This is a genomic window from Pelagibacterium mangrovi (assembly GCF_036662815.1).
Lineage (GTDB): Bacteria > Pseudomonadota > Alphaproteobacteria > Rhizobiales > Devosiaceae > Pelagibacterium > Pelagibacterium mangrovi.
In genome coordinates this window covers 280248-391413 of record NZ_JBAFXA010000002.1, presented here as the reverse complement: position 1 = coordinate 391413, position 111166 = coordinate 280248, and the positions used below count along the sequence as shown (strand labels likewise).

At 63.7% G+C, this 111166-nt stretch carries 111 protein-coding genes, 2 tRNA genes and 1 pseudogene (2 of these 114 only partly in view); 36 read left to right on the top strand and 78 right to left on the bottom strand.

Annotated elements, in window-relative coordinates:
* The 15 genes from lpdA to sdhC all read right to left on the bottom strand — a co-directional run.
* Positions 1 to 1298 carry the 5' portion of a dihydrolipoyl dehydrogenase gene (gene lpdA, locus V4T21_RS04705; RefSeq protein WP_332713738.1) on the bottom strand. Its footprint begins 109 nt before the window's first position, so 1298 of the gene's 1407 nt are visible here — the first part of the coding sequence; the start codon lies at positions 1296 to 1298; the stop codon falls past the left edge of the window.
* Positions 1299 to 1366: 68 nt separating this feature from the next.
* Positions 1367 to 1756 carry an MAPEG family protein gene (locus V4T21_RS04700; RefSeq protein ID WP_332713737.1) on the bottom strand — a complete coding sequence of 130 codons (390 nt, stop codon included), beginning with the start codon at positions 1754 to 1756 and terminating at the stop codon, positions 1367 to 1369.
* A gap of 58 nt (positions 1757 to 1814) precedes the next feature.
* Complete coding sequence (gene odhB, locus V4T21_RS04695) at positions 1815 to 3047, bottom strand: 2-oxoglutarate dehydrogenase complex dihydrolipoyllysine-residue succinyltransferase (RefSeq protein ID WP_332713735.1); 1233 nt, start codon at positions 3045 to 3047, stop codon at positions 1815 to 1817.
* Positions 3048 to 3110: 63 nt separating this feature from the next.
* Positions 3111 to 6098 (bottom strand): 2-oxoglutarate dehydrogenase E1 component, encoded by a 2988-nt coding sequence (locus V4T21_RS04690; protein ID WP_332713733.1) that lies wholly within the window; start codon positions 6096 to 6098, stop codon positions 3111 to 3113.
* A 155-nt stretch (positions 6099 to 6253) separates the two neighbouring features.
* The gene (gene sucD / locus V4T21_RS04685; RefSeq protein WP_332713732.1) at positions 6254 to 7156 is read right to left on the bottom strand and encodes a succinate--CoA ligase subunit alpha; all 903 of its coding nucleotides are present in this window, start codon (positions 7154 to 7156) and stop codon (positions 6254 to 6256) included.
* The gene (locus V4T21_RS04680; RefSeq protein WP_332713730.1) at positions 7157 to 7366 is read right to left on the bottom strand and encodes a hypothetical protein; all 210 of its coding nucleotides are present in this window, start codon (positions 7364 to 7366) and stop codon (positions 7157 to 7159) included.
* Positions 7366 to 8556, bottom strand: a complete 1191-nt coding sequence (sucC, locus tag V4T21_RS04675) for an ADP-forming succinate--CoA ligase subunit beta (RefSeq protein ID WP_332713728.1) — start codon at positions 8554 to 8556, stop codon at positions 7366 to 7368. Before sucC ends, V4T21_RS04680 begins: the two co-directional genes overlap by 1 nt.
* An 89-nt stretch (positions 8557 to 8645) precedes the next feature.
* Positions 8646 to 9608, bottom strand: a complete 963-nt coding sequence (gene mdh / locus V4T21_RS04670; RefSeq protein ID WP_332713727.1) for a malate dehydrogenase — start codon at positions 9606 to 9608, stop codon at positions 8646 to 8648.
* A gap of 169 nt (positions 9609 to 9777) precedes the next feature.
* Positions 9778 to 10920: a cell division protein ZapE gene (gene zapE / locus V4T21_RS04665; RefSeq protein WP_332713725.1), complete on the bottom strand. Its 1143-nt coding sequence runs from the start codon at positions 10918 to 10920 to the stop codon at positions 9778 to 9780.
* Positions 10921 to 10922: 2 nt separating this feature from the next.
* A complete protein-coding gene (locus V4T21_RS04660; RefSeq protein WP_332713723.1) occupies positions 10923 to 11555 on the bottom strand; it encodes an AprI/Inh family metalloprotease inhibitor in 633 nt (210 codons plus the stop codon).
* Between the two features lie 178 nt (positions 11556 to 11733).
* Positions 11734 to 11964: a hypothetical protein gene (locus V4T21_RS04655; RefSeq protein WP_332713721.1), complete on the bottom strand. Its 231-nt coding sequence runs from the start codon at positions 11962 to 11964 to the stop codon at positions 11734 to 11736.
* Between the two features lie 76 nt (positions 11965 to 12040).
* The gene (locus V4T21_RS04650; protein WP_332713719.1) at positions 12041 to 12826 is read right to left on the bottom strand and encodes a succinate dehydrogenase iron-sulfur subunit; all 786 of its coding nucleotides are present in this window, start codon (positions 12824 to 12826) and stop codon (positions 12041 to 12043) included.
* A 16-nt stretch (positions 12827 to 12842) separates the two neighbouring features.
* Positions 12843 to 14642, bottom strand: coding sequence for a succinate dehydrogenase flavoprotein subunit (sdhA, locus tag V4T21_RS04645; protein ID WP_332713717.1), 1800 nt, complete (start codon positions 14640 to 14642; stop codon positions 12843 to 12845).
* 8 nt (positions 14643 to 14650) lie between these two features.
* The gene (gene sdhD / locus V4T21_RS04640) at positions 14651 to 15001 is read right to left on the bottom strand and encodes a succinate dehydrogenase, hydrophobic membrane anchor protein (RefSeq protein WP_332713714.1); all 351 of its coding nucleotides are present in this window, start codon (positions 14999 to 15001) and stop codon (positions 14651 to 14653) included.
* 14 nt (positions 15002 to 15015) lie between these two features.
* On the bottom strand, positions 15016 to 15399 hold the full coding sequence (gene sdhC / locus V4T21_RS04635; protein WP_332713711.1) for a succinate dehydrogenase, cytochrome b556 subunit: 384 nt from the start codon (positions 15397 to 15399) through the stop codon (positions 15016 to 15018).
* 434 nt (positions 15400 to 15833) lie between these two features.
* Here sdhC and V4T21_RS04630 point away from each other — a divergent pair, with 434 nt between their 5' ends.
* Positions 15834 to 16250 (top strand): VOC family protein, encoded by a 417-nt coding sequence (locus V4T21_RS04630; RefSeq protein WP_332713708.1) that lies wholly within the window; start codon positions 15834 to 15836, stop codon positions 16248 to 16250.
* A 33-nt stretch (positions 16251 to 16283) separates the two neighbouring features.
* On the opposite strand, the gene V4T21_RS04625 is transcribed toward V4T21_RS04630, so the two are convergent.
* Positions 16284 to 16493 (bottom strand): DUF1737 domain-containing protein, encoded by a 210-nt coding sequence (locus V4T21_RS04625; RefSeq protein WP_332713705.1) that lies wholly within the window; start codon positions 16491 to 16493, stop codon positions 16284 to 16286.
* A gap of 126 nt (positions 16494 to 16619) precedes the next feature.
* Here V4T21_RS04625 and V4T21_RS04620 point away from each other — a divergent pair, with 126 nt between their 5' ends.
* Complete coding sequence (locus V4T21_RS04620; RefSeq protein WP_332713702.1) at positions 16620 to 17264, top strand: carbonic anhydrase; 645 nt, start codon at positions 16620 to 16622, stop codon at positions 17262 to 17264.
* Here the strand turns inward: V4T21_RS04620 and V4T21_RS04615 are convergent, their stop codons facing one another.
* The 4 genes from V4T21_RS04615 to V4T21_RS04600 all read right to left on the bottom strand — a co-directional run bounded on the left by V4T21_RS04615 (position 17265) and on the right by V4T21_RS04600 (position 20640).
* Positions 17265 to 18149, bottom strand: a complete 885-nt coding sequence (locus V4T21_RS04615; protein ID WP_332713700.1) for an EamA family transporter — start codon at positions 18147 to 18149, stop codon at positions 17265 to 17267.
* Between the two features lie 92 nt (positions 18150 to 18241).
* Entirely contained in the window at positions 18242 to 18547 is a 306-nt protein-coding gene (locus V4T21_RS04610) for a YciI family protein (protein ID WP_332713698.1), read from the bottom strand.
* Positions 18547 to 19587 carry an aspartate-semialdehyde dehydrogenase gene (locus V4T21_RS04605; protein ID WP_332713696.1) on the bottom strand — a complete coding sequence of 347 codons (1041 nt, stop codon included), beginning with the start codon at positions 19585 to 19587 and terminating at the stop codon, positions 18547 to 18549. The genes V4T21_RS04610 and V4T21_RS04605 overlap by 1 nt, the downstream gene beginning before the upstream one ends.
* Positions 19588 to 20073: 486 nt before the next feature.
* A complete protein-coding gene (locus V4T21_RS04600) occupies positions 20074 to 20640 on the bottom strand; it encodes an acyloxyacyl hydrolase (RefSeq protein ID WP_332713694.1) in 567 nt (188 codons plus the stop codon).
* A 157-nt stretch (positions 20641 to 20797) separates the two neighbouring features.
* Between V4T21_RS04600 and V4T21_RS04595 the strand changes: the two genes are divergently transcribed.
* On the top strand, positions 20798 to 21802 hold the full coding sequence (locus V4T21_RS04595) for an LLM class flavin-dependent oxidoreductase (RefSeq protein ID WP_332713692.1): 1005 nt from the start codon (positions 20798 to 20800) through the stop codon (positions 21800 to 21802).
* Here V4T21_RS04595 and V4T21_RS04590 read toward each other — a convergent pair.
* The 3 genes from V4T21_RS04590 to leuD form a co-directional block, all read right to left on the bottom strand.
* Positions 21760 to 22176 (bottom strand): hypothetical protein, encoded by a 417-nt coding sequence (locus tag V4T21_RS04590; protein ID WP_332713690.1) that lies wholly within the window; start codon positions 22174 to 22176, stop codon positions 21760 to 21762. The genes V4T21_RS04595 and V4T21_RS04590 overlap by 43 nt on opposite strands.
* 64 nt (positions 22177 to 22240) lie before the next feature.
* Positions 22241 to 23338, bottom strand: a complete 1098-nt coding sequence (gene leuB / locus V4T21_RS04585) for a 3-isopropylmalate dehydrogenase (protein WP_332713688.1) — start codon at positions 23336 to 23338, stop codon at positions 22241 to 22243.
* Between the two features lie 33 nt (positions 23339 to 23371).
* Positions 23372 to 23977 carry a 3-isopropylmalate dehydratase small subunit gene (gene leuD / locus V4T21_RS04580; RefSeq protein ID WP_332713685.1) on the bottom strand — a complete coding sequence of 202 codons (606 nt, stop codon included), beginning with the start codon at positions 23975 to 23977 and terminating at the stop codon, positions 23372 to 23374.
* 142 nt (positions 23978 to 24119) lie between these two features.
* Here leuD and deoD point away from each other — a divergent pair, with 142 nt between their 5' ends.
* Positions 24120 to 24830 carry a purine-nucleoside phosphorylase gene (deoD, locus tag V4T21_RS04575; protein ID WP_332713682.1) on the top strand — a complete coding sequence of 237 codons (711 nt, stop codon included), beginning with the start codon at positions 24120 to 24122 and terminating at the stop codon, positions 24828 to 24830.
* Positions 24831 to 25044: 214 nt separating this feature from the next.
* On the opposite strand, the gene purH is transcribed toward deoD, so the two are convergent.
* The 4 genes from purH to htpX all read right to left on the bottom strand — a co-directional run bounded on the left by purH (position 25045) and on the right by htpX (position 30758).
* Entirely contained in the window at positions 25045 to 26652 is a 1608-nt protein-coding gene (gene purH / locus V4T21_RS04570) for a bifunctional phosphoribosylaminoimidazolecarboxamide formyltransferase/IMP cyclohydrolase (RefSeq protein WP_332713679.1), read from the bottom strand.
* A gap of 100 nt (positions 26653 to 26752) precedes the next feature.
* Entirely contained in the window at positions 26753 to 28393 is a 1641-nt protein-coding gene (locus V4T21_RS04565; protein ID WP_332713676.1) for a heparinase II/III family protein, read from the bottom strand.
* Between the two features lie 78 nt (positions 28394 to 28471).
* Entirely contained in the window at positions 28472 to 29779 is a 1308-nt protein-coding gene (locus V4T21_RS04560; protein WP_332713674.1) for an RsmB/NOP family class I SAM-dependent RNA methyltransferase, read from the bottom strand.
* 4 nt (positions 29780 to 29783) lie between these two features.
* Positions 29784 to 30758, bottom strand: a complete 975-nt coding sequence (gene htpX, locus V4T21_RS04555; RefSeq protein ID WP_332714033.1) for a zinc metalloprotease HtpX — start codon at positions 30756 to 30758, stop codon at positions 29784 to 29786.
* A 109-nt stretch (positions 30759 to 30867) separates the two neighbouring features.
* Between htpX and V4T21_RS04550 the strand changes: the two genes are divergently transcribed.
* Entirely contained in the window at positions 30868 to 31059 is a 192-nt protein-coding gene (locus V4T21_RS04550) for a DUF1674 domain-containing protein (RefSeq protein ID WP_332713671.1), read from the top strand.
* On the opposite strand, the gene V4T21_RS04545 is transcribed toward V4T21_RS04550, so the two are convergent.
* From V4T21_RS04545 to tsaD, 9 genes are all read right to left on the bottom strand, one after another.
* Positions 31017 to 32237 carry an OpgC family protein gene (locus V4T21_RS04545; RefSeq protein ID WP_332713668.1) on the bottom strand — a complete coding sequence of 407 codons (1221 nt, stop codon included), beginning with the start codon at positions 32235 to 32237 and terminating at the stop codon, positions 31017 to 31019. The genes V4T21_RS04550 and V4T21_RS04545 overlap by 43 nt on opposite strands.
* Positions 32230 to 34023: a glucans biosynthesis glucosyltransferase MdoH gene (gene mdoH / locus V4T21_RS04540; RefSeq protein ID WP_332713666.1), complete on the bottom strand. Its 1794-nt coding sequence runs from the start codon at positions 34021 to 34023 to the stop codon at positions 32230 to 32232. The genes V4T21_RS04545 and mdoH overlap by 8 nt, the downstream gene beginning before the upstream one ends.
* Positions 34024 to 34026: 3 nt before the next feature.
* On the bottom strand, positions 34027 to 34173 hold the full coding sequence (locus tag V4T21_RS04535; protein WP_332713663.1) for a hypothetical protein: 147 nt from the start codon (positions 34171 to 34173) through the stop codon (positions 34027 to 34029).
* Positions 34170 to 35789 carry an OpgD/OpgG family glucan biosynthesis protein gene (locus V4T21_RS04530; RefSeq protein ID WP_332713660.1) on the bottom strand — a complete coding sequence of 540 codons (1620 nt, stop codon included), beginning with the start codon at positions 35787 to 35789 and terminating at the stop codon, positions 34170 to 34172. Before V4T21_RS04530 ends, V4T21_RS04535 begins: the two co-directional genes overlap by 4 nt.
* A gap of 266 nt (positions 35790 to 36055) precedes the next feature.
* Positions 36056 to 36469, bottom strand: a complete 414-nt coding sequence (locus tag V4T21_RS04525) for a DUF1761 domain-containing protein (RefSeq protein WP_332713657.1) — start codon at positions 36467 to 36469, stop codon at positions 36056 to 36058.
* A gap of 126 nt (positions 36470 to 36595) precedes the next feature.
* Positions 36596 to 37012, bottom strand: coding sequence for an EVE domain-containing protein (locus tag V4T21_RS04520; RefSeq protein ID WP_332713653.1), 417 nt, complete (start codon positions 37010 to 37012; stop codon positions 36596 to 36598).
* Positions 37013 to 37015: 3 nt separating this feature from the next.
* The gene (locus V4T21_RS04515) at positions 37016 to 37312 is read right to left on the bottom strand and encodes a YciI family protein (RefSeq protein ID WP_440589625.1); all 297 of its coding nucleotides are present in this window, start codon (positions 37310 to 37312) and stop codon (positions 37016 to 37018) included.
* A 3-nt stretch (positions 37313 to 37315) separates the two neighbouring features.
* Positions 37316 to 38308: an NAD(P)H-dependent glycerol-3-phosphate dehydrogenase gene (locus V4T21_RS04510; protein ID WP_332713650.1), complete on the bottom strand. Its 993-nt coding sequence runs from the start codon at positions 38306 to 38308 to the stop codon at positions 37316 to 37318.
* On the bottom strand, positions 38305 to 39363 hold the full coding sequence (tsaD, locus tag V4T21_RS04505; RefSeq protein ID WP_332713647.1) for a tRNA (adenosine(37)-N6)-threonylcarbamoyltransferase complex transferase subunit TsaD: 1059 nt from the start codon (positions 39361 to 39363) through the stop codon (positions 38305 to 38307). The genes V4T21_RS04510 and tsaD overlap by 4 nt, the downstream gene beginning before the upstream one ends.
* Positions 39364 to 39488: 125 nt before the next feature.
* On the opposite strand from tsaD, the gene hemC reads away from it, so the two are divergent.
* From hemC to V4T21_RS04475, 6 genes are all read left to right on the top strand, one after another.
* Positions 39489 to 40436 carry a hydroxymethylbilane synthase gene (gene hemC, locus V4T21_RS04500; protein ID WP_332713644.1) on the top strand — a complete coding sequence of 316 codons (948 nt, stop codon included), beginning with the start codon at positions 39489 to 39491 and terminating at the stop codon, positions 40434 to 40436.
* Positions 40437 to 40439: 3 nt separating this feature from the next.
* The gene (locus V4T21_RS04495; protein ID WP_332713641.1) at positions 40440 to 41180 is read left to right on the top strand and encodes a uroporphyrinogen-III synthase; all 741 of its coding nucleotides are present in this window, start codon (positions 40440 to 40442) and stop codon (positions 41178 to 41180) included.
* Between the two features lie 63 nt (positions 41181 to 41243).
* Positions 41244 to 42575, top strand: a complete 1332-nt coding sequence (locus V4T21_RS04490) for a COG4223 family protein (RefSeq protein ID WP_332713639.1) — start codon at positions 41244 to 41246, stop codon at positions 42573 to 42575.
* On the top strand, positions 42572 to 43939 hold the full coding sequence (locus tag V4T21_RS04485; RefSeq protein WP_332713637.1) for a heme biosynthesis protein HemY: 1368 nt from the start codon (positions 42572 to 42574) through the stop codon (positions 43937 to 43939). Before V4T21_RS04490 ends, V4T21_RS04485 begins: the two co-directional genes overlap by 4 nt.
* An 87-nt stretch (positions 43940 to 44026) precedes the next feature.
* Positions 44027 to 44102, top strand: a tRNA-Thr gene (locus V4T21_RS04480).
* A gap of 111 nt (positions 44103 to 44213) precedes the next feature.
* Positions 44214 to 44495 carry a 4a-hydroxytetrahydrobiopterin dehydratase gene (locus tag V4T21_RS04475; RefSeq protein WP_440589624.1) on the top strand — a complete coding sequence of 94 codons (282 nt, stop codon included), beginning with the start codon at positions 44214 to 44216 and terminating at the stop codon, positions 44493 to 44495.
* Positions 44496 to 44501: 6 nt separating this feature from the next.
* Here V4T21_RS04475 and V4T21_RS04470 read toward each other — a convergent pair whose 3' ends face one another.
* Complete coding sequence (locus tag V4T21_RS04470; protein ID WP_332713631.1) at positions 44502 to 45197, bottom strand: hypothetical protein; 696 nt, start codon at positions 45195 to 45197, stop codon at positions 44502 to 44504.
* A gap of 228 nt (positions 45198 to 45425) precedes the next feature.
* Between V4T21_RS04470 and V4T21_RS04465 the strand changes: the two genes are divergently transcribed.
* From V4T21_RS04465 to V4T21_RS04445, 5 genes are all read left to right on the top strand, one after another.
* Positions 45426 to 45902, top strand: coding sequence for a tellurite resistance TerB family protein (locus tag V4T21_RS04465; RefSeq protein WP_332713629.1), 477 nt, complete (start codon positions 45426 to 45428; stop codon positions 45900 to 45902).
* A 327-nt stretch (positions 45903 to 46229) separates the two neighbouring features.
* Complete coding sequence (locus V4T21_RS04460) at positions 46230 to 46535, top strand: YggT family protein (RefSeq protein WP_332713626.1); 306 nt, start codon at positions 46230 to 46232, stop codon at positions 46533 to 46535.
* A gap of 16 nt (positions 46536 to 46551) precedes the next feature.
* Complete coding sequence (locus V4T21_RS04455; protein ID WP_332713623.1) at positions 46552 to 46872, top strand: DUF167 domain-containing protein; 321 nt, start codon at positions 46552 to 46554, stop codon at positions 46870 to 46872.
* A gap of 291 nt (positions 46873 to 47163) precedes the next feature.
* Complete coding sequence (locus V4T21_RS04450; RefSeq protein WP_332713620.1) at positions 47164 to 49296, top strand: sodium-translocating pyrophosphatase; 2133 nt, start codon at positions 47164 to 47166, stop codon at positions 49294 to 49296.
* Between the two features lie 187 nt (positions 49297 to 49483).
* Positions 49484 to 54241: an NAD-glutamate dehydrogenase gene (locus tag V4T21_RS04445; RefSeq protein WP_332713617.1), complete on the top strand. Its 4758-nt coding sequence runs from the start codon at positions 49484 to 49486 to the stop codon at positions 54239 to 54241.
* 9 nt (positions 54242 to 54250) lie between these two features.
* On the opposite strand, the gene V4T21_RS04440 is transcribed toward V4T21_RS04445, so the two are convergent.
* Entirely contained in the window at positions 54251 to 54814 is a 564-nt protein-coding gene (locus V4T21_RS04440; protein ID WP_332713614.1) for a hypothetical protein, read from the bottom strand.
* 125 nt (positions 54815 to 54939) lie between these two features.
* Between V4T21_RS04440 and ppa the strand changes: the two genes are divergently transcribed.
* The 3 genes from ppa (at position 54940) to V4T21_RS04425 (ending at position 57495) form a co-directional block, all read left to right on the top strand.
* Positions 54940 to 55470: an inorganic diphosphatase gene (ppa, locus tag V4T21_RS04435; RefSeq protein ID WP_332713612.1), complete on the top strand. Its 531-nt coding sequence runs from the start codon at positions 54940 to 54942 to the stop codon at positions 55468 to 55470.
* Positions 55471 to 55654: 184 nt separating this feature from the next.
* Positions 55655 to 57064, top strand: coding sequence for a 3-isopropylmalate dehydratase large subunit (gene leuC / locus V4T21_RS04430; protein WP_332713609.1), 1410 nt, complete (start codon positions 55655 to 55657; stop codon positions 57062 to 57064).
* A complete protein-coding gene (locus V4T21_RS04425; protein ID WP_332713605.1) occupies positions 57064 to 57495 on the top strand; it encodes a metallopeptidase family protein in 432 nt (143 codons plus the stop codon). The genes leuC and V4T21_RS04425 overlap by 1 nt, the downstream gene beginning before the upstream one ends.
* Positions 57496 to 57561: 66 nt before the next feature.
* On the opposite strand, the gene V4T21_RS04420 is transcribed toward V4T21_RS04425, so the two are convergent.
* The gene (locus tag V4T21_RS04420) at positions 57562 to 57888 is read right to left on the bottom strand and encodes a hypothetical protein (RefSeq protein ID WP_332713602.1); all 327 of its coding nucleotides are present in this window, start codon (positions 57886 to 57888) and stop codon (positions 57562 to 57564) included.
* 172 nt (positions 57889 to 58060) lie between these two features.
* On the opposite strand from V4T21_RS04420, the gene V4T21_RS04415 reads away from it, so the two are divergent.
* Positions 58061 to 59230 (top strand): GGDEF domain-containing protein, encoded by a 1170-nt coding sequence (locus tag V4T21_RS04415; RefSeq protein WP_332713599.1) that lies wholly within the window; start codon positions 58061 to 58063, stop codon positions 59228 to 59230.
* Here the strand turns inward: V4T21_RS04415 and V4T21_RS04410 are convergent.
* Both V4T21_RS04410 and V4T21_RS04405 read right to left on the bottom strand, forming a co-directional pair.
* Positions 59217 to 60026, bottom strand: a complete 810-nt coding sequence (locus V4T21_RS04410) for a COG3904 family protein (protein WP_332713597.1) — start codon at positions 60024 to 60026, stop codon at positions 59217 to 59219. The genes V4T21_RS04415 and V4T21_RS04410 overlap by 14 nt on opposite strands.
* Positions 60023 to 61393, bottom strand: coding sequence for a hypothetical protein (locus V4T21_RS04405; protein WP_332713594.1), 1371 nt, complete (start codon positions 61391 to 61393; stop codon positions 60023 to 60025). Before V4T21_RS04405 ends, V4T21_RS04410 begins: the two co-directional genes overlap by 4 nt.
* A gap of 173 nt (positions 61394 to 61566) precedes the next feature.
* Here V4T21_RS04405 and V4T21_RS04400 point away from each other — a divergent pair, with 173 nt between their 5' ends.
* A complete protein-coding gene (locus tag V4T21_RS04400) occupies positions 61567 to 62340 on the top strand; it encodes an MBL fold metallo-hydrolase (RefSeq protein WP_332713592.1) in 774 nt (257 codons plus the stop codon).
* Between the two features lie 156 nt (positions 62341 to 62496).
* On the opposite strand, the gene V4T21_RS04395 is transcribed toward V4T21_RS04400, so the two are convergent.
* The 6 genes from V4T21_RS04395 to V4T21_RS04370 form a co-directional block, all read right to left on the bottom strand.
* On the bottom strand, positions 62497 to 62802 hold the full coding sequence (locus V4T21_RS04395) for an ATP-dependent Clp protease adaptor ClpS (protein ID WP_332713589.1): 306 nt from the start codon (positions 62800 to 62802) through the stop codon (positions 62497 to 62499).
* A gap of 69 nt (positions 62803 to 62871) precedes the next feature.
* Positions 62872 to 64698, bottom strand: a complete 1827-nt coding sequence (gene typA, locus V4T21_RS04390; protein ID WP_332713586.1) for a translational GTPase TypA — start codon at positions 64696 to 64698, stop codon at positions 62872 to 62874.
* 332 nt (positions 64699 to 65030) lie between these two features.
* Positions 65031 to 65414 carry a VOC family protein gene (locus V4T21_RS04385; protein ID WP_332713583.1) on the bottom strand — a complete coding sequence of 128 codons (384 nt, stop codon included), beginning with the start codon at positions 65412 to 65414 and terminating at the stop codon, positions 65031 to 65033.
* A gap of 83 nt (positions 65415 to 65497) precedes the next feature.
* The gene (locus tag V4T21_RS04380) at positions 65498 to 65839 is read right to left on the bottom strand and encodes a hypothetical protein (RefSeq protein WP_332713580.1); all 342 of its coding nucleotides are present in this window, start codon (positions 65837 to 65839) and stop codon (positions 65498 to 65500) included.
* An 84-nt stretch (positions 65840 to 65923) separates the two neighbouring features.
* Complete coding sequence (locus V4T21_RS04375; protein ID WP_332713578.1) at positions 65924 to 66511, bottom strand: sigma-70 RNA polymerase sigma factor region 4 domain-containing protein; 588 nt, start codon at positions 66509 to 66511, stop codon at positions 65924 to 65926.
* Positions 66512 to 66822: 311 nt separating this feature from the next.
* Positions 66823 to 68049, bottom strand: a complete 1227-nt coding sequence (locus V4T21_RS04370) for an argininosuccinate synthase (protein ID WP_332713575.1) — start codon at positions 68047 to 68049, stop codon at positions 66823 to 66825.
* A gap of 223 nt (positions 68050 to 68272) precedes the next feature.
* On the opposite strand from V4T21_RS04370, the gene V4T21_RS04365 reads away from it, so the two are divergent.
* The 3 genes from V4T21_RS04365 (at position 68273) to V4T21_RS04355 (ending at position 70115) form a co-directional block, all read left to right on the top strand.
* Entirely contained in the window at positions 68273 to 68920 is a 648-nt protein-coding gene (locus V4T21_RS04365; RefSeq protein ID WP_332713573.1) for a LysE family translocator, read from the top strand.
* Positions 68921 to 68990: 70 nt separating this feature from the next.
* Positions 68991 to 69842 carry a 23S rRNA (adenine(2030)-N(6))-methyltransferase RlmJ gene (locus tag V4T21_RS04360; RefSeq protein ID WP_332713570.1) on the top strand — a complete coding sequence of 284 codons (852 nt, stop codon included), beginning with the start codon at positions 68991 to 68993 and terminating at the stop codon, positions 69840 to 69842.
* Between the two features lie 75 nt (positions 69843 to 69917).
* Positions 69918 to 70115 (top strand): YqaE/Pmp3 family membrane protein, encoded by a 198-nt coding sequence (locus V4T21_RS04355; RefSeq protein WP_332713567.1) that lies wholly within the window; start codon positions 69918 to 69920, stop codon positions 70113 to 70115.
* Positions 70116 to 70128: 13 nt separating this feature from the next.
* Here V4T21_RS04355 and V4T21_RS04350 read toward each other — a convergent pair whose 3' ends face one another.
* The 5 genes from V4T21_RS04350 to thpR form a co-directional block, all read right to left on the bottom strand.
* The gene (locus tag V4T21_RS04350; RefSeq protein ID WP_332713564.1) at positions 70129 to 70575 is read right to left on the bottom strand and encodes a GNAT family N-acetyltransferase; all 447 of its coding nucleotides are present in this window, start codon (positions 70573 to 70575) and stop codon (positions 70129 to 70131) included.
* On the bottom strand, positions 70572 to 71771 hold the full coding sequence (gene rlmN, locus V4T21_RS04345) for a dual-specificity RNA methyltransferase RlmN (RefSeq protein WP_332713561.1): 1200 nt from the start codon (positions 71769 to 71771) through the stop codon (positions 70572 to 70574). The genes V4T21_RS04350 and rlmN overlap by 4 nt, the downstream gene beginning before the upstream one ends.
* Positions 71772 to 71902: 131 nt before the next feature.
* Complete coding sequence (locus V4T21_RS04340) at positions 71903 to 72415, bottom strand: invasion associated locus B family protein (protein ID WP_332713558.1); 513 nt, start codon at positions 72413 to 72415, stop codon at positions 71903 to 71905.
* Between the two features lie 88 nt (positions 72416 to 72503).
* Positions 72504 to 73031, bottom strand: a complete 528-nt coding sequence (locus tag V4T21_RS04335) for an invasion associated locus B family protein (RefSeq protein WP_332713555.1) — start codon at positions 73029 to 73031, stop codon at positions 72504 to 72506.
* A gap of 206 nt (positions 73032 to 73237) precedes the next feature.
* Positions 73238 to 73777: an RNA 2',3'-cyclic phosphodiesterase gene (gene thpR, locus V4T21_RS04330; protein ID WP_332713553.1), complete on the bottom strand. Its 540-nt coding sequence runs from the start codon at positions 73775 to 73777 to the stop codon at positions 73238 to 73240.
* Between the two features lie 248 nt (positions 73778 to 74025).
* Between thpR and V4T21_RS04325 the strand changes: the two genes are divergently transcribed.
* On the top strand, positions 74026 to 74796 hold the full coding sequence (locus tag V4T21_RS04325) for a Bax inhibitor-1/YccA family protein (RefSeq protein ID WP_332713550.1): 771 nt from the start codon (positions 74026 to 74028) through the stop codon (positions 74794 to 74796).
* An 82-nt stretch (positions 74797 to 74878) separates the two neighbouring features.
* Here V4T21_RS04325 and V4T21_RS04320 read toward each other — a convergent pair whose 3' ends face one another.
* From V4T21_RS04320 to ffh, 12 genes are all read right to left on the bottom strand, one after another.
* Entirely contained in the window at positions 74879 to 75718 is an 840-nt protein-coding gene (locus V4T21_RS04320) for a fumarylacetoacetate hydrolase family protein (protein WP_332713547.1), read from the bottom strand.
* A 113-nt stretch (positions 75719 to 75831) separates the two neighbouring features.
* The gene (locus tag V4T21_RS04315) at positions 75832 to 76203 is read right to left on the bottom strand and encodes a DUF2794 domain-containing protein (RefSeq protein ID WP_440589623.1); all 372 of its coding nucleotides are present in this window, start codon (positions 76201 to 76203) and stop codon (positions 75832 to 75834) included.
* A 343-nt stretch (positions 76204 to 76546) separates the two neighbouring features.
* Entirely contained in the window at positions 76547 to 77284 is a 738-nt protein-coding gene (locus V4T21_RS04310; protein WP_332713545.1) for a DUF1223 domain-containing protein, read from the bottom strand.
* Positions 77285 to 77322: 38 nt separating this feature from the next.
* Positions 77323 to 78753 carry a protein adenylyltransferase SelO gene (locus V4T21_RS04305; RefSeq protein ID WP_332713542.1) on the bottom strand — a complete coding sequence of 477 codons (1431 nt, stop codon included), beginning with the start codon at positions 78751 to 78753 and terminating at the stop codon, positions 77323 to 77325.
* A 47-nt stretch (positions 78754 to 78800) separates the two neighbouring features.
* The gene (locus tag V4T21_RS04300) at positions 78801 to 79571 is read right to left on the bottom strand and encodes an anti-sigma factor family protein (RefSeq protein ID WP_332713540.1); all 771 of its coding nucleotides are present in this window, start codon (positions 79569 to 79571) and stop codon (positions 78801 to 78803) included.
* A gap of 12 nt (positions 79572 to 79583) precedes the next feature.
* Positions 79584 to 80075 carry an RNA polymerase sigma factor gene (locus V4T21_RS04295; protein WP_332713539.1) on the bottom strand — a complete coding sequence of 164 codons (492 nt, stop codon included), beginning with the start codon at positions 80073 to 80075 and terminating at the stop codon, positions 79584 to 79586.
* A gap of 52 nt (positions 80076 to 80127) precedes the next feature.
* Positions 80128 to 80517: a COG4315 family predicted lipoprotein gene (locus tag V4T21_RS04290; protein ID WP_332713537.1), complete on the bottom strand. Its 390-nt coding sequence runs from the start codon at positions 80515 to 80517 to the stop codon at positions 80128 to 80130.
* A 154-nt stretch (positions 80518 to 80671) separates the two neighbouring features.
* Positions 80672 to 81244: a 50S ribosomal protein L19 gene (rplS, locus tag V4T21_RS04285; RefSeq protein WP_332713535.1), complete on the bottom strand. Its 573-nt coding sequence runs from the start codon at positions 81242 to 81244 to the stop codon at positions 80672 to 80674.
* A gap of 263 nt (positions 81245 to 81507) precedes the next feature.
* Positions 81508 to 82206, bottom strand: coding sequence for a tRNA (guanosine(37)-N1)-methyltransferase TrmD (trmD, locus tag V4T21_RS04280; RefSeq protein ID WP_332713533.1), 699 nt, complete (start codon positions 82204 to 82206; stop codon positions 81508 to 81510).
* Positions 82203 to 82772 carry a ribosome maturation factor RimM gene (rimM, locus tag V4T21_RS04275; protein WP_332713531.1) on the bottom strand — a complete coding sequence of 190 codons (570 nt, stop codon included), beginning with the start codon at positions 82770 to 82772 and terminating at the stop codon, positions 82203 to 82205. Before rimM ends, trmD begins: the two co-directional genes overlap by 4 nt.
* A gap of 6 nt (positions 82773 to 82778) precedes the next feature.
* A complete protein-coding gene (gene rpsP / locus V4T21_RS04270) occupies positions 82779 to 83192 on the bottom strand; it encodes a 30S ribosomal protein S16 (protein WP_332713529.1) in 414 nt (137 codons plus the stop codon).
* Positions 83193 to 83228: 36 nt separating this feature from the next.
* A complete protein-coding gene (gene ffh / locus V4T21_RS04265) occupies positions 83229 to 84782 on the bottom strand; it encodes a signal recognition particle protein (protein ID WP_332713528.1) in 1554 nt (517 codons plus the stop codon).
* Between the two features lie 286 nt (positions 84783 to 85068).
* On the opposite strand from ffh, the gene dapF reads away from it, so the two are divergent.
* From dapF to V4T21_RS04245, 4 genes are all read left to right on the top strand, one after another.
* Complete coding sequence (gene dapF / locus V4T21_RS04260; RefSeq protein WP_332713526.1) at positions 85069 to 85932, top strand: diaminopimelate epimerase; 864 nt, start codon at positions 85069 to 85071, stop codon at positions 85930 to 85932.
* Positions 85932 to 87194: a tRNA (N(6)-L-threonylcarbamoyladenosine(37)-C(2))-methylthiotransferase MtaB gene (gene mtaB, locus V4T21_RS04255; protein WP_332713524.1), complete on the top strand. Its 1263-nt coding sequence runs from the start codon at positions 85932 to 85934 to the stop codon at positions 87192 to 87194. Before dapF ends, mtaB begins: the two co-directional genes overlap by 1 nt.
* A 98-nt stretch (positions 87195 to 87292) precedes the next feature.
* On the top strand, positions 87293 to 88501 hold the full coding sequence (ftsY, locus tag V4T21_RS04250) for a signal recognition particle-docking protein FtsY (protein ID WP_332713521.1): 1209 nt from the start codon (positions 87293 to 87295) through the stop codon (positions 88499 to 88501).
* 4 nt (positions 88502 to 88505) lie between these two features.
* Complete coding sequence (locus V4T21_RS04245) at positions 88506 to 89195, top strand: septation protein A (RefSeq protein WP_332713519.1); 690 nt, start codon at positions 88506 to 88508, stop codon at positions 89193 to 89195.
* A gap of 143 nt (positions 89196 to 89338) precedes the next feature.
* On the opposite strand, the gene V4T21_RS04240 is transcribed toward V4T21_RS04245, so the two are convergent.
* From V4T21_RS04240 to ccmA, 5 genes are read right to left on the bottom strand one after another with little or no spacing between them, the layout of a single operon-like run.
* Positions 89339 to 89890 (bottom strand): DsbE family thiol:disulfide interchange protein, encoded by a 552-nt coding sequence (locus V4T21_RS04240; protein WP_332713516.1) that lies wholly within the window; start codon positions 89888 to 89890, stop codon positions 89339 to 89341.
* Positions 89887 to 90048 carry a heme exporter protein CcmD gene (ccmD, locus tag V4T21_RS04235; protein WP_332713514.1) on the bottom strand — a complete coding sequence of 54 codons (162 nt, stop codon included), beginning with the start codon at positions 90046 to 90048 and terminating at the stop codon, positions 89887 to 89889. The genes V4T21_RS04240 and ccmD overlap by 4 nt, the downstream gene beginning before the upstream one ends.
* Positions 90045 to 90818: a heme ABC transporter permease gene (locus V4T21_RS04230; protein ID WP_332713511.1), complete on the bottom strand. Its 774-nt coding sequence runs from the start codon at positions 90816 to 90818 to the stop codon at positions 90045 to 90047. The genes ccmD and V4T21_RS04230 overlap by 4 nt, the downstream gene beginning before the upstream one ends.
* Positions 90819 to 91481, bottom strand: a complete 663-nt coding sequence (gene ccmB / locus V4T21_RS04225) for a heme exporter protein CcmB (RefSeq protein WP_332713508.1) — start codon at positions 91479 to 91481, stop codon at positions 90819 to 90821.
* Positions 91478 to 92122: a heme ABC exporter ATP-binding protein CcmA gene (gene ccmA / locus V4T21_RS04220; protein WP_440589622.1), complete on the bottom strand. Its 645-nt coding sequence runs from the start codon at positions 92120 to 92122 to the stop codon at positions 91478 to 91480. Before ccmA ends, ccmB begins: the two co-directional genes overlap by 4 nt.
* A 265-nt stretch (positions 92123 to 92387) precedes the next feature.
* On the opposite strand from ccmA, the gene acnA reads away from it, so the two are divergent.
* A complete protein-coding gene (gene acnA / locus V4T21_RS04215; protein ID WP_332713505.1) occupies positions 92388 to 95144 on the top strand; it encodes an aconitate hydratase AcnA in 2757 nt (918 codons plus the stop codon).
* A gap of 63 nt (positions 95145 to 95207) precedes the next feature.
* On the opposite strand, the gene V4T21_RS04210 is transcribed toward acnA, so the two are convergent.
* The 8 genes and pseudogenes from V4T21_RS04210 to V4T21_RS04170 all read right to left on the bottom strand — a co-directional run bounded on the left by V4T21_RS04210 (position 95208) and on the right by V4T21_RS04170 (position 103049).
* Positions 95208 to 95948: a sulfite exporter TauE/SafE family protein gene (locus V4T21_RS04210; RefSeq protein ID WP_332713502.1), complete on the bottom strand. Its 741-nt coding sequence runs from the start codon at positions 95946 to 95948 to the stop codon at positions 95208 to 95210.
* A 161-nt stretch (positions 95949 to 96109) separates the two neighbouring features.
* Complete coding sequence (locus V4T21_RS04205; RefSeq protein WP_440589631.1) at positions 96110 to 97822, bottom strand: amidohydrolase family protein; 1713 nt, start codon at positions 97820 to 97822, stop codon at positions 96110 to 96112.
* Positions 97823 to 98222: 400 nt separating this feature from the next.
* Entirely contained in the window at positions 98223 to 98795 is a 573-nt protein-coding gene (locus V4T21_RS04195; protein WP_332713500.1) for a DUF308 domain-containing protein, read from the bottom strand.
* Positions 98796 to 98839: 44 nt separating this feature from the next.
* Positions 98840 to 99505, bottom strand: a complete 666-nt coding sequence (locus tag V4T21_RS04190; protein ID WP_332713497.1) for a YiaD family glycine zipper/OmpA-like lipoprotein — start codon at positions 99503 to 99505, stop codon at positions 98840 to 98842.
* 26 nt (positions 99506 to 99531) lie between these two features.
* Positions 99532 to 99732: a hypothetical protein gene (locus tag V4T21_RS04185; protein WP_332713494.1), complete on the bottom strand. Its 201-nt coding sequence runs from the start codon at positions 99730 to 99732 to the stop codon at positions 99532 to 99534.
* A gap of 40 nt (positions 99733 to 99772) precedes the next feature.
* The gene (locus tag V4T21_RS04180) at positions 99773 to 101392 is read right to left on the bottom strand and encodes an MFS transporter (RefSeq protein ID WP_332713491.1); all 1620 of its coding nucleotides are present in this window, start codon (positions 101390 to 101392) and stop codon (positions 99773 to 99775) included.
* Between the two features lie 18 nt (positions 101393 to 101410).
* Positions 101411 to 102420 (bottom strand): annotated as a pseudogene (glsA, locus tag V4T21_RS04175) (glutaminase A).
* A 554-nt stretch (positions 102421 to 102974) separates the two neighbouring features.
* Positions 102975 to 103049, bottom strand: a tRNA-Gly gene (locus V4T21_RS04170).
* Positions 103050 to 103269: 220 nt separating this feature from the next.
* Between V4T21_RS04170 and V4T21_RS04165 the strand changes: the two genes are divergently transcribed.
* The 3 genes from V4T21_RS04165 to V4T21_RS04155 are packed head-to-tail and all read left to right on the top strand — an operon-like array spanning position 103270 to position 105152.
* A complete protein-coding gene (locus V4T21_RS04165; protein WP_332713489.1) occupies positions 103270 to 104205 on the top strand; it encodes a tetratricopeptide repeat protein in 936 nt (311 codons plus the stop codon).
* Between the two features lie 33 nt (positions 104206 to 104238).
* Complete coding sequence (locus V4T21_RS04160; RefSeq protein WP_332713486.1) at positions 104239 to 104898, top strand: LON peptidase substrate-binding domain-containing protein; 660 nt, start codon at positions 104239 to 104241, stop codon at positions 104896 to 104898.
* Positions 104895 to 105152, top strand: a complete 258-nt coding sequence (locus V4T21_RS04155; protein ID WP_332713483.1) for a Trm112 family protein — start codon at positions 104895 to 104897, stop codon at positions 105150 to 105152. Before V4T21_RS04160 ends, V4T21_RS04155 begins: the two co-directional genes overlap by 4 nt.
* Positions 105153 to 105334: 182 nt before the next feature.
* Here the strand turns inward: V4T21_RS04155 and V4T21_RS04150 are convergent, their stop codons facing one another.
* A complete protein-coding gene (locus V4T21_RS04150; protein WP_332713481.1) occupies positions 105335 to 106564 on the bottom strand; it encodes an FAD-dependent monooxygenase in 1230 nt (409 codons plus the stop codon).
* Positions 106565 to 106856: 292 nt separating this feature from the next.
* Between V4T21_RS04150 and V4T21_RS04145 the strand changes: the two genes are divergently transcribed.
* From V4T21_RS04145 to V4T21_RS04135, 3 genes are all read left to right on the top strand, one after another.
* Positions 106857 to 107195: a P-II family nitrogen regulator gene (locus V4T21_RS04145; protein ID WP_332713478.1), complete on the top strand. Its 339-nt coding sequence runs from the start codon at positions 106857 to 106859 to the stop codon at positions 107193 to 107195.
* Positions 107196 to 107226: 31 nt separating this feature from the next.
* Positions 107227 to 108597 (top strand): ammonium transporter family protein, encoded by a 1371-nt coding sequence (locus tag V4T21_RS04140; protein WP_332713475.1) that lies wholly within the window; start codon positions 107227 to 107229, stop codon positions 108595 to 108597.
* Positions 108598 to 108939: 342 nt separating this feature from the next.
* On the top strand, positions 108940 to 111166 hold the 5' portion of the coding sequence (locus V4T21_RS04135) for an FtsK/SpoIIIE family DNA translocase (RefSeq protein WP_332713472.1). Its footprint extends 353 nt past the window's final position; the window shows 2227 of its 2580 coding nt (coding positions 1-2227); it begins with the start codon at positions 108940 to 108942; the stop codon falls past the right edge of the window.

Genomic DNA, 111166 nt, shown 5'->3' with positions numbered 1-111166 from the left:
AATTCCATCAACACCGCCGCTTCATGGATCATCTCGCCGGCGCCCTTGCCCACGATATGGCATCCCAGCACGCGGTCAGTCTCCTTGTCGGCGAGGATCTTGACGAACCCTTGCGTGGCCAGCATGGCCTTGGCGCGGCCGTTGGCGGTGAAGGGGAATTTGGCGGCCTTGTAGGCAATGCCTTCGGCCTTCAATTCTTCTTCCGTCCTGCCCACCGATGCCACTTCCGGATTGGTATAGACCACGCCCGGTATCACCCCATAATTGACGTGACCGGCCTGCCCAGCGAGGATTTCCGCGATGGCGATGCCCTCGTCCTCGGCCTTGTGCGCCAGCATCGGCCCGGCGATCACGTCGCCGATGGCGTAGATGCCATCGATATTGGTCTTGTAATGCCCGTCGGTCACCACACGCCCGCGCTGGTCGCGCTCGACGCCGATGTCCTCGAGCCCCAGCCCGTCGGTGAACGGCACGCGCCCGATGGCGACCAGCGCCACGTCGGTTGCAAGCGTCGTCGCCTCCCCGCCCGCCGCCGGCTCGATCGTTGCGACCAATCCCGCATCGGTCTTTTCGATCGCCGTCACCTTGGTTCCGAGCTTGAAGTCGAACCCCTGCTTGCCCAGCATGCGCTGGAACTGCTTGGCCACATCCCCATCCATGCCCGGCAGGATGCGGTCGAGGAATTCGACCACCGTCACCTTGGCGCCGAGCCGCGCCCAGACCGAGCCCAGCTCCAGTCCGATGACGCCGGCCCCGATCACCAGCAGGCTCTCGGGCACCTTGTCGAGCTTGAGCGCCCCGGTCGAGGTGACGATGGTTTCCTCGTCGATCTCGATCCCCGGCAAATTGGCCGAAACCGAACCCGTGGCGATCACGATATTTTTGGTTTCGATATCGGTCACGCTGCCGTCCTCGGCGGTGACCGCAACCTTGCCCGCGCCCGCGATCTTTCCGGTGCCCTTAAAGGCGGTGATCTTGTTCTTCTTGAACAGATATTCGATGCCGCCGGTGTTGGACGCCACGGTATCGTCCTTGTGCGCCATCATCGCCGAAAGGTTGAGCGTGGGCGCACCCACCTCGATCCCCAATTGCGGGAAGCTGTGGCTGGCTTCCTCGAAAAGCTCGGAAGCGTGCAGCAGCGCCTTGGAGGGAATGCACCCGATATTGAGGCAAGTGCCCCCGAAGCTCGGCCATTTCTCGACGACGGCGACCTTCATGCCCAGTTGCGCCGCGCGCACCGCGCACACATAGCCCCCCGGCCCGGTACCGATGATGGTGAGATCGAAAGTTTCGGCCATTGTCAGGTCTGTCCTTCTCGGCTGCCGCGCCTGGGCGCGAAGTCATCAATTGGTCCCGACGGGTTCCGTCAGAAGACGATCCCGATAAACATCAGCAACAGCCCCAGGCAGGCGCCCGTAAAGGCCAACGACCGCGCATAGGGAATGCCCATCAGATAGAGCGGGATATAGGCGAGGCGGAACGCCACGTAGAGCCCCGCCCCCCATTGGGTGAGCCCGCTCGAAATGCCCGCGACGCTCGCCGCCAGCACCAGGACGATGAAGGCGGGCCATGTTTCGAGGAAATTGCGCAGCGCCCGTTCGGCGCGCCCGCCCACCGGGCTGAGTTCGCGCTGTTCGTCGCGCGGACCGGCATTGTATTCGCGACCCAGATCGCGCGTCAGCAAGCTCGCCTGCACGCCGATATGCACGAACAGGATCAGCACCGACCACACCAGCAGCGTCAGCTCGAAACTCACGGATCATCTCCCCGGCTTGCGGCGAAAAGGCGGGAGCGGTGCCCCGCCTTCCGATTGTCTAAAGATCGAGCACCAGGCGCTGCGGGTCCTCGAGGCTTTCCTTGACGCGCACCAGGAACGTCACCGCTTCCTTGCCGTCGACGATCCGGTGATCATAGGACAGCGCCAGATACATCATCGGGCGCACCACGATCTGCCCGCCGACGACCACGGGCCGCTCCTGGATCTTGTGCATGCCCAGAATGCCCGATTGCGGCGCGTTGAGGATCGGGGTGCTCATCAGCGAGCCATAGACGCCACCATTGGAGATGGTGAACGTGCCGCCCTGCATGTCGGCCATCGACAGCCCGCCATCGCGCGCTGCCTTGCCCAACCGCGCGATCTCCTTTTCGACCTCGGCGATGGTCATCTGGTCGGCGTCGCGCACCACGGGAACCACAAGCCCCTTGTCGGTCCCCACGGCCACCCCGATATGGGCGAAGTTTTTGTAGATGATGTCGGTGCCGTCGATCTCGGCATTGACCGCCGGGACGTCCTTGAGGGCATGCACCACGGCCTTGGTGAAAAAGCCCATGAAGCCGAGTTTGACACCGTGCTTTTTCTCGAACAGTTCCTTGTAGGAATTGCGCAGATCCATGATCGGCTTCATGTCCACCTCGTTGAAGGTGGTCAGCATGGCCGCCGCGTTCTGGGCGTCCTTCAAACGCTTGGCGATGGTCTGGCGCAGACGGGTCATCTTGACCCGTTCCTCGCGCCCCGCATCCCCGCTCGCCGACGGCGCGCGCGCCTGGGCGGGAGCCGGAGCGGCAGCGGCGGGCTTTTCCCCGGTCCGTTCCACCGCCTTGAGCACGTCTTCCTTGAGCACCTGCCCACGCTTGCCCGATCCTTCCACCGAAGCGGGGTCGATGTCGCGTTCGGCCATCAGCTTGGCGGCCGAAGGGGCGGCGGGCATCTCGGTCCTGGCGGCGGGTGCCGGCGCTTCGGCGGCCTTCGGCGTCTCGGCCTTTGGCGCCTCGGCGGGCTTGGGGGCTTCGGCCTGCTTGGCGGGCGCGGCGCCCGCGGCGATCGCCGCGATCAGCGCGCCGACCTCGACGGTATCGCCCTCATTGACCGAAATGGCCTCGATCGTGCCGGACACCGGCGCGGGAACCTCGATCGTCACCTTGTCGGTTTCGAGCTCCACGATGGGTTCGTCGGCCGAAACCGCGTCCCCCACCTTCTTGAACCATTGCCCGATCGTCGCTTCGGTAACGCTTTCCCCCAGGGTCGGAACGCGGACTTCAGTGGACATCTCTCGTATCCTTTCTAGCGGCTCTTGAACCCGGCGTCTCCCGCCGGGCGGCGGCAAATGCTGTTACTCGAAGGCTTCGTCCAGGAACGCCTGGAGCTGGGCGACGTGGGTGCGCATCAGCCCCGTGGCGGTCGAGGCCGAGGCCGGACGTCCCACATAGCGCGGGCGGGCGCCGGGCTGGCCCATCTGTTCGAGCACCCATTCGATATAGGGCTGAACGAAACTCCAGGCGCCCATGTTCTTGGGTTCTTCCTGGCACCAGACGATCTCGGCATTGCGGAACCGGCTCAACTCGTCGATCAGCGCCTTGGCCGGGAACGGGTAGAGCTGTTCGAGACGCATCAGATAAACGTCGTTGATGCCGCGCTTTTCGCGATCTTCGAGCAGATCGTAATAGACCTTGCCCGTGCACACCACCACGCGCCTGATCTTGTCGTCGCCGACCAGATTGACCTCGGTCTTGGGCACGCCCGGCGTCTCCGCATCGTCCCAGAGCAGGCGATGGAAGAAGGTGTCGGGGCCCAATTCGCGCAGCCCCGATACCGCCCGCTTGTGACGCAGCAGCGATTTTGGCGTCATGATGATCAGCGGCTTGCGGAAATCGCGCTTCAATTGCCTGCGCAGCGCGTGGAAATAATTGGCCGGGGTGGTGCAGTTGAGCACCTGCATGTTGTCCTCGGCGCAAAGCTGGAGGAACCGCTCCGGACGCGCCGAGGAGTGCTCGGGGCCCTGGCCTTCATAGCCATGCGGCAACAGCATCACCAGCCCGCTCATGCGCAGCCATTTGCGCTCGCCTGCCGCGATGAACTGGTCGATCACCACCTGCGCGCCGTTGACGAAATCGCCGAACTGGGCCTCCCAGATGGTCAGCGCATTGGGCTCGGCCAGCGAATAGCCGTATTCGAACCCCAGCACCGCCTCTTCGCTGAGCATAGAGTTGATGACCTCATAGCGCGCCTGGCCGCCGGCCAGATTGTTGAGCGGGGTATGGGTCGCCTCGTTCTCCTGGTCGTAGAGCACCGAATGGCGCTGGCTGAAGGTGCCGCGCTCGACGTCCTGGCCGGACAGCCGCACCGGATGACCCTCGTCCAGCAGCGTGGCGAAAGCCAGCGCCTCTGCCGTCGCCCAGTCGACCCCCTCGCCCTCGGTGATGATCTTTTTCCGGTTGTCGAGGAAGCGCTGAACCGTGCGATGCACATGGAAGCCCTGCGGCACCGAACAGAGGCTGTTGCCCAGATCGCGCAGCTTTTCGATGGCGACGCCCGTCACCCCGCGCCTTGGCCCATCGACCTCGGCCAGCTTGATGTTCTTCCAGGCGCCGTCCAGCCAATCGGCCTTGTTGGGCCGGTAATCCTGCCCGGCCTCGAACTCGTTTTCGAGCCGCGCCCGCCAATCGGCCTTGAGCTGCTCGAACTCCTCGGTCGAAACCACGCCCTCGTCGATGAGCTTTTGCCCATAGATTTCCAGCGTCGATTTGTGCCCGCGGATCGCCTTGTACATCAAGGGTTGGGTGAAGCTGGGCTCGTCGCCTTCATTGTGCCCGAACCGGCGGTAGCAGAACATGTCGATGACCACCGGCCGCCCGAATTTCTGGCGGAACTCGGTGGCGATCTTGGCCGCATAGACCACCGCTTCCGGATCGTCGCCATTGCAGTGGAACACCGGCGCCTCGATCATCTTGGCGACATCGGTGGGATAGGGCGAGGACCGCGAGAAATGCGGGCTGGTGGTAAACCCGATCTGGTTGTTGATGACGAAATGGATCGACCCGCCGGTCCGGTGCCCCTTGAGCCCGGACAGCCCGAAGCATTCCGCCACCACCCCCTGCCCGGCGAACGCCGCGTCGCCATGCAGAAGCAGCGGCAGCACCGACATGCGGTTGGTGTCGCGCGTGTCCTTGACGAAGCGCCCGTCGACCGCCGAAAGCTGGTCCTGCTTGGCGCGCGCCTTGCCCAGCACCACCGGATCGACGATCTCGAGATGGCTGGGGTTTGCGGTCAGCGAAAGGTGCACGGTGTTGCCGTCGAACTCGCGGTCCGAAGAGGCGCCCAGATGGTATTTGACGTCGCCCGAACCCTCGACGTCGTCGGGGTAGAACGCACCGCCCTTGAATTCGTGGAACAGCGCCCGGTGCGGCTTGGCCATCAACTGGGTCAAAACGTTGAGCCGCCCGCGATGGGCCATGCCCAGAACGATATCCTGCAGCCCCAGCGCGCCGCCGCGCTTGACGATCTGTTCGAGCGCCGGGATCAGCGCTTCGCCGCCGTCGAGCCCGAAGCGCTTGGTGCCGGTGTATTTGACGTCGAGGAATTTTTCGAACCCCTCGGCTTCGGCGAGCTTGTTGAGGATGGCCCGCTTGCCTTCGGTGGTGAAGCTGATCTCTTTGTCCGGCCCCTCGATGCGCTCCTGGATCCAGGCTTTGGCCTCCGGGTCCGAGATGTGCATGAATTCGATGCCGAGCGTGCCGCAATAGGTGCGCTTCAAGATCTCGAGCATCTGCGGCACGGTGGCCGATTCGAGCCCGAGATAATTGTCGATGAAGATTTCGCGCCCGTAATCGGCCTCGGTGAACCCATAGGTGGCCGGATCGAGCTCGTGGGCATCGTCGAGCTTTTCGAGACCCAGCGGATCGAGATTGGCGTGCAGATGCCCGCGCATGCGATAGGCGCGGATCATCATGATGGCGTGGATCGAATCCCGCGTCGCCTGCAGGATAGCCTCGGGCGAAGCCTGCTCTCCAGCCTTGCTGGCCTTTTCGGTCACCGCCTTCTGGGCCTTGACCGCAAGCTCGCCCCAATCGCCGTCGAGCGCCGAAACCAGTTCGCCATTGCCGGCCCGTGGCCAGTCGCGCCGCCGCCAGCTCGGGCCTTCCGCGTTCTGCCTCACCTGATCGGCGCTGTCGGAAAGGTTGGAGAAAAACTCCGCCCAGCTCGGGTCGACGCTTTTGGGATCGGTTTTGTACCGGGCGTAAAGCGCCTCGATATAATCGGCATTTCCGCCATAAAGGAAGGAGGTGAGGAGGAACGTTTCGTTCTGGTCCTGTCGTGCCATTTCGCTCTCTATGGGGGTCCCGATCCCCCGCTGAAAAAATCCAACCTGCCGATTTCAGTTTTCGGCCGCCAATTGGGTTGGAACTATGACCGGCCCGGACTTCGTTTCGGTTAATCCGCCCCTGACATGGGGTTCCGACCGGCCCAGGTGAACAACTAGCCCTTCAATACATCCACAAGCGTCTTGCCCAGCCGCGCCGGCGAGGGCGAAACGGTAATGCCCGCTGCTTCCATCGCGGCGATCTTGGATTCGGCGTCCCCCTTGCCGCCCGAAACCACGGCGCCCGCATGGCCCATGGTGCGGCCCTTGGGCGCCGTCCGGCCCGCGATGAACCCGGCCATCGGCTTGCTGCGGCCCTTTTTCGCCTCGTCGATCAGGAACTGGGCGGCGTCTTCCTCGGCCGAACCGCCGATCTCGCCGATCATGATGATCGATTCGGTGGCGTCGTCGGCCAGGAACATCTCGAGCACGTCGATGAACTCGGTGCCCTTGACCGGATCGCCGCCGATGCCGACAGCCGTGGTCTGGCCCAGGCCTTCATTGGTGGTCTGGAACACCGCCTCATAGGTGAGCGTACCCGAGCGCGAAACGATCCCCACCGAGCCCTTCCGGAAGATCGAACCGGGCATGATGCCGATCTTGCACTCTTCGGGGGTCAGGATGCCAGGGCAGTTGGGACCCAAAAGCCGCGAGTTCGAGCGTTCGAGCCGCGCCTTGACCCGCACCATGTCCGACACCGGAATGCCTTCGGTGATGCAGGTGATGAAGCCTATTTCCGCGTCGATCGCCTCGATGATGGCATCGGCCGCACCGGCGGGCGGAACATAGATCACCGAGGCGTCCGCCCCGGTCCTGTCCTTGCCCTCGGCCACGCTCGCAAAGATCGGCAGCTCGTGGCCGCCGGCCCCGGTCCAGGTTTCCCCGCCCTTCTTGGGGTGGATGCCGCCCACCATCTGCGTGCCGTAATAGGCCAGCGCCTGCTCGGTGTGGAACGTGCCGGTCTTGCCGGTCAGGCCCTGCACGAGAATCTTGGTGTTCTTGTCGACGAGAATGGACATTTACGTGCGGTCCTTCAGAATCGTTTTGATTTCACGAAGCTCGGCGACCATTTCCTGGTTGATCGCGATAAGCTCGTCATTGATGGCTTTGACCTCGGCCACATGCTGGCCATAGCTCTTCATCTGCCGCTTGCTGATCGCCACTCCGGCGCCCAGAAAGACGAGCAGGATGAGAACTGGAGGCAGCCATGCGGCGATGAAGTCGATCATCAGGCTACGGCCGCCACGATCTTCTGGGCGGCGTCGTCGAGATCGTCGGCGGCGGTGATCGCCAGCCCGGATTCGTTGAGTATCTTCTTGCCCAGCTCCACATTGGTGCCTTCGAGGCGGACCACCAGCGGAACCTTGAGCCCCACTTCCTTGACGGCAGCGACGACGCCCTCGGCGATCACGTCGCACTTCATGATGCCGCCGAAGATATTGACCAGAATGCCCTCGACCTTGGGGTCGGCGGTGATGATCTTGAACGCGGCAGCGACCTTTTCCTTGCTCGCACCCCCGCCAACGTCACAGAAATTGGACGGCTCCTTGCCGTAGAGCTTGATGATGTCCATCGTCGCCATGGCCAGCCCGGCGCCGTTGACCATGCAGCCGATATTGCCGTCGAGCGCCACATAGGCGAGGTCCCATTTACTGGCCTCGATCTCCTTGGCGTCCTCTTCGCTCTCGTCACGCAATTCCATGATGTCGGGGTGGCGGAACAGCGCGTTGCCGTCGAAGCTCACCTTGGCGTCCAGCACCCGCAGATGGCCGTCGGTCATCACGATCAGCGGGTTGATTTCGAGAAGGCTCATGTCCTTTTCGACGAACGCCTTATAGAGCGCGGGAAACAGCGATTTTGCGTCCTCGGCGGCCGCGCCTTCGAGCTTGAGCGCCGAAGCGATCCTGCCGATATCGGCATCGGTGACGCCGGCCTCGGGGTCGATGGCGATGGTCTCGATCTTTTCGGGCGTGTCATGGGCGACCTGCTCGATATCCATGCCGCCTTCGGTCGAAACCACGAACGCCACGCGCCCCACCGAGCGGTCGACCAGCAGCGAGCAGTAAAGCTCGCGATCGATATCGGCGCCGTCCTCGATATAGAGACGGTTGACCTGCTTGCCCGCTTCGCCGGTCTGGGCGGTCACCAGCGTGTTGCCCAGCATCTCGCGGGCATTGGCCACCACCTCGTCGATCGACCGCGCCAGCCGCACGCCGCCCTTGGCGTCGGGCCCCAGTTCAGTGAACTTGCCCTTGCCGCGCCCGCCGGCGTGGATCTGGCTCTTGACCACATAGAGCGGCCCCGGCAGCGATCTGGCCGCCGCTTCCGCCTCGTCGGCGCTCAGGATGGGCACGCCCCGCGCCACCGGCGCGCCGAACCCCTTCAAAAGTTCCTTGGCCTGATATTCGTGGATGTTCATTTGATCTGGGACCCTTCGCTTGGGGTGTCGTCAGCAGCGCCGCGCGCCAATGGGAAAAGCCCGGCGTTCAAGCCGCCGGGCGTTCTGGGTCAGCCCAGCTTGGGCGCGATCTTCTTGCAGGCCTCGACCAGCCCTTCGACAGCCTCGACCGAGGCGTCGAACATCTTCTTTTCGGCGGCATTGAGCTCGATCTCGACGATCCGCTCGACGCCCTCGGAGCCGATCACCACCGGCACGCCAACATAGCGGTCGTCCACCCCGAACTGACCGGTGAGGAACGCGGCGCAGGGCAGGATGCGCTTTTTGTCCTTGAGATAGCATTCGGCCATTTCGATCGCCGAGGCGGCGGGCGCATAAAAGGCCGACCCGGTCTTTAGCAGCCCGACAATCTCGGCGCCGCCATCGCGGGTGCGTTGGATGATCTGGTCGAGCTTGTCCTTGCTCATCCAGCCCATCTTGACCATGTCGGGCAGCGGAATGCCCGCGACCGTCGAATAGCGCGCCAGGGGCACCATGGTATCGCCATGCCCGCCCATCACGAAGGCTGTGACGTCCTGCACCGAAACGTTGAGCTCGTCGGCGATGAAGTGGCGGAACCGCGCCGAATCGAGCACGCCCGCCATGCCGACCACCTTGTTGGCGGGAAGACCGGAGAATTTCTGCAGCGCCCAGACCATGGCGTCAAGCGGATTGGTGATGCAGATCACGAACGCGTCGGGGGCGTATTTGGCGATGCCCGCGCCGACCTGCTCCATGACCTTGAGATTGATTTCCAGAAGATCGTCGCGGCTCATGCCCGGCTTGCGCGGCACCCCGGCGGTGACGATCACGACGTCGGCGCCTTCGATGTCCTTGTATTCGGACGTGCCCTTGAGCGACGCATTGTACCCCTCGACCGGGCCGGACTGGGCGAGATCGAGCGCCTTGCCCTGCGGCACGCCATCGACGATGTCGAACAGCATCACGTCGCCCAGCTCCTTGAGCGCCACCAGATGAGCCAGAGTCCCACCGATCTGACCCGCGCCGATCAGAGCGATTTTCTTACGCGCCATGAGCAAGTTTCCCTATAGGTAAAGTAACGTTTTCCTCGCGCCCTCCATAGCCCTTGTGACAATGCGACGCAAGTGAACCCTTCGTCTAACGCCGGAAATTTGGCCCCTTCGGCCAGCTCCGCCGCAACTATGTCTGCAATGCTGACGCTTTCCCTGTCGCGAAAGGCACTCAGATCGCCGTTTTCTGCCGCAGCGGTTGCGCTATATAGTCGGCCGAGCGCATCTCTTCGAGCCGCGACAGACACCTTGCGAATTCGAACCGCGTCTTGTCGTCCTGCGCCAGCTCGTCGAGCGGGGCCGCAAAGCTCGCCGCCAGTTTCACCCCCCGGTCGTAGAGCGTATCGACCAGCAGGATGAAACGCTTGGCGGCGTCCGATTTCAGCCGCGAGAACACCGGAACGTGCTCGATCACCAGGGTATGATAGGTGTTGGCGATCCTGAGATAATCCCGGGCTCCAAGGGGCCGCTCGCAAAGATCGGCGAAATCGAACCGCGCCACCCCCATGGCCTGCGCCGGCACGACGATGACCCGTCCCAGGCTTTCGATGGCGTCCCGCTTGGCCTCGGCCCCGCCGGTCAGATGTTCGAACAGCCCGTCCATCGCCGCGTCCACCTCCGGCCCGGTCCCGAACCGATAGACCTCCTGCGCATCGAGCTTTTCGCGTCGGTAGTCGGTTTCCGCATTGAGATTGAACACCTCGGCATGGCGTTCGAGCAGGTCGATGAAGGGCAGGAAAAGCTGGCGATTGAGCCCGTTCCAATAAAGCTTTTCGGGTGGGATGTTGGAGGTCGCGACCACCACCACCCCATCGGCGAACAAGATCTCGAACAGGCGCTTCAAAAGCATCGCATCGGTGATGTCGGAGACGAAGAACTCGTCGAAACACAACAGCCGCACCGACCGCGTGATCGGCCGCGCGACGGCGGGAATGGGGTCGCGCGCGCCCTTGGTCCCGCCATTGCCCGCCCGAAATTGGGCAATCGCCTCGTGCACTTCGTTCATGAATTCATGGAAATGCACACGCCGCTTGGCCTTGACCGGCACGGTCTTAAAGAACAGATCCATGAGCATGGTCTTGCCCCGGCCCACATCGCCCCAGATGTAGAGCCCCTTGGGCACTTCGCGCTTGCGCCGGAACAGCGCCGCAATCACCGACCCCGATTGGGCTTCGAGCCTTCCGAGCCCCTCGGCCACGTCCTGAAGCTTTTCGACGGCCTCTTTCTGCGCCGCATCGGGCCGCACGCGGCCCGAGACGATCATCTCCGCATAAGCGTCGACAATGGTGCCCCGCGTTCCTTCGCCCCCCGCCAAGATCAGCCGACCATCGAGATGGCCTGGCCTCCAGCGAGGGTCCCCACGAACCGGTTGCCGCTCTTGAGCAGCGTCCCCACCAGTTCGTCGGCTTCATTGTAGAGCTGCACCTGATTGCCCAGCAATTGCCAGGAGGTGACCGTCGCCAGCGTCGGCTCGGCGCAGGCCGGCGTCGAGGCGCGATAACGCCCGGTCGAGCCCTTGGCGGTGTAGGTGAGGTTGAGCCGGCATTGATCGGCCCCCACCAGGATCGTCCAGCCCCCAAGGAGCTGCTCCATTGTGGTGGTGCCCGAAAGATTGCGTCCCCCGGTCGTGTTGCCCGGTGCGCCAACGTCGTCGAGGACGAATCCCGGCCCCGAATTTGTCGTGTTGCCGGTATCGAGCGCCGCGGTATTGCCCGGCACCGATGGGGTGGCGGCCGGCGTCGTCTCGATGGTGCTGGTCCCCGCGATCGGGGGCAGGTCGGTGGTCTGGACCGAACCGGTCTGCACGGGCTGGATCGGCGCCGGCTGGGCGGGCGGAGGCGTCTGGACGCTGGGTGCGGTGCGTCCGAAACTGGTGGGCGAACACGCCGCAAGGGCGGTCAGCGCGCCGGTGATCACGACCAGCCCCAGTGATTTTTGCAAAGTGATCATATCGGCTCCACCATCTCTCATCCCGCTCGGGAACGCCCGGCAATCCGCCTCGTTCCTGCGCTCAGCCGCCGCCGATACGCTTTATGGCGGGATCGCCGGGACGAAACAAGTCCCGCCGCGCAATATGGCGGATAGGCCATCCTTACCAAACGCCCCAATGTGGCGCCAATGGGACGTCCTATTTCGACACCATGTCCTTGAGCAGGGCTTCGGCCAGCGGCTGGGCCTCGCGCGCCTCGCTTTGCGGCACCGCGATGGCCAATCCCTGGCCAGTCAACCCGGTCCCGATCCCCGGCAATCCGCCATCGGCGATCTCGCGCGGCGAGAACCCATGCGCCCGCAGCGCCGTCACCATCAGCCGCGCCACCGATTCCCGTTCGACATAGAGGATGGTCTCGTAATCGGTCATGGCTCGGCTCCATCAAAACAAAGGGTCCGCGGGTTTTTCCCGCAGACCCTTTAAACGTTTAACCCATGACACCGGTTCAGGCCACCTTGCGCTCGACCATCATCTTCTTGATCTCGGCGATGGCCTTGGCCGGGTTCAGCCCCTTGGGGCAGACCTTGGCGCAGTTCATGATCGTGTGGCAGCGATAGAGCTTGAAGGGGTCCTCGAGATTGTCGAGCCGTTCGCTGGTCGCCTCGTCGCGGCTGTCGATCAGCCAGCGATAGGCCTGCAGCAGCACGGCTGGCCCGAGATATTTTTCCCCGTTCCACCAATAGCTCGGGCACGAGGTCGAGCAGCACGCGCACAAAATGCACTCGTAAAGCCCGTCGAGCTTGGCCCGGTCCTCGCGGCTCTGCAGCCATTCGGTGTCCGGGGTCGGCGATTTGGTCTGCAGCCACGGCTCGACCGATTTGTGCTGCTCGTAGAACGTCGAAAGGTCGGGCACCAGATCTTTCACCACCGGCATGTGCGGCAGCGGATAGACCTTGATCGGCCCGCCCGACACATCGTCCATGCCCTTGGTGCAGGCCAGCGTGTTGGCGCCGTCGATATTCATCGCGCACGACCCGCAAATCCCCTCGCGGCACGAACGGCGCAGGGTGAGCGTTGGATCGATGGTGTTCTTGATCCACAACAGACCGTCCAGGATCATCGGCCCGCAATCGTCAAGGTCGACGAAATAGGTATCGATGCGCGGATTTTCCTGGGTGTCGGGATCGTAGCGATAGACGCGGTATTCACGCAGCCGCGTCGCGCCTTCCGGCTTGGGCCAGGTCTTGCCCTTTTTGGGCTGGGATTTCTTGTTGAGAAGAAGTTCGGCCATTGTCCTCTCCAGCCCCCTAGTAAACGCGCGCCTTGGGCGCGATCTTGGCCAGGTCGATGCCGTCGCTCAAAGGATCGACATGCACCGGCCGATAGTCGAGCGTCACCTTGCCCGCATCGTCCACCCAGCTCAGCGTGTGCTTGCGCCAGTTTTCGTCGTCGCGCGCCGAGAAATCCTCGCGCGCGTGTGCGCCCCGGCTTTCCTTGCGGTTTTCCGCCGAATAGACGGTGGTGATGGCATTGGCCATCAGGTTTTCCAGCTCGAGGGTTTCGACAAGATCGGAATTCCAGATCAGCGAACGGTCATGGACCTTGATATCGGGCAATTCGCTCCAGATTTCGCTGATCCGCCGGCAACCGGCCTCCAGCGTCTCCTGGGTGCGGAACACGGCGGCGTCTTCCTGCATGGCGCGCTGCATCTTGTCGCGAAGCTTTGCCGTGGGGATCGCGCCATTGGCGTTCCGCAGCCGGTCGAACCGCGCCATGATCTTGTCCTCGGCGGCCTTGTTGACCTCGGGCACCGGCGAATTGCGGTCGATGATTTCCCCCGCCTTGATCGCGGCGGCGCGCCCGAAGACCACAAGGTCGATCAGCGAGTTCGAGCCCAGCCGGTTGGCGCCGTGCACCGAGGCGCAGCCCGCCTCGCCCACCGCCATCAGCCCGGGGATCGTCGCGTCGGCCCCGCCATTGCGCGGATCGATAGCCTCGCCCCAATAGGTCGTGGGGATACCGCCCATATTGTAGTGGACGGTGGGGATCACCGGGATCGGATCGCGGGTGAGATCGACGCCGGCAAAGATTTTCGCCGATTCCGAAATCCCCGGCAGCCGCTCGTGCAGCACCGCCGGATCGAGGTGGTCGAGATGGAGGAAGATGTGGTCGCCCTTGGGGCCCACGCCCCGTCCCTCGCGGATTTCGAGCGTCATGCAGCGCGATACCACGTCGCGGCTGGCAAGGTCCTTGGCGTTGGGCGCGTAGCGCTCCATGAACCGCTCGCCTTCCGAATTGACCAGATACCCGCCCTCGCCGCGTGCACCCTCGGTGATCAGGCACCCCGAGCCATAAATGCCCGTGGGGTGGAACTGGACGAACTCCATGTCCTGGAGCGGCAACCCGGCCCGGGCCACCATGCCATTGCCGTCGCCGGTGCAGGTATGGGCCGAGGTCGCCGAGAAATAGGCGCGGCCATAACCGCCGGTCGCCAGCACCACCATCTTGGCGCGGAACCGATGGATGGTGCCATCGTCGAGCTTCCAGGCGATGATGCCCTGGCATTGCCCGTCATCGCTCATCAAGAGGTCGATGGCGAAATATTCGACGAAGAATTCGGCGTTGTTGCGCAGCGATTGTCCATAGAGCGTATGGAGGATCGCGTGCCCGGTCCGGTCCGCCGCCGCGCAGGTGCGCTGCACCGGAGGCCCGTCGCCGTAATTCTGCATATGCCCGCCGAACGGGCGCTGGTAGATCTTGCCCTCTTCGGTGCGCGAGAACGGCACGCCGTAATGTTCGAGTTCATAGACCGCCTGTGGCGCCTCGCGAGCGAGATATTCCATGGCGTCGTTGTCGCCCAGCCAGTCCGACCCCTTGACGGTATCGTACATGTGCCACTGCCAGCTATCGGGGCCCATGTTGGAGAGCGAGGCGGCGATCCCGCCCTGTGCCGCGACGGTGTGCGAGCGGGTGGGAAACACCTTGGTCACGCACGCCGTCGAAAAGCCCTGCTCGGCCATGCCCAGCGTGGCGCGCAGCCCCGCGCCGCCGGCGCCGACCACCACGACGTCATAGGCGTGGTCAATGATTTGATAAGCCGAAGCCATGAGCGGGATTAACCTCCGAAGGCGAGGACGAGCACCGAGATCGCGGCGATGATGCCGATGATCGCGACGAAAACCGTGTTGAGCATCTTGGCGAGCGCGTGCAGCTTGGGATCGTGGACATAGTCCTCGATGATCTCATACATGCCGATGCGCATATGGATGAGCGGGGAGGCGATCAGCGCCAGCGCCAGGATCGCAACGAAGGGGTTCGAGAACACCGCCGCCATCTCGGCCCGTTCGGCTCCCGCGAACGAAACGACCAGCCAGATCAGAAAGCCCACGAAAACGATATTGATCGCGCCCGTGACGCGCTGGCGGATGAAAGTGCCGGTTCCTTTTTCGCCCGGATGGGTCTTCATCGTTCCCTACTCCCTCAAAACCAGACGAACAGCGCCCAGACCACAACCGTCGCCACCGCCGAAAAGACCAGCGTGGCCACCGTCATGATCTCGCGCCCTGCCGGATCGAGCCCCGCGCCGGTATCCCAGACGAAATGCTTGATGCCGCCCGCCATGTGCTGGAACAGCGTCCAGGTGTAGAGGAACAGCCCGATCTGGATGATGGGATAGCCGAAGAACCCCTGCACCGCCTCGAGCTGTTCCTGCCCCAGCGCTGCCGCGCCCAGCCACAACACGAACAGGATCGTGCCCAGATACAGCCCCACACCCAGGATACGGTGCAGGATCGAAAGCGTCATGGTGAGGGTGAAACGCCAAACCGAAAGGTGGGGAGAGGTCGGTCGAAACTGGGTCGTCATGCTGCCTCGATCTCCTCCGGCGCCGTGGCCGGGCATGAACGGCCGGTCACTCCGGCCCCAAACTTGGCGCCAACTTCTAATCGCGCTTTCCCCATTCGTCAAAGGGCCGCGCTTACGTCTTTGGTCTGAAAAGCCGCTTCCCAGGCCCCGCTAAAATATTGACTTTAAACGTCATATTTTCTCCGCACCCTGGATATCTGGAGCTAAGTCGAGGCAGAGATAGACAAATGTCAGCCAGATTTACCTTGCAGGTAAAGTTCCATGCGCTCTCCCGCCCTGATCCATATCGAGAGCAAAAAAATCCTCCGCAGCGCTTCCGGCAAAAGTGAAATTGGAACATTGGAGCAATTGAGCGATTCGAAGAAAAGCGAAAATGCTCTAAAGTCGGTCCCCGATGCAGGGAGGCGGCATATGTCGCCCCGAAGGAGGACAAAATGCAATTCCACGTCGGACGCTTGATCGATCACGTCCATCTGCGCGTCGCCGATCTCGAAAGATCGCGCAGCTTCTATCGCTCGGCGCTGGCCGCGCTGGGCCGTGAAATCACCCATGACGGCGATGGGTTCTTCGCCTCCGACGAACTCTTCGTCGACAAGGCCGACGACTACACCACCCGCGTCCACCTCGCCTTCCAGGCCGATAGCCCCGACATGGTCGCCCGCTTCTACGAAGCGGCGCTCGCCGCCGGCGGCACCGACAATGGCGCGCCGGGCGAACGCCCCTACCACCCCGGCTATTACGCCTGCTTCATCCTCGACCCCGACGGCAACAACATCGAAGCTGTCTGGCACGGCCCCTCAACGCGGTCGGCGGAGTCGGTGGTCGTCATCCCCACCGGCGGACAGGTCTAGCTCCGGCAGCGCCCTCGCCCCATCCCCAGCGCCTCAAACATAGTCCGTGAGCTTTTTCTCCGGATCGTAATCCTGGTCGGCGACCTCCCGTGTCACCGCCTGCCCGCAGCGCATCTTGCCCGCCGCCGCGTCGAAAACGTAATGGGGCTCGCCATAGAGCAGCCAGCCTTCGCTCAGCGCCTTGGTGACCTTGTGGCAGAACGCTGAATCATCCTCCCCCGACAGGAATCGATAGATCACCATGGTTCTGTTCTCCTTGATTTCATGACGCTTACGAGCGGAATTTTACCGCCCCTGCGCCGAGCATAGCGATTGATCTTGGCCACGCCAGGGTCTATCGCAGACCGTCGGACGCGAAAGGACGAACTGATGGCGCAGGACTTCCCCTCCTCCCTGCTCGAGGGCTACCGCAATTTCATGGCGGGGCGCTACAGCACCGAAAGCGACCGCTACCGGACCCTGGCCGAGGAAGGCCAGAAGCCCACCACCATGGTCATCGCCTGCTGCGATTCGCGCTCGGCCCCCGAAACCATCTTCGATGCCGGCCCCGGCCAGCTCTTCGTCATGCGCAACGTCGCCAACCTGGTGCCCCCCTTCGGCCCCGACGCTGCCTATCACGGCACCTCCTCGGCCATCGAATTCGCCGTCATCCATCTCAAGGTCCAGCACATCGTCGTCATGGGCCATGGTCGCTGCGGCGGCATCTCGGGCGCCCTGGCGACCGCCGCCGGTCACGCCCCCGAGGGTGATTTCATCGGCAAATGGCTGACCATGATCAAGGAGGTCGCGGGCAAGGTCGAAGCCAATTCGCTCATGACCCCGGCCGAACAGCAGACAGCGCTCGAGCGCATCGTCATCCGCCAGTCGCTGGGCAACCTCATGACCTTCCCCTTCGTCAAATCGCGCGTCGAGGAAAACCAGCTTTCCGTTCACGGCGCCTGGTTCGACATCTCGACGGGCGAGCTCTGGACCATGAACGGGGAGAGCGGCGACTTCATCCGCCCCAAGCCCTGATCACGCCACCGGCTGGATCGGCGCCTGTTTGGGCTTTAGTTTGAACACGGTAAGCAGCAGCCCGACAAACACCAGCAGCCCGCCGGCGATATCGACGGGGTAGATCGGCTCGCCCAGGATCAAGACGCCCGAGGAAATCCCCGCGATTGGCACCAAAAGCGTAAAGGGGGCGACCGTCGCCGCCGAATGGCGCGAGAGCAGCGCGCTCCACATGGCAAAGCCGAACAGCGTCGCCGGATAGGCCAGAAAGGCAATCAATCCCACCATGTTCCAGCTCGGCGGATCGATATAGGTAAAGATCTCCGGCCCGCCCTCGAACATGAACGAGAGCACGAACAAGGGGATGGAGGCAAAGAAATTGCCCCAGACGGTGAACGGCACCATCGGAATCGCCCCGGCCTTCTTGGAAATATTGTTGGCGATCCCCCAGCACAGCGCCCCCACCATCAATATGCCCAGCGGCAACAGCTCGGTCCCCGTCCCATGCCCCCAGGCGATCACCCCTATCCCGGCAAACGCCACCACAGCCCCGGCAATCTGCAGCCGGCGCGGCACTTCGCCGAAAACGAAAAACGCCAGCCCGATCGTAAACATCGCCTGCACCTGCAGCGCGAGCGAAGCCAGCGACGCCGACAATCCCATGAACAGGGCCAGATTGAGCAGCGCATAGAGCGCGGTTCCCATGAACAGCCCATACCCGATCACCAGACGCCAGGGCGCTTTGGGCCGGGCGACGAAGAAGATCACCGGCACGGCGGCAAAGAAAAACCGCAGCGCCGCGACCAGCAGCGGCGGCAACTCGGCCACGCTCAATTTGATGATTGTGAAATTGACGCCCCAGATCGTAACCACGACCAGGGCGATGAGCACGTCGCGCAACGGCATGACGGAGGGCTCGCATAAAAAGACAGGGACCCTGCCTTACCGCACGGCCCCTGCCCTGTCATCCCGTAAGGACTCAGTGTGTCACGAGGCCGCTAACGGCCCCCGATCCCCACATCCTCGAAGCCGGGCGCCATGCCCCATGCAAAGACCTCACTCGTCGCCCGCAACCCGTGGATCTGGAACGGGTCCTCGGCGATGATCGCCTCGACGTCGGCCCTGCTCCCGGCCTCGAACACCCAGAGTCCGCCATTGGGCTCCCCGTCCGGCTCGGGGCGCAACGCCCCGGCGAGAACGATCGTGCCTTTGTATTTGCGCAGATAGGCCTGGTGCGCTGCCGAACGGGCAGCGCGGATATCGGCGCCGTCCGTCCGGTCGGTGAAAAACGCTGCCCAGCGCATCAGGCGGCCTTGCGGCTCATCAGCCCGCGTTCGATCAGCGTCTCGGCGATCTGGATGGTGTTGAGCGCCGCGCCCTTGCGCAGATTGTCCGAAACCACCCACATGGCCAGCCCGTTCTCGACCGTCACGTCCTCGCGGATGCGGCTGACATAGGTGGCATCCTCGCCCTTGGCCTCGACCGGGGTGATATAGCCACCGTTCTCGCGCTTATCGAGCACCACGATCCCCGGCGCATCGCGCAGCGCGTCGCGCGCCTCGTCGGGCGTTATGGGGTTGGCGAACTCCATGTTGACGGCTTCGGAATGGCCCACGAACACCGGCACGCGCACCGCCGTGCAGGTCACCTTGATCTTGGGGTCGAGCATCTTCTTGGTCTCGGCCAGAACCTTCCACTCTTCCTTGGTGTAGCCATCCTCCATGAACACGTCGATATGGGGGATGACGTTGAAGGCGATCTGCTTGGTGAACTTTTTGGGCTCGGGCTGGTCGTTGACGAAAATGCCCTTGGTCTGGTCCCAGAGCTCGTCCATCGCGTCCTTGCCGCCGCCCGACACCGACTGATAGGTCGAAACCACCAGCCGCGTGATCGTCGCCAGATCGTGCAGCGGCTTCAAAGCCACGACGAGCTGGGCGGTAGAGCAATTGGGGTTGGCGATGATGTTCTTGCGGTTGGTCTTGGCCATATAGGCGTCGAGCACCTGGCCGTTCACTTCCGGAACGATCAGCGGCACGTCCTCGTGATAGCGCCAGGCCGACGAATTATCGATGACGATGGCGCCGGTCGCGCCGATCCTGGGCGCCCACTGCTTGGAGATGTCGCCCCCCGCGCTCATCAGCACGAAATCGGTGCCGGTGAAATCATAATCGTCGAGATTGCGGCACTTCAAAATCTTGTCGCCGAAGCTCACTTCACGGCCGACCGAGCGCGAGGAAGCCAGCGGCACCAGTTCGTCGACCGGAAAATTGCGCTCGGCAAGAATATCGAGCATTTCGCGGCCCACATTGCCCGTGGCGCCTACGATTGCGACCTTGTAACCCATTTGGTTTTTTGTCCTTTCACCCCACCTCCCGCGCCGGGGCGTTCGCCCGCTCGGCCATAAGTGCTTTGCCGCCCTCCCCGCCGGGAGGATTGGCCCGGGGAGTGCGTCAAGCGGTTTTGGTGGTGGTTTTACCCGCGAACGGCATCGCGCCGGCGCTAACGCCGGTGGATTTGAGCAGCGTTGTCGTGGTCCAGAGGGCCATCAAATTCGCTCCGCCATTCGGAGCCCGTTACATACGCGGTCGCGCGCCTCTTGCCAAGAGCACGTCCCTTAGAGCGTTCTAAGCTGACTCGACATTCAGAGGAACTGGGCTGATGCAGCACTGGATTCCGGGAATTAATCCCGGAATGACGGTCTCAGTTTTAGGCAACCGCCATGCCTTCACCCAACACCTGTCACCCCGGGATTTATTCCCGGGGTCCAGCAGCCGCCTACCCACAGCCACCGAGGCGATTTGCGTCATTTTCGACTGAATGTTGATCCAACCTAGAACTTGACGCCGACCATCAGCCCCAAATTGGACAGCCCGTCATTGGGCGAGCAGAGTTCGAGATTGGAGATGTGCTCGTAGCGCAGCGTCACCGTCACGTTCTCGCTCACATTGGCCCCGATGCCGGCGGCGTCGTAGAAATTGAGCGAGCAGCCGAAATTGCGCTCGGGCCGCGTGGCGCCGTCGAGCGCCCCATCGGTGAGGGCCGCGCCGAACCCCAGTTCGAGATAGAGCGGGGTGTCGAACACCGGGATCTGCCAGTTGAGATTGGCGTGGACGAGGTTTTCGCGCCCCTCGAGATTGATCGTCGCGCCAATTTCAGGGCGTGGCGAGCCGATCCATTCGAACGCGGCGATATCGGGAGACGCAAACAGCGCCGAGAATTTGACGCTCTCGAGCCGGGAAAGGTCCCAATTGTCGCCGGTGGGCAGGAACCCGCCATAGGCCGAGTGGAAAAACGCGCCGGCCCGCACTTCATCGAGGTCCAGCCCCTGGGCCAGCGCCGATCCCGCCCCCGAGCCGGCCAGAAGGGCGATAGCCAAAGCGGCGAGCTTGCGGATCATGGGATGGCCTCGTTACGCGAAAAAACGTCGATCAATGCACCTCATCGACACGCCGATGTCAATTGCAGCAGGGCAACAGAACCGATTATCGTCTTTTACCGATCAATTGCGTCGCCGCCTCCTTGACGCCGTCCCCAACCGATCCCAGATGAGCCCGATGACCCTGCCTCCGCTTTCCATTCAAGACCTCGCGCCGATCTCAAAAGGCTATTCCACCACCGATGCGCTCGCCCGCACCCTCGATCTTGCCCGGCTCGGCGACGAGATGGGCTTTGTCCGCCTCTGGTACGCCGAACACCACGGCATGGCCTCGATCGCCTCTTCGGCTCCCGAAATCCTCATCGCCAACGCCGCCGCCAGCACCAAAACCATCCGGGTGGGCGCCGGCGGCGTGATGCTCCCCAATCACGTGCCGCTGCGGGTTGTCGAAACCTACCGCACGCTCAACGGGCTCTACCCCGATCGTATCGATCTGGGGATCGGGCGCGCCGGCGGCTCGGATGGGCTGACCCTGCGCGCGCTCCGCTCGACCGACGGTCAGGATTTCCCCCATGAATTCGCCGAGCTCCTGGCCTTCGAGCGCGGCGGCTTTCCCGACGATCATCCCTTCTCGCGTCTCAAGGTGGTGCCCGACGAAGTGCCGCTTGCCCCCATCTGGCTTCTGGGGTCCTCTGGCGCCTCGGCGCAGATGGCCGGGCAATACGGCATCGGCTACGCCTTTGCCTCCCACTTCTCCCCCACCCCTGCGGGCCCGGCCTTCGACGCCTATCGCCGCGCCTTCCGCCCCTCCGATCAGTTCGAAACGCCCCACGCCATCCTCTGCGTCGCCGTCATCTGCGCGCCGACCGACGAAGAGGCAAAACACCTTTCCAAATCCATGGAATTGATGTGGCTGCGCCTGCGCTCGAACGACCCGCAAAAGATCGCTCCGCCCGAAGACGCCGACGCCCATCCCTGGACCGCCTCCGAGCGCGCTTTCGTCGAAAGCCAGTCCAATCTCTGGATCGTGGGCAGTCCCGAAACCGTCAAGGCAAAGATCGCCGAAAAGGTCGAGGAAACCGCCGCCGACGAGGTCATGGTCTCGACCACCATCCACGACTACGAAAAGCGGCTGGAAAGCTACCGGCTGCTGGGCGAGGCTTGGGGATTGAAGGGGGCATAGCGCAGGGCGACGTCCTCATGGCGGGTTTCCCGCCGAAAGACCCGTCCCTCCGGATCGTGGCCGATGGTGAGCAGTGAAGCGCCGTCCTCCCAGGCGAGCGACACATCGTCCCCATAGGCGGTAAACACATTGCCCGCGCCGTCGGGCTCGGCGCCCGGCGGCAGCAGCGATACGTTGACCGACAGCCGGGTCGTGGCGCCGCAATCGCGGGTATAGGCAAGAGCAGTCCACCGTCCATCCGGGGAGAGGACGCTGTCGAGCATGCGATTGCTGCAAAATTCGATACTATCGACCCACCATGCCGCGCCACCGGCCGCGAGAGCGATGAGCACCAGCGGAACGGCCATCCAGGCCCCGAGCGTCCTTTTCCCCATGACCATGCTCCATTGAACAAGCCCTTTGAGAAATGAGACGCCCGGCGCGCGCCTGGGCTTGGTCCTATCCCAGCTTGGCGATAATCGCGTCGCCCATCTCAGCCGTCGTCACCTTCCGGCACCCCGTCTGCATGATGTCCCCGGTCCGCAAACCATCCTCGAGCACGTCCGAAATCGCCGTTTCCAGTCTGCCCGCCAATTCGATCATCCCGAACGAATAGCGCAGCGCCATGGCAAAGCTCGCGATCATGGCGATGGGGTTGGCGATCCCCTGCCCGGCGATATCGGGCGCCGAACCGTGGACCGGCTCATACATCGCCTTGCGCCGCCCGGTTTGCGCATCGGGCGCGCCCAGCGAGGCCGACGGCAGCATGCCCAGCGAACCGGTGAGCATGGCGGCGGCGTCCGAAAGGATGTCGCCGAACAGATTGTCGGTGACCATCACGTCGAACTGCTTGGGATTGCGCACCAATTGCATCGCCGCGTTGTCGGCGAGGATCTGTGTCACCTCGATCTCCGGATAATCCTTGGCGGCCGCCTTGACCACCTCGTCCCAGAGCACGCCCGATTTCATGACGTTCCGCTTGTCGGCCGAATGGACCTTCCTGCCGCGCGTCATCGCCAGATCGAACGCCACCCGCGCGATCCGGTCGATCTCATAGGTTTCGTAAACCTGCGTATCGACGGCCCGCTTCTGGCCATTGCCCAGATCGGTGATCTCCTTGGGCTCACCGAAATACACCCCGCCGGTCAATTCGCGTACGATGAGGATATCGAGCCCCTCGACAAGCTCGCGCTTGAGCGAGGACGCATCGGCCAGCGCCGAATAGCAGATGGCGGGCCTAAGGTTCGCGAACAGCCCCAGATCCTTGCGCAACCGCAGCAACCCGGCCTCGGGGCGCACCTCATAGGGCACGTCGTCCCATTTCGGTCCCCCCACCGCCCCGAAGATCACAGCATCGGAAGCGAGCGCCTTTTCCATGTCTGCTTCGGAAATCGCCACCCCATGCGCGTCATAGGCGCTGCCCCCGACCAGTCCCGTCTCATAGGTGAAATCGGTCAGCCCCACCCCATTGAGATAGGCGATGAGCTTTTCGACCTCGGCCATGATCTCGGTGCCGATGCCGTCTCCGGGCAGAAGGAAAAGGGTGTTGGATGCCATCAATTGAACCTCGGGATTTTGGATTTTCGTTCGTCAGATCCAGGGACGGCTTTCGGCCATCTTGTTTTCGAACCCGCCGATCGTCTCGTCCTTCTTGAGCGTCATGGCGATGTCGTCGAGCCCTTCGAGCAGCACCTGCTTGCGCGCCGGGTCGATGTCGAACGCGATAGTGCCCCCGTCCGGCCCCGAAATCGTCTGCGCTTCCAGATCGACCGTGAGCGTCGCATTCGATCCGCGTTCCGCGTCGTCGAGCAGCAATTCGAGCTCGGCGGGCGTCACCACGATCGGCAGGATGCCGTTCTTGAAGCAATTGTTGTAGAAGATGTCGGCAAAGCTCGTGGAAATCACGCAGCGGATGCCGAAATCGAGCAGCGCCCAGGGCGCGTGCTCGCGCGAGGAGCCGCAGCCGAAATTGTCGCCGGCGATGACGATCTTGGCGTCGCGATAGGCGGGCTTGTTGAGAACGAAATCGGGCTTTTCGCTCCCATCCTCATTGTAGCGCATCTCGGAGAACAGCGCCGTGCCGAGCCCGGTGCGCTTGATGGTCTTGAGATACTGCTTGGGGATGATCATGTCGGTATCGATATTGATGATCGGCATGGGCGCGGCGACGCCCGTCAATGTCGTGAACTTGTCCATGACAATTTCTCCCATAAGACGCCGGACCGGACCAACCGTACCCGGCGGTACGTTCATGCAGTCTCTACTGCAAACCCGTCCTCTTGCCAAGCAGGATGGCCACAGTAAGCTGTCCACCAGCTTTTCGAGCCGAGGACCAAAGATGACGCCGCACAATCACGCCAAGCCCGGCGACTACGCCGAGGCCGTCCTGCTGCCGGGCGATCCCCTGCGCGCCAAATGGATCGCCGAAACCTTCCTCTCCGATGCCCGCCTCGTCAATTCCGTGCGCAATTGCCTGGGCTATACCGGCACGTGGAACGGCAAACCGGTTTCGGTGCAGGCGACCGGCATGGGCCAGCCCTCGACCGCCATCTATGTGCACGAGCTTTTGAACGTCTATGGCGTCAAGACCATGATCCGGGTGGGCACCTGCGGCGGTCTCAACACCAGCGTCAAGGTCCGCGACGTGGTGATCGGCGCCGCGGCGACCACCGATTCCACCATCGTCAAGGGCACCTTCGGCAATTACAATTACGCTCCGGCCGCCGATTTTTCCCTGCTCCGCGCCGCCGACGACGCGGCCCGCGCCCATGGCAAGACCGTCCATGTGGGCGGCATCGTCTCCTCGGACGTCTTCTACCACCCCGCCGGCCTTGCCGCCTATGACCGCCTCATCGAGCACGGCGTCCTGGGCGTCGAAATGGAAGCGGCCACCCTCTACACCCTCGCCGCCCGGTTCGACGCAAGAGCCCTCGCCATCTGCACCATGACCGATTGCCTGATCACCGGCGCCGAAATCGACGCCGAGGCCCGCCAGAGCTCGCTCAAGGACATGGTCGAAATCGCGCTGGATGTGGCGACGGGCGACTGATCGAGCCGATTTGCGATGCCGGAGGACGAGGCACAGGCTGCACCCCCCTCATCCGACCGCTTCGCGGCCCCCTTCTCCCACCAGGGGAGAAGGGGAGCTGAGGTTGTGGGAGCGTCAGTGCTCACCAAAAGAGCCCCCTTCTCCCCTGGTGGGAGAAGGGCCGGGGATGAGGGGGCGCTGAGCTTGCCACAGGCGACATTGCCCCTAAGGCAAATCAATGCCTGAAATGCCGCGTCCCGGTAAACACCATCGCCAGCCCCGCCGCGTCCGCCGCCGCGATCACTTCCTCATCGCGCACCGAACCGCCCGGCTGGATCACCGCCGTCGCCCCGGCCTCGACCAGCGCCTCGAGCCCGTCCGCGAACGGGAAGAACGCATCCGAAGCCACCACCGACCCCTGCGTCAGCGCTCCCTCGATCTCCGCGGCCCGAGCCGCATCGATCGATTTGCGATGCGCCGTGCGCGCCGAATCCACCCGGCTCATCTGCCCGGCGCCAATCCCCACAGTCGCCCCGTCCTTCACATAGACGATGGCGTTGGATTTGACGTGCTTGGCGACCTTGGCCGCCACCAGCAGATCGGCCATCTCCTCTTCGGTGGGCGCCCGCTTGGTCACCACCTTGAGCTCGTAATCGTCGGCATTGGCGTTGTCGCGCGTCTGGACCAAAAGGCCCCCGGCCACCGAGCGCACCGTCAGCCCCTCGGCCTTGGGGTCGGGCAACGCGTCGGTCAAAAGCAGCCGCAAATTCTTCTTGGCCTCGACGATCTCGATCGCCCCCTCGCTGGCGCCCGGCGCGATGATCACCTCGGTGAACAGCTTGACGATCTCGGTGGCCGCCGCCTCGTCGAGCGGCCGGTTGAGCGCGACGATCCCGCCAAAGGCCGAAACCGGATCGCAACGCAGCGCCGCCTCATAGGCCTCGACAAGCGTTGTCCCCTGCCCCACCCCGCACGGATTGGCGTGCTTGATGATCGCGACAGCCGCCGTCTTGGCCGGATCGAACTCGGCGACCAGCTCGAACGCGGCGTCGGTATCGTTGATGTTGTTGAACGAAAGCTGCTTGCCCTGCACCTGCTCGGCGGTCGCAACGCCGGGACGGTTCGACCCGTCGGTATAGAACGCCGCCCATTGATGCGGGTTTTCGCCATAGCGCATGGTTTCGCGCAATGTGCCCGCAAAGCTGCGCCATCCCAGATCCGGCGTATCGAGCGTTTTGGCGAACCAATTGGAGACCGCCGCGTCATAGGCCGCCGTGCGCGCATAGGCCTTGGCGGCGTATGTCTGCCGCCTCGGATAGGGCACTTCGCCCTGGTCCTTGAGCGCGGCCAACACGTCGTCATAGTCCGCCGGATCGACGATCACCGTCACGTCGCCATGGTTTTTCGCCGCCGCCCGGATCATGGCCGGCCCACCGATATCGATGTTTTCGATCACCTCGTCGTAATCGGCGCCCTTGGCTACGGTTTCGGCAAAGGGGTAAAGGTTCACCACCACCAGATCGATGGGCGAGATGTCGTGGATGCGCATGGCGCTCTTGTGCGCCTCGTTGGAGCGGATGCCCAACAGCCCGCCATGCACCTTGGGGTGCAGCGTCTTGACCCGCCCGTCCATGATCTCGGGAAACCCGGTGACCTCGGAAATGTCGATGACGGGAAGCCCGGCGTCGGCCAGCGCCTTGCGCGTGCCGCCGGTCGAAACGATTTCGACCCCAAGCCCCACCAGCGCCGTGGCGAATTCGACGATGCCGGTCTTGTCGGAAACCGAGAGCAGCGCCCTTTTGACCTTGGTTGAACCGGCCTGAGCCATGAAAAATCCCGCCATGCTTTGATTGGAAAAGATGTGGGGCGGCCTATCACGGTTTGCAGCGGGTGGAAACTGCGCGATTGGGCGCAATCGCGCCCATCGTCTCGGGATTGCCGCGTCAGGATTGCCGCGTGAACACCCAGGCGATTTCCGCCTCGTTGCGGGCCGGTCCGTGCAGCACGATCTGCCGGGTCTTGACCAGCCCGAAATGGGCCGAATGGCGCACGCTGTCCTCGATGTCCGCCGACGCGCCCTCCCAGAGGAAGGCCCAGCCCTCGCCATTGCGATAGACCAGCCGGATGAGGTCCTCCCCGTCCCAGCGCTCGGTCACCACGCCCGGCGCCAGATGGAAGCGGATCGAGAAGGTGCCGTGCTGGCGCGCCGGCCTGTCGGTGGCCAGAAACCTGTCCTGCCCCACCAGCGTCTGCCCGCCACCCATCAGGGTCAGCCGCCGGACGATGTCGAGGCCATAGTGGTCGCGATAGGCACCCAGCCGCATCTCGATGGAATTTTCCCCCGCATCGAGCCCGATCTCCGGCGCCGCCCCCCGCGCCAAAAGCGTTCCGTTCCGCGCGATCCGCGCGCTCGAAATGTCCTCGATGGTCGGCGCGCTATGGGCCGAAGTGTGCCGGAAAAGGTCGCGGCTTTCCTCCAATTGCGCCGGCGCCGGCCCGCAATTGCCAACGACCAGCGTCGACCCGCACGCATATTCGAAGCTCAGCGCGCCGGCATGGGCATCATGGGCGAATTGGGGCGGCGGCAATTGCCCCGTATCTGCGACCAGCTTTCCCGGCCCGTCGACAAGGATGCCATAGCCGCCGCACAGCCCCGATCCCGTGCTGCGGACGCCCGATTGGGCGGCGATCGCCAGCGTCAGCTCCACCGGAACCTGCCCGCAGCCATTGGCATAAATGGGCTCGCGCGTTCCCAGCACCAGCTTTTCGAGCGCCCGATGCATGGCTTCGATACGCCGGGCGATTCCCCCCGACAACGCCCCGTGACGCTGCCCGAGCAATTGGTTGACCGGAATGATCTCGCTCAGGATCTGGATCTGGACGAAGGGGTTGCGGCTGCGCGTCAGCCCGTCATCGTCGAGATTGGCTTCCAGCAGACCCGCGAGCCTTTGGGCATGCTGATCGAGCTCCCGGCTTTCCTCGGCCTCGCTCAACGCCGCCCCGAGCAGCGCGATCTCAACCATCAGCCGCGTCAGGGGATCGCTGGCCAGCGAGGCCCGCACCTTGAGCGAAGCGATCTGCACCGACAGCGAGCGGGTGAAGGCGCGCATCTGGTCGGGCGTCGCCCCCTCGGCGATCAGCGAAAACGATTTGAGCCAGTTGAGCACCCGGCGGGCCGTGATGAACAGGCTCCAGGCATCGCGGTCGAACTGGGAGAACCGGGCGATCCAGTCGAGCACCAGCGTGCGCGCGAAGGCGCGTTGGCCCATATCGGTCAGTGCCGAAAAATGGCGCAGCCAGCCAAAGCCGTGAAGATCGGCGAACCAGTCGTCGGCCTCGGTGTCGATGGCGAAGGGGGAAGCGCCGCCGGTTTCCACGAGACGCCCGGCGAGCAGATATTTGCCCTCCATCATCTCGATCACCGTCTGGGCGTCCGCCGGCCTGAACTCGGCCAGCCGGGGCACGAATTTGCCCGCATCGGCCCCCGTCCAAGTCCAGGAAAACAGCGCGTGGGTCACCGTGCGGTCGGCCAGACCCAGGCCCGCCCGTCGCAGACCGATACGCAAAACTTCAAATACGCCCATACCCGAACCCTACTCGCAGGACCGAGTGTACCATCACCTTCACGTTAACCACAGGCCAATGGCAGCAATTTTAGCCAATTAGCCGGGTTTTTTGACCAGTCGCGCCATGAAAAAGCCGTCTAGGGCCCCGCCCGTTCCGCCTGCCGGATCGAGCGCCGGCGTGAGTCGCACAACGCCCTGCGGGGTAATCGGAGCGCTCCAGCCGTCCAGTTCGGCCGCCGCGATGGGATCGAGAACGAAATCGGCAAGTTGGTCTTGCGCCCATTCGATCTGGCTCTCGCCCTCCTCGCGTTCGAGCGAGCACACGCAATAGACCAGCCGCCCGCCCGGTTTGACCAGGCTCGCCGCATGGGCCAGCATCCGGCGCTGCAGCGCCACCCGCTCGCCAATGCCCTTTTCGTCCCGGTGCCAGAGCACTTCGGGATGCCGCCGGAAGGTGCCGGTCGCCGAACACGGCGCATCGAGCAGCACGGCGTCGAACAGTGGCCCTGATGCATACTCGAGCGCATCGCCCACCACGAGCTCGGCGGCGAGCCCCAGCCGGTCGAGATTGGCCGAAACGCGCTCCATGCGTTCGGCGGAAATATCGAGCGCGGTGACCTTGGCTCCCGCCGCCGCCAGTTGCGCGGTCTTGCCGCCCGGCGCCGCGCAGAGATCGAGCACGGTTTCGCCCGGCCCGACAGCAAGCAGCCGCGCCGGAATGGCGGCGGAAACATCCTGCACCCACCATTTGCCTTGGGCAAATCCGGGAAGGTCGGCAACGCCCGCGTCGCGCGACGTCAACCGCACGCTCGTGCCGACCAATGGCTCGGCACCAAGCTCAGCCGTCAGTGCGGCATCGGACGCCTTGAGGGTCAGATCGAGCGGTGGCGTCTCGACAAGCCGTTGGGCAAAAATCTCGACCGCCGGCCCGCCATAGGCCTCCCTCCAGCGCGATTTCAGCCAGTCGGGGATCAAAAGAGCGTCCGGCAAATTCCCATATTTCGCCTGATCGCGCTGGATCGAGCGCAGGGCACCATTGACCAGCCTGTCGAACCGCCCGGCCCTTTTATCGGCCCGCGCCGATTCGACGGCCAGATGGATCGCCGAATGGGCCGGGATCTCGTCCATGTAAAGCAATTGCGCGATGGCGATCCGCAACACGGCCTCGAGGATACCCGCCCGCTGCGGCACGCCCTTGGCCAGAATCTCCTTCAGCACAGCGTCGATCTGCCCATGCCGGCGCAGCGCTATGGTGACCATGCGGTTGGCCAGCGCCCTGTCGCGCCCCTCGGCCAGCCTGTCGCCGCCGATAGGGGCGAAGGGCTTGCCCTCCAGCACGTGCCTGAGATGAAAAGCGGCCTCAAGCCGAAGCTTGAGGCCGGGCAGATCGCGTTTGTCAGTCAAATATCTAACCCCAGGGTCCCGCGCCGTCATCGTCCTGGCGCGGCCGCGTGCCGGGCGTGCGCCAGCTCTGGCCGGGCCGGACATTGGCCTCGACGGGGTTTACCCGTTGGCGCGGCGTTTGACCACCGCCCCCGCCCGAAACCCGCGCCATATCCATCAGCGCCTGGATACGGTTCTCGACGGCGGGGTGGGTCGAAAACAGATTGTCCATCCGCGCGCCCGAAAGGGGGTTGGAAATATACATATGCGCCATGGCCGGCGCCCGTTCGGCGGCCATGTTGACAGTGCGCTTGCCCGCCGCCGAAATCTTTTCGAGCGCAGTGGCCAGCGCCATCGGGTCGCCGCAGATTTGAGCGCCGTCCTTGTCGGCCTCATATTCGCGCGTCCGGCTCACCGCCATCTGCACCAGCATCGCGGCGATGGGCGCCAGGATCACCATGGCGATGGTGCCGATCATCCCCATGGGGTTGTTGTTGTCGCGGTTGCCGCCGAAAAACAGGCCGAACTGGGCCAGCATCGAAATCGCGCCGGCCAGCGTCGCGGTCACCGTCATGGTCAGCGTATCGCGGTTCTTGATATGGGCCAATTCGTGCGCGATCACCGCCGCCACCTCGCGGCTGTCGAGATATTTGACCAGCCCGGAGGACACCGCCACCACGCCCTTGTCGGGGCTGCGCCCCGTCGCGAACGCATTGGGCTGGTCGGTTTCGATCAGATAGAGCTTCGGCATGGGCAGCCCGGCATTGTCGGCCAGCCGCTGGGTCATCTGATAGAGCTCGGGCGCCGAGCGCGGATCGATTTCCCGCGCCCCCTGCATCGAGAGCACCATCTTGTCCGAGTTCCAATAGGCGAAGGCGTTGGTGCCCAGCGCGAAAAGAAAGGCGATGGCCATCCCGCCCGTCCCGCCGATCAGATAGCCCACGCCCATAAAGAGCGCGGTCATGCCGGCGAGCAGGATCGTGGTTCGCAATGCGTTCATCATCGTCCGACTTTCAGAAACAATAATTGCCTATTATGATGGGAACCCATGAGGCGACTCACAAGTCCCCGTGTGCCTAAACTTGAGCGTTCAACACCGGCAACCTTGCATGAAAACAGCCCTCAACACCAAGCGTCCTGACCCCGAAATCGCCCGAAAAGCGCTCGCCGAAGCCCGCGCCCGCCGCGCCGAGATCGACGCAAAAGCCTCCGATGCCCCCCGCGAACTCGACGGTCGCGGCGGCCTCGACCCGGCCCGCTACGGCGACTGGGAGGTCAAGGGCATTTCCTCCGATTTCTGAGGCGCAGCCTTGGCCGCCATCGCCTTCTTGCTGGCCTGGGTGCGCTTTGTAACCCGCAATCCATAGGCCAAAGCGAACTGCACCCCGAGCCCGGCCCCGATCAGCACCAGATCGCTCAGCAAGCTCCGCTCGATCCCCGCATTGATGGCCTGCAGCAGCACCGAGAGCACCGACCCGGTAGCGAAAACCGCCAGCCCGTTCTGGCCCAGCAGCCGCAACGGCTCGACCCATCGGCTTTCCGAAGCCGCATAGACCCAAGCGAAGCACGAAAGCACATAGGCCAACGCCAGGAAATGGCTCAGCCGCAGCACCGCAACGAAGGTCTTGTCGAACGAAACCACGTAGAACGGCACGCCCGCACGGCCGAGCTCCGCCATGAACCGGTTGGCCGCAGGCCCCACCCCCGGCACGTGCTTCCAGACGATCGTGGCGATGAGCCAGGCGCCGCACAGCCACAGCAGCCAGCCGATGCGCGGCACGAAGCGCTCGCCGCGTTTGAGAAATATCCCCGTCAAAAGCCCGAGCACGAAGATGATCTGCCAGGAGAGGGGATTGAAGAACCAGCCGCCCGGATTGGGATAATTGGGCAGATTGATGCGAAATTGTCCGGCCAGCAGCCAGACGAGGACCGACGCGGCCAGCAGCAGATAGGGCCGCCGCATCCCCACCCAGATCAGGAGCGGGGTCACCAGCAGCAAGGTGAGATAGAGCGGCAGGATGTTGAAATAGCCGAGCTGGTGCCCCAGCGTCGGAATCCCGATCAAAACGCCCAGCGGATTGGAAAGGGCCGGCCGCAGATTGATGGTGGTCAAAAGCTCGTAGAGCCCGAACCACAGCGCCGCCGCCGCGAAAATGCCGATCGCCATGGCGGTGGTCGAAAGATGCACGAAATAAAGCGTGCGGGCCCTGGCCCACACCCGCGCCACCCCCGGCCAATAAGGGGCAGCCAGAAAGCCCGAGCAATAGGCGAGCCCCGCCGCCGTCCCCGAAAGAAACACGAACCCTTCGGCGGCGTCCGAGAACCCCCAATTGCGATTGGTGAAATGCTCGAGCGCATTGCCGGGCACGTGGTTGATGAAGATCATCACCAGCGCCAGCCCGCGCAGCACGTCGATGCGGGGATCGCGCACCGACCGCATCGGTGCTTCCGGCATCGGCCGGCCCTGCGATTTATGCATGCGTGGGCGCGCCTTCCCTCAACGCGTGGCTCCTGGTGTCGGGCTCGGCCCGAACGCCACTCCATGAGGCGAGGATAGCATCGCGTTCCGCCACGATGGGAGACCTCTCGCCCTCTTCGGGGGCAAGAAAGATCGGCCCGGCCATGGGTTTTGAGGAAAACCAGATGAGCACGGGCGCGATGACCATCGGCCCGGCCACCGGCACCAGCCAGAACAGGATCATGGGCGTGAAATAGGCGGCGCCCGCCAGCATCACGGTCCCGATCAAAACCATCGTCCGGCTCGCCATCCACGCATCGGCGAACGGTAATTGCTGGCTACCGCGCCGCGTCGCCGGCCAGCCGCCATCCGCCCCCGTGAGCACCTGGAACACCGAACGGGTCTGGAACAGCAGCATCACCGGCGCGATGATGCTCGACAGCACGATCTCGACAAGAACCGACGCCGTGGCCGCCCCCGCCCCGCCATGCCGTTTCACCCGCCCCGAAACGATAGCCTGGATCAGGATCAGCAGCTTGGGCAAGATCAAAAGGCCGAAAATCCCCACCAGCAGCGTGATCGCCTTGGAGGTCTGGTCGTCGGGAAACACCGGGAAAAGCTGGTAAGGCTCAGGGAAATAATCGGGCGGCGGCGCGAAATAGGGCGCAATCAGGCTCAGGATCAGGAACGCCGCCCAGATGGGCGATGAGATATAGGCAAGGATGCCCTGGACGAAAACGAACCGGCTCCACCCCGAAAGCCCCGGCGCCCCCAAAAGCTTGGTGTGCTGGAGGTTTCCCTGGCACCAGCGCCTGTCGCGCTTGGCGAATTCGACAAGATTGTCGGGGCCTTCCTCGAACGATCCCTCAAGATCGGTATCGAGCCGCACGATCCAGCCATTGCGCGCCAGAAGCGCCGCCTCCACGTAATCGTGGCTGAGCACATGCCCGCCGAATGGCGGCTTGCCGCTCAAGACCGGCAGCCCGCACGAGCTGGCGAAAGCCTGGGTACGGATCATAGCGTTGTGCCCCCAGAACGGGCCTTCATGGCCGGCCAGAAGCGCAATGCCGCGCGCAAAAACCGGCGAAAAGAAGCTCGCCGAAAACTGCACGGCCCGCCCGAACATCGAATGCGCGTTGATGATCCGGGGCAGGGTCTGCAAGAGGCCGAGCCAGGGTTCGGCCTCCATGCGCCGCGCCATCTCGACGATGGTCGCGCCGTCCATGAGACTGTCGGCATCCAGAATCAGCGAAAATTCATACGCCCCGCCCGAGCGGGTGATGAAATCCTCGATATTGCCCGCCTTTTTGCCGGTATTTTCGGCGCGGCGGCGGTAGAACATACGCCCCTTGCCCCCGCTTTCCTCGATCAGCCGGGCAAACCAGCTCTCCTCGGCCCGCGCCGTCTGCGCGTCGCGGGTGTCCGAAAGGATGGCGAAGTCGAAAAGTCCGGTCATCCCCTGCCGGGCGATGGAGCGATCCATGGCCAGAACGCGCGAAAACGTCTCGACCGGGTCCTCGTTATAGATGGGAACCAGGATTGCCGTGCGCCCGCGCACCCGTTCGGCAACCTCGCGGTTGTCATGGACGCGGGGGCGATAGAGCAGGCCGACGACGCTCTGGCTTGCGCCCCAGCCCAGCCAAAGCGTCGATATGGCAATCAGCGCCAGCCGCACCAGATCGAGCGCATCGAGCCCGTTGGTTGCGGCGAACTGGATGAAGAGCGAAGAGGCGGTCGCGCTCAGGCCGAGCGAGAGCACGATGGCGATCGTGCGATAGAACCGCGCCCGCGCGCGGACCGCGTCCATCCCCTAGTGCCCCCGGCGCAGGCCGGCTTGGTCGCGCACGAACAGCGAGAAAAAGCGCATCAGCGCGACCCGGACCCTGCCCGGACGCTCAAGTTGTTGCTTGGGCATCGGCATGGGGGCATGCGGAAGAGGATCGAACGCGTTCATCATTCACCCATCCATTGATAGAGCCAGGTTTCGGTAAGTTTCTGTCCGAACCCGCGCACATGGCCCACAAGTTCGATCGCCTGGCCTCCCGTGACGCTCACGTCGATCACAAGACGCCAGATATCGGTATCGTCGACTTTCTTGAGGACGAGAGACGCGATCTCGCCGCCAGACACCGTAACGACCGGTTCGACGTCTTCGTTCCCCGCCTCGACCCGGCCGAGCATCCCACCCTGGAAATCGACGACGAATTTTCTCAAATCCGGCGCGTTCTCGATGCCCGAAACCCCGCCATGTCCGGTGCGGGTTTCAAGCACATGGGCGATATCGAGCGTCTCATCGACATCGAGAGCGCCCCAGCGCATGAGGTAGCGATATTCGCGTTCCTCGCCGGCCAGCGCGGGCTGTTCGGGTATCCAGAACGCCACGATATTGTCGTTGACCTCCTGGTCGGAGGGGATTTCCACCAGCCGCACATGGCCCGCGCCCCAATCCCCGATCGGCTCGATCAAAAGCGAGGGGCGGCGCTCGTAATGGGCTTCGGCGTCCTGATATTGCGCAAAGTCGCGATCGCGCTGGAACAGCCCGAAGCCACGCGGATTGGTCTCGGCGAAATACGAGCTTCCCAGCCGCGGCGGATTGTTGAGCGCCCGCCAGAACCTGTCCCCATCCGCGCGCCGGATCGCCAGCCCGTTGCTGTCATGGACCTGCGGGCGGTAATCGTCGAAATCGGAACGGTTGGTTTCCGCGTAAAGGAACATCGAGGTCATCGGCGCGATGCCCAATTGCTCGATATCGGCCCTCAGGAACAGCCGGGCCGTCACCTCGATCTGGGTTTCCTCGCCCGGACGGATGTCGAAGCGGAAGGCGCCCGTTACGCTCTGGCTGTCGAGCGCGGCGTAGAGCACCACATTGCGCTGCCCCGGCTGGGGCCGCTCGAGATAGAATTGCGAAAAGCGCGGGAATTCCTCGCTCGAGGACAGTCCTGTGTTGATTGCCAGTCCACGGGCGCTCAATCCATAAAAATTGTCGCGCCCCAGCGCCCGGAAATAGCTCGCGCCCACAAACGAGATCAATTCGTCAAGGAACCCCGGCCGGTTCAGCGGATAGTTGAGCCTGAAGCCCACGACGCCGGGAAATTCCGCGCCCTCGTCCTCGATCCCCTCGACGGGGCCCTGATAGCGAAAATCGTCGAACCCGAAATCGAAGGGACGCGCGACCCCGTCAATCACTTCGAAAAGATCGACGCGCTCCTTGTAGAGCCAGCCCGGATGGAAGGCATGGACGCGGAACTGGTCGCCCTCTTCCGCCCACCGCGCCTTTTCGGTGTTGAACTGGATATGGCGATAGCCGTCGTAATCGAGTTCGCCAAAGGGTCCGGGCAGATCGGTCGAGGGCGGCTCGAAAGGCTCGGCGGCCATGGCGCGCATCCGCTCGGTCAAAAGATCGAAGGAAAATTCCTGGCCCTCGGGCTCGGCCGGCTGCGCCTCCTGGCTTGAAGCGGCCTCCTGCGCGAAAAGCCCCCCCAGAGCGGTGGTGCTCAGAAGGAAGCTTGCGGGAAGAGCGCCCAGAATGAAACGGCGCGACGGCGAAAATTTTTTAGCTGCAATAACGTGCATGAACTCTTGTACTCGGGGCAACGGCGCCCGATGGCCGCGCGCCGAAATGTCTCGTGATTACAACGCCGGAAAAGGACTAAGCCAGCGCCAAACGATGAAGGACCCTGAAGGTTCCTGCATGCCTCTCCTTCCGAAAACGCATGGCTCGGTCCTTCACGGGCACGTGATGACTTCGCCATCGAATCGGGCGATTCGATGACTGCGAGGCCCAACCCGGGCAATCTGCCGCGGTGCCGTAATGAAATATTAAGGTTTTCGCCGGCCGCTCAGCCCAAAAGGCCCAGCACCACGCCCTGAACGATCATCACGCCCAGCAGATACACCCCGTCGATCAGCGCCAGCGACCAGCGCATGCCCTGATAGCGATGGTTGAGGATCATGGCGGGCATGAGAAATCCCACCCACAGATGCACGCCCACGATCACGGCGTTGGCAACGCTCATCTCGCCCATGATCATGGGGGTGAGAAGCGCCAGGAAATAGGCCATGACCAATTGCATGGCCCCGCCCCAGATAAAGGGCGTCGCCTGCCCGCCCGATCCGGCCATGATCTGCTCGACGGTCTTTCCCGTCGCCGCCAGCCATTGGCGCGACAATGCGATATACCACCCCGCCCCGAGCGCCATCGAGGCGATCATTGCGATCAGAACGGCCAGCCAGTTGACGTCGAGATAGTCCATGATGCCCTCCGCCCCGGCGGGTCGGGCGCCCCACGCCCGAATCAGCCCGCCAGGCACGCCTCAATTCTGCGCCCATCGCACCCGTCCATCAATGAAGATAGTATGGGCGAGGTCGGGGCGACGAAGCTACGCTTCCACCCCGCCCATCGCGCAAATGATCTTCCATTCCTCATCGGTCACCGGCTGCACCGACAGCCGCGAATGGGTGACCAACACCATTTTTTCCAGCTCCGGCACCGTCTTGATCTCGTCGAGCGTAACGGGCCGCGCGAAAGGCTTGACCGCTTCGATATCCACGCATTCCCAGCGCGGATCGTCGGTCGTGGAATCGTGATGGATTTCATTGGCCACCCGCACGACGCCCACCACCGCCTTTTCCTTGACCGAGTGATAGAAGAACCCCAGCTCGCCCTTCTTCATGGCCCGCATGTTGTTGCGCGCCGCGTAATTGCGCACCCCGCCCCATTCCTCGGGCCCGCCCTTTTTCACCTGATCATCCCAGCCCCAGGTCTCTGGCTCGGATTTGAACAGCCAATACGCCATCGCCTAGAGCCCTTCCGGCCGTTTGATGACCCAATTCCAGGGACGCACGACAACGCTCTCGAACACCCCGGCCAGTGCATAGGGATCGCGCGCGACGAGCGCTTCAGCCTCGGCCTTGTCGGCGGCGGTGACCACCATCAGCGAGCCGATGGCCTTGCCGTCATCATCGAGAAACGGACCGGCCAGCACCATGGCGCCGGCATTGTCTTCCCAGAACTGGAGATGGGCGGGCCGCGTCTCCATACGCTTGTCGAAATGATCGGCCTTGTCGAGCGCGGTTACCGCGAACATCTTGGTCATCGTTTACCCTTCCCTCTTGAGTGGTCTTCGCATGAGCATGGGCACGATCGTCTCGATCCGCGCCCTGCCCGAAATCAGCATATCCACCGCCCCGATTAGCGGCGCATCGATCCGTTCGCGTTCCGCCACGGCCCTGGCGACGGGCGCTGTGAACAACCCCTCGGCCAGCCCCATGCCTGAAGCGCCGATCTCGGCGACCGTCCGCCCCTGCCCCAGCGCCACCCCGAACCGATAATTGCGCGAGGCGTCGGATGTGCAGCTCAGCGCCAGATCGCCGATTCCCGCCAGCCCGGCAAGCGTGGTTTCATTGCCGTCGAGCGCGACGATCATCCGTCCCAGTTCCGCAAAAGCGCGCGCCAGGAACGCCGAGCGCGCCGAAAGCCCCAGCCCCGCGCCTTCGATCGCCCCCGCGCCCAGCGCATAGACGTTCTTGAGCGCCCCGCACATTTCCACCCCGGTGATGTCCCCGCTCGCATAGGGCCGGAAGCGGTCCGAGGCGAGCAGCATCGCCGTCTCTTCGGCCTGTTCGGCATCCGGACCGGCCAGCGTCACCGCCGTGGGCTTGCCCGCCGCCACGTCATGGGCAAAGCTCGGCCCCGACAAAACGAAGGGCACCGCTTCGGGCGCCATCTCAGCCAATATCTGGCTCTGGCGGTCGTTCGACCCCGTTTCGAGCCCCTTGGCGCACAGGATCACCGGTTTTCCGGCCAGCGCATCGGCTCCGATCGCCCCAAGCGTCGCCCGGGTCGCCTGGGCCGGCACCACCATGAGCAGTGCATCGGCCCCTTCGAGCCCCTCGACCCCCGTCCGGGCAACGAGCCCGGGATCGAGCGCGATATCGCCCAGATAGCGGCTCAGCCTGTGTAACGTATTGATTTCCTCGGCAGCCTTGGGATCGCGCCCCACCAGCGTCACGCTATTGCCGGCGATCGCCGCCGCCTGGGCCAGCGCCGTTCCCCAGGCGCCCGCGCCGATGACGAAGATATTCGCGCTCAAGCCGCGCCCCCCAATTCGTCCAGCGGCCAGCGCGGCCGGGCCGCCGCCTCGAACCCGTCGACAAACCCCAGCGCCAGCCTTTCGGCCCCCGCCCAGGCGATCATCGCTCCATTGTCGGTGCAGAGCGCCGGCGGCGGGATGACGAGCGTCGCTCCTCCTTCCTCGGCAACAGCACGCAACGCGGCGCCAATCGCCTTGTTTGCAGCGACACCCCCCGCCACCACGAAAATGGGAACTCTCTCGGGATAAAGCTCCGCGAACCGCTCCAGCGCCTGCCGCGACCGCACGGCGACGATCTCGGTCACCGCCGCCTGGAAGCTCGCGCAGAGATCGGCGATATCGGTTTCCGACACCGGCGCCACCGCCTCGGCGGCCAGCCGCAACGCGGTCTTGAGGCCCGAAAACGAAAAATCGAGCCGCTTTTCCCTCAGCAGCGGCCGGGGAAGGTCGAACCGTTTCGCGTCCCCGCCCATCGCCGCCTTTTCCACTTCCGGTCCGCCCGGATAGCCCAGCCCCAAAAGCTTGGCCGCCTTGTCGAAGGCCTCCCCCAGCGCGTCGTCAATGGTCGAGCCCCAGCGCTCGTAATCGCCTACACCCTTGACCAGCACGAATTGGGAATGCCCCCCCGAAACCAGCAGCATCAGATAAGGAAATTGAACCCCATCGGTCAGCCGCGCCGTCAGCGCATGGCCTTCGAGGTGATTGACCGCAACCAGCGGTTTGTCCGAAGCCGCCGCCAGCGCCTTGCCGGTGGTCAGCCCCACCAGCACGCCCCCGATCAGCCCCGGCCCCGCCGTCGCCGCGATCCCATCGACCTCCGAAAGCGAAATCCGCGCCTCGGCGAGCGCGCGTTTGACGATCCCGTCCAGATGGACCACATGCGCCCGTGCCGCCAGTTCCGGTACCACCCCGCCAAACGCCCTGTGCTCCTCGATCTGGGACCGCACGATGTTGGAAACGATCTCTCCGGTCCCGTCGGCGCGGCGCCGAACGACCGCTGCGGCGGTTTCGTCGCAGCTTGTCTCAATCCCCAAAACGAGCGTATCGCGATCCATTGCGGCGATCTGGTCTCTGGCCTATGGCTGTGGTCTGATGGCACAAGGCGGATCGCAATCCGCTCCCCGTGCGTTTAAAACGTTCATGAAAAAGCGCGCACATCTGTGACACCTGCGAGGCCATATTGCAATCTTCCGCCACCACCCCCGTCCTCACCATCGGCACGCGCGGCTCCCCCCTTGCGCTCAGACAGGCCGAAGAAGTGCGCGATCGCCTGATCGCGCTGCACGGGCTCGACCGGGACGCCATCGCCATCAAGGTGATCAAGACCAGCGGCGACATCATCCTCGACCGCCCGCTCGCCGAAGTGGGCGGCAAGGGCCTGTTCACCAAGGAACTCGAAATCGCCCTGGCAAGCGGGGAGATCGATCTCGCCGTCCACTCGGCCAAGGACGTGGCGACCACGCTCCCCCAGGGCATGGTGCTCCCCGCCTATCTGCCGCGCGAAGACGTCCGGGACGCCTTTCTCTCGCTGGTCGCCAAAAGCCCCGACCATCTGCCCGAAGGCGCGCTGATCGGCAGTTCCTCGCTGCGCCGCCGCGCCCAGATGAAACGCTTCCGCCCCGATTTCCGCACCGTCGAATTCCGCGGCAACGTCCAGACGCGTCTTCAAAAGCTGGCCGACGGCGTGGCCGACGCAACGCTGCTCGCCATGGCCGGCCTCAACCGGCTGGGCGAAGCCCATCGGGTGACCCACACTCTCGATCTCGCCCATTTCCCGCCCGCCCCGGCCCAGGGTGCCATCGTCATCGAAACCCGCACCGATGACGGCGCCGCGCGGCGTTTGGTGGAAGTCCTCGACGATCCCGATACGCGCCTCAAGGTCGAAGCCGAGCGCGCCTTCCTCAAGGTCCTCGACGGCTCGTGCCGCACCCCGATCGCCGCGCTGACGACGCTGGACGATGGCAAGCTGGCTCTGTTCGGCCAGATCCTCTCCCCCGACGGTTCGGAAGTCCATGAGGCCGAACTGACCGGCGATGCCGATGCCGGCATCGATCTGGGCACGCGGCTGGGCGAAAAGCTTCTCGCCCAGGCCGGTCCCGATTTCATCGCACGGTTGAAGCAAGGCTAGGAGATGGCTAAGCGCGGCATCCTCGTCACCCGCCCCCACCCCGACGCCGAGCGCACCGCCGCCGGGCTGGCCGCGCTCGGCCTCGCGCCTGTCGTCGCGCCCATGCTCGAAGCGCGCTTCACCGGCGCCGCCCTCCCCGATGCCTCCCCTTTCGCGGCGGTTGCCTTTACCTCGGGCAATGGCGTGCGGGCCCTCGCCGCCCATCCCGAGGGCGAGCGCTTTTCCGCACTCCCCGTCTATGCGGTCGGCGAGCACACAGCCAATGAAGCCCGCGCCGTCGGTTTCACGCGCGTTCTGGCCGCCAGCGGCACCCTGGACGATCTTTGCGCAACCATTCTCGCCAACAAGCCCGCCGGCCCGCTCTTTTATCCTGCTCCCCTGCACCAAAGCGGCGACCTCGCCGGACGTCTGGCCGCCGAGGGCATAAAGGTGGAACACCGCATCCTTTACGAAATGCACGCCGCCACCGCCCTCCCCCCGGGCCTTGCCGAACGCCTCGGCGACGGAGCGATCATCGGCGCGAGCTTTTATTCCCGCCGCACCGCGCAAATTTTCGCCGGCCTCCTTTCGGGCCCCGAACACGCCGAAATCCGGGGCACTCTCCATTGCCTGTGCCTGTCCGAGAACGTCGCCCAACCCCTGATCGAAGCCCATTTTCCCCGCATCGGTCTTGCCGACGGCCCCTCGCACGAAGCGATGATGACGCTGACCCTGGCTTTTGCCCAGGATCAAATCAGTCCATGATAAGGACACAACCCAAGAACACTTAAGAACCCGCCAAAAACCAATCAGATGAGGCAGGCAGCGATGGTCGAAAAGAAATCCGGTCCGGTCAAACCCCCGATCATCGACGCCAAGCCGCGCACCTCCGCCACGTCCGCGTCGGCAAGAAAAGCGCCCGAGACGACCACCGCTTCTCCCCAAACCCCCGACCCGGCGGATGCTCCAAAGCCCGCCGTGGAAAAGGCCCCCGCCGACAAACCGGCGGCTCCCAAGGCGAGCAAAGAAGCTCCCGCTCCCAAATCCGACAAGACCGGCCCGGAAACGCCCAAACCCGCCGCATCGCCCACGACCCCGGCGCCGCAATCGCTCCCCCTGGGCCCGCTTCTCGCCGCCACCGCCGGCGGCGCTCTGATCGGGCTGGCCCTGGCCTATGGCCTCGCCAGCTTCGGGCTCTGGCCGCAATCGGGCGACGACCCGGCGCTCGCGGCTCTGGAGTCCCGGACCGCCCAGCTCGAAGCCGGCCTTTCCGAACGCGATGGCGAAACCGCCGAATTCGAAACCCGTCTCGAAGAGATCCAGGCCCAGCTTGCAGCGTTCGACGCGCCCGAACTGGTCTCCACCGAAGGGCTCGCCGCCCAGGCCGATCTGGAAACCTTGACCAGCCGGATTTCCGATCTCTCGTCGCGGGTCGAGGCCATCGCCGCCGGCGCCTCGGGCGAAGACGCGACCGAAATGGCCCAGAGCCTTTCGGGGCTGACCAGCCAGATCGACACCCTGACCCAGCGTCTCGACGCCGTCGAACCCCAGGTCGCCGAAACCGCCCCCGCCCTGCAATCGGCAATGACCCGGCTCGATGATCTCGATGCCCGGATCGCCGACCAGTCCGATTTCGAGGCCGTATCCTCCGATCGCGACCGCGTCGCCCAACTCCCCGCAGCACTGGGCGCGCTCGAAACCACCATTGCCTCGGGCCAGCCCTTTTCCACCCAGATCGCGCAGGTCGAAACTCTTTTGCCGGCCCTCGAAATTTCCGACGACGCGCGCGCCGCCGCCGCGAGCGGGGTAACCCCTGCACCCGACCTCCTGGCCCGCTTCCGCGCGACCATCCCCGCCATGCTCGGCGCCCTCCCCCCCGACCCGCAGGCCAATTGGGCCCAAACCCTGCTCAATCAGGCCGCCTCGACCCTCGCCCTGCGCCCCACCGACGGCGATTCGCCCCAGGGGCTTGTGGGCCGCACCGAAGCGGCGCTCGCCGCCGGCGATCTTGCCTCCGCGCAGACCGCCTTTGCCGCCCTCCCCCAGCCCATGCAGGCCGCCGCCCCCGGCTTCGATCGCGAGCTGGCCCGCGCCCAAAGCGCCCAGGCTCTGCTTGAAACCGTCCGCGGCGCCGATCCCGTGGCGGAGGCCGCTCAATGATCCGTCTCGTCGTCTATCTCGCGCTCAGCCTTCTGGTCGCGCTCGGTGCCGCCTGGCTCATCGCGCTTCCCGGCACCGTTGAGATCGCCTTCGGCACGTGGCGCATGAGCCCGGGCCTGGGCACGGCGCTCTTTGTCGTCATCGCGGTAATCGTCCTCGCCATTCTCGCCTGGGCCGTCATCCGGCGCCTGATCGGCGCCCCCGCCGCCCTCGCCCGCGCTAATGCCCGTCGCCGCGAGAAGGCCGGCGTCGAAGCACTTTCCGACGCCATGATCGCACTCCAGGCTGGCGAATTTTCCCGCGTCCGCATGCTGGCCCGCGACGCGCAATCCAAACTTCCCGACAACCCCGCCGCCCGGCTGCTCGAAGCCCGCGCCGAGCTTGCCCTGGGCGATCTCTCCTCGGCCCGCGAGCACTATCGGGCATTGATCTCGAGCGACCGCACGGCGCTCGCCGCGCTGTCGGGCCTTTACGAACAGGCCCGCACCCAGAACCGCACCGGCGCCGCCATCACCTTCGCGCGCAAGGCCCTGGCCATTTCTCCCAGCCTCGACTGGGCGTCCGAAGCTGTGTTCGACGACCTCGCCACCCGTGGCGCCTGGGCCGACGCCCTGGAGATGAGCGCATCCCTCCCCGCCCGCACCCGCGCGCAAAAAGCCGCCAAGAAGCGCCGCCAGGGTGTGCTCGAAACCGCGCTGGCCATGGCGATCGAGGAAACCGAACCCGATACCGCCTATGAGCACGCCAACAAGGCGCTCAAGGCGATCCCCGATTTCGTGCCCGCCGCGCTGGTCGCCGCCCGCATCCTCATCAATCGCGGCGACACCCGCCGCGCCTCATCGCTGCTGCGCCGCGTCTGGCGCGCCAGCCACCACCCCGACGCCGCGACCCTCTATGCCCACGTAAAACCCGGCGCCTCGGCGCTCGAACGCCTCAAGCGCCTCAACACCCTGATCGAAACGCCCGAGGGCCATCCGGCCGCCGCCATCGTCCTCGCCCGCGCCGCCATCGACGCCTATGACTGGAGCACCGCCCGCAACGCGCTGGCCCCGTTCCTGGGCAAGACGCCGACTCGCCAGATGTGCCTGTTGATGGCCGAAATCGAGGAAGGCCAATCGGGCGACCAGGGCAAGGCGCGCGAATGGCTGGCCCGCGCCCTTACCGCGCCCGCCGACCCCGCCTGGACCGCCGATGGCGTCACCTCCGACGATTGGGTCCCCGCGTCCCCCGTCACCGGCCGGCTCGACGCCTTCGAATGGAAGGTTCCGCTCGAAACGCGCACCCCAACCCGCGCCCTTCCCGACGCCACACCCGATCCCCTCCCCATCCCGGCCGAACCGGCGGAAACCCAACCTCAACCGTGATCGGCAAAAAGGCGGGTCCGGCCCGCCTTTGCCCTTGCGAATTGCCCCGGCCCCCAGTAAAAGGACGCCCATTCGCCTCCGGGCCATGCCGCTTTAGCTCAGTTGGTAGAGCACATCATTCGTAATGATGGGGTCGCGTGTTCGAGTCACGCAAGCGGCACCAGTTTCCCTCGTTCGAAATCATCCGTTCCTTCACCCCGCCTTTGCGGGGCTTGCGGTCCCCTTGCCATGCGCGGACAATAGTGGACTTCCGGCACGCAAAAGGATGAGCGAAATGTCCAATAATACACCCGCCATCAACGTCGAAAAGGCGCTGTCGCGGCTTGAGGGCTGGGAGCTGACACCCGAAGGGGCCATCGCCAGAAGCTTCAAATTCGCCGATTTCACCCAAGCTTTCGCCTTCATGACCCGGGTCGCGTTCCTGGCTGAAAAGGCCAATCATCACCCCGATTGGTCCAACAGCTATAACCGCGTCGAAATCGCGCTCAAGACCCATGACAAGGACGCGATCACCCAAAAGGACATCGATCTGGCGACCGCCATTTCGGCCCTCTGAAACCGGTCAGGACGCCGGATCGGGCCTTGGGGTCCGCAGCGCCACGCGCCGCACACCGAGCCAGCCCAGATAGAGCGCCAGGGCGATCGAGAGTGTCTCGTGATAGACCGCGAGATCGGGCACGAAAATCCGCGCCGTATGGCCGACCGCGAGCGCGCCGGGCACCAGCGCCGCGGTGGCCGGCGCTCCGGGCGCCTTGCTGAAGTGAATGGCGAAGGCCAAAAGCCCCGCCACGACGAACGCCAAAGCCAGGAGATAGAAGGGCGTAAAGACGATATCTGCGTGCCCGACCGTTCCTTCCGCCATTGCCCCCACGACCCCCGAGGTCAGGACGATGATCATCACCATGGCAAAGGAAAACGCCCCGAACGCCGACAGCACGATCCCCACGCGACCCGGCTTGACCATGCCCGGCAGGTCCTTGAGCGTCCAGATGCCGCAACCGGCCAACACCATCCCCACGGTCGCCACGCTCCCCCCCAGCACCGTGATCTGGGCTCCGGTGAGCATGATGGCTTCCCCGAGCGCCCAAAGAGCACAGCCGGCAAGCAGGATCGCGGCAAGAATCATGGCGTGGCGGTTTCCGGTTTTTTCCAACGCTCGCGCCCGGGAGGCGCCGAGCGGCATGAACTCATCTCGATAAGCGGTCGGGCCGGTGCTGGGAACGTGACAAATCTGCTCACCGGCTAGGGCAGGACGCAAGGGATCGCTCCTCGAGCGGTTTCAGGTCTTAGACCGGCGTTTGGGGAAAAACAACATTGTCCGGACCTTCCGTCACGACCCGCATAGCGCGATATGCCCCCCTGTGGCAGGTAAACGACAGATGGCAAAATCCTTGATCACGCCCCCGCGCGACCGCTTGAGCCCGCCGCTCGCGCTCCTTACCCTTGGCCGCATAATCTTTCTGTCGCCCTCAAAATGAGCCGGTTCATGTTCGAATCCATCGCCCGCCTGTTCGGCCAGTCCGAAAAGAACGCCGCCCAGCCCATGGAACCGCGCCTCGCGGTCGCCGCGCTGCTCGTGCATCTGGCGTCCGTCGATGGCGCGTCGAGTTCCATCGAGGCCAAGGCGATCGCCAATGCGCTGAAGGACCATTACGGGCTCGACGAGGCCGAAGTGAAAAAACTCCTCGCCGAAGCGCGCCGTCGCGACCGCGACGCTGTCGATTTCTACCAGTTCACCACCCGTCTGGCCCGGCTCGAGGACGCCGAAAAGATGGAGATCATTTCAATGATGTGGCAGGTGGTGTTCGCCGACGATTCCAACCATGAGCTGGAAGACAACATGGTCTGGCGCGTGGCCGAGCTGATCGGCGTCTCCTCGCGCCAGCGCACCGTGCTGCGCAACCGGGCCAAGCGCTCCACCACCCCGCCCGACGCCGCCCCCCAGGACGAAGAAGAGGCCTGACCGGCCGCCCCCATCCCTCGCATTTTGCAACACCCGCAATTGCAAAATGCGAAAACCTGACCGCCTCCTTCGCTCCACTTCGACTCAAATTGCAGCAATCCCGCCCGATTGCGCTCCATTCCTGCGAACTGGCACGCCACATGCATTGCCCTTCCCATCCGGAACTTTGTGTGTTGCGTACCGGGTAAACTCTTGCAAAGGCCCTTGCCTCGCGTATCTGAGGCGGGCCTTTTTTCTTGAGCTCAAGAAATGCCGGCTCGGGCGGCGACCATTTCTTTTCCCGTTCCGCCGCTCTATATAAAGCCGATCGCGAAAAAGGGACCGCCAATGCTGTTTGGACTTTTGCAGTTTGTCGACGTGGTGCTCAGCCTCGTCATCTTCGTAATGATCGCCCAGGTGATCGTGAGCTGGCTGTTGGCCTTCAATATCCTCAACATGTCCAACCAGTTCGTGGCCACCATCGCCAACGCGCTCTGGCAGCTCACCAATCCGCTCCTTTCGCCCATAAGGCGCATGCTGCCCAATTTCGGGGGCCTCGACATCTCCCCCATCGTGCTGTTCCTGGCGATCTATTTCATCCGCCTCGTGGTGCTCTATCCGCTGATGCGCCAGGTCGCCATGCAGGGCCTCTGAGGACACCCCTCCGGCCGTGAACGCCCCGGCCTTCTATGTGCTCTCTCCTGACGGCGCGCGGCTTTCGCTGCGCGTCACGCCCAACGCCCGCACCGAGACCGTCGACGGCCCCGAGCTGCGCGCCGACGGTTCGTGCGCGTTGAAAATCCGCGTCACCGCCCCGCCCGACAAGGGCGCCGCCAACGCCGCGGTCTTAAAACTCCTCGCCAAAACCACCGGTCTTCCCAGATCCGCCTTCACGCTGGTGAGCGGAGAAACCAGCCGCACCAAGCTCATCGCCATCGCTGGCGATCCCGATGTGCTCTCTCCCATCCTTGCATCCCTCGCCTCCCGATAGGTCAATACTGATGCTTGGCCGTCTCTATTTCGATTCAATGCGATAAGACCAAATAAGCCAGTAATCCTGACCAAAATAGCGCAAAGAATATCGATTGCCTCGATCGATCAGTTCCGCCTATCCTTCGCGCTGAGCTGTGCTCGCGCGCAGGTCTCCGCCCATCCCGGGGAGAGGGAACATTTCGGGATGGACGGATAAGGAAAATAAACCGGACCGGGCGGAAGTTTTGGGGCCTTTGTCGCCGCACCCTTCCTGTGCCCTTTCCGGGCACAAAGTGAGGGGAATAAGACTATGACTTTGGCCTTGTGGCTGATTATTGCTTGTGGCGTCCTCTCGGTCGTCTATGGCATCGTGACAACGCGTACGCTTCTTGCCGCCGATGCCGGCAGCGCGCGCATGCAGGAAATCTCGGCGGCGGTGCGCGAAGGGGCCACCGCCTATCTCAAACGCCAATACACCACCATCGCCATCGTCGGCGTGGTGATCCTTATCATCGCCTTCCTGCTGCTCGGCATCTACGCGGCCATCGGCTTCCTGATCGGCGCGGTGCTTTCGGGCGCCGCCGGCTTCATCGGCATGCACGTGTCGGTGCGCGCAAATGTCCGCGTCGCCCAGGCCGCCACCACTTCGCTGGCCGGCGGGCTCGATCTGGCCTTCAAGTCCGGCGCCGTCACCGGCCTGCTGGTCGCCGGGCTCGGCCTTCTGGGCGTCACCGTCTATTTCCTCATTCTCCTCGCGCTGGGCTTTGCAGCCACCGACAGGACCGTCATCGACGCGCTGGTCGCTCTGGGCTTCGGCGCTTCGCTGATTTCCATCTTTGCGCGTCTAGGCGGCGGCATCTTCACCAAGGGCGCCGATGTGGGCGGCGACATGGTCGGCAAGGTCGAAGCCGGTATCCCGGAGGACGACCCGCGCAACCCAGCCACCATCGCCGATAATGTGGGCGACAATGTCGGCGACTGCGCCGGCATGGCCGCCGATCTGTTTGAAACCTATGTGGTGACCGTGGTCGCCACCATGGTTCTGGCCGCCATCATCCTGCCCGCCGAACTGCAACTGATCGGCATGGTCCTGCCCCTCGCCATCGGCGGCGTCTGCGTCCTGACCTCGATCGTGGGCACCTATTTCGTCAAGCTCGGTGCCTCGGGCAACATCATGGGCGCGCTCTATAAGGGCATCATCGCCACCGGCGTCCTCTCGCTGGTCGCCCTCGTCCCCGTCATGTGGCTGCTGTTCGGCGACATGGGCATGACCATCACCGTGGGCGAGACGGTCTTCACGCCCTGGGCGCTTTATTTCTGCGGCATCGCCGGGCTGGTCATCACTGGCCTGATCATCTGGATCACCGAATATTACACCGGCACCGGCCGCCGCCCGGTCAATTCCATCGCCGAGGCCTCGATCACCGGCCACGGCACCAATGTCATCCAGGGCCTTGCGGTTTCGCTCGAATCCACGGCACTTCCGGCCCTCGTCATCATCGCCGGCATCATCGTCACCTATTCGCTGGCCGGCCTGTTCGGCATCGGGGTGGCCGTCGTCACCATGCTGGCCCTGGCGGGCATGGTCGTGGCGCTCGATGCCTTCGGTCCAGTCACCGACAATGCCGGCGGCATCGCTGAAATGGCCGGTCTTCCCGACGAGGTGCGCAAGAACACCGACGCGCTCGACGCTGTCGGCAACACCACAAAGGCCGTGACCAAGGGCTACGCCATCGGCTCGGCGGGCTTGGGCGCGCTGGTCCTGTTCGCCGCCTACACCCAGGACCTTTCCTACTTTATCTCCACGGCCACCGAGGGCAATTTCTTCTTCGGGGTGGGCGAGGTGAGCTTCTCGCTCGCCGACCCCTATGTCGTCGTCGGCCTGCTGTTCGGCGGCCTCTTGCCGTTTCTTTTCAGCGGCATGTCGATGACCGCCGTGGGCCGCGCCGCGCAATCGGTGGTGGTGGAAGTCCGCCGCCAGTTCCGAGAAAACCCCGGCATCATGGAGGGCACCACCAAGCCCGATTACGGCCGTGCCGTGGATATGCTGACCAAGGCCGCCATCCGCGAGATGATCGTCCCCTCGCTGCTTCCGGTTCTTTCGCCCATCTTCGTGTTCGGGGTGATCCTCCTGATCGCAGGCAAGGCCGCCGCCTTCGCCGCGCTCGGGGCCATGCTGCTCGGCGTCATCGTCACGGGCCTCTTCGTCGCCATCTCGATGACGGCGGGCGGCGGCGCCTGGGACAACGCCAAAAAGAGCTTCGAGGACGGGTTCACCGATTCCACCGGCCAGACCCACTACAAGGGGTCCGAAGCCCATAAGGCCTCAGTCACCGGCGACACGGTGGGCGATCCCTACAAGGACACCGCCGGCCCCGCGGTCAATCCGATGATTAAGATCACCAACATCATCGCCCTGCTGCTCCTGGCCGTGCTTCACTAGGGAAAAGTCACAATCACGCGAGCCGGGCAATTTCGCCCGGCTCTTTTTCGTTCCCACCGATTGGGACAGCCATCCTGACAAATACCAAGGTCGTATGTCCTTGAATTTCAAAGAACATATTGGACTTATCCGGCAGGCCGGAATAGCCTCTCCACCATAGCGGATAAATGTTGGGGATACGGGGACGATGATCGAAACCACCGAGACCATGATGCGCCAGTGGCGCGACCGGCTCACCCATATCAAGACCGAAAGCGCCGCGCTTTTCGGCTTCATCGCCAACGCCCTGCGCTCGGCCGACGAGCAGGATTTGGCCCTCTACGATCCCGAAACCCTCGAAACCCTGCTCCGCCGCACCTTTTCCGAGATCGGCCGCCGCACACCGGGTGAGGCGGGCATCGAGATATGGACACCCGAAACCCTCGACGGCACGACGATCATCGACATCCATTCGGCCGATACCCCCTTCATCGTCGATTCCGCACTTGCCGCCATCCGCGCCGCCGGCGGCGCGATCCGCTTCATGACCCACCCCGTCGTCGCGCTCGACACCGCCACGACCCCCTGGCAGGTCCTCGAAACCCCCACCGAAACCTCACGCAACGAAAGCGTGCTCCAGGTCCATATCGACACCCCGGCCGATCCCAGAACCATCGAGACGATCCGCCTAGAGCTCACCCAGACCATGGCCCAGGTCCGCGCCGCCGTCCTCGACTGGCGCGACATGCTCGAACGCCTGCGCACCGTCGTCGTCTCCTACCGCTCGCACCCGCCCCAGATGCGCGAGCCCGCCCTCACCGAGGCGGTCCATTTCCTCGCCTGGCTCGCCGATCACAATTTCACCTTCCTGGGCATGCGCGAATATCGCCTCTCCGGCGAAGATGAACGAAAGACCCTCGTCCCTCTCGAAGGCTCGGGCCTGGGCATATTGCGCGACCCCGATTACCTCTATCTGCGCGAGGGCAGCACCTATTCGCATATGAACGCCCAGCATCTGGCCTTCCTTGCCACCGACGAACCGCTGATGGTCACCAAGGCCAATCGCCGCGCACTGGTCCACCGCCGCGTCCATATGGATTACGTCGGGGTCAAGACCTTCGATGCCGAGGGCGCCATCACCGGCGAATTGCGCATATTGGGGCTCTTCACCTCAGCCGCCCAGGCTGTTCCGGCCACCGAAATCCCGCTCCTCCGCCACAAGATCGTCGAGGTCGTCCGCCGCTCGGGCTTTGATCCGCGCTCCCATGCCGGCAAGGCGCTGATGGCCACGCTCGACAGCTATCCGCGCGACGAGCTGTTCCAGATCGCCATCGACGAGTTGGCTGAATTCGCAACGATCATCTCCACGCTTGCCGACCGCCCCCGCGTGCGCGTCCTGCCGCGCATCGACAGGTTCGACAATTTCGTCTCAATCCTCGTCTATCTGCCCCGCGACCGGTTCGATTCCACGGTCCGCGCCCGCATCGGAGAACATCTGGCCACCCGCTACGAGGGACGCCTTTCCGCTTTCACCCCCGATTTTCCGGAGGGCGATCTGGCCCGCGTCCATTTCATCATCGGCCGCAATGGCGGAGAGACACCCCGCCCGGCCCGCGAGGATCTGGAAGCCGAAATCACCGAGCTGACCCGCACCTTCGCCGACCGCCTGCTCTCGTCCGCCCCCCATCCCACGGCGATCGCCGACTACGCCAACGCCTTTTCCGCCGATTATCAGATCGCCCATTCCCACACCGACGCGCTCGACGATATCGCCATATTCAAGGCGCTGGGCCGCGACAATCCCCTCGCCCTGCGCCTCACCCCCGGCGATGACGGGCCTCAAAGCTTCATCCTCAACGTCTATCACCGTGCCGATCCGATCCCGCTGTCGGCCCGCGTGCCCATGCTCGAAAATTTCGGCTTCCAGGTGGTCGACGAGCGCACCTTCACCATCCACCCTCAGGGCCGCGAGCCGCGTTTCCTCCACGCCATGGCGCTCGAAATTACCTCCGGCACGCCCCTCGACCTCTCCAGTTCCGCCAGCCGCATCGAGGAGGCGATCCTGGCGGTATCGCGCGGCATCGCCGAAAACGACGGCTACAACCGCCTCACCCTTCTCGCGGGCCTCGCCCATCCCGACGTCGCCCTCCTGCGGGCGCTCGGGCACTATCTCAAGCAGGTCGGCATCGCCTTTTCCCAATCCTATATCTGGACAGCGCTCGCCGCCCACCCGGCCATCGCCGGCGCGCTCGTCGAGCTCTTCCACACGCTGCACGACCCCCATCTGCAAGCCGACCGCACGAAATCGGCAACCGAGCTTCACGAGCGCATCGCCACCGGGCTCGACGCCATCACCTCGATCGATGAGGACAGGATCGTCCGGCGCCTGCTCAACCTCATCGAAGCGAGCGTCAGGACCAATCTCTACCAGCGCGTCGACGGCAAGCCCCGCCCCGCCCTCGCCATCAAATTCGACACCACCCGGATCGACAAGCTGCCCGAGCCGCGTCCCTGGCGCGAAATCTTCGTCTATTCGCCCCGTCTCGAAGGCATCCACATGCGCGGCGGTCCCATCGCGCGCGGCGGCCTGCGCTGGTCCGATCGCCCCGAGGATTTCCGCACCGAAATCTTGGGGCTGGTCAAGGCCCAGATGGTCAAGAACGCGGTGATCGTCCCGGTCGGCGCCAAGGGGGGCTTTGTGCCCCGCCGCTTGCCGCCAAACCCCGACCGCGAAACCTTCATGGCCGAAGGCACCGCCTGCTACGAAATCTTTATTTCCAGCCTCCTCGACGTCACCGACAATCTCGTGGGCGACACGGTCCTGCCGCCCGAAACGGTCTTCCGACGCGATTCCGACGATCCCTATCTGGTGGTCGCCGCCGACAAGGGTACGGCGAGCTTTTCCGACACCGCCAACGCCATCGCCACCTCTCGCGACTATTGGCTGGGCGACGCCTTCGCCTCTGGCGGCTCGGCCGGCTATGACCACAAGAAGATGGGCATCACCGCGCGCGGTGGCTGGGAAGCGGTCAAACGCCATTTCCGCGAAATCGATATCGATATCCAGACACAGGGTTTCACAGTGGCTGGCGTCGGCGACATGAGCGGCGACGTCTTCGGCAATGGCATGTTGCTCTCGGAGAAGATCCGCCTCGTCGCCGCCTTCGACCACCGCGACATCTTCCTCGACCCCGATCCCGACATCGAAAAGAGCTTTGCCGAACGCCGCCGGTTGTTCGACCTGCCCCGCTCGAGCTGGCAGGATTACGATACGACCCTGATTTCAGAGGGCGGCGGCGTCTTTTCCCGACAGTCCAAATCCATCCCCCTTTCCCCCGCCATCCAGTCCCTGCTCGGTCTTTCGGCGGCAAGCGCCAGCCCGACCGAAATCATGTCGGCGATCCTTAAAACCGATATCGATCTCCTCTGGTTCGGCGGCATCGGCACCTATATCCGCGCCTCGGACGAAACCGACGCCCAGGTGGGCGACAGGGCCAATGACGCGATCCGTATCCCCGCCGATGCCGTGCGCGCCAGGGTGGTGGGCGAGGGTGCCAATCTCGGCGTCACCCAGCGCGGCCGCGTGCAATACGCGCTTGCTGGCGGGCGTATCAACACCGACGCCATCGACAATTCGGCCGGCGTCAATTCCTCCGACCTCGAAGTCAACATCAAGATCGCGCTTTCCGACCTCGTGCGCTCGGGCGAACTCGAGCTCGAGGCTCGCAACGCCTTCCTCACCGAGATGACCGATGAGGTGGCCGAGCTGTGCCTGAGGAACAACTATCTCCAGACCCTCGCCCTTTCCCTCGCCCAGCGCCGGGGCATGGCCGATTTCCCCGACCTCGTCGATTTCATCGAGGATCTGGAAAAGGCCGGCGAACTCAACCGCACCGTCGAATACCTCCCCGAGGATCAGACCCTTGCCGAGCGCGCCGCCTCGGGCGCTGGCTTCGCCCGCCCCGAGCTGGCCGTGCTGCTCGCCTATGCCAAGCTCGATCTCTACGGCAAGCTCCTCGCCTCCCCGGTTCCCGACGATCCCTATCTGGCGCGCGAGCTGTTCCGCTATTTCCCCCCAACCCTCAAGGCCCGCTTCCCCGACGCCATCGAAATCCACCGCCTGCGCCGCGAGGTGATCGCCACCGTCCTTTCCAACGCCATGATCAATCGCGGCGGCCCGGCCTTCGTCTCGCGTCTTTCCGCGATCACCGCCGCCGAATCGGGCGCCATCGCCCTGGCCTATGCGGCGGCCCGCGACAGCTTCGAGCTTCAGGATCTGAACGCGGCCATCGACGCGCTCGACACCCGCATCTCGGGCGAAACCCAGCTCGCGCTCTACGCCGAAGTGCAAAGCCTGCAGGTCGCCATGGCCTTGTGGTTCCTGCGCAATGAGGAGTTTTCCGAGGGTCTTTCCGGCCTGGTCGAGCGCTACCGCTCCGGCGTCGCCGCCATCGGCACCGCGCTTGCTGGCCTTGTCTCCCCCGATCTCGACCAAACCACCGCCCGCCAGCAGGAGGCGTTCCAAGCCGGCGGCACCCCGCCCGATCTCGCCCGCCGCATCGCCGCGCTGTCGGTCCTCTCGCTGGCTCCCGACGCCATCCTCGTCGCCCGCCGCTGCGAGGCCGAAGTCCTCGACGCGGCCAAGGCGATGTTCGCGGTGATCGAAACCTTCGGGCTGGGCCGCCTCACCGAACATGGCGCCGCCATCGATGCCGCCGACCGCTTCGACCGCATGGCCATCGACCGGGCATTGGCCAACCTCACCCGCGCCCTGCGCGACCTGGCCGCCGATATCCTCTCGGCCGGCGACGGCCCGGTCGAAACCCGCATAAAGGCCTGGAAATCCCCGCGCCAGACCGCCATCACCCGCATGGCCGCAACCATCGCCGATCTGATCGAGGGTGAATTGACAATCTCCCGCCTCTCGGTCGCCGCCGGCCTGCTGAGCGATCTGGCGCGAAGCTGACAGCGGGCTTCAAACGCCTTCGACCGCCCACGCCCCGACCCGGACCGGGTCCTGGCTGGCGCAATCGAAATCGGGCACCAGCTCAGCCGCCGCTTCCCGCGCCAGGGCGTTGGCCTCGGGATTGGCGCGCGCGTCGATATGGGCAACCTGGCAGGTATTGCCCTCCTCGATCCGCGTGACGACCAGCACCTCGTCGGCCGGATCGCCCTCCTCATAGCCGTCGAGATAGAAGCGCTGGATGGCCGCCACCGGGATCGGACCCATCTCTTCATCCTCGGCCACCAGCCATTCGAGGGTCACCCCCACCGAATTGAAACGCATGAAGCGCTGCTCGAAGGCTTTTTCGTCAAAGGCCGAAAACCCGAAAGAGACAACGAACCGCAGGTCGCGCTCGGCGACGAGCAGCGGAAAGCCGCGTAGTCCGGGACAGGCCCAACCTGCTCCCGCCTCATAAACGAAAACCGTCGTGCAGTCCTCCAAATCGATTTCGGTATATTGGCTGCGCATCTCCTGCGCCCAACCGCTGGCCGAGACCCCGGCAACCAATACCGCAACAAGAGTTCCCTTCGCCATCGTTCCCATCATCGCCCCTGTCTCGCCCTTCCTGCCTTGGTGCAGTCAATATGGCTTGCATTGATGGGTCCCGATAGGCAAAAAGCTGCCCGACCCTCCTCCCTCCCAACCAGGAAACCAACGGCATGAATATCGACGCCATCCCAGTGGGCAAGAACCCGCCCGACGACCTCAATGTCATCATCGAAGTCCCCCTTGGCGGCGAGCCGATCAAATACGAGATCGACAAGGATTCCGGCGCGTTGTTCGTTGACCGCTTCCTCTACACCCCCATGCGCTACCCCGGAAACTACGGCTTCGTCCCCCATACGCTGTGCGGCGACGGCGACCCGCTCGACGTAATCGTATTGAATTCCCGCCCGCTGGTCCCCGGCGCCGTGGTCCGCTCGCGCCCGGTCGGCGTATTGTTCATGGAAGACGATGGCGGCCAGGACGAAAAGATCCTTGCGGTGCCCGTCTCCAAGCTCACCAAGATGTATGACGGCATCGCCGACGTCACCGACCTGCCCGAAATCCAGGTCGAGCGCGTCAAGCACTTCTTCATGCACTACAAGGACCTCGAACCGGGCAAATGGGCCAAGATCGACAGGATCGGCGGCGTCGACGATGCCCGCCGAGTGATCCTCGACTCCATCGAAATGGCCAACAAAGGCTGATCCTTCTGGGGGTGGGGCACCTGCCGCACCCCCATTATCATTCCGGAAATCCAGCGCAACCCGGGCCGGACTCTCACGCGCCAGTTATCTTCGGACCCTTGACCGCACGCCCTCCTCGCGCTTAAATACCCGCAACCGTACCCGAGAGTACGCCTGAACCTCACTGACTGGAATTTGCGAGCCGATGACCCCGAGGACTCTCTACGACAAGATCTGGGACGACCATGTAGTGGCCAATAACGAGGACGGCACCGCCATCCTCTATATCGACCGCCACCTCGTTCACGAAGTCACGAGCCCCCAGGCCTTCGAAGGGCTCCGCCTGTCGAACCGCAAGGTCCGCGCGCCCGAGCGCACGCTCGCCGTGGTCGACCACAACGTGCCCACGACCGATCGCAGCCTGCCCAATCCCGATCCCGAAAGCGTCACCCAGATCGCCGCGCTCGCCGAAAACACCCGCGATTTCGGCATCGAATATTACGACGCCTACGACATGCGCCAGGGCATCGTCCATATCGTGGGCCCGGAACAGGGCTTCACCCTGCCTGGCATGACCATCGTGTGCGGTGACAGCCATACCTCCACCCACGGTGCCTTCGGCGCCCTGGCCCATGGCATCGGCACGTCCGAAGTCGAGCACGTCTTGGCCACCCAGACGCTGATCCAGTCCAAGGCGAAGAACATGCGCGTCACCGTCAACGGCTCGCTGCCGGACGGCGTCACCGCCAAGGACATCATCCTCGCCATCATCGGCGAGATCGGCACCGCCGGCGGCAATGGCCACGTCATCGAATTTGCCGGCCAGGCCATTCGCGAGCTGTCGATGGAAGGCCGCATGACGGTCTGCAACATGACCATCGAAGGCGGCGCCCGCGCCGGCCTGATCGCCCCCGACGAAAAGACCTTCGCCTACGTCAAGGACCGCCCCCGCGCGCCCAAGGGCGCCGCTTACGACATGGCCCTCGACTATTGGAAGACGCTGTTTACCGACGAAGGCGCGGTGTTCGACAAGGAAGTGGTGCTCGACGCCGCCAACCTTCCTCCGATCGTCTCCTGGGGCTCATCCCCCGAGGACGTGATCTCGGTCCTGGGCACCGTGCCCAACCCCGACGACATCGCCGACGCCAACCGCCGCGCTTCCAAAAAGCGCGCGCTCGAATACATGGGCCTCGTCCCCGGCACCAAGATCACCGACATCGAACTCGACCGTGTGTTCCTGGGTTCGTGCACCAATGGCCGCATCGAGGATCTGCGCGCCGCCGCCGCCGTCATCAAGGGCCACAAGGTCCACGACCGGGTCAACGCCATGGTCGTCCCCGGATCGGGGCTGGTCAAAGCCCAGGCCGAGGCCGAAGGGCTCGACAAGATTTTCATCGAAGCCGGGTTCGAATGGCGCGAGCCGGGCTGCTCGATGTGCCTGGCCATGAACCCCGACAAACTCGCCCCCGGCGAGCGCTGCGCCTCGACCTCGAACCGCAATTTCGAGGGCCGCCAGGGCTTCAAGGGCCGTACGCACCTCGTCAGCCCCATCATGGCCGCCGCCGCCGCCATCCGCGGCCATTTCGTCGACATCCGCGAGTGGCCTAAGCAGTAATGAGTGAGCCCTCCGAAGGCGATGCCAAATTCTGGGGGCCGCTCCCGGCCCCCTCCCTCGATGATTTCGAGGCGCTCGCCATCGAGGCTCTGGAGGCTCTCCCCGAGCCCTTCCGCTCCATGTCGCGCGACGTCGAATGCCGCGTCGCCGAATTTCCCACCGAAGAAATCTGCAAGGATATGGAGCTCGACAGCCCCTTCGATCTGATGGGCTTGTTCGAGGGCATCGGTTTGACCGATGACGGCGTCATCCCGCAGACAGGCCAGATGCCCAACCGCGTCTGGCTCTACCGCCGCCCCATTCTCGACTATTGGGCCGAGCACACCGACACGCTGGGCGAAATCGTCACCCATGTCCTCGTCCACGAAATCGGCCACCATTTCGGCCTCTCGGACGACGACATGTACGCCATCGACGACGGCCTGCGCTGAACCCAATTCCTCGTCATCCTCGCGCGCGACCCGAGGAACCATGCCGCAAACTCCGGGCAGTATCCCCTACGCCCCGCCCTTCTCCGCTTCCTTCCGGCTCATGAACCGGTAATCGGCATAGGTATCGCCCTCCAGATCGTCATCGACCACCAGCGCCAGATCCTGAGCCTTGAACGCTTCGTACCAATCCTCCCAGCTCACAAGCTCGAACCCGGTGGTGGGCCGGTCAGGCCCTTCATTGTTGTCGGCATTGAGCATGTGCTGGTCGAAAGTGAGGTTCAGGAGATACTGGTCCTTGCCCCCGGGCGCTGGCATGTCGGCCATGATCGGATTGCCGCCGCGCCCCTCGGTCCATGTCCTGATATCGGCCAGCTCGGTCAAAACCTTCGCCATTTTTTGTCTCCTCATGTGTTCGCCGCATGGAACAACGGCCAACCGCCCCGATCCGTTGCGGCGGGCTTGGCAGAGGCGTCCTGATCTGCTTAACCCAATACTCGTCGGCGGACCCTGGTTCGTGCCATATTCAGTCGCCCCACAAGGGGCGAGCAGTTCCGCGGGTTGAACCATGAGCGGCGCAAATCTTGTTTTCTGGGTGATCGTTGCCCTGTGCGCCATCCAATCGGCGGCGTTCCTGGCGCTCGCCCGCTTCGATCCGGTCAACCGGCCCGCCCTCTGGTTCGCGGCGGCCTTCGCCGCCGCCGGGTTGAGCTATCTGGGCGAGATCGTCCTTGCGGCGGGCTTTGCCCCTGGCCCCACCCGCATGGTGATCGCCCTCGCCATGGCGCTGATGTTCGTCCTTGTCGCCTATGGGCTGGCCCGGCGCTACCGCGTCGAAATGCCTGCCGGCAGCGGTTTTGCCATCATCGCCGCGTCAACGATGCTCTATTATCTGATCCTGGATCTGCCGCGCGCCGATTTCACCCGCCAGATGCTCTATCAGATCCCCTATGCGCTGCTGAGCCTTCTCGCGCTCAGCGTCATCGCCCGCGCCCGGGGCAAGGTCTGGACCGACTGGCTGTTCATCGTCCTTTTTGGCCTCCTCAGCCTCCATTTCCTCGCCAAACCTTTCCTCGCGCAATGGACCGGGGGCGTGGGCGCCGAACCCACCGGCTATGCGGGCACCATCTATGCGGGCATTTCCAGTGCCTCGGGTGCCATCCTGCTGCTCATCCTCGCCACCTCCGGCCTGGCCCTGATGGTGGAAGACACCGCCAAGCGCCTCGTCCGCCGCGCCGAGCGCGATCCGGAAACCGGGCTTCTCAACCGCGCCGGCTTTACCGCCCACACCAGCCGCCGCGTGCTGGCGCTGGCCCAGACCGAGCGCCCCGACGGCGACCGGCTCGACATGGCCCTGACGCTGATCGCCATCGATCGCCCGGCCCGCTCCCGCGAACGCCCGGTCGCCGCCCTGGCCGCCCTCATCGCCGAAACCGCCCCCAAGGGCGCGCTGGTGGGCCGCATGGCCGATTTCGAATTCGCAATCCTCGCCCCCGGCAGCAATTTATTTGCCGCCCGTCACACCGCCGAAATCCTGCGCAAGAAGGCCCGCGATCGGCTGGGCGAAACCGTCCCCGGCCTGACGCTCGGCATCACCGAGCGCGAACCGGGCGATGCCTATCCCGACCTCCTCGCCCGCGGCCTCTGGGCCCTCGACGAGGCCGAACGCGCCGGCGGCAACTGCGTCCGCCTCGCCGCCCATTCCGGGCTCGGAGCAACCGCCATCAGACAGGGTTAGGGGCTGCGGCCAGCGCGGTTTCCTCCATCTCTTCCATGGTGAGGAAATAAAGCATGTCGGGCGGCGTCTCCATCGCATGGACCCACAGCAGCGGGTCGATCCCCATCTCATCGAGATAGCGTGCGATCCGCGCCGTCATCGCCTGCGCGTCGCTCATGGCCTGCGCCGAGCCGATTTCCGGCCCGTCGGTCCCCGCGTAGATCTGATGCACCCCCACGGCGGCGCTTTCCGAGATCAGCCGCTCGACCCCGCCCGCCAGCACCAGCGGGCAGGACGATCCGCAAAGCGCGCCGTCCCCAACGGCGGTCGCAAACCCGTTCTCCCGGATCATCCTTCCGATCGAGAGCGCATCCTCCACCGACCCGCCCGGCGAATTGAGCGCCACCGTCTCGACATAGTCGCCACGCGTGTCGATTTCTTCGGCAAACTGGTTCGCCGCCCCCGGAACGATGGTCCCCGACAGCATCAGGACGCCCCCGCCGACAAGTTCGATCGACAGGGGCTCGGAAAGCTGTTCGGCGGGCGTCGTGATATGGTCGAGCGGGCGATAGGCGGGATTGTCGGGGTCGATCTCGGGCCGCTCGACCGCCGGCAGCAGCGGATCGCCCGGCACCACCGCCAGATCGGCCGGTTCCATCCGGTTGAGATCGGAATAATCCGAAAACAGCACCCAGGCCGTCCCCGCCAGCATGGCGTAAAAGGCAGTACGCAGGATCGCCCCGTCCTCGATTGCGGCGAGGGCATCGACGACCCGTGCGCCAAACCCCTTCCGCGGCGTCTCCCCCAGACTGGTCATGGCCGTTGCGGCGCCTCGGTGCGCTTGCGCTGGTTGAGGCCCGGCAAGGGCGTAACCGTGTCGTCCCCATCGGCGCGGATCGGTTCGGCGGCGACCGGGGGCGCCTCCTCTCCGTCATGTGCCGCCTCGGGTTGCGGCTCACTTTCGATATCGGGCAGGGGCTCGGCGGGCGGCAGGCGGCTCGCCATCATCTGGTTGTGGAGCGCCACGGCCCGCATCATGTCGGCCGCCGTCAGCGTTTCGGCGTCATCGAGCGATTCGGCGTCCCGCCGCATCGCCGAATGGGCGACCGAGAGCAGCAGCACCAGCACCACCGGCAGGAGGTCGATCGAGATCGCCCCGGCCCAGGAGGGGACGAAATCGGAGGCATAGCGCAGCACCGCCTCGGCCGAGGATAGCGGCACGAAACGGCGCGGTTCGACCGCCGGCTCGGCCATGATGGCCTGGGCGGCCTCGACCAGCGCCGCCGATTGCGCGTCCACGGCGCCCCGGATATTGGCCATCGCCGCGTCCTGGCGCACCACAAGCCCGGCATTCTGCCCATCGGCCACCGGCGCGATGAAGCCCAGCGAAATATCGTCGGCGGCCCGCGCCACGGAAGGGGCGACCGAGGTTTCCTGCAGCGCCGCGATCACCCCGGTCAGTGCCACGATCTCGGCGGCGAAGGCATCGGCCCGGGGCTGCACCTCGCCGGGCGCCGAAACCAGTTCGCGCATCGCCGCCAGATGCTCGCTTCCGGTGGCAAACAGCGCCGCCGCCCGCTCCTGGGACTGGGCGATGGTTCCAGCCAGCGCCGTCATCTGCGTGCTCATCTGGCTCAAAAGCTGCACCACCGAACCCGACCCCGAAGTGCCGGTCAGCGCCCCGCCCTCACGCTCTTCCTGAGCCAGCGTCGCGAACCGATCCGCCGCCCGCTGCACGTCGGGCAACAGCGATTGGGCGGCCAGCGCATTGCCGTGCGCGGCGTCCAGATCGCCGGTGTAGTTTTCCAGCGTCACCGCCATATGCTGTTCGAGCGCCGCCGATCCGGCCAGCGCCGCCGCGTTGAGCCAGGAGCTCATGGCGACGATCATCAGCGAACCCAGCGCCATGATCGCGGCCATCAGCAGCCTCTGGCTCATGGTGCGCATCAACGGCAGGAACCGCATCATGTAGCTCCAGAACACATAGATGCCCACCGACACGGCGACCGAATAGATGATGGCGGCGAAAAAGACGAAATTGGCGTCCCCGTCCAACAGCCCGCGTACGCCCAGATAGGTATAGACCCCGCTCGCCAGCGCCAGAACGGCAAGCGCGAAGCGCGAGGTGACCTCGAGCCCCTTGATCGTCTGCCCGATCCGGGCGGCGTTGTTCTGGCTTGCCATTGCGTGAGGTCCCCTCGGCCCAATCGATTAAGCCAATCTTAACAGGGAAATCCCGGCGAAATCGAGATGGCGTCGACGCCGAAAGAGGCACCCAATCACAACCACCCCTGTGGCGATTGCCGGCCTGGACGCGTATCATGGCCACAAGACCGTTCAAAAAGGAGGAAGCAGAAATGAGTTTTACCCGCCGCCAGACGCTTGGCCTCGGCCTCACCGGCCTTGCGGCCCTGGGCGTTACCACCATCGTGCCCCGTACGGCCTTCGCCCAGGCCGATGGCGATCTCTACCCTTCCGAGGCCGGCGATTTCTTCGTCCACCCCATCGCCCACGCCTCGCTGGTCCTCGAAACGCCCTCGGGGGTGATCTATGTCGATCCGGTCGGCGGCACCGAGCCCTATTCCTACCTCCCGCCCCCCGATCTGATCCTGGTCACCCACGAGCATGGCGACCATTTCGAGCTCGAAACCCTCGAAGCGCTGATGGGCGAGGCGACCGAGATCATCACCAATCCCGCCGTCTTCGCCATGCTTCCCGAAGCCCTTGCCGCCCGGGCGCGGGAAATGGCCAATGGTGATACCGACAGCTTCGGCGACATCGCGATCGAGGCGGTCCCGGCCTACAACACCACCGAGGACCGCCTGCAATACCACCCGCAAGGGCGCGACAACGGCTATATCCTCACCATCGGCGAGCGCCGCGTCTATATCGCCGGCGACACCGAGGACATCCCCGAGATGCGCGCGCTCGAAGACATCTTCGTCGCCTTCGTGCCCATGAACCTGCCCTTCACCATGGACGTTGCCCAGGCCGCCTCCGGCGTCGCCGCGTTCCTGCCCACCTATGTCTATCCCTACCACTATAACGACAGCGACCTCGACCAGTTCGAGCAATTGCTGCTCGACGAAATCGGCGGCGGCACGGAAGTGGTGCGCGGGGAGTGGTACTGACTGAAAACGGCAAAGAGAGGCGCGGGCTATCCCGGGCCTCTCCCCTCGTCCTCTCCGCGAATGCCGAAGATGCGGTCGCCTTTATCCCCCGCCGTGTCATTCCGGGATTTATTCCCGGAATCCAGCAGAGACGCCCCCACATGCACGAAGGTGCCCTTATTCCTCCGGCTCGGTCGTCACCATCAGCGGAAACCCGAACTGCTGGCTCAATTCGATCGCCTCGTCCGCCTTGGTCTCGGCGATTTCCTTGGTATAGACGGCGACCACCGCAGCGCCCTTCTGGTGGGCGGTCATCATTATCGATTCCGCCTGCGGTTCCCCCATCCGGAAAACCGATTGGAGCACCTTCACCACGAATTCGCGCGGCGTGTAATCGTCATTGACGAGGATCACCTTGTGCAGCTTGGGCCGCTCGGTCCTGATCCTGGTTTGCGTGCGTTGCTTGGTCGATGTATCGCTCATCGCGGCACCTCGTGAAAAAACGATGGGCAGAGCGCCGCCAATATAGGCCCGCCCTGCCCGCTCATCAAATCAACTCGCCGCCGACTCCGCCGCTGCCGCCCGCGCGGCGCGCTTGCGGTCATGCGGGTCGAGGTGGATTTTGCGCAACCGCACCGATTGCGGCGTCACCTCGACATATTCATCGTCGGCGATATAGCTCAGCGCCTGTTCGAGGCTGAGCTTCTTGGGCGGCGTCAACCGGATCGCCTCGTCCTTCGAGGTGGTCCGGATATTGGTCAACTGCTTGCCCTTCAAAACGTTCACTTCCAGATCGTTCTCGCGATTGTGCTCGCCAATGATCATGCCCTCGTAAACGTCGACGCCCGGATCGATCAGCATCGGCCCGCGATCCTCGAGGTTGAACAGCGCATAGGCCACCGCCACGCCCGTCGCATTGGAGATCAGCACCCCGGTGCGCCGAATGGGCAACGGCCCCTTGAAGGGCGCGTATTCGTGGAACACCCGGTTGAAGATCGCCGTGCCGCGCGTGTCGGACAAAAGTTCGCCCTGATAGCCGATCAGCCCGCGGGTCGGCACATAGAGCCGCACGCGCGTACGCCCCTGCCCCGAAGGCCGCATCTCGACGAGATCGCCACGCCGTTCGGTGAGCTTCTGGACGACGACAGAGGAAAACTCGTCATCGACGTCAATGATCACTTCTTCGACCGGCTCGAGCTTTTGCCCGTTTTCTTCCTTGAACAGCACCTTGGGGCGGCCAAGGCAGAGTTCAAACCCCTCGCGGCGCATGGTTTCGATCAGAACGCCGAGCTGAAGCTCGCCACGGCCCGCGACGTCGAAACTGTCATTGTCGTCGCCCGGGGTCACCCGGATTGCCACATTGCCCTCGGCCTCGCGCATCAGGCGGTCGCGGATCACCCGGCTCTGCACCTTGTCGCCTTCGCGGCCGGCCAGCGGGCCGTCATTGATCCTGAACGTCACCGAAAGGGTGGGGGGATCGATCGGCTTGGCCTCGAGCGCCTCGGTCACCTGCGGAATGGCGATGGTATTGGCCACGGTCGCGGTTTCGAGCCCGGCCAGGGCCACGATATCGCCCGCCTTGCCTTCCTCGATCGGCTCGCGCTCCAGCCCTCGAAAGCCCAGAACCTTGCTGATCCGGCCTTTTTCGACCACCTTGCCGTCGCGGGACAGCGCATGAACGGCATCGCCGGGTTTTACCGAACCCGAATGGATACGTCCGGTCAGGATGCGGCCCAGGAACGCATTGCGCTCGATGCTGGTCACCAGCATCCGGAACGGGCCTTCCTCGACCTGGGGTTCGGTGAAATGAGCGAGGACCTTGTCGAGCAGCGGCCCCATGGAATCCTTGGGCCCTGCCGGCTCCTCTGCCATCCAGCCCTGTTTGGCCGAACCGTAGAGTACGGGAAAATCGAGCTGCTCGGGGGTGGCGTCGAGCGAAACGAACAGGTCGAAGATTTCGTCGAGCACTTCGTCATGACGCTCGTCGGGCTTGTCGATCTTGTTGATCACCACGATCGGCCGCAGCCCGATCTGGAGTGCCTTGGACAGCACGAATTTGGTCTGGGGCATCGGCCCCTCGGCCGCATCCACCAGGATCACCGCGCCATCGACCATCGAGAGGAACCGCTCCACCTCGCCGCCGAAATCGGCGTGGCCGGGCGTATCGAGAATATTGATCCGGTGATCCTTCCAGTTGAGCGAAGTCACCTTGGCCAGAATGGTGATACCACGCTCTTTTTCCAGATCGTTGGAATCCATGACGCGCTCATCGACGCGCTGGTTGTCGCGGAAGGTGCCCGACTGTTTGAGGAGGACGTCGATCAGGGTCGTCTTGCCATGGTCGACGTGGGCAATGATCGCAATATTGCGCAAGCTCATAAGGTGGGGCAGCCATTTTTTGGGGGTTTAGAGTGGCAGCCCTTAACCCAGCAGCGGCTTATAAACAAGAAAAAACGCCGCAAGGCAGGCATGCACACTCGCTCGCCCGAGAATTTGGCAAGCTCGGCGCACCCCTCATCCGACCCGGCTCCGCCGGCCCACCTTCTCCCTCAAGGGGAGAAGGGTACCCCTTGCAACGTTTCGGCAAGACCTCAAGCGCCGCCCAAAAGAGCCCGCCCTCTCCCCTTGAGTGAGAGGGGTTGGGGTGAGGGGGCGCTGAGCTCCAACGCACCCTCACGTCAGCATGGCCCAGCAAAGCCGCAGGAAAAGCCCTACTTCAAGCTCCTCGGCTTGTCCCCGCTCTGCCACAGTCCCAGGCCAAAGCCATCGGGGTCCAGAAAGTCGGCGCTCCATCCCCCCGGCGCTTCCTCGATCGGGGTGACGATCGTCACCCCCTTCTCCGCCAGCGCGGCGACGATATCGTCGATCCCCCCATCGACCAGGTCGAAGACCAGCGCCGGAGTATTGCCGCGCTTGCCCTCCATCTGGAAAAACACCATCTCCAGCCCGCCATCGAGCTCCCCCGACAGCCAGAAGGGCTCCGCCCCCTCCTGCCGGGTGAGCCCGATCCCGAGCACGTCATTGTAAAAGCTTTCGGTGCGCGCGATGTCGGCGACGTAAAAGACGATCGAGGCGCGATGCGGTTTGGGCAGCATTGTCGGTTCTCCTGGACGTTGAGAGGATCAAACACCCCCTGTTGCCGCCACCTCCCGTTTCGTGAGGCCGACCGGCGGATTTTTCAGACGAGCGAACGGAACTCGCTTGTCATTCCCTCGTCGTTGGACAGGCTGAAGGTCCCTGGCTCGTCCCCCGCCGTCTCGGTAAAGCAGAATTCCTGCGGACCGGCGTCCGAGCGCAGGCACAGCTTGCCGTCCGCCCTCCGCCAGCTGCCCGTATCGACGGGCTGGGGAATGTTGTCGGCCATATCGGCATAGGTGCCGTCATCGTTGAACACCATGCGGGTCACCGTTCCGTCCGGCTGGGTCGCCGCGTAGATGCCCGGCTCCATCGGCCCTTCTTCCGCGCTCGAACATCCGGCGAGCACAAGCGCCAAAATCATGATCGAAAATGTTTTGTTCATACCAATAGTCCCCTTCGGATATGGTGTCCGGCACCATCCGCCATGGGCCGGAACGGGCGTTTTCGTCGGTTTCCGAAAAGCGCCCTAGGAACGACGCCGCACGACAAGGATATGGCCGTCCGGGTCATGGGTCGCAAACGCCCCACCATGCCGGCGCAGCGCCGGCGCGAGCGCCTGCCGGATCACACCGTAAGCCAGATCGAGATTGAGCCCAATCATTTCGGCCGGCATGACCACGCCTTTTTTCCCGAGCGCCACTTTGAGCGCCCGTATCCTCTGGCGCAGCGTCGTATCGTCCAGGCCGAGAAGATAGGCGATCTCGATCCGCGAATGTCCCGAAACGGCCAGCGCCGCGACCACCCGCAGGCTTTTGGGCAATCCGGTCAGGATGCCGGCCAGCGGCTCGCCTTCCTGCCGGTCCTGCTGGCGTTCAGCCTGCTGCCAGCGCGCTTCCCGCTCCCGCCGGCGCACGGCGCTGCGGGCATCGAAAGCGGCGCGCCTGCGGATCGCTCCGGCCATCCAGCGCCGGTTGGCCTGCTGGGAAAAATCGTCCCGCCCGGCCTCGACCGCCGCGATCAGCACCTCCTGGACGATATCCTCCGCCTCCGCGCTGCGCCGCGCATGACGACGGGCCCACGCGACGAGTTCGGCATAAGGCAGCGAATGGCGCATCGAAAACCCCGGTTCAGCCCGCCCGACGATAGCGGCGAGCAGCCGATCCCGGCAACTCAAAACCTGCCTGTGCCCAAACCCCTCCCGTACCACGGGGCAGCGTTGCGGATTGCCGGGTCAAGCCCGACAATGACGACGGAGAGGTCAGGGGCAACGAAGGGAGTTTCTTACCGTAACGTTGCCACCATCACCCCTTCTCCCCTTGAGGAAGAAGGTGCCCCGAAGGGGCGGATGAGGGGTGCGCTGAGCCAGCTATGCACACCGTCGCCAGAAGTGTACCCACTCCCTCCCGCAATACCGGGCAGCAATGCCTACCCCCGCGCCAACCGCAGCTTGCGCGCCCCGAACGTCTTGAGCCGCAACCCGTTGAGCTTGATGAACCCCTCGGCGTCGTGATGATCGTACGTCCCGGAACCCTCTTCAAAGGTCACCAGATCTTCCGAATAGAGCGAATAGGGCGAGGTGCGCGCCACGACATTGGCCGAGCCCTTATAGAGCTTCACACTGACTTCGCCGGCCACATATTCCTGACTCTTGTCGATCAGCGCCTGGAGCATTTCGCGCTCGGGCGAGAACCAGAAACCATTGTAGATCAGTTCCGCATAGCGCGGCATGATCTCGTCTTTCAGATGCGCCGCCCCGCGATCGAGGGTGATCGATTCGATCCCCCGATGCGCCCCCAGCAAGATCGTGCCGCCCGGCGTCTCATAGATGCCCCGGCTCTTCATGCCCACGAAGCGGTTCTCGACAAGATCGAGCCGTCCCACCCCATGCTTGCCGCCCAGTTCGTTGAGCTTCGTCAGGAGCGCGGCTGGCGACAGTTTTTCGCCATTGACCGAAACCGCGTCACCCTTCTCGAACCCGATGGTGATCGTTTCGGGCTCATTGGGGGCATCCATCGGATCGACAGTACGCTGATAGACGTATTCGGGCGCTTCCACGCCGGGGTCTTCGAGCACCTTGCCCTCCGAGGAGGTGTGCAGCAGGTTCGCATCCACCGAGAACGGCGCTTCGCCGCGCTTGTCCTTGGGCACAGGAATCTGGTTCTGCTCGGCGAATTCGATCAGCTTGGTGCGGCTCTGCAGATCCCATTCGCGCCAGGGCGCGATCACCTTGATGCCCGGATTGAGCGCATAGGCCGAAAGCTCGAACCGCACTTGGTCGTTGCCCTTGCCCGTCGCGCCATGGGCGATAGCGTCCGCGCCGGTTTCCTCGGCGATCTCGACCAGGCGCTTGGAGATCAGCGGCCGCGCGATCGAGGTGCCCAGAAGATAGACGCCCTCGTAAAGCGCGTTGGCCCGGAACATGGGAAAGACGAAATCGGCAACGAATTCCTCGCGCAGATCCTCGATGCGGATGTCCTTGACGCCCATCATCTCGGCCTTCTTGCGCGCCGGTTCGAGCTCTTCGCCCTGCCCCAGATCGGCGGTGAAGGTCACCACTTCGCAATCATAGGCCGTCTTGAGCCATTTCAGGATGATCGAAGTGTCGAGGCCCCCTGAATAGGCGAGAACCACTTTCTTGATGTCTTTGCTCATGGCCGAACTGTAAACTGGGTTGATGAGACGGGAAAAGTCGGAAACCGACCGACTGAATTTGCCGGACACTAATCAGATCGGGTCGGGACTGTCCAGAACACCGAGCGTTTCCAGAAAAGAACCCCGCAAAAATCGGGTTGCGCTTGGCGTTTGGCACGAGCATGTTCGCAAACGCCATATAGGCGCGTCGATCACGCGCATACTCCCCCATCTGGACCCGTATATGCTGGTACATGTCCCCGACCTCGCCATCATCCTGAGCTTCGCGCTCGCCGCCATCGTCCTGGCCATCACGCCGGGTCCCGACATGGCGCTGTTCATCTCGCGCACCGTCAATTTCGGGCTAAAGCACGGATTTGCAACGGTTTTCGGCGCCCTGACCGGCATCGCGGTGCACACAATGCTCGCCGCCTTCGGCATCTCGATCCTGATCGTCACCGCCCCCGCCGCCTTCTGGGCCCTCAAGATCGTCGGCGCTATCTACTTGTTATGGCTTGCTTTTTCCGCAATTCGCTCGGGTTCCGGCCTCACCGTCGCCAAGGCGGGCGACAAAATCCCCAGCCTCAAGAACTCCTATTTCACCGGGCTGGGCATCAACCTCACAAACCCTAAGGTCGCCTTGTTCTTCGTGACCTTCCTGCCCCAGTTCGTCTCGGCTTCCGACCCTTACGCAGCCCAGAAGCTGATCTTCCTGGGCGCTGAATTCGTGGTCCTCTCGCTGCCGATCGTTATCGGAATCGTCTTTGGCGCCCAATGGCTTACCGGCACGCTGATGCGCTCGCCGCGTATCCAGAAGGCACTCAACTGGTCGTTCGCCGCCGTCTTTGCGGCCTTTGCGGTGACGATCCTTACGGCGGAAACGCGTAAATGAGTGCTTCCAGAAAAAGTGGCCTCCACTTTTTCGCTTCGGAAGCGCGAAAAACCAAGGAAACGCGGAGCGTATGAACTATCGCCACGCCTTCCATGCCGGCAATTTCGCCGACGTGGTCAAGCATGTTATCCTCGTGCGTATCCTCTCGTATATGATGCGCAAGGATGCTCCGTTTCGCGTCATCGATACCCACGCCGGGGTCGGCCTTTACGATCTCTGGGGCGATGCGTCCGAACGTACTGCCGAATGGCGCGACGGCATCGCCCGGCTTTTGAGCCGCGATCTGCCCGAGCCGGCCGCCACGCTGATCGCCCCCTATCTCCTTGCAATCAAAGCCCAAAATCGCGACGGCGGCTTGCGCTACTACCCCGGCTCCCCCTTCATCACCCGTCACATGCTGCGGCCACAGGATCGCCTGATGGCCCTCGAACTGCACCCGCAAGACGCTGATCTGCTTAGGGAAAATTTCGCCGGCGACATCCAGACCCGCGTCACCGCTCTCGACGGCTGGGCCGCCATGGGCACCCATCTCCCGCCCAAGGAAAAGCGCGGCCTCGTCCTCGTCGATCCCCCTTTCGAGCAGAAAGGCGAATTCGCCCGCATGGTCGATAGCCTGGAAAAAGCCCACAAACGCTGGCCCGGCGGCACCTACGCCTATTGGTATCCCATCAAGGACCCAGCCGAAGTCACAGCATATACCAAGGCGCTGAAAGCCACGGGAATCCCCAAGATCCTGCGTCTGGAACTCACCATCCGCCAGCCCTCGACCCCGCCGCGCCTGCACGGCACCGGCATGGTCGTTGTCAATCCGCCCTATCTTCTGGAAACCGAAATGCAGGCCATCCTGCCGGTCCTCGCCGATATCCTGGCCGACGAGGGGCGCGGGCGGTTCAGGATCGAATGGATCGCCGGGGAAGACTAGTGGGTAAGGAACATCCTTGTCCCTGGAAAACTTATCCCCATATTGCAGACACCGCTTATCATGGGACCACAGACGATGACCTTTGGAGATTTCATTCGGATCCTGTTTTCGATCCTTATTCCCCCGCTCGGCGTCTTTCTGCGCGTCGGCTTCGGCCTGCACTTCTGGCTCAACATCCTGTTGACCATACTGGGCTATGTGCCGGGCCTGATCCACGCGATCTGGATCATCGCCAGCCACCGCACCCGCGACCGGCTCACCTACGGAAGCTAAACTATTGCTCTAGCTATTCTTTCGTCGGGGCTTGAAGGTCGAATTCATAATAAACCATTCCCTGCCCCGGCGATCCCATATGGGTATACAGCCCATTGGCCGCGTCATTGTCGGTCTCGGTCGCGACCCACGCCGATCCGGCGCCCCGCGCCCGGCCGGCATCGAGCAGCAGGGCCATCAGCCGCGAGGCAATTCCGCGCCGCTGGTGGCTTTCCGCCACCCCCACCTCGTTGATGAACAATTCCAGCGGCTTGTCGGGGTGGAAATAGAACATCCCCGTTGCCATCCCCACCACCTTGTCTCCGTCGGTCGCCAGCGCGATACGGTAGTCGGGATGGGCCAGATAGGCCTTGGCGAGGGCGGGATCGATGGGCTCATCGAAAACGCTGGTATCGGCCGAAATCAGCAGGTCGAGATCGGCTTCTCCGATGAGCCTTGAAACGATACCGTTCTCATTCATAGCATGAAGGCCTCCCGATCCTTCTTTTTCAGCCGCTCCGTTTCGGACTTCAATTGCCCGCAGGCCGCAAAGATATCGCGCCCTCGGGGCGTGCGGACTGGAGAGGCATAACCGGCCCGGTTGACGATATCGGCAAAGGCTTCGATCCGGTCCCAGTCCGAACACACATAGTTCGAACCCGGCCAGGGGTTGAACGGGATGAGATTGATCTTGGCCGGGATGTTGGCCAGAAGCCGCACCAGTTCGCGCGCATCGGCATCCGAATCGTTGATATCCTTGAGCATGACGTATTCGAACGTTATGCGCTTGGCGTTCGACACACCCGGATAGGTCCGACACGCCTCCAGCAATTCCTCGAGCGGCCATTTCTTGTTGATCGGCACCAGCACGTCGCGCAGATCGTCGCGCACCGCATGGAGCGAAATCGCCAGCATCACCCCGATTTCCGACCCCGTCGGCTCGATCTGCGGCACGACGCCGGAGGTCGAAAGCGTGATGCGGCGTTTCGAGATCGACAGCCCCTCGCCATCCGAAGCGATCAGCAGCGCCTTTTTGACATTGTCGTAATTGTAGAGCGGCTCGCCCATGCCCATCATGACGATATTGGTGATCGCCCGGTTTTCGCCGGATGGCACCAGCCCGTCTGTGGGGCGCACGCCGCCGGGGAAATCCCCCAGCCGCTCGCGCGCCATCATCACCTGGCCCAGCACTTCCCCCGCCGTCAAATTGCGCACCAGTTTCTGGGTTCCGGTGTGGCAGAACGAACAGGTGAGCGTGCACCCCACCTGCGAGGAGACGCACAGCGTCCCGCGGTCGCTTTCCGGAATATAGACGGTTTCCACCTCGACCGGCGGCATGTTGGGATGGACGGGATCGCGGAAGCGGAACAGCCATTTGCGCGTGCCGTCGATCGAAACCTGCTCGGAAACGATCTCGGGCCGCCCGATGGTGAACGCCTGCTCGAGATCGGCGCGCAAACCCTTGGCGATATTGGTCATCGCCGAAAAATCGGTGACCCCGTTGACGTATATCCAGTTCCAGAGCTGGCTGGCGCGCATGCGCGCGTCGCGCTCGGAAAGTCCGGTCTCGCCCAAGCTCGCGGCGATTTCCTTCTTGGAGAGGCCCAAAAGATCGCGCGGGCCGGTAACGGCCGGACGCGGCGCCGTTCCATGATCGAGATTGAGCGCCAAAGTCATGGGCTTGGATTCCAAAGGAGTGTGAGGTTTTCGGGGTATATGGACGTGGGGCGGCCCGTTTCAAGGCCAGCGCGGCAAACGTCGTCTGCCCCGCCCTCTAGCACAATCGCGCCCGGCGCGCAAAGCCAGGCTCAGCAGGCCCCGTCCATGGCCCCGGTCGCCGCCGTCGCACCGGAAAGCGAAAACGTCTGGCGCACCGTCTGCCCTGCAAGGCTGGTCCCCTCGATCGTCATGGACGACCCGCCACGGATCGCCTGCACGGCGGCCCCGCTCTGGCTGGGATCGGCCAGCCAGGCCGCATCGTCCTGGGTAAAGAGCGCGAAATTCTGTCCGCCCACCGACAACGTTGCCCTGGCGTCGGGCGCGAACTGATAGCCGGCCACCAGATTGATCTCGGAGCGGATGTTCTGGGCAGGCCGATGGGTGATGTAGAAATAGGCGTCTCCGGAAACCGCCGCCCCCGGTTCGGTCGCTGTGGGTCGCGAAAGCACGAAGCAGATCTGGCCTTCGCTCTCGGTGGTGGCATAGGCCGACCATGCGTTGTGCTCGCCCAGCACGCGCACCGATTGGGCAGTGGCCGGCAGGGACCAGAGGCCCAATGCAATTGCCGCAAGAGCAGGCAGACACGCGATATGATGGACCATGGGCTTCATCCTCAGTCTCATTGGGAAACGCGAAAAGGCCGGGCGGACCCGACCTTGACCAATCGAGGCGCTTTGGGAAAACGCGCCTTTACTGCGGGCATTCCTCATTGGCCGCATTGAGCGCGGCGGTGATCCCGCGCAGCGAATAAGTGTCCACGGTATTGGTGCCGCGCTGGGAGGTGGCCCGAACGACCATGGAAGCGCCGGCGCGCATGGCGCCCACGAAACCCGGCTCGTCCTCGATGGAGGCCAGCCACGCCGATTCGCCCTGGGTCACCATGGGATAGGACCGTCCGTCCACCGATGTCGAGGCATTCGCGTTGCTCTCGTGGATCGGATACCCCACGATTGTCGCCACCTCGTTGCGGTTGGTGGGCCGGATCGTGACGATGAAATGGATAGCGCCGCGATTGACATTGGTCGGTTCGCTCGTCTGGGGCGTCGAGGAAACATAGCAGATCTTGCCGCTTCCATCGGTATCGGTCCACGCCGTCCAGAAGTCGAACGTCCCCAGATTGTCGGCGGCGAAGGCCGCCGGGCTGGCACAAAGCACGACCGCACCGCCGGCCAGGGCGGCAAGCATGCGGCGGATGTGGCTGCGAAACGCAAACGTCATCGCCAAACCCTTCTCTCTTATTCTTCAAACATGCACATGACTGCCGCCGACTTTGCACCCCTATGGTTACCAGAGAGCAAATACGCACGGCTTTTTTCCCACGAGGCGGCAAACTAGGGAGGAATTTGGCCGGAATTTGGCCACCCAGGGCACACGCTCTACACGATGATTTGTGCAGCCAGCCCGCTGAACGCCGGCTGAACGGATCAGGCGGCCAGGGGATAGTCCTGTTCCACGATATAGGGGCCTCCGCCCACCGAATCGCGGCTCGAAAACACCACGAATTCTCCCACGGCAAAACTCATGGCCATGAACTGGCCGGCATGGGCGATATGACGCGCCAGATCGGCGGGACTGGTATCGCGCAACCGGGCGAGCGTTACGTGCGGCACGAATTTGCGCCCGTCGGGCGGCAGCCCGATACGCTGGAGCAACCGCTCCTGGCTCGCCTGCAGCCGCGCCAGCGGTTCGGACGGTTCGACCCCCGCATAAAGCGCCCGCGGCTTATTGCCGCCGAATACCCCCAGATGGGAAATCGTGAGGGAAAAGGGCTCGACATCGGCATGCATTTCGAGCGCGTCATAGACCTCGCCGGCGGTGCGGTGGTCGACGTCCCCGATATAGCGCAGGGTGATATGGTAATTCTCCGGATCGATCCAGCGGGCTCCCGACAGCCCACCCCGCTTGAACGAGAGGGCGAACCCCAGATCGTGGGGAAGCTGCAAACCGGTAAACAGTCTGGGCATGAGCGAAAACCTTCCATGTCCCGGTCGCCCGGCCCTGACCGGGCCGACCGAATCAGAGCCTAGCACATCGATCGGCAGGCGGAATCAAAAACCCGTCAACGGCGCATCGCCGGCCCTCACCGCACCCGGTTTTGCTTGTAATTTCAGGGGCTCGTCTCCATATTATCCATCAACTGGTAAAATCGGGTCCGGCATGAGGCTGGTCCGGCTGCCGGAAAGCCACTTTGCAACGAGGATGGAACACGAAAATGGCACAATACGACCGTCAGACCGTCGCAGGGCGCGTAGGCACGGCCGCCGCCATCGATGAGGGTCTGCGCAGCCATATGCTGCGTGTTTACAATTACATGGGCATCGGCCTGGTCGTCACCGGCCTGGTCGCTTTTTTCGCCAATCAGATGGCCGTCACCGCCGACGCTTCGGCCGCCGCGGCCCAGCTCGCCGATGGTACCTATCTCACCCAATGGGGCGTGCTGCTCTATACCAGCCCGCTGATGTGGGTGGTGGCGCTTTCCCCGCTCGCCTTCGTCCTGGTGCTGTCGTTCGGCATCAACAAGCTCTCCTTCGGCGCCGCCCAGGCCACCTTCTGGGGCTTTGCCGCTATGATGGGCCTGTCGCTGTCGTCGATCTTCATGGTCTACACCGACGCCTCGATCGCCAAGGTGTTCTTCATCACCGCCGCCACCTTCGGTGCGATGAGCCTTTACGGCTACACCACCAAGCGTGACCTTACCGGCATGGGTTCGTTCCTGATGATGGGCCTGATCGGCCTGATCATCGCCATGGTGGTCAATATCTTCCTGGCCTCTTCGGCGCTCGATTTCGTCATCTCGGCCGTCGGCGTGCTGATCTTTGTCGGCCTGACCGCCTACGACACCCAGAAGATCAAGGAAGCCTATGCCGAAAACATCGGCCATGAAGGCCTCGGTAAGCTGGCCCTGATGGGCGCGTTGACCCTCTATCTGGACTTCATCAACCTGTTCATGATGCTGCTGCGCCTGTTCGGCAACCGCGAATAGCGGGCAGCAGCGCCCGATACGGGCGACGAAAACCAAAAAGCCGCGGATCACCTCCGCGGCTTTTTTGCGTCTGGCGTCCGGCTTATTCAGCCACGACCGAATTGCGCAGCAGGCCGATCCGTTCGATCTCGACCTCGACGACATCGCCCGGCTTCATATAGAGCGGCGGTTTGCGCTTCATGCCCACCCCGCCCGGCGTTCCCGTGACGATCACGTCGCCCGCTTCCAGCGTGGTGAAGGTGGAGATATAGGCGATGAGTTCGGGGATGGGGGTGATCATCAGCCCCAATCGGGCTTCCTGGACCACCGTCCCGTTGAACCGGGTAACAAGCGCCAGGTCGTCGAGCGGACCGACTTCGTCGGTGGTCACGAGCGCCGGGCCGAACCCGCCGGTCCCCTCGAAATTCTTGCCCGGAATGAACTGGCTGGTATGGCCCTGCCAATCGCGGATCGAGCCATCGTTGAAGGGCGCATAGCCCGCAATGTGATCGAAGGCATCGGCTGCCGCGATATGGCGCCCCGGCTTGCCCACGACGATCGCCAGCTCGCCCTCATAGTCGAATTTGTCGGAAACCGTTGGCTTTACCAACGGCGCATCATGGGCGACCAGCGTATTGGCAAAGCGGGTGAAAAGCGTCGGATGCTGGGTCAGCGGGCGCCCGGTCTCCTGGACATGATCGTGGTAGTTGAGGCCCACACACAAGATCTTGCCCGGATCGGGCAGCACCGGAAGCAGCGTCACAGCGTCGGATTTGAAATCGGGCTCTTGTCCGGCCACTGCCCGCGCGGCGTCGAAACCATCGGCCGCCAGCATGGCCTTGAAGGTCGCAAAAGGAGTGTGCCGGCCCAGATCGATGATCCCGTCATCGCCCGCAATGCCGAAGGATTGGGCGGCGCCGTGCCGGAAGGAAACAATTTTCATTTTGAGATGGTCCTGAAAGATCGCTCGTGCCCTGAACGCCCCCAAAGGACGGAAGCGCGACGAAACAATGGCTTAGCCCATTTTTCCATCGGGGTGAAACGGGGATTTGTGCCCTATCGCACGACGTAAAGCTGGGGATCGAGCACACGCAACACGGTCGCAAGGTCGTGCCCGCGCTTGAGCACGCGCCCGTCGCTGCCCACAACCATGTACTGGCCCTGCTTGCGCGCCAGCTTGGGGTTTTTCTCCACCACGAAGAGCGGGCGTTCGGACGTACGCTGATAGATCGAGAACATCGCCCGTTCGCGGCCGAAATCGAGGGCATAGTCGCGCCATTCGCCGGCCGCGACCTTGCGGCCATAGACGTTGAGAATGAGGGCGAGTTCCTTGCGATCGAAGCTGACGAGGGGATTGGGCCGGGTATGGGGCGAGGGGGAAGACAGCGTCAGCACGCTCCCCTTCTGGCTGTCATAGCGCTCGTTCAAACCGTGCCGCCCTCCACAACGCGTCGATAAACGGCGATGATCGCCCCGTTCTCGCCCCGGCGCAAGGGGGAGGCCCAAAATGGGCCGGGCGCAAACTTACCTCCAATTGAACCGAATTAGGACACAATCCGTCCCTTCTCATGCCCCAATGCGCCGCTAGCTTACATCCATTGCCTCCAGTTAGCCGGCCTCCGGATCCACCGAGCCCCCAAACCATGGATCCGGCAGGCCGGCGCCCTTCCCGGCCCTTGCCTTCCGGGAAATTATGGCTCTTGGAAGACCTCCTCCAAAGTCGCTTTTCGCTCCCCGTCATCTCTCGATGCGGGGAGTTTGTTTTTATCGGTTAGCGCGAAAAGGCCGAGGCGCCCAGAATGCGGCCGGGCCATTGCCCGTTCTTTTCCTGAACGATCACCGCCGCCCCATCCGAATGGGTGCCCAGGATTTCCTCGAGCGGAATGACGATCTCGGCCCCCTCGCGAGGGTTCCACATGCCGATCGCCTGCCGGCCCGTCACGATGTGGGTATAGGCGAGCGCCCGACCCGAATTCTCCCCGCGCTCGATCTCGACCTGTGCGCTGTCGCGATAGGTGACGATCCAGACGATTGCCGGCGACAGCGTTGCATCGGCGGGCGCCGCGAACGTGACGGAGTCTTCGCCATTGGCGCGCAGCGTCACCGCGAGCGGGGACACGGCTTCGTCGATGGCGCGCTGGGCTTCCACGGCGTCCGACCCGACAACGGCGGTCTGCCCGTTGATCACCATCTGGGGCGTATAGATGCGCATCTTGCCCCAGCTTTGGGCATAGGCCTTCTGCAGCTCCGAATTGGTCGGCAGGGCGAACGTATCCTGCCAGCCGATATAGTCCCAATAATCGATGTGATACCCCAGCGCGACGACATCGGTGCGCGCGCCCAGCTCGGACAACAACGCATCGGCATCGGGGCACCGCGAGCACCCCTGGCTGGTGAAAAGCTCGACCACCGTATCCGCATCGCTGCGAATCTCCACGGCGCCGCTAGGAGCGGCGGCAAAAAAAGGAGCAAGCAAGGCGGCGAGAAAACTGATGGAACGGGCGGTCATGGGCCAGTTTTGTACGCGCTCGCGCCCGGCCCCGCCAGTCAATTGATGGTGAAATTTCCCATCCCGTAAGCCCGGCCCATATCCTCGATCTCGATCAACGCCCGATCGAAACCCGACCAATCGTCCCCTTCGGCGATCGGCGCCCAGATCGCTTCGACCTCCTCGATCAGCATGGTGCGGGGCCCACTTCGGCCGAAATAGGGATGATCGAGATTGGCGTCCGCTGCCGTCTCATAGCCTTCAAGCAGCGATTTGACCGCCGTGAAGCTCTCGCTGGCATAGAGCGGTGCTTGCGGGCTGTCGGCGGCGCGCGTTTGCGATGCCATTCCGCCGCGCCAATCGAAGAACACCTGCTCATAAGCCGGTTTTTCGGCCTCCATGAAGGAGAAAAACGCCGACAGCAATTGGCTGTCCGCCTCCGCGCCGCGCGAAACCAGCCCGAGCCTTTTGACCACCATTTCGGCAAGCGATTTCTGGAAGGCGGGCCAGAAACGGTTGAGCTGGGGTTCGAGCTTTTCGACGCTCGAGACCGCAACGAGACATTCGGCCAACCGGGTCATGTTCCAGGCCACGGCATCCGGCTGCCGCCCGAATGCATAAAGCCCAGTCTCGTCGAAATAGGCCGCCGTAAACAACGGATCGTATCGGGGGAGAAAACGCCAGGGCCCGTAATCGAAACTCTCGCCGGTGATATTGGTGTTGTCGCTGTTGAGCACGCCATGGACGAACCCCGCCCCGATCCATTGCGCGGCAACCCTCGCGACGTTTTCCGCCACCGCCCCGAGCAGGCCGGGCACGCGATCGTCTTCTGGAAGATCGCCAAGCTCGGGATAATAATGGGCGATGACATGGTCGGCCAGCCGCGCGATCCCGGCATGGTCCTCAAGATAATCGAGCCTCTGAAACGTCCCAATCCTGATATGGGAATGAGAAAGCCGCACGAGAACCGACGAACGGGTCGGCGAAGGTTCGTCGCCGCGATAGAGCGCTTCGCCGGTTTCGATGAGCGAAAAGCTCTTTGAAGTTTCCGCTCCCAGCGCTTCGAGCATGGTGGTCGCCAGAACTTCACGCACCCCGCCCTTGAGCGTCAGCCGACCGTCCCCGCCCCGCGACCATGGCGTGGTGCCCGAGCCCTTGGTTCCGAAATCGCGCAGCATTCCGTCCGCGAGATCATAGCCTTGCGCGAACAAAAATCCCCGTCCGTCCCCCAGATCGGGATTGTAGCTCTGGAATTGATGGCCGTGATAGCGCAATGCCAGCGGTTTCTCGAAACTTCCGGGAAGGGGTTCGAAGCGCGCGAAATGGGCAATCCATTGTGCATCGGTCAGCCCCTCAAGCCCCATGCGCTCGGCCCAGCGCTGGTTGCGGTAGCGCAGGATCGCCTGGGGAAAATCGGCGGGCTGGACGGGATCGAAAAACCCACTTCCCAATCGGGAATGAACGGCGGCACCTTTGAACCGGGAGCTCACATCGACTTCCTTCACCCACCCAACGCGGCAAATCCGCCCGGTTTGGCTTAGATGGTTTCGAAGTGAGCGTAAACCGCGCGGGAAATGTCCTCGAGATCGCCCCGCTCGATAAACCCCGAAATGGCATAGGCGATCGGCCCATCCACCCAGCGGAACGTATTGACGCCCCGATCGGCGGAAAACCGGAAGGCTGTGTTGCGCGCGCCGGCGTTGCGGGCCAGAAGGATCGTCGCCCGATCCCCTTGCGCGTTCTCATACATCAGCATCGCCCCCGGTTGCCCGCCCAGCGGCAGGAGCCGCCCCCCCACGAGCTCGAACCCCAGATCGGCGAGACTGGGCGCTGTGAACGGTTTTTCGATGCGGTTGCCCAGCCAGTTGACCAGATGGTCGCGCTCCGACGCATCGACCTCGACCGGGTGTCGGACCTCGCGCACATAGGTGAGAAAAATATCGCTCGCCGCCGCCTCCAGCCACGTTTCTTGCGGACCGGCGGCCTGTTCGAGGAGAACGCCGCGTGCCGCATAGCCCGCCCCGCCCCCCAGCCCGAAGGCGATGAGGATCGCCGCTGCAACCGCCGGCCAATTGCCCAATTTCCGCCAGGGCGTGGCCGGGATATCGGCGGCACCGGCAAAGGCATAGTCCGAAAGAATCTCGGAAAGCGCCGCCTCATTGGCGCGCCAGCTTTCGACCTCTCGGCCCGTTTGCGGATGTTCGGCCAGATGCGCCCGCACCAATGTTTCCCGCTCCGCATCCAGCCGGCCGTCGAGATAGGCGCTGAGATCGGCTTCGGAAACAGGATGCTTATCGGAAAGGGTCATGGGCGTTCGAAGTCATCGATTGGCGAAAGAATGGATGGATTGGTGGGCGAGCAGTTCGCTGAGCTGCCGGCGGGCGCGCGAAAGTCGCGACATCACCGTGCCGATGGGCATGTCGAGGATCGCCGCCACCTCGGCATAGGCGCATCCCTCGATGGCCACCAGCAGCAGCACCGCACGGGCTTCGGGATTGAGCGTATCGAGCGCGCGGACCAGCGTATTCTGCAGCAGCGGATCGGGCTGCGCCGTCTCGTCGGCAAGATCGGCTTCTTCGGCGAGGGGGTAGAATTTCGGTTGCCGAGCGCGGCCCCTGAGCCTGTTGCGGTTGAGATTGGTCATGATCGTATAGAGCCAGGCCCGGCCATTCTCGCCGCGCCATTGCTTTTCGTGTTCGACGGCGCGCAACACCGTGGCCTGAAAGAGGTCCTCGGCCTCTTCCCGGTTTCCCGTCAGCCCGTGGGCATAGCGCCTGAGCGCCGGCAGATGGGTTAAAAGCGCTTCTCGCATCCGGCACGATCCCGGTGCGGCCCGACATGGGCTCGCACCGGAGAGGATACCATCAAGGACGCGCCGCGTCCCAATTGCCGCCCACCCCATCGCCCGACGTCATGCCGGCTTCGGTGTCGTTGATCCAGTAGTAAAGCGGCATCCCGTCCTTGGCCCAGATCAGGGTGCCGTCGGTGCGCTCGACGATGGAATAGGGTTCCTCGGCTTCGTCACCTTCCTCGGCAAAGAACGGCGGCCAGTTTTCCGCGCATTGGTCGTAGCAGTTCGAAACGCCCTCCTCGTCATTGCGGAAGGTGTAAAGGACCATGCCATCCGCATCGGCGATCACTTCGCCGATATCGGTCTCGAGCGTCTGGACATCGGGCGCGGCCAGCGCGGCCCCGGCCGAGAGGGCAAAAGCGGCAGCGCCCGTGGCCAGGCGGGCAAAAAGACGAAGCGACATGATGGTTCTCCCTTTTAGTGCATCAACGGGCCAATGCGCTTCGCGCATGCCCTTACACCTTTGAAAGACACCCCCACCCGCCGGTTTATTCCCCCCGCAATGAAAAAAGCCCGGTCTGAGGACCGGGCTTTCAAATCTTGAAAAGAGATAGAGCTTATTCGCCCTTGTTCTCTTCAGCCGGAGCTTCCGCGTTTTCGGCGGCAGCAGCTTCAGCGGCGGCGGCCTCTTCGGCAGCCTTCTTTTCAGCGGCTTCCTGCGCGGCCATTTCAGCGGCCAGAGCCTCGGCGGCGGCGATTTTTTCGGCTTCACGCGCGGCGCGGGCATCGGCAGCGGCCTGACGCTCATCGGCCTCGATGCGCTTGGTGCGGGCGTTGGTCGATTCGAAAATACGGGCCGACTTGCCGCGACGGTCGCGCAGGTAATAGAGCTTGGCGCGCCGGACTTTACCGCGCTTCAAGACCTCGATGCGGTCGATCATCGGCGAGTGGATCGGGAACACGCGTTCCACGCCTTCGCCATAGGAAATCTTGCGCACTGTGAAGCTTTCCATCAGCCCACCGCCGGAACGGGCGATCACCACGCCTTCATAGGCCTGAAGACGCTCTTTTTCGCCTTCGCGGATCTTGACCCAGACCTTGACGGTATCGCCGTGGGAGAATTCGGGGATGGCGCGTTTTGCAACGAGCGCATCGAGCTGCTCTTTTTCGAGCTGCTGAATGATGTTCATGTCTTTATCCGTTCTATCTTTTCGCTGGAGCCCCTTGGGAGCCCGGTCTTGTTTGGACGGCGGGAAATTTCCCACAAAGTCGAGCGGCCATATACACGCCCGGAGCCTTGGAGTCTAGGACCGATGCGCGCAGTCGGCTGCACAAATGCTGCTGCTGGAGCCTGGGGTGACAATGTGGGGGTGGGGCACCCGCCCTGCCTGAACCTGAGAATGTCATTCCGGAATTTATTCCCGGAATCCAGGCCAGCACCGGCCAGGGCCACCTAAGTCCGTGGCTTGAGCCGCGCCCACAAGTCCGGCCGCCTTTGCTGCGTAAGCGCCTCGGACTGTACCCGCCGCCATTTTTCAACCCTGCCGTGATCCCCAGAGGTCAGAATTTCGGGGATTTCCCGGCCCTCGAAAATCTGCGGCCGGGTATAGTGCGGATATTCGAGCAGCCCGTTCTCGAAACTCTCGTCCGCATGGCTTTCGGCGGCCCCCAGAACGCCCGGCAACAGCCGCACGACCGCTTCGAGCAGTACCATGGCGGCGACCTCTCCGCCGGCCAGCACATAGTCGCCGATCGAGATTTCCTCGAGGTTGCGCGCTTCGATCACCCGCTGGTCGACCCCTTCGAACCGCCCACAGACGATCACCGCCCCCGGTCCCACCGCCAGCTCGCGCACCCGCGCCTGCGTCAGCGGCGCGCCGCGCGGCGTCATGAGGATTTTCGGCCGCGGATCGTCCGCCGGCGCCACATCGTCGAGCGCCGCCGCCAAAATATCGGGCCGCAGCACCATGCCTGCGCCGCCCCCCGAAGGCGTATCGTCCACTGTACGGTGCCTGTCGGTGGCATAATCGCGCAGGAAACAGGTTTCGAGCGACCACGCCCCGTTTTCGATCCCCCGCCCGATCACCGACGCGCCAAGCGGGCCGGGAAAGAGATCGGGAAACAGCGTCACGACCGATGCGCGAAAGCTCATTGGGTCTCGTCCGGATCGCGGTCTTCGGGATCGCGCGGCGTATCGTCCAGCCAGCCTTCCGGCGGCAGGGCGACCACATAGCCCTCGGCGACATGGATCTGGGGCACGACGGCCTTGGTGAACGGCAGATAGACCGATCTTCGCGTTTCGGCCAATTTGACGTCGAGCAGATCGTCCGAGCCGAAATTGGCGATCGCCGTGATCGTCCCCAGCACCGAGCCGTCCGGCTGGCGCACCTCGAGCCCGATCAGATCGGTGTGGTAGAATTCGTCCTCGTCGGGCTCTTGGAGCCGTTCGCGGTCGACATAGAGCGAAACGCCATTGAGCTTTTCGGCCGCGTTGCGGTCGGTGACACCCTTGAGCGTGGCGATCACCACATTTTTGGCGAGCCGCGCCCTGACGATCGAAACCGTTAAGCCATTGCTGTCGGTTTGAAGCGGATCGTAATCGGCGATCGCCAGCGGGTCCTGGGTGAACGCAGTGATGCGCACCTCGCCCTTGATCCCATGGGCCGCACCGATGCGGCCCATGAGGATGCGTGTTTCAGGCTGCTTGGGCCCAACCACCGCAGCTTACTCGGAAGCGGCTTCTTCAGCCGGAGCCTCGGCGGGCGCCTCTTCGGCCGGAGCGGCTGCGGCTTCCTTGGCGGCTTCTTCAGCGGCGCGCTTTTCTTCGGCGCGTTCGAGCGCCTTGGTGCCGGGCTTGCCCTTGTTGGGGTTGTCGCGCGCTTCGCGCTTCAAAAGGCCGGCGGCATCGAGGAACCGCTCGACGCGATCGGTCGGCTGGGCGCCGTTCTTGAGCCAGTGGGTGACGCGCTCGCCATCGATCACGACGCGCTTTTCGTCGCCCTTTTCGAGCATCGGGTTGTACGAACCGACGCGCTCGATGATGCGGCCGTCACGCGGGGAGCGGGCGTCGGCAACGACGACGTGGTAGTAGGGGCGCTTCTTGGAGCCGGCGCGAGCCAGGCGGATCTTGATTGCCATTGTCTTGGTCTTTCGAGTTTAGGAGGTTTAAGGAGGTTACTTCTTTTTGCCCGGCAGGCCGGGCAATCCCGGAAGCCCCGGGAATTTCGATCCGCCAAGTCCGGGAAGCCCGGGCATGCCGCCCGATCCGCCCTGCTTGACGAGCTTGGAAAAATCATCGGGCAGCTTGGAAGGATCGCCGCCCATCTGCTTGGCCATCTGTTCGATCTGGGCCGGGTCCATGTCGGGCATGCCCCCGCCCATCATCTTCTTGCCCATGCCGCCGAACATGTTGGCCAGCCCACCCGCACCGCCGCGCGACACCTTTTTCATCATGTCCGCCATCTGGCGGTGCATCTTGATGAGCTTGTTGATTTCGGAAACCTCGACCCCGGCGCCCGCCGCGATGCGCTTGCGGCGCGAGGCGTTCAAAAGATCGGGCTTTTCGCGTTCCTTGCGGGTCATGGACTGGATGATGGCGATCTGGCGATCGAACATCTTGTCGCCCACCTTACCGTCCGGCAGGTTCTTGGCCATCTGGCCCATGCCCGGCATCATTTTCATGAGCGAGGCCATGCCGCCCATCTTCTTCATCTGCTCGAGCTGGCCACGAAGATCGTCGAGGTCGAACTGACCCTTCTTCATCTTCTTGGCCATCTTCTGGGCGTCTTCGGCCGAAACCGTCGCGGCGGCTTTTTCCACCAGCGAGACGATGTCGCCCATGCCCAGGATGCGGTCGGCGATGCGCTTGGGGTGGAAATCCTCCAGCGCATCCATCTTTTCGCCGACACCGATCAGCTTGATCGGCTTGCCGGTGGCCGCGCGCATCGACAGCGCCGCACCGCCGCGCCCGTCGCCATCGACGCGGGTGAGAACGATGCCGGTGACGTCGACCCTCTGGTCGAACGAGCGCGCCAGGTTCACAGCGTCCTGGCCGGTGAGGCTGTCGGCAACCAGCAGGATTTCGTGCGGATTGGAGACGCGCTTGATCTCGGCGGTCTCTTCCATCAGCTCTTCGTCGATATGAGTGCGGCCCGCCGTATCGAGCATCACCACGTCATAGACGCCGGTCTTCGCCGTCGCGATGGCGCGCTTGGCGATTTCGACGGCGGACTGGCCAGGCACGATGTCGAGAACGTCGACCCCGATCTGGCCGCCCAGCGTCTTCAATTGCTCCATGGCCGCCGGACGGCGGGTGTCGAGCGAAGCGAGCAGGACGCGCTTGTTCTGCTTGTCTTTCAGCCGCTTGGCGATCTTGCCGGTGGTCGTGGTCTTGCCCGAGCCCTGCAGGCCGACCATCAGGATCGGCACCGGAGCGGGGGCATTGAGCGAAATGGGCACCGCTTCCTCGCCCAGAACGGCGACCAGCTCGTCATGGACGATCTTGACCACCTGCTGGCCGGGCTTGACCGAACGGGTGACTTCGGCGCCCACGGCGCGCTGGCCCACCTGCTCGGTAAAGGCCCGCACCACTTCGAGCGAAACGTCGGCCTCGATCAGCGCGCGGCGGACTTCGCGCAGCGCGGCTTGCACATCGGCTTCGCTGAGCGCGCCCCGGCCGGTGATGCCGGAGAAGATTTTGCCCAGACGGTCTGACAGGCTTTCAAACATAAGTCGCTCGTTGGTTCGTATCAGGGATGAGGCGAATATGGGTCACAACGGGCCAAATACAAAGCGCACCCGCGGGCGCAACGCGCTGGCGGATGTTGACCGGATGCCTCTCGGGCAGCCTGGTGACTCGTTATCCATCTTTCCTGACAGAAGGTCGAGGCGGCTTATAGGGGCAGGAGGGAAAGGAGTCAATTGCGCCATGAATCGGGGCAATGGTGGAAATCACCCGACTTTTGCGCCATATAGGCTGGGAAATACTCATACCGATCCGCAAAGCCGATACACAATGACCGCGCCGCTGCCTTATCTCAAGATGAATGGCCTTGGAAACGACTTCGTCGTTCTCGACGCGCGGGCCACCCCCATCGCCCTCTCCACCGACCAGGTCCGGGCCATTTCCGACCGCGATACCGGCGTTGGCTGCGACCAGCTCATCGTCATGGAACGCGACCCCCTGGCCGGCGTCGACGTCTTCATGCGCATCTATAATGCCGAGGGCGGCGAGGTCGACGCCTGCGGCAACGCCACCCGCGCTATCGCGGGGCTGATCGCCGGGGAAAACGGCACCGATGGGGTGACCATCCGCACCAATGCCGGCATTCTCCTCGCACGCATCGATGGCGAGCTGGTGACTGCCGACATGGGCGTCCCGCGCTTTGCCTGGGACCAGATCCCTCTGGCCGAACCCTTCGCCGACACCACCGGCATCGAGCTCCAGGTCGGGCCGATCGACGCGCCGGTGCTGCACACGCCCTCGGTCGTCAATGTCGGCAATCCGCACGCAATCTTCTGGGTCGATGATCTTGACGCCCACGATCTGGGCCGGTTCGGACCCATGCTTGAAAACCACCCGCTCTTTCCCGAGCGCGCCAACATCACCCTCGCCCAGGTGCTTTCCCCCGACCGTATCAAGGTCAAGGTCTGGGAGCGCGGCGCGGGGCTGACGCTTGCCTGCGGCACCGCCGCCTGCGCCACCGCGGTCGCCGCCGCGCGCAAGGGTTTGACCGGGCGCAAGGTCACGATCGAGTTGCCCGGCGGGCCGCTCGATATCGAATGGCGCGCCACCGACGACCATATCCTGATGACCGGCCCCTGGGCCCTCGACGGCGAGGGCGTGATCCCGGCCGCCCTCCTGGCCGAGACCGTGTGATGAGCATCCAGACCATTACATTCGGCTGCCGGCTCAACGCCTATGAGGCCGAGGTGATGAAGGCCGAGGCGGAAAAATCCGGGCTCGATAACGCCATCATCGTCAACACCTGCGCGGTGACCGCCGAAGCGGTGCGCCAGGCCAAGCAGACCATCCGCAAGGCTCGCCGCGACAATCCCGACGCCCGGATCATCGTCACCGGCTGCGCGGCGCAAACCCAAAGCCGCGATTTCGGCGACATGACCGAGGTCGATCTGGTGATCGGCAACAATGACAAGCTCAAAGCCGAAAGCTACCAGCCCATCGCCTTCGGCGTGCCGCTCAACGACAAGGTGCAGGTCAACGACATCATGAGCGTGACCGAGACCGCCGGTCACCTGATCGACGGGCTCGACGGCAGGGCGCGCGCCTTCGTCCAGGTGCAGAACGGGTGCGATCACCGCTGCACCTTCTGCATCATCCCCTATGGCCGTGGGCCCTCGCGCTCGGTGCCCATGGGCGTGGTGGTTGAACAGATCAAACGGCTTGTCGCCAATGGCTATAATGAAGTGGTTCTGACCGGGGTCGACATAACCTCTTATGGCGGCGATCTGCCGGGATCGCCCACCCTGGGCAAGCTGACCCAATCGATCCTCACCCATGTCCCCGCCCTGCCGCGCCTCAGGATTTCCTCGATCGATTCCATCGAGGCCGATCCCGCCCTCTATGAGGCCGTGACCGATCCACGGCTGATGCCGCATCTGCATCTTTCGCTGCAATCGGGCGACGACATGATCCTCAAACGCATGAAGCGCCGGCACAGCCGCGCCGATGCACTGGGAATCGTCGAAAAGCTCCGCTCGCTTCGCCCCGACATGGTGTTCGGCGCCGATATCATCGCCGGCTTTCCCACCGAAACCGATGCCATGTTTGACAACACCCATAGTTTCGTTACCGAAGCCGACCTTACCTATCTGCATGTCTTCCCCTATTCGCCCCGAGAGGGAACCCCGGCGGCGCGCATGCCCCAGGTCGACAAGCGCATTGCCCGCGACCGCGCGGCGCGGCTGCGGGCGCTGGGCGAAGAGCAATTTTCCAAACTCTGCGCCTCGCGGATCGGGCGGCAGGAAAGCGTTCTGATCGAGCGCAACGGCATGGGGCGCACGGAACAGTTCGTGCCCGTTCAGCTTTCGCAAGGAGAGCCCGGCGAAATCATCCCCACATTGATCAGCGGCACCGATGCGGCCGGGCTCGTGGGAGAGCCCGAAAGGCAAGCGGCATGAGCATCGGCCTTTCCGCTAACCATATGTTCAAGGGTGGGCACGACAAGGATAAACGATCCGCGCGCAACGCCCGGTACGACAGGGACTGACGAACAGGCATGGCCGAGACGAAAAAGCCTTCTCTTTGGGACCGCATGCTTGGCCGCAAGACGCCGGCCGAGCAGCAGCCCGATCCGACTCCGGAGTCTCCGGCCCCCGACGAGGAAGACAGCCGCGACGCCGCGCCTCCCGAAATGCAGGTGGAGTGGATCGAAAAGGGCCGCCCCAACGCGCCCGAACACGAGCCCCCGACCCCCGATGATGTGACCGATCCGCTCGACCGCCCCGAGGCGATCGAAGACGAGATCGCGACCGATCCCGAAGCGCCCGCCGCCGAGCCCGCCGAACGGCCGCAAAGCTGGTTTCAACGCCTCAGCGCCGGGCTCAAGCGCTCGTCGGACAATCTGAGCACCTCGATCGGCGCCATTTTCACCAAGCGCCGGCTCGACGAGGCAACCCTTCAGGACCTCGAAGACACCCTGATCGCCGCCGATCTGGGGATCGATACCGCCACGGCGATCACCGAACGCCTGCGCGCCGATAAATTCGACAAGGACATCTCCACCCAGGACGTGCGCGAGGCCCTGGCCTCCGAGGTGGAAGCCGTGCTCGGCCCGGTCGCAGAACCCCTCGCCATCGATCCTGCCAAAAAACCCTTCGTGATCCTCATGGTTGGCGTCAACGGTTCGGGCAAGACCACGACGATCGGCAAATTGACCGCCAAGCTCAAGGCCGAGGGCAAATCGGTGCTGCTGGCGGCCGGCGATACCTTCCGCGCCGCCGCCGTCGAACAATTGCAGGTCTGGGGCGAGCGCAATGGCGTCGACGTCATGACCCGACCCACCGGTGCCGACGCCTCCGGCCTCGCCTTCGATGCGGTCGCCAAGGCCCAGGACGAAGGCACCGACGTGGTGATCATCGATACCGCCGGGCGGCTGCAGAACCGCGCCGAGTTGATGGACGAGCTCGAAAAGATCATCCGGGTAATCAAGAAGCGCGACGCCGGCGCACCGCACGCCACGCTTTTGACCCTCGATGCGACGACCGGCCAGAATGCCCTTAATCAGGTCGAAATCTTCGGGCAGAAGGCCGGGGTCACGGGGCTCGTGATGACCAAGCTCGACGGCACGGCACGCGGCGGAATTCTCGTTGCCATCGCCCGCAAGTTCGGACTGCCCATTCATTTCATCGGGGTCGGAGAATCGATCGGCGACCTCGAACCTTTCAGCGCCGCCGATTTCGCCCGCGCCATTGCGGGCAGGGAGTAGAACAATGGCCCAAAGCCAGCCCAAACCCGCAGACGCGGAGCTTCAGGACCTCAAGCCAGCCCTCACCAAGCTGGCGCTCGAACTGGGTCCCCTCGTCGTGTTCTTCATCGTCAACGCCCAGGGCGAACGGATCATGGAGGCCTTTCCGGTGCTCCGGACCTGGTTCAGCCAGCCCATCATCTTTGCCACCGCCGTCTTCATGATCGCCATGGCGATCTCGCTGGTGCTCTCCAAGATGATCCTGAAGCGCATCCCGGTCATGCCGCTGGTCACCGGCGTCGTGGTCCTGGTGTTCGGCGGCATGACGCTCTATTTCCAGGATTCGCTGTTCATCAAACTAAAGCCCACAATCACCAACGTCCTGTTCGGCTCGGTGCTGCTCGGGGGCCTGCTGTTCGGCCAATCCCTGCTGCGCTACGTCTTCGGCGAAGTCTATAAGCTCCAGGATCGCGGCTGGTATCTGATGACGCTGCGCTGGGGCCTGTTCTTTTTCGTCCTCGCGGCGATCAACGAAATCGTCTGGCGCAATTTTTCCGACGATTTCTGGGTGGCCTTCAAGGTCTGGGGCATCATGCCCCTCACCATGATCTTCACGATGAGCCAATTGCCGCTGCTCACCAGATACGCCCCAAAACCCGAAGACGTACCGTCCCCCGCCGTCGCGGCGGCGGAAGGCGCGCAGACGGAGATGTGAAAGAGGTTTTCTCCGGCCACACCCATCCCCGGTCACCCCGGGCGAAGTCCCGGGGCGAGGTATGCGCAGCGTCGCGATGGAACCGCAGCCTCCGAGCATACCCCCGGCGCAAGGTTTGATGACGACTGGTGGATGGGGCGGGATTACGCCGGCTCGCCCGCCGCTTCGATGGCCGGAAGCAGCACGTTCTGGTAGCTCTCTTCGTCGAGCGGCCCCACATGCTTGAACCGGATCACGCCGTTATCGTCGACGACGAAGGTTTCGGGCACCCCATAGACGCCCCATTCGATACCCGCGCGCCGGTCGCGGTCGGCACCGACCCTCTGGTAGGGATTGCCAAGTTCGGCAAGAAACGCGCGGGCGTTGTCGGCCGGATCGTCGTAATTCATCCCGTAGATCGCAACCCCGCGATCGGCGAGATCCATGAGCAGGGGATGCTCGGCCCGGCATGGGATGCACCATGACGCAAAGACGTTGACCACCACGACGCCGTTTCCGGCCAGATCGGCGGTGGCAAAGCCCGGCTGATCATGCCCTTCAACGGCAGCGAGGTTGAACTCGGGCACCGGCTTGTCGAGAAGCGCCGAAGGCACGAAGCTCGTCGAGCGCCCCATCTGGGTGGCGAACACCGCGATCAGGGCAACGAGAACGACCAGCGGCAGGACCGCCAGCCCGATGCGGACCGAGGGTTTCATTTCGCCTTGCGCGCCTGACGCGCCGCTTCGAGCGTTTCCACCCGTGCCTTGGCCTGGCGGGCAGAAACCGCCGTCCAGCCGATCAGCGCCCCGACCACCAGAACCGTGCCGCCATAGGCGGCAACAAGGAATTCCCAATGTTGTCCAAGCTCGATCATGCGGCACCTCCAGCGGCACGCGCCTGCGCCAGTTCGAGCGAGCGGATGCGGCGGCGCGTGACTTCGGTGCGCATGCGCACCAGATGGAGCGTCAGGAACAACAGGGAAAACGCCACGGTCATCACCAGAAGCGGGGTGAGGATCGAGCCGTCGACCGTCGGCCCATCGGTCCGGAACACCGAGGCCGGCTGGTGCAGGGTCTGCCACCAGTCGACCGAAAACTTGATGATCGGGATATTGATCGCCCCCACCAGCGTCAGCACGGCAACGATCCGCGCCGCCTTGAGCTGATCGTCAAAGGCGCGCCAAAGGGCGATCAGCCCCAGATAGATGAAGAGGAGAACCAGCGTCGAGGTCATCCGCCCGTCCCATTCCCAGAACGTGCCCCAGGTGGGCCGGCCCCACATCGAACCCGTGAACAGCGCAAGGGCGGTGAAGGCGGCCCCGAGCGGAGCGGCGGCCTTCTGGCTCACATCGGCCATGGGATGGCGCCAGACCAGTGTGCCGATGGCCGAGCAGAACATCAAGGCATAGCAGAACTGGCTCAGCCAGGCCGTGGGCACGTGCACATACATCATGCGCACGGTGTCGCCCATCTGGTAGTCGGCCGGCGAACCCAGGAACGAAAAATAAAGGCCGACCGCGAAGGCGAGCGCGGTCACCGCGGCGAGTGGCCAAACCACATGGCGGGTCCATCCCATGAACATGCCCGGATGGGCGATACGGGTGAACCAGCCCGGTTCGGCTGATTTGGGCTGCGTCTGGGCCATCTATTCCCCGGAAATCCTGAGCGCCAGCGCCGCGGCAAACGGAGCAAGCGCAATACTCAAAAGACTGAGCGCGCCAAGCAACAGCAGCGCCTGGGACGATCCGCCCAGCCGCGCCACGTCGAACGCGCCGGCCCCGAAAATAAGCACAGGAAGGCTCAGCGGCAAGACGAGAACGGGAGCAACCAGGCCACCGCGCTTGAGGCCAACTGTCACAGCCGCCCCGATCGCCCCGAAAGCGGCGAGCGCGGGCGTACCCAGCCCCAGCGAAAGCACCGCCAGCCAGAAACGCTCGGCGTCCAGCCCCAGCATCAGCGCCAGGATGGGCATGGCCACGATCAGCGGCAGGCCGGTCAAAATCCAGTGAGCGACCAGCTTGGCCACCACCACCGCTTCGAGCGGCAGGACGCCATGGCGCAATACGGCAAGGCTGCCATCCTCGAAATCGGTCCGGAACAGCCGGTCATTGGACAAAAGCTGGGCCAGAAGCGCCGCGACCCAGATGATGGCGGGCGCAAGCTGGGCCAGAAGCGGACGGTCCGGCCCCACGGCGAAGGGCATGAGCACGCCCACGATGACAAAGAACAGCACAAGGGTCAAAATATCGCCACCCTGGCGCAGCGCCAGCCGCAGATCGCGCCCCATGATCGCGAAAAATGCGCTCATTGCCCGTCTCCCCTCAGCGCCAGGCTCTTGACCGAACCGTCGACCGCGATGTCGAGATGGGTGGCGATAACCGCCAATCCGCCATTGCGCAAATGGGCGGAGATCAATTCGCCCACCCACGCGGCCCCGGCGGTATCAAGGGCGCTCGTGGGTTCGTCGAGCAGCCAGAGCGGGCGCGGCACAGCGACCAGCCGGGCGAGCGCCAGCCGCCGCGTCTGGCCGGCCGAAAGCAGCCCCGCATCGAGCGATTCGAGCCCGCCCAGACCCGCTTGCCCGAGCGCAGCCCCGATATCGGCCCCGCCCGCGCCCAGCATATGGGCCCAGAATTGCAGATTTTCGCCAACGCTGAGCCCCGATTTGATGGCGGGCGCGTGGGCGACATAATGCAGATGCGAAAGCGCGGCGGCCTCGGGGTCCCGGCCGGAAAAATCGACACTCCCCGATTCCGGCGCGAGCAGCCCGGCAAGGGCCATCAGCGCGGAACTCTTGCCCACCCCGTTGGGGCCTCGCAGCATCAGCGCTTGATGCGCCGAAATCTCGAAGCTCAGTCCGGAAAGAATCGCCCGTCCACCGCGCACAATAGAGAGGCCGTTAACGCTCAGGCGCGGGTCCGGCATGTGGGAAAGCCCTCGGTTCGTCATGCCAAAGCTCTATTGAACCAAAGTCCGGGCTGGCAAGTGCAAATTGGATTCATTATAGAGAGGGCGAAAATGGTGGGGGACGTGACCAAACTATCCCGCCTGACGCCTCCGGACGTGCCGGTGGCCATTGCAGCGTTCGTTGAGCAGGTCCGGAAAACCGGTTTTTATCTTCCGACTTCGCATAACGAGGAAAACAACGCGATTGGCCGTTTGGCCCGGTCTCATTCGGGGGTGCCCGCAACCCTATTGAGACAAGGCGGATCGCGTGACCGATAGCTTCAAAGCCAAGACGACCCTCACCGTTGGAAATAAGGCCTATACGATCTTTTCGCTCGCCGAGGCTGAAAAGAACGGCCTGGACGGCATCTCCCGCCTTCCTCACTCTCTCAAGGTCGTGCTCGAAAACCTGCTGCGCTTCGAGGATGGGCGCACGGTCAAAGCCGAGGACATCAAGGCGATCAAGGCCTGGCTCGAGGATCGCGGCAAGGCCGGCCATGAAATTTCCTACCGTCCCGCCCGCGTGCTGATGCAGGATTTCACCGGCGTCCCCGCCGTCGTCGATCTCGCCGCCATGCGCGACGCCACCGCCAAGCTCGGCGCCGATCCGCAAAAGATCAATCCCCTGGTGCCCGTCGATCTGGTCATCGACCACTCGGTGATGGTCGATTATTTCGGAACGCCCGCCGCGTTCGAGCAGAACGTCGAGCGCGAATATGAGCGCAATGGCGAGCGCTACGAATTCCTGCGCTGGGGCCAGTCGGCGTTTGAAAACTTCCGCGTCGTGCCCCCCGGAACCGGCATCTGCCACCAAGTGAACCTCGAATATCTTGCCCAGACCGTCTGGACCAAGACGGAAAACGGCGAGGAAATCGCCTATCCCGATACGCTGGTGGGCACCGACAGCCACACCACCATGGTCAACGGCCTTGCCGTGCTGGGCTGGGGCGTGGGCGGCATCGAGGCGGAAGCGGCAATGCTGGGCCAGCCGATCTCCATGCTGATCCCCGAAGTCATCGGCTTCAAATTCACCGGGAAATTGCCCGAAGGCACCACCGCGACCGATCTCGTGCTGCACGTCACCGAAATGCTGCGCAAGAAGGGCGTGGTCGGCAAGTTCGTCGAGTTCTACGGCGCCGGCCTTTCCAACCTCTCGCTGGAAGACAAGGCGACCATCGCCAACATGGCCCCCGAATACGGCGCCACCTGCGGCTTCTTCCCGGTCGATAAGGAAACCGTCAAATACCTCAACGATTCGGGCCGCGAGCCCGATCGCGTGGCGCTGGTCGAGGCCTATGCCAAGGCCCAGGGCATGTACCGGGCCGACAACGACCAGGACCCGCTGTTCACCGACACGCTCGAACTCGACCTGTCCACCGTCGTGCCCTCGCTGGCCGGCCCCAAGCGCCCGCAGGACCGCGTGGCGCTGACCGACGCGTCCACAGCGTTCGGCAAGGCGCTCGAGGAAATCTCGGGCGGCCGCCGGCCCTATTCGATCCCCGAATCGAAAGGCGAATCGCGCTATGTCGATGAAGGGGCGACCGGTGTTCACGATACACCCGAGGACAACGACGCCCATGGCTATCGCGTCGATGGCGCCGATTACCGGATCACCGATGGCGACGTGGTGATCGCGGCCATCACCTCATGTACCAACACTTCCAACCCCTCGGTGCTGATCGCCGCCGGCCTCGTCGCCCGCAAGGCGCGCGAAAAGGGATTGAAGCCCCAGCCCTGGGTCAAGACTTCGCTGGCCCCCGGCTCGCAGGTGGTGACCGAATATCTCGAAAAGTCGGGCCTGCAGCAGGACCTCGACGCCATGGGCTTCAACACCGTGGGCTATGGCTGCACCACCTGCATCGGCAATTCCGGCCCGCTCGACGACAACATCTCCAAATGCATCAACGACAACGACCTCGTTGCCGTCTCGGTGCTCTCGGGCAACCGCAATTTCGAGGGCCGCGTCAATCCCGACGTGCGCGCCAATTACCTCGCCTCGCCCCCGCTGGTCGTCGCTTATTCTCTGCTCGGCAAGATGACCACCGATATCACCACCCAGCCGCTCGGCACCGGGTCGGATGGCCAGCCGGTCTATCTCAAGGACATCTGGCCCACCTCCGCCGAAATCGCCGAAGTGCTGCGCTCGGCCATCTCCGTCGACATGTTCAAGCGCCGCTATGGCGACGTCTTCAAGGGCGATAAGCGCTGGCAGGAAATCAAGGTCGACGGCGGGGAGACCTATAAGTGGAATTCGTCGTCCACCTACGTCCAGAACCCGCCCTATTTCGAGGACATGAGCCTCACCCCCAAGCCGGTGACCGATATCGAAGGGGCGCGCGTCCTCTCGCTGTTCCTCGATTCGATCACCACCGACCACATCTCCCCCGCCGGCTCGTTCAAGGCCGGCACCCCGGCCGGCAAATATCTGGTCGATCGTCAGGTCAAGCCGATCGACTTCAACTCCTATGGTGCCCGCCGCGGCAATCATGAAGTGATGATGCGCGGCACCTTCGCCAATATCCGCATCAAGAACCAGATGCTCGATGGCGTCGAAGGCGGCTTCACCAGATCGCCTGCCGGCGAAACCGTGCCGATCTACGACGCCGCCATGGAATACAAGGCCCAGGGCACCCCGCTGGTGATCTTTGCCGGCAAGGAATACGGCACCGGCTCGTCGCGCGACTGGGCGGCCAAGGGCACCAACCTGCTTGGCGTCAAGGCCGTCATCGCCCAGAGCTTCGAGCGCATCCACCGCTCCAACCTCGTGGGCATGGGCGTGCTGCCGCTTGTCTTCAAGGATGGCGCCTCCTGGCAGTCGCTCGGCATCACCGGGGATGAAACCGTCTCGATCCGCGGCCTCGCCGACATCGAACCGCGCCAGACCCTCGAACTCGACATCACCTTCGGCGACGGACGCCAGGAATTGGTGCCGGTGCTGCTGCGTATCGATACACTCGACGAGCTCGAATATTACCGCCACGGCGGCATCCTGCATTACGTGCTGCGCAATCTCGTCGCCGCCTGAGGCAGACTGCAAACGAGCAGAGAAAAGGGCAGCTCACGCTGCCCTTTTTGTTTTGGGGTAAGATCAAATCCCAAATATCATCTTGAGGCCGATCACGCCCAGAAACACCAGGATCATCCTGTCGAACGCTTCGGCCGACAGTTTGGAAGCCAGCCACTGGCCCAGCGGCATGAAGATGAAGGTCGGCAGCAGCGCAAAAACCCCCTGCACCAGCCATTCGGGCTCCAGCACCCCCGCAATCCAGAGCGAGGGCGCTTGGACGATCCCCAGCGTGAGGAACATCGCCGAGATGGCGAAAACCAGCGGCTCCCGCCCCAGCCGCATCGCATGGATGAACGTCACCCCGATCGGGGCGGAAATCCCCGTCGCCCCATGCAGCAGGCCCGCTCCCAGCCCGGCCGGCACTGCCCAGCGCCGCGCCGCCTGCCCATCGACAACGAAATGCGGATTGACGATCCGAAGCACCAGATAGCCCACCAGCAGCAAGCCCAGCGTCAGCTCCAACCCCCGCTCGGGCACTGTCGTCAAAAACCAGGTCCCCCCGACGACCCCGATCACGCACGCGGCGAGCATGGGAATGAGAAACCCCGATTTCCGATCATCCCGCGCATGCCGAAACCGCCAGATCTGCCAGACGTTGGAAACGAATACGGGAATAAGCAGCACGGCGATGGCATGCTGGAGGCCGAACAGGGTGGCGAGCACCGGAATGGCGATGAGCGGCATGCCCATTCCGGTCGCCCCCTTCGCAACGGCCCCCGCACCGACGGCGACAAAGATCAGGGCCAGAGTGGAAAAGTCCATGGAGATACGCGCCGGGAAGGAAGGGAAATGCAGCGAACCCAAGAGCTAACCCAGCCTGCTCTCAAGCGCAATTGAAGGGCCCGGAAGATTTTCTCCCCGGCCCGACCGGATTGCGCGCGTGCCTTTCGCCTGAGGCACGCGCGCTTACCGAATAGCCGTCCTTAGAGGATGTTCTTGTAGATCACCCCATCCTTCATGATCACCAGCATATTGTGTTCGGGATCGGCGACCAGCGCCAGGTTTTCCAGCGGATTGCCGTCGACCAGCAGGAGGTCCGCAAAGGCTCCCTCGCTGACGACGCCAAGGTCGCCGGGATAGGGATTGCGATTGCCCGTCAGCAGCAGCAATTCGGCATTCGTCGCCGTCGCCATCTGCAAGGCCTCCGCCGGGGTGAACCAGCGTTCAAGCTGCACCAATGTCGCCCCCTGGGCCTGGGCCAGCAAGGACGAGAACAGGATATCGGTGCCGAAGGCCATCTTAATATCGTACTGTTTGGCCAGCATATATGCACGGTTCGTTCCATGGAGAACCTGCAGGAACTTTTCACTGGATTCGGGCGGCAGGCCCGCTCCCAACAGTTCGTGGAACGGCTGGATGCCCAGCCATACATCGTTGTCGGCGATCATTTGCGCCGTTTCGGCGTCCATCAGATGCCCATGCTCGATGACCCTGACGCCTGCTTCGATCGAAGTCTGGATCGCATCGGGCGTATAGGCGTGAACGGCGACATATGTGCCCCAGTTTTCGGCGGCCTCGACGGCGGCCCGCAACTCTTCGAGTGTAAAGGTCGAAACGTCGAGCGGGCTGAAGGGCGAGGCCACGCCGCCACCCGCGGTCAGCTTCACATGCACGGAACCCTGCATCAATTGCTCGCGCACGCGCATGCGGACTTCATCGGGACTGTCGGCGACCATGGCCATGCCCAGTTCTTCCATGCGCACCAGTTTTCCGATTTCACGCGGCAGATCGGCAAAGGTGCGGAAATCGCCATGCCCGCTGGTAACGGTGATCATCGCCCCCGAGGGATAGATGCGAGGCCCTGGGATCAGTCCGGTATCGATGGCGCGCTTGAGATCGAAGCTCGCGCCGCCCATGTCGCGAACGGTGGTAAACCCGCGCATCAGCGTCGCCTCGGCTTCGACGCCCGCGACGAGATTGAAATAGCCGGGGTTCATGGTGACGTCGGGGGGCACGCCGACCAGCATTGCGTGCCAATGGGCATCGATAAGGCCGGGCATCAGCGTATCCCCATCGCCATCGATAATGGTGGCACCGGTGGGCACATCGATCGGATCGGCCGAGATTTCCGCTATAAGATTGCCTTGGACCAGGACGTTGGAAACTTCCGAAAGCTCGGGCGAATTGCCGTCGAATATCCGGACGTTGCGGAAAAGGATGGCGTCCGAGGTCTCCGCCACCTCCTCGGCTTCTTCTCCATTGCCCGAGAGCGGAGCCAGCAGGTCGAAGGTCGCCAGCATCGTGCCGTCCTCTGCGATCAGCGTGAGGACCTCGCCGCTGCTCTCAAACGAGGCTGTGCTTTCAAGTGCATCGAGGAACGCCTGCTCGACGGCGTGACGCTCATCCTCGCATCCCATGCGGGTCATGAAGCCGTTGCTGATCGAAATCCCCTCGCCGGCGGCAGTGGCCTGACTGCCGAACGTGTTGCAGCCCGTATTGCCATTGATGCTGCCATCGGCATTGAACGTTGCGATCGGCTCGTGTTCGGGAACCAGGGTGACATCGAGCAGGCTGGTGGCCTGCCAGGTGCCGGTCGGCAAATCCCCAGTTGGTGAAGCTTGTGCGCTCAAACCCGCATCCGCAGCAACGCAACTTTCCAGAACGTCACCATCGGGCGCCGTGTGATCGAGGATCATCTCGCTCAGATGCCATGTGTTGCCATCCATTTGCCAATTGAGGCCCCGCTCGGGATCGAGCCCCTGTTCGGTGGCGAAACGGTCACCGGCCGATTGGACGGCATAGAGGTCGAACTCCTGCCCCATATAGGTCAGCGTAATGCCCTCTTGGTCCTGGCCCGATCCAAACCGAACGGTGATGACGTTCCCACTCTCGCACTGAAAGTCCATCTCCGCTTGCGCCTGGGCATTGGCGATCGATCCGACCCCGCCCGTGACCGCAATTGCCACAAGCCCGCCTAGGGCCAGTGCCGGCACAATCGATTGTTTGATCATGTTCACAACTCCCGTTCACCTTCAATTATTGCGCATGTGCATGCCGGACGATTGGTCCCGGCACACGAGGACGAGCCCTTGCCTATTATCGCAGGCCGTCGGATGACCGCTGGCGCCAGGAGCGGACAAAAAGGCTGATCGCATAAACGATCATCAGCACCGCCACGACCCGAGCCAGAAGCGCGGCGGCGGAGAGGGGAACGACAATAATGGCGAGGCCGAACAGCGCGTAGGCCCCGCCGCTCACTACATATCCCCAAAGCGAGCGGTCCGACCGTCTGGGCGCCGACGTCCCGCGCGCCAAAACCGGCGACAGCATTTCGATCACCCCGACCGCGATGGCCTGCAACCCGATCAACCAGCGCAGCACATCGATCGTCATGATGGACAAAAGCCACGGACTGAAGACGATCAACAGCCCCGCCGCGATGGCCGATACGCTGCGCAACAACCCGATCCAGAAGGGAAAATCGCGCCCGCCGGTGTTGAGGCTCGCAAGATTGAGAATGCCGTCGATAAGAAGAATTCCGCCCCCCACAAGCACGACAAAGCGTACGGCGTCCGTCGGAGAGGCAATGGCAAATCCGCCCGCGACGATCATGACGATGCCGCGTAACGCGGTCAGGGTGGTTGCCAGATTGGTGGTCTTTTCGGCCATTTCCCGATCCATTTCGTTTCAGTGTGAAGCGCCGAAGTCCAATTCTAGCCCGCGCGAAGAGGCACGATGCGGATTTCCACCCGGCGATTGAGAGCCCGTCCGGCTTCGGTCGCGTTGTCGGCAACCGGATTGTCGGGTCCGCGCCCCTCGACGAAGAACCGGCGCGGATCGACGCCGAATTGGGCGAGCACGCGCGAGACAGCGGTGGCGCGCTGCTGGGAAAGCTGCATGTTGTAGGCGCGCGTCCCCGTGGAATCGGTATGGCCGACGATATCGACAAGGGACTGGTTGAATTCCTGCAGGACCAGCGCCACCGACCGCAGCGTGGTATTGAACTGGGGCTGCACGTCGAACTGGCTGACGCCGAAGGTGACGTTGGAGGGCATGTTGAGAATGATGTTGTCGCCCACCCGGGTGACCGACACGCCGGTGCCGCGCAATTGGGCGCGAAGCTGGTCTTCCTGCCGGTCCATGTAAACGCCGATCGAGCCCCCGGCCAGGGCGCCGACCCCCGCCCCGATCAGGGCACCGGCCCGTGTATCGCCGCGGGCCGAACCGATCAGGGCACCGGCCACCGCCCCGGTGCCGGCGCCGATCAGAGCGCCCCCTGTCGTGTTGGTCACGCGCCGTTCACCGGTGAACGGATCTGACGTGCAGGCGGCCAGAAGCATGGCGAGGCTGGCTGGCAGCAAGACCAGTTGCGTTTTCATGACGATCTCCCTTTGTCACGTTTTGCTCAAAGCCCGTTGTTCCGGGCATTGATCTTCCAGACGAGCAGCACGATCCCCGCCAAAACCGCAATGACCCCGATGACGGTCATGGGCGTGGACGCGTAATAGATGCCTGCCGCGGCCAGGATGACCCCGACAATGAGCAGCGCCATCGCCACGATCTTCTTGGCAAAGAGCATTTGTGGATTATCTGTCTGCGCAGCCATGATGTTCTCCCTTCAAGTGCTGACATAAAACCCGGACGGTCTAGGGTGGCGGAATTTCGCCCGGCCGGTATTGCGGCAGTCTGCCCGCCGGAATGATGGTCAGAATGGCCAGACCCGACATGATGAGCAGCCCGATCTTGAGAGCGTTCAATCTCGCCTCGGTATTGACCCGTATCGCTTCGGCCTTCTGTTCGTCGCTGGCGTCGGTATTGGCGATGATGGTCTCGAATTGGTCGTTGCTCACGAAGGTGATGTTGTCGAGATCGACCTGTTGCTGCATTTCGACCGGCAGCACCGGATTATCGGCCAACCGGGTCATGACCGCCGCGCTCAGCAGCCCCACCATCAATGCCCCGGCCAACGCCGTGCCGACCGCCGCCGCCAGATTGTTCGTCGTCCCGCGCAGCGAACCCACATCGCCCGCCAATTCCTTTGGCGCCGAGGTCACCAAGACGTTAAAAACCAGCGTGACCAGCGCGCCCTGTCCGATGCCGAAGGCGATGAGGCCGAACAGCACGGGAATGGAGCTCCAGTCGTTCCTGACGACGAAGGCAAGCCAGATCAGCGCCGCCGCGCAAAGGACGAAGCTGAACCGCGCGATCTGCCTCGGGCTGAATTTCTGGTAGAAGCGCACCACCACCAATGCCGCGAAAAACACAGTGAGATTGAACGGCAGCATGGCGACGGCTGTGGCGAGCGGGGAGCGTCCCTGAACGATCTGGATATAGAGCGGCACCGAGAAATTGAGAGCCGCTTCGAGCGCGACCACCGAGAACATGGCGTAAACCGCCGCCCGTTCGGTGGGGGACGCCAGGATGGAAAGCGGCAGCAAGGGCGTCTTGTTGGCCTCTTCGCGCCGCCGGCTCCACATGAAGAACCCTTGCCCCAGCACCACGCCCAGAACGATCATGACCGGCGCCGGCGAGAGCCCGAGCAGGGAAAATGGCGCGTTGGGACCCGCAAGCCCGAAACCCCAGCCATTGAGATTGTTGAACCCGAAGCTGATGAGAATGATCGCACCCGCCGCCAGAATGACGCCGACCCCGTCGATCGTGACATTGGGCCTGCCCTGGTCCGGCTTGAGGCGGAAACTGAGGAGGAAGACGAGCGCCGACGCCCCCATCAGCAGCCCGAACGCCGGACGCCAGCCGATATAGGTGCCCAGGATTCCCCCGACCAGAAAGGCCACGACACCGGCCCCCGCCCGGGCCGAACCGAGCGCACCCACCGCAGTGGCCTGTTGCTGACCGTGATAGTTCTCGGCGATCAGGGCGACCAGCGAGGGAACGATGATCGCGGCGGCAGCGCCGCACAGCGCCTGGGCAATGATCATCGAAGTGGCGTTGGGGCTGAAGGTCATCAGCGCCTGTGCGCAGCCGAACACGACGATCGCCACGCGGAAGACCTTGAGCGTGCCCAGCTTCTGGATCAGTTTGGCGCCGAGCATGACGAACCCGGCCACGATCATCGAATAGGCGACGATACCGGTGGCAATCGTCGTGGGTGGCGCGCCGAACGCTTCCACCATGCCCGACATGGCCACAGGCAGCGAGGCCACATTGTAGGACATAATGGCCTGGCCCAGCGCAATCGCGATCAGCGGAACCCAGGATTCACGCTGTTGAGCCGCTTCTCCATTGACAGTCGTTGCCGCAGTCATCGTGCCCTCCTGCTTGCCCTAAAACGATGTGTTCCCCGGTGCCGAAACCAGCAGATCGAGCCCGAGCCGCTGGGACAGAAACTGGGCCACGAGCTGGCCCCTGACGCTGTTGCCCGCCGCATCGAGCGGCGGCGAAAACGTGCCCAGCCCACCCTTGCCCGGCGAAATGGTGACGATGCCACCGCCGATACCGCTCTTGCCCGGCAGACCGATCTCATAGAGCCAGTCGCCCGAAGTCTCGTACATCCCGGCGGTGAGCATGACGGCGAGCGTATAGTGACAGACATCGGGCCTGACGATCTGCTCGCGGGTGACGGGGTTGAACCCACCATCGGCAAGCGTCGCCCCCATCACGGCGAGGTCGCGCGCGCTGACATCGAGAGAACACTGCCTGGTGTAGAGGTCCACCGCCTCTAGCGGATCGCAATAGAGGCGCCCGGAGCTTTCGAGCATCCAGGCTATGCTGCGATTGCGGAAATTGGTTTCCGACGCGGAGCATAGACTTCGTCATTGACAGCCAGCGTCCGCCCCGCAAAGCGCGACAGCCCCTCAAGGATAAAATTCCACTTGTCTTCGAAAGTGCGCCCCGGCGTCAGGCTCGTCGTGGCGATGGCGCCGGCATTGACCATGGGGTTGGTGCGCCCGCTCGGCGAGCGCTCGATCCCGGCAAGGGAATTGAAGGCATGCCCGGTCGCGTTGACCCCGAGCCTTTCGCGCGCGCCCGTCGCCCCGATCGTCTCGCATATCAGTGCGAAGACGAACGGCTTGGAAACGCTCATGATGGTGAATTCGTGCCCGGCATCGCCAGCGCTATGCACGCGACCCTGGGTATCGACCATCGCGATGCCAAAAAGCTGCGCGGGAACGCGCGCCAGCGCCGGATAGACGGCCGAAACATCGCCCTGATCCACGCCGGAAAACCGGGAATGGGCCTCAGCAACCAGCGCGTCCACCCGCGACGTGGCAGGCAGGGTCCCGGTCGATATGTAGGACTGCTCCGGATCAAAAAGAGGATCAAGCAATTCCATGTCGGCCTCCCTTCGGCCGCATTACCCTGGAAACCCGATGCCCCAAATAATATTTCCAGTCTGCCGCCAAGCGGCAAAACAGCAATATTTAAATTAATAATATTAATATTCTTATGTTTTTGTACGGAGCCGAGTGCATTCGCCAAAACCTCGACCACACGGCAAAATCTAACGGTTCAATACGTTGGAATTTCCCGCCCGGTAGTCAAACTTATTTCCAAACACGAAGAATGGCAAGACGGATGTTTGGAGGCCGCAAAAGACGGAGGCTCCCAAACCCAATCCGCAGCGCCCGCCCGCCTCCCCGGCAGTCAAAATGTGCCCGCCCTTTAAACATCACATGATCACCCCGAGCGCCGCCGTAACTTGGTTTCCGATTCCAGCACTCCTGTCGGATTGGAAAGCGCGGAAATGCGGATGTGAAATAGCCAAAGAACCCCCCATGGAACCGAAATGGAACCAGGGGTCCAACCAAGCAATCGTGAAGTGAATTCCAAACAAGCAAAAAGGGCCTCCCGGCCCTTTGCACCCAAAGCCCTCAGGCTTGGAATTTTTGGAGCGGGCGATGAGATTCGAACTCACGACCCTAACCTTGGCAAGGTTATGCTCTACCCCTGAGCTACGCCCGCACTCCAGTCCCGGCGCGCTCTTGGCGGCACCGCGATGGGCGCCTATATGCCCAACCGAAATGACAATTGCAACCCATATTTTCACTCATCCGATCAAGTCGGCGCCAGCGCCCGAACCGGGCGACGCCCGCTGGGCTTTTGCACGAGCGGTCGGGTTGGTGTAAGGGTCGATCCAACGTCCGGCGCGCCAGACCGCGCGCCCAGCAAAGGGCACGAAAACATGGACCTAAGCCTCAATTCCTCCCAGCCACAGGATACCGGATCGCTGATCGTCGACTCCTCGACGGCGGGCTTCCAGGCCGATGTGCTCGAAGCGTCGCTCACCCGGCCCATCCTCGTCGATTTCTGGGCGCCCTGGTGCGGGCCGTGCAAGCAATTGACCCCCACGCTCGAAAAAGTCGTCACCGCGCTCAAGGGCAAGGTCGGTCTGGTCAAGATCAATGTCGACGAGAATCAGGCCCTCGCGGGCCAGATGGGCGTACAATCGATTCCGGCGGTCTTCGGCTTTGTCGGGGGGCGTCCGGTGGATGGGTTCATGGGCGCGCTACCCGAAAGCGAAGTGACCCGTTTCGCCGATAAGCTGATCGAAATGGCCGCCCGCGCCGGCGTCGGCGGTCCCTCGGAGGCCGAAAGCCAGATCGCCGCGGCGATGGAAGCGGCCCAGGCCGCGCTCGAAGCCGAGGATTTCGAGCGGGCCTACCAGATTTTCGCGACCGTCCTGCGCCACGCGCCCGACAATATCGACGCCATCGTCGGCATCGCCACGGTCCAGCTCAAGACCGGCGATCGCGACGGCGCGCGTGAAACGCTCTCCATGCTGCCCGAGGATCACAACCATCCCGGCGCCCAGGCCCTGGCCAAGGCGATAGCGCTCGAAGAGGAAGCCGAAAAGCTGGGAGACGCCGCCGGGCTCGAACGGGCCATTGCGGCCAACCCCACCGATCATCAGGCGCGCTTCGATCTCGCCATGATCCGCAATGCCAAGGGCGACCGGCTCGGGGCCGCGCAGATGCTGATCGCCATCATGGAAAGCGACAGGGAGTGGCAGGAGGACGGAGCGCGAAAGAAGCTCCTCGAATTCTTCGACGCCTGGGGCGCCAAGGACCCCGCGACGCTCAAGGGCCGCCGCATGCTGTCCTCGCTGCTGTTTCGCTGATTTCCAAACCCGAGCCCGAAAAAAGGAGCCGCCATGCGCCGCCCGGCCTCGATTTCTGAAATGCCGGACATGCTCGCCCTCTTTCCCTTGAGTCGCGCCCTGCTGCTGCCCGGAACCCACCGCCCGCTCAACGTCTTCGAGCCGCGCTTCGTGACGATGGTCGACGACGCGCTGGCCGGCAACCGCATGATCGGGCTCATCCAGCCGCGCGACACCTCCGAGGAAGCGCCGCGCGGCCAGGTGCCGCTCGAAAAGATCGGATGCATCGGCCGGATAACCCATTTCGAGGAACAGGCCGAAAATCGCTATTTCATCATCCTCGAAGGCGTCTGCCGCTTCGCGCCGGTCGAGGAGCTGACAACCGCCACGCCCTATCGTCAGGCGCGGATCGACATTTCGGCTTTCGCCGCCGATTTTTCGCCTTACCTCGGCGAAGAGGCTGTGGATCGGGGCCGGTTGACCTCGGTGCTGCGCACCTATGCCGAATTCGCCGAGATCGACGTCGATTGGGAAGAAATCGAGGACATGAGCACGGGCGAGCTTATCAACCTTGCCGCCATGCTCGGGCCCCACGGGCCGCTCGAAAAGCAGGCGCTTCTCGAAGCGACGACCCTTGTCGAGCGCGCCGAAACCCTCATGGCCCTTGCCGAAATGGAGATGGCGCGGGCGCGCTCCGGCGTCGTGCTGCAATGAGCTCCCCCCCGGCCAAACCCGATGGCGAAGCCGAGCATCCGCGCTACCGGCTCGATCCGCGCACCATCGAAATGCTGGTCTGCCCCATCACCAAGACGCGCCTGACGCTGGCCAATGACGGAACCGAATTGATCTCGATCGTCGCCCGCTACGCCTTCCCCATCCGCAAGGGCGTGCCGCTTCTGGTGGTCGACGCCGCCCGCCGCATCGACGAATCCGAAGTCGAGGCCTTGCGCAACCGCCCGGCCGATTAACGCGGGGTCGGTACTCGGACGCCTTGGCCTGCGGCAGTGGATTTCCGGGAATAAATCCCGGAATGACCGTCTGCGCTTCAGGCAACACCCTGCCCACACTCCCCTGTCACCCTGGGATTTATTGCCGGGGTCCAGCAGCGGACTCTCTCCAGCCCTGACCATTAGCCGAAAGCCGGTTCAGCCTAAGGCGCCAACCCCTTGAGCAGCTTCGCTCCGGACGTCCCCGCCGCCTGGGCCATGAACGCCCCCTTGAGCGGTTCGACCCGGTCGACAAGGGAAAGCCCCAGATCGCGCAGCGCCCGCATGGGCGCGATATCGTTGGAAAACAACCGATTGAGCCCGTCGGTCGCCAGCGCCATGGTCGCGGTGTCGCCGCGCCGCCGGCGCTCGTAGCGCTCAAGAACGTCCAGACGGCCGAAATCCTCGCCCAGCCTGATGGCATCGACAAGCACCTCGACCAGCACCGCCACGTCCCGCAGCCCCAGATTGAGCCCCTGGCCGGCAAGGGGGTGGATGACATGGGCGGCATCGCCCACCAGCGCCACGCGCGGCGCGGCGAACCGATGCGCCAGAACCAGGCTGAGCGGAAAGCTCTGAACCTTTTCGGCGATCTCGACCCGTCCCAACACCGATCCCATCGCCGCCTCGATCCGCAGGGCGAGGTCGCCCGGTGTCATGGCCAGAAGGGCCTGCGCCATATCGGGCGTCTCGGCCCAGACGAGCGACGACTGGTCGCCCTTGAGCGGTAGCGACGCGAAGGGCCCGGCGGGGAGGAAATGCTCATAGGCGACGTCATGATGGGGCTCGGAGTGGCCGATGGTCGTCACCAGCCCCGCCTGGCGATAATCATGGGAAAATGCCTTGATGCCGGCCAATCCGCGCAATGTCGAACGCCCCCCATCGGCGGCGATGACCAGGGTGGCCTTGAGTTTGCGTCCATCCTCCAGACTCACTTCGGCCAGGGCCGGCCCGACCGTCAGACCGGCGACGGCGCCGGGTTCGAGCACTTCGATCGAACTTCCGACCGCCGCGAGCAGGGCCGGCGCGCTCGCCCTGTTGGGCACCATATGGGCGAACGGTTCGCCGGGCGCGGCGCCGTCGGCGAAATCGAGAAACACCGGACGCGCCAGATCGCCCGCGCCCGAATCGGTGATCTTCATTTCGGCGATCGGGTTGGCGGCATCGGCCATGCCCGGCCAGACGCCGATGGCCTCGAACATCTGCCGCACTCCGGTGGCGATGGCCGAGGCGCGCATATCCTGGGGCACCGACAATCGGCGTCTGTCGAGAAGGCCCAGGCGGATACCGGGGACGAAACGCGTCATCGCGATGGCGAGCGAGAGCCCGACCGGGCCGCCCCCAACCACCAGAACGTCCAATGCCTGTGTTTGCGCGCGATCCGCCATGTTCATTCCGTCCTTTCCGAATGGTGCCACCATGCGCCCCCTGCCGCCCCCAAGGCAAGGGGACCGATGCCGCATCGACGCTCGAGAGCGCGATGCCTGTAAATTAGGCATCAAAATCCCGCCTCACAATTTTATGCTCATATTTTATGCATTGCCGAATGTGGCAGGATTGCGTCCGTTAGTTCCCTTTAGAAAATTATCGATGTTTCCCAAAAGCTTAATCCAAAAAATCGGTTTTTGGCACGGCTTTTGAGTCCGTTTGTCCCGTGTCATGTGCGCAATCGGAAAGGGAGCACCCATGAAACTGGTAATCGCCATCATAAAGCCGTCGCGGCTCGAGGAGGTCCGGCAGGCGCTCAACTCACTCGACGTGCACGGCATGACCGTCACCGAGGTCAAGGGATACGGACGTCAAAAGGGGCACTCCGAGATCTATCGCGGCACCGAATACGCCGTTCACTTCCTGCCCAAGCTCAAGGTCGAAATCGCCGTGGACGCCGCCCAGGTCGATGCCGTGGCCAGCGCCATCAAGGATTCCGCCCAGACGGGCCGCATCGGCGACGGCAAGATTTTCATTCTCGATCTCGAACAGGCCATCCGCATCCGCACGGGCGAAACCGGCACCGAAGCCCTCTGACGGTTTGGCGTCCAAAAGGAGAAGAACAATCATGAATCCCAAGACAAATAAATTGCTGGGCATGGCGGCGATAGCATCCCTGCTCATCGCCCTGCCCGCCCTGGGGCAGGACGCTCCGGTCGAGGAGGCCGCAGCAACCCTTTCGGAAGGCGTTTCGGCCGATACCGTTTTCATCCTCAATTCGTTTCTGATGCTTTTCGGCGGCGTCCTCGTCATGTGGATGGCCGCCGGCTTTGCCATGCTCGAAGCGGGCCTGGTGCGCACCAAGAACGTTTCGATGCAGCTTTTGAAAAATATCGCGCTGTTTTCGATCGCCGCGATTTTCTACTATCTGATCGGCTACAATCTTATGTACCCGCTCGGCAACTGGACCATCGGTTCCGATGAGACCGGCGGCTATCTGGGCGCCTTCGGCATCGGCATTCTCGAAGCCGTGGGCGTCACCGCCGACACTGCCGACGATTTCTCCTACGCCGCGACCAGCTCGGATTTCTTCTTCCAGGTGATGTTCTGCGCCACCGCCGCATCCATCGTTTCGGGCACGCTGGCCGAGCGCATCAAGGTCGCGCCGTTCCTGGTCTTCACGGTCGTGCTGACCGCGCTGATCTACCCCATCCAGGCGTCCTGGAAGTGGGGCGGCGGTTTCCTCGACGCCATGGGCTTTCTCGATTTTGCCGGCTCGACTGTCGTTCACTCGGTCGGCGGCTGGGCAGCCCTGGCCGGCGCCATTCTCTTGGGCGCGCGCGCCGGCAAGTACAACCCGGACGGCACCGTCAACGCCATGCCCGGCTCGTCCATGCCGCTGGCCACGCTGGGCACCTTCATCCTCTGGATGGGCTGGTTCGGCTTTAACGGCGCTTCCCAGCTTGCCATGGGCACTGTGGGCGACATCGCCGATGTCGGCCGCATCATGGCCAACACCAATGCCGGCGCGGCCGGGGGTGCCGTCGCCGCGCTCGTCCTCACCGCCATCATCTACAAGAAAGTCGATCTGACCTTCGTTCTCAACGGCGCCTTGGCCGGTCTGGTTTCGATCACCGCCGAACCGCTGACACCGGGCCTGGGCACGGCCTCGCTCATCGGCGCCGTGGGCGGCATCATCGTGGTCTTTGCCGTTCCGCTGCTCGACAGGCTCCGGATCGACGACGTCGTCGGCGCGATCCCGGTTCACCTTTTCGCCGGCATCTGGGGCACGATCGCCGTGGTGTTTTCCAATGGCGACGCCAATCTGGGCGTTCAGCTCCTCTCGATCGTCGTCGTGGGCATCTTCGTCTTTGCGGTGAGCTTTGTTGCCTGGCTCATCCTCAAGACCACAATGGGCCTGCGCCCCAGCGCCGATGACGAAGCGCTCGGTCTCGACAAGGTCGAAGTCGGCGTCGAAGCCTATCCCGAGTTCCGCTAGAGCGCTTCCAGCAAAAGTGGACACCGCTTTTGCGGTTCGGAAGCGCGAAAAAACAAAGACTTAGAGCAGTTGAGCGATTCGAAGAAAAGCGAAAATACTCTAACCGGACTCGGCAACCCGGGCGCACGCGCCCGGGTTCTCCCCGCCGGAGACGGCATGCAGTCCATGCACCTCCTGACCCACATCCGGGAGGCCTTCCCACTCGCAAACCGCGTGGACTGCATCCCTTTTCCGGCCCCTCTCACCGGCGACGAAAAAATGCATCGCCCCGCTAATGAGAGGTTAACCATGCGCGGCTAGGGTTGGGTCGAAAAGTATTGCGTAAACCTGCCGGCAGTTCCGATGACCCTGCATCCTTCGTCGCATATGGACGACAGCCACCGCTCCACTCCGGTGCTCTCGATCACGATCCCCGTGCGTTTCGTGGGCTTGATCGTCGCCGCTCTCTGCGTGCTGAGCCTTGTGGCCATGGCATCCTGGAAGGTCGACGACCCCTCCTTTTCCTATGCCACCGACAAGCCGGTCGAAAACTGGCTGGGCTTTCCCGGCGCGGCGCTCGCCGATATCGGCTTCCAGATCCTGGGGCTGGGCGCCCCGCTGCTGCTCCTGCCCCCGCTGGTCTGGTCGTGGTCGATGATTCGCCGGATCGTGCCCTCCTATCTCGGACTGCGCCTCACCGGCTGGCTGCTGGGAACGATCCTGGCCACCGGCATGTTCGCCTGCATCCCCACCCCCGAAAGCTGGCCCCTGCCGCTGGGGCTGGGCGGCTTTGTGGGCACCGGCTTTACGTCGCTTTTTGCCACCATCTCGGGAGAAGCTCCCGAGGGTTGGGGCGCGATCCTCTACGGCGTCCTGCTGGCTGCCCCTGCGCTCGGCCTCATCTGGCTCGCCTCCCGCTCGCGCGCGGTCTTCGAGGAGGAGCCCTCGGTGCCCGCCAAATCCACCCGCCGCCGCGCCAAAACGCCCGAGCCGGAACCCGAACCCGAGGACACCGATTCGGCCGGCTTTTTCGACGTGGCGATCGGTTTTGCCGCCCATTCCTTCTACGGCACCCGCGCCGCGCTCAAGCGCGTCTTCCGCCGCGGTGCCAAGGAGCAGCCCCTCCCCGTCCGGACCTGGCAGGGCACCGATTTCGAGCCCCAGCTCGACCGCGCCATTCCGCTGGCCCGCAGCCCCGGACGCAGCGAACCGCAATTGGAGCGCGACTGGGACGACGAACCGGCCAATGACGATTACGACGACGATTATGCCCCGGCGCCCGACCGGCGCGCCTCGGCCGACGATATCGCCCGCCTGATCGTCGAGGACGGCCCCGCCGGCCGTGCCCGCGTCGCGGCCCCCGCCCCGCGTCCTGCTCCTTCGGCCCGCCAGGTGCGCGAGGCCCAGACTTCGTTCCTGCCCACCGACGGGTTCGAACTGCCCCCGCTCGAGCTCCTGGCCGCCCCCAGCGGCAACCAGCTCCTGCCCGAACACCACCCCGAAGCGCTCGAAGACAACGCCAAGCGCCTCGAAGGCGTGCTCGAGGATTTCGGCGTCAAGGGCGACATCATCAACGTCCGCCCCGGCCCGGTCGTCACCCTCTACGAACTCGAACCGGCCCCCGGCATCAAATCGAGCCGCGTCATCTCGCTGGCCGATGACATCGCCCGCTCGATGAGCGCCATTTCCGCCCGCGTCGCCGTGGTCCCCGGCCGCAACGCCATCGGCATCGAATTGCCCAACAAGACGCGCGAAACCGTGTTCCTGCGCGAGCTACTGGCCTCGAACGATTTCGACAAATCCAAGTCAAAGCTCCCCATTTGCCTGGGCAAAACCATCGGCGGCGAGCCCATCATCGTCGATCTGGCCCGCATGCCCCACCTCTTGATCGCCGGCACCACCGGTTCGGGCAAGTCGGTGGGCATCAACACCATGATCCTTTCGCTGCTCTACAAAATGACGCCCGAGCAGTGCCGCCTGATCATGATCGATCCCAAGATGCTCGAACTCTCGGTCTATGACGGCATCCCCCATTTGCTGACGCCCGTTGTCACCGACCCCGCCAAGGCGGTCGTGGCGCTCAAATGGGCGGTGCGCGAGATGGAGGACCGCTACAAGAAGATGAGCAAGATCGGCGTGCGCAATATCGACGGCTTCAACGCCCGCGTCGCCGAGGCCGCCGGCAAGGGCGAGGTGATCACCCGCACCGTGCAGACCGGTTTCGACCGGGAAACCGGCGAGGCGATCTTCGAATCCGAGGAATTCGATCTCGAACCGCTCCCCTTCATCGTCGTCATCGTCGACGAGATGGCCGATCTGATGATGGTGGCCGGCAAGGACATCGAAGGCACCATCCAGCGCCTCGCCCAGATGGCCCGTGCCGCCGGCATTCACATCATCATGGCCACCCAGCGCCCCTCGGTCGACGTCATCACCGGCACCATCAAGGCCAACTTCCCCACCCGCGTCTCCTTCCAGGTGACCTCTAAGATCGACAGCCGCACCATCCTGGGCGAACAGGGCGCCGAACAGCTCCTGGGCAATGGCGACATGCTCTACATGGCCGGCGGCGGGCGCATAAAGCGCCTGC

Excerpts from the sequence above, each read along its gene's own strand:
- odhB (WP_332713735.1), bottom strand. The coding sequence starts at position 3,047 with ATGTCCACTGAAGTCCGCGTTCCGACCCTGGGGGAAAGCGTTACCGAA.
- V4T21_RS04690 (WP_332713733.1), bottom strand. The coding sequence starts at position 6,098 with ATGGCACGACAGGACCAGAACGAAACGTTCCTCCTCACCTCCTTCCTT.
- sucD (WP_332713732.1), bottom strand. The coding sequence starts at position 7,156 with ATGTCCATTCTCGTCGACAAGAACACCAAGATTCTCGTGCAGGGCCTG.
- V4T21_RS04680 (WP_332713730.1), bottom strand. The coding sequence starts at position 7,366 with ATGATCGACTTCATCGCCGCATGGCTGCCTCCAGTTCTCATCCTGCTC.
- sucC (WP_332713728.1), bottom strand. The coding sequence starts at position 8,556 with ATGAACATCCACGAATATCAGGCCAAGGAACTTTTGAAGGGGTTCGGC.
- mdh (WP_332713727.1), bottom strand. The coding sequence starts at position 9,608 with ATGGCGCGTAAGAAAATCGCTCTGATCGGCGCGGGTCAGATCGGTGGG.
- V4T21_RS04660 (WP_332713723.1), bottom strand. The coding sequence starts at position 11,555 with ATGATCACTTTGCAAAAATCACTGGGGCTGGTCGTGATCACCGGCGCG.
- V4T21_RS04655 (WP_332713721.1), bottom strand. The coding sequence starts at position 11,964 with ATGACCGATTACGAGACCATCCTCTATGTCGAACGGGAATCGGTGGCG.
- V4T21_RS04650 (WP_332713719.1), bottom strand. The coding sequence starts at position 12,826 with ATGGCCGAACTTCTTCTCAACAAGAAATCCCAGCCCAAAAAGGGCAAG.
- sdhA (WP_332713717.1), bottom strand. The coding sequence starts at position 14,642 with ATGGCTTCGGCTTATCAAATCATTGACCACGCCTATGACGTCGTGGTG.
- sdhD (WP_332713714.1), bottom strand. The coding sequence starts at position 15,001 with ATGAAGACCCATCCGGGCGAAAAAGGAACCGGCACTTTCATCCGCCAG.
- sdhC (WP_332713711.1), bottom strand. The coding sequence starts at position 15,399 with ATGACGACCCAGTTTCGACCGACCTCTCCCCACCTTTCGGTTTGGCGT.
- V4T21_RS04630 (WP_332713708.1), top strand. The coding sequence starts at position 15,834 with ATGCAATTCCACGTCGGACGCTTGATCGATCACGTCCATCTGCGCGTC.
- V4T21_RS04625 (WP_332713705.1), bottom strand. The coding sequence starts at position 16,493 with ATGGTGATCTATCGATTCCTGTCGGGGGAGGATGATTCAGCGTTCTGC.
- V4T21_RS04620 (WP_332713702.1), top strand. The coding sequence starts at position 16,620 with ATGGCGCAGGACTTCCCCTCCTCCCTGCTCGAGGGCTACCGCAATTTC.
- V4T21_RS04615 (WP_332713700.1), bottom strand. The coding sequence starts at position 18,149 with ATGCCGTTGCGCGACGTGCTCATCGCCCTGGTCGTGGTTACGATCTGG.
- V4T21_RS04610 (WP_332713698.1), bottom strand. The coding sequence starts at position 18,547 with ATGCGCTGGGCAGCGTTTTTCACCGACCGGACGGACGGCGCCGATATC.
- V4T21_RS04605 (WP_332713696.1), bottom strand. The coding sequence starts at position 19,587 with ATGGGTTACAAGGTCGCAATCGTAGGCGCCACGGGCAATGTGGGCCGC.
- V4T21_RS04600 (WP_332713694.1), bottom strand. The coding sequence starts at position 20,640 with ATGATCCGCAAGCTCGCCGCTTTGGCTATCGCCCTTCTGGCCGGCTCG.
- V4T21_RS04595 (WP_332713692.1), top strand. The coding sequence starts at position 20,798 with ATGACCCTGCCTCCGCTTTCCATTCAAGACCTCGCGCCGATCTCAAAA.
- V4T21_RS04590 (WP_332713690.1), bottom strand. The coding sequence starts at position 22,176 with ATGGGGAAAAGGACGCTCGGGGCCTGGATGGCCGTTCCGCTGGTGCTC.
- leuB (WP_332713688.1), bottom strand. The coding sequence starts at position 23,338 with ATGGCATCCAACACCCTTTTCCTTCTGCCCGGAGACGGCATCGGCACC.
- leuD (WP_332713685.1), bottom strand. The coding sequence starts at position 23,977 with ATGGACAAGTTCACGACATTGACGGGCGTCGCCGCGCCCATGCCGATC.
- deoD (WP_332713682.1), top strand. The coding sequence starts at position 24,120 with ATGACGCCGCACAATCACGCCAAGCCCGGCGACTACGCCGAGGCCGTC.
- purH (WP_332713679.1), bottom strand. The coding sequence starts at position 26,652 with ATGGCGGGATTTTTCATGGCTCAGGCCGGTTCAACCAAGGTCAAAAGG.
- V4T21_RS04565 (WP_332713676.1), bottom strand. The coding sequence starts at position 28,393 with ATGGGCGTATTTGAAGTTTTGCGTATCGGTCTGCGACGGGCGGGCCTG.
- htpX (WP_332714033.1), bottom strand. The coding sequence starts at position 30,758 with ATGAACGCATTGCGAACCACGATCCTGCTCGCCGGCATGACCGCGCTC.
- V4T21_RS04550 (WP_332713671.1), top strand. The coding sequence starts at position 30,868 with ATGAAAACAGCCCTCAACACCAAGCGTCCTGACCCCGAAATCGCCCGA.
- V4T21_RS04545 (WP_332713668.1), bottom strand. The coding sequence starts at position 32,237 with ATGCATAAATCGCAGGGCCGGCCGATGCCGGAAGCACCGATGCGGTCG.
- mdoH (WP_332713666.1), bottom strand. The coding sequence starts at position 34,023 with ATGGACGCGGTCCGCGCGCGGGCGCGGTTCTATCGCACGATCGCCATC.
- V4T21_RS04535 (WP_332713663.1), bottom strand. The coding sequence starts at position 34,173 with ATGATGAACGCGTTCGATCCTCTTCCGCATGCCCCCATGCCGATGCCC.
- V4T21_RS04530 (WP_332713660.1), bottom strand. The coding sequence starts at position 35,789 with ATGCACGTTATTGCAGCTAAAAAATTTTCGCCGTCGCGCCGTTTCATT.
- V4T21_RS04525 (WP_332713657.1), bottom strand. The coding sequence starts at position 36,469 with ATGGACTATCTCGACGTCAACTGGCTGGCCGTTCTGATCGCAATGATC.
- V4T21_RS04520 (WP_332713653.1), bottom strand. The coding sequence starts at position 37,012 with ATGGCGTATTGGCTGTTCAAATCCGAGCCAGAGACCTGGGGCTGGGAT.
- V4T21_RS04515 (WP_440589625.1), bottom strand. The coding sequence starts at position 37,312 with ATGACCAAGATGTTCGCGGTAACCGCGCTCGACAAGGCCGATCATTTC.
- tsaD (WP_332713647.1), bottom strand. The coding sequence starts at position 39,363 with ATGGATCGCGATACGCTCGTTTTGGGGATTGAGACAAGCTGCGACGAA.
- V4T21_RS04495 (WP_332713641.1), top strand. The coding sequence starts at position 40,440 with ATGGCTAAGCGCGGCATCCTCGTCACCCGCCCCCACCCCGACGCCGAG.
- V4T21_RS04490 (WP_332713639.1), top strand. The coding sequence starts at position 41,244 with ATGGTCGAAAAGAAATCCGGTCCGGTCAAACCCCCGATCATCGACGCC.
- V4T21_RS04485 (WP_332713637.1), top strand. The coding sequence starts at position 42,572 with ATGATCCGTCTCGTCGTCTATCTCGCGCTCAGCCTTCTGGTCGCGCTC.
- V4T21_RS04475 (WP_440589624.1), top strand. The coding sequence starts at position 44,214 with ATGTCCAATAATACACCCGCCATCAACGTCGAAAAGGCGCTGTCGCGG.
- V4T21_RS04465 (WP_332713629.1), top strand. The coding sequence starts at position 45,426 with ATGTTCGAATCCATCGCCCGCCTGTTCGGCCAGTCCGAAAAGAACGCC.
- V4T21_RS04460 (WP_332713626.1), top strand. The coding sequence starts at position 46,230 with ATGCTGTTTGGACTTTTGCAGTTTGTCGACGTGGTGCTCAGCCTCGTC.
- V4T21_RS04450 (WP_332713620.1), top strand. The coding sequence starts at position 47,164 with ATGACTTTGGCCTTGTGGCTGATTATTGCTTGTGGCGTCCTCTCGGTC.
- V4T21_RS04445 (WP_332713617.1), top strand. The coding sequence starts at position 49,484 with ATGATCGAAACCACCGAGACCATGATGCGCCAGTGGCGCGACCGGCTC.
- V4T21_RS04440 (WP_332713614.1), bottom strand. The coding sequence starts at position 54,814 with ATGGCGAAGGGAACTCTTGTTGCGGTATTGGTTGCCGGGGTCTCGGCC.
- ppa (WP_332713612.1), top strand. The coding sequence starts at position 54,940 with ATGAATATCGACGCCATCCCAGTGGGCAAGAACCCGCCCGACGACCTC.
- leuC (WP_332713609.1), top strand. The coding sequence starts at position 55,655 with ATGACCCCGAGGACTCTCTACGACAAGATCTGGGACGACCATGTAGTG.
- V4T21_RS04425 (WP_332713605.1), top strand. The coding sequence starts at position 57,064 with ATGAGTGAGCCCTCCGAAGGCGATGCCAAATTCTGGGGGCCGCTCCCG.
- V4T21_RS04420 (WP_332713602.1), bottom strand. The coding sequence starts at position 57,888 with ATGGCGAAGGTTTTGACCGAGCTGGCCGATATCAGGACATGGACCGAG.
- V4T21_RS04415 (WP_332713599.1), top strand. The coding sequence starts at position 58,061 with ATGAGCGGCGCAAATCTTGTTTTCTGGGTGATCGTTGCCCTGTGCGCC.
- V4T21_RS04410 (WP_332713597.1), bottom strand. The coding sequence starts at position 60,026 with ATGACCAGTCTGGGGGAGACGCCGCGGAAGGGGTTTGGCGCACGGGTC.
- V4T21_RS04405 (WP_332713594.1), bottom strand. The coding sequence starts at position 61,393 with ATGGCAAGCCAGAACAACGCCGCCCGGATCGGGCAGACGATCAAGGGG.
- V4T21_RS04400 (WP_332713592.1), top strand. The coding sequence starts at position 61,567 with ATGAGTTTTACCCGCCGCCAGACGCTTGGCCTCGGCCTCACCGGCCTT.
- V4T21_RS04395 (WP_332713589.1), bottom strand. The coding sequence starts at position 62,802 with ATGAGCGATACATCGACCAAGCAACGCACGCAAACCAGGATCAGGACC.
- typA (WP_332713586.1), bottom strand. The coding sequence starts at position 64,698 with ATGAGCTTGCGCAATATTGCGATCATTGCCCACGTCGACCATGGCAAG.
- V4T21_RS04385 (WP_332713583.1), bottom strand. The coding sequence starts at position 65,414 with ATGCTGCCCAAACCGCATCGCGCCTCGATCGTCTTTTACGTCGCCGAC.
- V4T21_RS04380 (WP_332713580.1), bottom strand. The coding sequence starts at position 65,839 with ATGAACAAAACATTTTCGATCATGATTTTGGCGCTTGTGCTCGCCGGA.
- V4T21_RS04375 (WP_332713578.1), bottom strand. The coding sequence starts at position 66,511 with ATGCGCCATTCGCTGCCTTATGCCGAACTCGTCGCGTGGGCCCGTCGT.
- V4T21_RS04370 (WP_332713575.1), bottom strand. The coding sequence starts at position 68,049 with ATGAGCAAAGACATCAAGAAAGTGGTTCTCGCCTATTCAGGGGGCCTC.
- V4T21_RS04365 (WP_332713573.1), top strand. The coding sequence starts at position 68,273 with ATGCTGGTACATGTCCCCGACCTCGCCATCATCCTGAGCTTCGCGCTC.
- V4T21_RS04360 (WP_332713570.1), top strand. The coding sequence starts at position 68,991 with ATGAACTATCGCCACGCCTTCCATGCCGGCAATTTCGCCGACGTGGTC.
- V4T21_RS04355 (WP_332713567.1), top strand. The coding sequence starts at position 69,918 with ATGACCTTTGGAGATTTCATTCGGATCCTGTTTTCGATCCTTATTCCC.
- V4T21_RS04350 (WP_332713564.1), bottom strand. The coding sequence starts at position 70,575 with ATGAATGAGAACGGTATCGTTTCAAGGCTCATCGGAGAAGCCGATCTC.
- rlmN (WP_332713561.1), bottom strand. The coding sequence starts at position 71,771 with ATGACTTTGGCGCTCAATCTCGATCATGGAACGGCGCCGCGTCCGGCC.
- V4T21_RS04340 (WP_332713558.1), bottom strand. The coding sequence starts at position 72,415 with ATGGTCCATCATATCGCGTGTCTGCCTGCTCTTGCGGCAATTGCATTG.
- V4T21_RS04335 (WP_332713555.1), bottom strand. The coding sequence starts at position 73,031 with ATGACGTTTGCGTTTCGCAGCCACATCCGCCGCATGCTTGCCGCCCTG.
- thpR (WP_332713553.1), bottom strand. The coding sequence starts at position 73,777 with ATGCCCAGACTGTTTACCGGTTTGCAGCTTCCCCACGATCTGGGGTTC.
- V4T21_RS04325 (WP_332713550.1), top strand. The coding sequence starts at position 74,026 with ATGGCACAATACGACCGTCAGACCGTCGCAGGGCGCGTAGGCACGGCC.
- V4T21_RS04320 (WP_332713547.1), bottom strand. The coding sequence starts at position 75,718 with ATGAAAATTGTTTCCTTCCGGCACGGCGCCGCCCAATCCTTCGGCATT.
- V4T21_RS04310 (WP_332713545.1), bottom strand. The coding sequence starts at position 77,284 with ATGACCGCCCGTTCCATCAGTTTTCTCGCCGCCTTGCTTGCTCCTTTT.
- V4T21_RS04300 (WP_332713540.1), bottom strand. The coding sequence starts at position 79,571 with ATGACCCTTTCCGATAAGCATCCTGTTTCCGAAGCCGATCTCAGCGCC.
- V4T21_RS04295 (WP_332713539.1), bottom strand. The coding sequence starts at position 80,075 with ATGCGAGAAGCGCTTTTAACCCATCTGCCGGCGCTCAGGCGCTATGCC.
- V4T21_RS04290 (WP_332713537.1), bottom strand. The coding sequence starts at position 80,517 with ATGTCGCTTCGTCTTTTTGCCCGCCTGGCCACGGGCGCTGCCGCTTTT.
- rplS (WP_332713535.1), bottom strand. The coding sequence starts at position 81,244 with ATGAACATCATTCAGCAGCTCGAAAAAGAGCAGCTCGATGCGCTCGTT.
- trmD (WP_332713533.1), bottom strand. The coding sequence starts at position 82,206 with ATGAGCTTTCGCGCATCGGTCGTGACGCTGTTTCCCGATCTCTTTCCC.
- rpsP (WP_332713529.1), bottom strand. The coding sequence starts at position 83,192 with ATGGCAATCAAGATCCGCCTGGCTCGCGCCGGCTCCAAGAAGCGCCCC.
- ffh (WP_332713528.1), bottom strand. The coding sequence starts at position 84,782 with ATGTTTGAAAGCCTGTCAGACCGTCTGGGCAAAATCTTCTCCGGCATC.
- dapF (WP_332713526.1), top strand. The coding sequence starts at position 85,069 with ATGACCGCGCCGCTGCCTTATCTCAAGATGAATGGCCTTGGAAACGAC.
- mtaB (WP_332713524.1), top strand. The coding sequence starts at position 85,932 with ATGAGCATCCAGACCATTACATTCGGCTGCCGGCTCAACGCCTATGAG.
- ftsY (WP_332713521.1), top strand. The coding sequence starts at position 87,293 with ATGGCCGAGACGAAAAAGCCTTCTCTTTGGGACCGCATGCTTGGCCGC.
- V4T21_RS04245 (WP_332713519.1), top strand. The coding sequence starts at position 88,506 with ATGGCCCAAAGCCAGCCCAAACCCGCAGACGCGGAGCTTCAGGACCTC.
- V4T21_RS04240 (WP_332713516.1), bottom strand. The coding sequence starts at position 89,890 with ATGAAACCCTCGGTCCGCATCGGGCTGGCGGTCCTGCCGCTGGTCGTT.
- ccmD (WP_332713514.1), bottom strand. The coding sequence starts at position 90,048 with ATGATCGAGCTTGGACAACATTGGGAATTCCTTGTTGCCGCCTATGGC.
- V4T21_RS04230 (WP_332713511.1), bottom strand. The coding sequence starts at position 90,818 with ATGGCCCAGACGCAGCCCAAATCAGCCGAACCGGGCTGGTTCACCCGT.
- ccmB (WP_332713508.1), bottom strand. The coding sequence starts at position 91,481 with ATGAGCGCATTTTTCGCGATCATGGGGCGCGATCTGCGGCTGGCGCTG.
- ccmA (WP_440589622.1), bottom strand. The coding sequence starts at position 92,122 with ATGACGAACCGAGGGCTTTCCCACATGCCGGACCCGCGCCTGAGCGTT.
- V4T21_RS04210 (WP_332713502.1), bottom strand. The coding sequence starts at position 95,948 with ATGGACTTTTCCACTCTGGCCCTGATCTTTGTCGCCGTCGGTGCGGGG.
- V4T21_RS04205 (WP_440589631.1), bottom strand. The coding sequence starts at position 97,822 with ATGATCCTCGATCACACGGCGCCCGATGGTGACGTTCTGGAAAGTTGC.
- V4T21_RS04195 (WP_332713500.1), bottom strand. The coding sequence starts at position 98,795 with ATGGCCGAAAAGACCACCAATCTGGCAACCACCCTGACCGCGTTACGC.
- V4T21_RS04190 (WP_332713497.1), bottom strand. The coding sequence starts at position 99,505 with ATGAAAACGCAACTGGTCTTGCTGCCAGCCAGCCTCGCCATGCTTCTG.
- V4T21_RS04185 (WP_332713494.1), bottom strand. The coding sequence starts at position 99,732 with ATGGCTGCGCAGACAGATAATCCACAAATGCTCTTTGCCAAGAAGATC.
- V4T21_RS04180 (WP_332713491.1), bottom strand. The coding sequence starts at position 101,392 with ATGACTGCGGCAACGACTGTCAATGGAGAAGCGGCTCAACAGCGTGAA.
- V4T21_RS04165 (WP_332713489.1), top strand. The coding sequence starts at position 103,270 with ATGGACCTAAGCCTCAATTCCTCCCAGCCACAGGATACCGGATCGCTG.
- V4T21_RS04160 (WP_332713486.1), top strand. The coding sequence starts at position 104,239 with ATGCGCCGCCCGGCCTCGATTTCTGAAATGCCGGACATGCTCGCCCTC.
- V4T21_RS04155 (WP_332713483.1), top strand. The coding sequence starts at position 104,895 with ATGAGCTCCCCCCCGGCCAAACCCGATGGCGAAGCCGAGCATCCGCGC.
- V4T21_RS04150 (WP_332713481.1), bottom strand. The coding sequence starts at position 106,564 with ATGAACATGGCGGATCGCGCGCAAACACAGGCATTGGACGTTCTGGTG.
- V4T21_RS04145 (WP_332713478.1), top strand. The coding sequence starts at position 106,857 with ATGAAACTGGTAATCGCCATCATAAAGCCGTCGCGGCTCGAGGAGGTC.
- V4T21_RS04140 (WP_332713475.1), top strand. The coding sequence starts at position 107,227 with ATGAATCCCAAGACAAATAAATTGCTGGGCATGGCGGCGATAGCATCC.